This is a genomic window from Pantoea sp. BS_8 (genome assembly GCF_041954965.1).
Lineage (GTDB): Bacteria > Pseudomonadota > Gammaproteobacteria > Enterobacterales > Enterobacteriaceae > Pantoea > Pantoea stewartii.
This window is the reverse complement of the sequence record NZ_JAVAXU010000002.1, coordinates 286,807-400,775: the sequence shown is the minus strand read 5'-3', so window position 1 is coordinate 400,775 and position 113,969 is coordinate 286,807. Positions and strand designations below refer to the sequence as shown.

The window sequence follows — 113,969 nt, the reverse complement described above, 5'->3', positions numbered from 1 at the left end:
GCGAGCGCGGCATCATTGGCGTGATGATCGAAAGCCATCTGGTGGAAGGCAATCAGAGCCTGGAAAGCGGTGAACCGCTGGTTTACGGTAAGAGCGTGACCGATGCCTGTATCGGCTGGGAAGATACCGAAAAGGTATTACGTCAGCTGGCCGATGCGGTCAAACAGCGTCGCGGTTAACCGTGAGGCCATAAAAAAGGGCCAGACATCGCAGTCTGGCCCTTTTTACAGGTCAATTACTTCGCTTTACCCTGATTTGCCACGGCCGCCGCTTTCGCTGCGATCTCATCGGCATCACCCAGGTAGTAGTGTTTGACGGGCTTGAAGTTCTCGTCGAATTCGTAAACCAGCGGAACGCCGGTTGGGATATTCAGCTCAAGAATCTCGTCTTCGCTCATGTTATCCAGGTATTTCACCAGCGCGCGCAGTGAGTTGCCGTGTGCGGCGATAATCACTTTCTCACCACTTTTAATACGTGGCAGGATGCTTTCGTTCCAGTAAGGAATAACGCGATCGATGGTCAGTGCCAGACTTTCCGTGGTGGGCAGTTGCTCAGGGGACAATGACGCATAACGCGGATCGTGTCCCGGGAAACGCTCATCACTGCGATCCAGCTCCGGCGGGGTCACGGCAAAGCCACGACGCCACTGTTTGACCTGCTCGTCACCATATTTAGCGGCGGTTTCAGCTTTATCCAGCCCCTGTAACGCACCATAGTGACGCTCGTTCAGACGCCAGGATTTTTCAACGGGCAGCCAGGCCTGATCCAGCTCATCCAGAATATTCCACAGGGTATGGATGGCGCGTTTCAGCACGGAGGTGTAGGCGAAATCGAACACGAAACCTTCTTTCTTCAGCAGCTGTCCGGCTGCTTTAGCTTCGGTACGGCCTTTGTCAGAAAGGTCTACATCATACCATCCGGTGAAGCGGTTTTCGTTGTTCCACTGGCTTTCGCCGTGTCGCACCAGAACCAGCTTAGTTACAGCCATAGCTTAACTCCTTAATACTTGATGTTTCTGAGATAATGGAAACCTGTTGTCGCCAGCCCGCTGGCCGACCATTGCGCTCTACCATAGCGGAAAACAGCGCACTGCGTAAGTCTGTCTGTGACGCACTGCGCGTTTTTCACCCGGCGGCTCAGTGTGAGGTAAAACGATAGCGCGTAACGGATTCCCAACGATCCCCCGGCTGCAGCCAGCAATCATCCTGTGGCCACTCGGGATGATTGGGCGAATCCGGTAAAAACTCACTCTCCAGCGCAATCCCCTGGTAAGCAGTATAGCTTTCCTGCTCCCGGGCGCGCGTGCCAGCCAGATAGTTGCCGCTGTACAGCTGCAGGGCAGGGGCCGACGTCGTTACACTTAACTGTAGCTTGCCGTCCTGCGACCATAACGCTGCTGCGGGCTGGCTTGCATCGCCCGCGCTGTTAAGTAGAAAGGCATGATCGTAGCCTTTAACCGCCTGTTGATCGGCATCGGCAAGGAAATCCTGCGCCAGGCTTTTGGCCTGACGGAAGTCAAAGCTGGTGCCGTCCACGGCTTTCAGCGGGCCGTTGGGAATACCCTCGCTATCGACGGGCAGATAACGATCGGCGTGCAGTTGTAAGCGATGCTGGCGCGCATCGCCATGATGCGCATCAAGATTAAAGTAAGCATGGTTAGTGAGATTCACCGGACAGGGTTGATCGCACCGGGCTTCATAGTGGATGGACAGGCAGTTATCGTCATCCAGCACATAGCGCAAATCCGCGATCAGATTTCCCGGATAGCCCTGATCGCCGTCAGGCGAATCCAGACGATAATGCACTTCGCTTTCTGACTGGCTGATAATCTGCCAGCGGCGTTTATCGAACCCGTCCGGACCACCGTGTAACTGATGCTCACCCTGGTTGGCGAGCAGTTGTCGGTTGAGGGTATTGAGTTTTGCCCCGGCGATACGGTTAGCGTAACGGCCAACGGTCGCCCCCAGATAGGCATCCTGATGCAGATAATCGGACGGCGTGGCACAGCCTAAGAGGGCCTCGCGCACGCTGCCGTCCTGAAGTGGCACGCGCGCCGACAGCCAGGTTGCTCCCCAGTCCATAAAGGTGGCCACCATTCCGTGCGCATTACGCAGCACGGTGATGCGCCATGGTTGACCATCCGGCGCATGGGAATTGACATCGCTTAACATTGACCTGCTCCTTCTGAAGCTTTACACACGTAGAAGGTCTCCTTGATGCCCGTTTTAGCTTCGTACTGGCTGGCGACGGCGGCCTGCACCTGATCAACCAGCTCAAGCGGCATCAGCGCAACGATACAGCCCCCGAAGCCGCCACCGGTCATACGGACACCACCACGATTGCCGATCTCGGCTTTAACAATTTCAACCAGCGTGTCGACAGGCGGCACGGTGATTTCAAAGTCATCACGCATTGAGGCATGCGATTCCGCCATCAGTTCCCCCATGCGCGTTAAATCGCCACGCGAAAGCACCTCTGCGGCTTCCAGCGTACGGGCATTTTCGGTAATGACATGGCGCACGCGCTTCGCGACGTTAGGATCTAACCGCGCGACCGCCGCCTCAAATTCCGCCAGGCCGACATCGCGTAGTGCTTTCTTATTAAAGAAGCGCGCACCGGTTTCACACTGCTGGCGGCGGGTATTGTATTCGCTGCCCACTAGGCTTCGGCGGAAATTAGAGTTAATGATCACCACGGCCACGTCTTCCGGCAGGGAAACCGGTTTGGTGCCGAGTGAGCGGCAATCCAACAGCATGGCATGATCTTTTTGCCCCAGCGCGGAAATCAGCTGATCCATAATGCCGCAGTTACAGCCCACGAACTGATTCTCCGCCTCCTGACCGTTTACCGCAATGGCGGCGCCATCCAGCGGCAGGTTGAACAACTGCTGAAAAACGGTCCCGACGGCTACTTCCAGCGAGGCAGAGGAGCTGAGGCCCGCGCCCTGAGGCACGTTACCGCTAATCACCATATCCACGCCGTTAAAATCAGGCGCGCGCTTCTGTAAATGCTTCACCACGCCGCGCACATAGTTTGCCCACATCGGCTCGCTCACGCTGGTAATGGGATCGTCCAGTGAGAAGCTGTCCTGCGCCTGATCGTAATCCACGGCCACAACGCGTACCTGACGATCGTCGCGTCTGGCACAGGCGATAACGGTTTGGTAGTCAATGGCACAAGGCAAAACGAAACCATCGTTATAATCCGTATGCTCGCCAATCAGGTTGACGCGGCCGGGTGCCTGAATCGTGTGAGTGGGCGCATAGCCAAAGGTGTCGGTAAAGACCTGCTGCGTGATGGTTTTTAAGCTCATTGTTGTGCCTCACGGAAATGAATGTCACTCACGGCGCGCAGACGTTCTGCTGCCTGCTCCGCGGTTAAATCGCGTTGGGTTTCAGCCAGCATCTCGTAGCCGACCATAAATTTGCGCACCGTGGCTGAACGCAGCAGCGGCGGATAAAAATGGGCATGAAGTTGCCAGTGGGCGTTTTCCTCGCCGTTAAACGGCGCACCGTGCCAGCCCATGGAGTAGGGGAAGGCGCACTGGAACAGGTTGTCATAGCGGCTGGTCAGCAGCTTAAGGGCTTTCGCCAGATCGTTGCGTTGCGCCTCGCTCAAATCGGTCATGCGTTTCACGTGCGCTTTGGGCAGTAGCAGGGTTTCAAAGGGCCAGGCGGCCCACCACGGCACCACGGCGATCCAGTGCTCGGTTTCCACTACGGTGCGGCTGCCGTCTTGTTGTTCACGCGCACAGTAATCCACCAGCATTGGCGAGCCGGTTTTTGCAAAGTACTGACGTTGATGGTCATCTTCGCGCTGGGCCTCGTTAGGCAGGAAGCTGTTGGCCCAGACCTGGCCATGCGGATGCGGATTCGAACAGCCCATGGCGGCGCCTTTGTTCTCAAACACCTGCACCCACGGATAATGCTGACCCAGCTCTGCGGTCTGTTCCTGCCAGGTGCGCACGACCTCTTCCAGCGCGCTCAGGGACATTTCAGGCAACGTTTTACTGTGATCGGGCGAAAAGCAAATCACGCGGCTGGTGCCGCGCGCGCTTTCGCAACGCATCAGGAGATCATCGCTTTCGGGCGCATCCGGCGTATCCGTCATCAGCGCAGCAAAGTCATTGGTGAAAACGTACGTACCTTTGTAATCCGGGTTCACATCGCCGGTAATGCGCGTATTTCCTGCACACAGAAAACAGTCTGGATCGTGTGACGGCAGGGCATTTACCGCGGGCGTTTCCTGCGCACCCTGCCAGGGACGTTTGGCCCGGTGAGGTGAAACCAGAATCCATTGGTCAGTCAGGGGATTGTAACGGCGATGGGGATGATCGGCCGGGTTAAATTTTTGCATGTCGCATCCTGGTCAGCGTCAAAATAAAAAAATCATCGCTAAAAAATAGCACATCAAACGGCATGAAAGCGTGATCGAGTCTGAATAAATGGTATCGTTTACACAAGATGACTATTCTTATTTAAAGGCGAAAAGGCACATTATGGTCATGGAATGGGGTTTTAAATGGTAACGTTTACATTGCGGATAATATCCCCGCCGTTTTCACGGCAGGGTTGTGTCAGATCACATCTTGCTGATAACGGTAGCCGCCTGTGCCATCAGGGAGAAAATGCAGGCGATGCGTAATACAGTGCGGGGCATCTTCGGCATGATGCGAAACAAACAGCAGCTGGGTCCGGCCTTCCCCAATCAAAATATCCACAAAGCGGCGCACCAGTTGCCGGTTAAGCGGATCCAGCCCCTGCAAGGGCTCGTCAAGGATCAATAACGTGGGATGCTTAACCAGCGCGCGGGCGATTAAGACCAGCCGTTGTTGCCCCCAGGACAAACTGTGGAACGGCGCATTCGCCATCGCATTATCCATCCCTGTCAGCGCCAGCCACTGTTGCGCCAGCGCCATCTGGCGGTCAGATACAGCCTGATAGAGACCAATCGAATCGAAAAAGCCCGATAAAATCACGGTGCGCACATTCACGCTGACCCGGTAGTCCAGATGCAGGCTGCTGCTGACATAGCCGATATGCTGCTTGATGTCCCAGATGGTCTCGCCGCTGCCACGGCGAATGCCGAACAGGGTCAAATCATTGCTGTAACCCTGCGGATGATCCCCCGTTACCAGGCTCAGTAAGGTAGATTTACCCGCGCCATTGGGGCCAATGATGTGCCAGTGCTCACCGGGATTCACCTGCCAGTTCAGGCCGTTGATCACGGGCTGATCGTTATAGGACACCACCGCGTTGCGCAGGATCACGCGCGGCGCATCATCCGCCAACGCGGGCAACTGATCGGGCACATCGGCCTCCGGCAACGCCATACCGTCCAGCTGTTCACTGCGAGCCAGCTGCGCGACCAGCGTCTGGGCCAGAATGGTCTCGCGTGGCCCGACCTGCGTCAGGCTACATTCGGCCAGAACGCCCACCTGATCGACATAATCCGGAATATCGTCAAAGCGATTCAGCACCAGCACCAGCGTGACGTCAGCCTCATGCAGCGTTGCTAAGGTGGCCGTCAGATTCGCGCGGGAATCCACATCCAGGCCGTCAAAAGGTTCATCCAGAATCAGCAGATCAGGCCGTGCCATCAGCGCCTGGCACAGCAGCGTTTTTCGCGTCTCGCCTGTCGACAGGTATTTAAAGCGGCGACTGAGCAGACTACTGATGCCAAACTGCGCCGCCAGACGTTCACAGCGTGCGGCATCTTTCACCGCATCCTGAATAATTTCCGCCGTGGTGCGGCCGCTGTCGTCCTCACCTTCGCTGAGTAAATCGGTATTGTTACGTTGCCATTCCTCGGCGACCAGCTTCTGTAGCTGCTCCAGCGACAGGCGCCACGGGCGCTGAAAATCGTGCGTCACCTTACCCGATAACGGGGGAAGCTCGCCTGAAAGCGCGCGTGCCAGCGAGGACTTGCCGCTGCCGTTTGCGCCAACAAACGCCCAGCGCTCACCCCGGCGAAGATGCACATCGGCCAGGGACAGCACTCGGGTATCATTAAGGTGAAATATGCCTTGCGAAATTTGCAATGAAGCCATGATTTGTTCCATTTTATGCAGCGTTAACTGACGTTTTAGCGACTGCAAACAGGGATGTCAAACCGGCCGGTGAAAATCACCGCAGTGAGGCAACAATCGCATGACTGGCGCTGAAGCTGGCGATAACATTCATGCCGATGTGAAGCTGACGCTGTTCCGTTTCACGGTTATCCAGCGTGGCACACAACGTTTCGCCACTGGGTAAGGTCATCAGCACTTCACTCACCTGCTGGCCTTTTTCGATAGCCGTCAGCGTTGCGGCAAGCTGATTCTCGGCATCAGTGGGCGCGGTATGCACACTGACCCACGGGGCCTTGATTAATACCAGCACCTCTTTTCCGGCGTGCAAATTCAGCCGTTCTGCGCTGCGCTCGGTCAGGGCAATGTTGAGCCGCGTCACGCCATCGGCAAGCAGAATCGTCAGATGCTGTATCACCTGCTGAGCATCATTGTGCACGACGGTACCAAACAGTTGATTACGTGCACTGGTTTGCAGGGAGGAGCGGGCGATAGCCGCGAGTAAGCTGTCGAGCGGCAGGGTATCCTGCTGCAGCGCATCAAAGGCATGTTGCTGAATCTTTTCCATCAGGCCAAACAGCTGTACCAGTCGTTCACCGTAGCGGGTTAACTGCGCGCCGCCACCGCCTTTGCCCCCGGTCGCGCGTGCCACGACTTCCTGCCCGGCCAGGTGGTTCATGTCGCTGATGGCATCCCAGGCGCTTTTGTAACTGATGCCCGCCAGTTTAGCGCCCTGACTGATGGAGCCGGTTTGTTGCACGCGTTGCAGCAAGGCAATGCGGCGGGGATCGGCAAACAGTTTCTGCTGCAGGCGAATATGAAGGGTGAGGTCGGCTTGCATGGTGGCTCCTGCAAAGGGTAAGTCGCGTGATCGGGCTGATGATAACGAGCTTTGCGCCTCAAAGTAAAAGCACGAAAAGGTCTGCGCAAATTTTTACTGAGCCGTTACAATCTCTTTTTTATCCGCAAAGTGGGACTTACCATGCTGGAACTCATTAAAAGCCTCGCCGTGGCAGTGATTATGGTACCTGTGGTTATGGCGATTATGTTAGGCCTGATTTACGGTCTGGGTGAAGTGTTTAACCTCATCTCTAAAACGGGTCGCCGCGACAACACTAACGCCCGCTCTCAGCATTAATCCTCCTGCAACGTCCGTCTCAGCACGGACGTTGCTGTTTTACGTCCACGCTTTTCTTCCTCTTTTAATCATTTTGTCTGGCTGTCAGGCCGTTCGCTGTATTATTTTATATATAACGATCACTGGAGAAAAATCATGCGTTTAACCTTACTACGTTCCGCAACTGCCGCCGTAATTGCCCTGTCACTGGCCGTTCCGGCGCTGGCAGCCGATAAAATCACCGTCTTTGCGGCGGCCTCACTGACCAATGCGCTTAACGATATTGCGGCACACTATAAGAAAACACATGGGACAGAGGTGGTGTCGTCATTTGCCTCGTCGTCAGTCCTGGCCCGTCAGATTGAGCAGGGCGCGCCCGCCGATCTGTTTATCTCAGCCGATCAGCAGTGGATGGATGATGCGGTCGCAAAAAAAAGCATGATCGACACAACCCGCTATACCCTGTTGGGCAACGATCTGGTTCTGATAGCGCCACGCAGTGAGAACGCCAGGCCGGTAACGATTAACGATAAAACCGACTGGAAACGTCTGTTGAAAGGCGAACGTCTGGCGGTCGGCGATCCCGATCATGTGCCGGCGGGCATCTATGCCAAAGAGGCACTTGAGAAGCTGGGTGCCTGGTCTTCACTGTCACCTGTGCTGGCGCGCGCCAACAATGTCCGTGCCGCCCTGGCGCTGGTGGAACGTAATGAAACGCCTTACGGCATTGTGTACGGTTCTGATGCGGTCGCCAGCCAAAAAGTCCAGGTGGTCGGCACCTTTCCGGAAGACAGCCATAAACCGGTCGAATATCCTGTCGCGATTGTTAAAGATCACGACAACGCGGCCGTTAAGGCTTTTTATAACTACCTGAAAGGGCCGGAAGCGGCCGCAGTGTTTACCCAATACGGATTCACGCCTAAAAAATGATACTCAGTGATGTTGAATGGCAGGCCGTGATGCTCAGCCTGCAGGTCTCCGGCATTGCCGTCCTGTGCAGTCTGCCCTTCGGCATCCTTATGGCATGGGTTCTGGTCCGCTGCCAGTTTCCGGGTAAAGCGCTTCTGGACGGTGTGATTCACCTGCCGCTGGTGCTGCCGCCAGTGGTGGTCGGTTATCTGTTACTGATTGGCTTGGGCCGACGCGGCTTTATTGGTGAAAAGCTGTATGAATGGTTCGGCTTTAGCTTCGCGTTTAGCTGGCGCGGTGCGGCACTGGCGTCGGCGGTGATTGCCTTTCCGCTCATGGTGCGGGCCATTCGCCTGGCGCTGGACGCCGTGGATATCCGGCTGGAACAGGCGGCCCGGACGCTGGGCGCGGGCCGCTGGCGGGTCTTTTTTACCATTACGCTGCCGTTAACGCTGCCCGGTATTATCGTCGGTACGGTGCTGGCCTTTGCCCGCTCGCTGGGGGAATTCGGTGCCACTATTACATTTGTTTCCAACATTCCTGGCGAAACGCGCACGCTGCCGCTGGCGATGTATACGCTGATTGAAACGCCCGGGGCAGAAGGGGCCGCTGCGCGTCTGTGCGTTATCGCGGTGGTGCTGGCACTGGCCTCCTTGCTGGTGTCTGAATGGCTGGCGCAATGGGGCCGGAAACGGATGGGGGCCGGATGCTGACGCTCGATTTCACACAACGGCTGGGCGAACACGAGCTGAAGATCAACGTGACGGTTCCCGCCAACGGCATCACGGCAATATTTGGCGTGTCGGGTGCGGGTAAAACCTCGTTAATCAACGCGATTGGCGGGCTGACCCGGCCGCAGCGCGGGCGCATTCAGCTGCATGACCGTGTGCTGTTTGACGCCGAACAGCAGATTGCCTTGCCGCCTGAAAAGCGCAACGTGGGTTACGTTTTCCAGGAGGCGCGACTGTTTCCGCACTATCGTGTCCGGGGTAACTTACGCTATGGCCTGGCAGCCAGTATGAAAGGGCAGTTTGACACGCTGGTGGACTTACTGGGACTCGAACCCTTACTGGACCGTTTTCCGCTCTCGCTCTCGGGCGGCGAAAAGCAGCGGGTGGCCATCGGGCGGGCGTTGCTCAGCGCCCCTGATATCCTGTTAATGGATGAACCCCTGGCCTCGCTGGATTTGCCGCGCAAGCGTGAGCTGATGCCATATCTGCAAAAACTGGCAAAGCAGGTGGATATCCCGGTGCTGTACGTTTCTCACAGCCTCGACGAAATTCTGCAACTGGCCGAGACGGTGCTGGTTCTGGATCACGGCAAGGTGAAGGCCTTTGGCCCGCTGGAGCGGGTCTGGAGCAGCAGTGCGATGCGCCCCTGGCTGCCGGTCAGCGACCTGACCAGCGTACTGCGCGTTCAGGTGCTAGAGCATCATCCAGATTACCCGATGACGGCGTTATCGTTGGGCGATCAGCATATCTGGGTCAGTCGGGTAAATCAGCCGGTCAAAACGCCGTTACGGATACGGATTGCGTCGGCCGATGTTTCGCTGACGCTGCAACCGGCAAAACACAGCTCTATTCGCAATGTGCTGCCGGCACAGGTGGTGGAGTTAATTGAGGTGGGCGATCAGGTGGAGGTTAAGCTGCGCATCGGTATCAGCGAACTCTGGGCGAGCATCTCTCCCTGGGCCCGGGACGAACTTAACATTCGCCCGGAGCAGTGGCTGTACGCACAGATTAAAAGCGTCTCTGTCACACCGGAATGACCCGCTGAAACCGTGCTCATTGGGTCAGTGAAACTTACAGAACGAGCTGATAAAGCGTCTCGGCAATGCCGGTTTCCAGATTCGTACCGATGACCCTCTTCGCGCGGGCTTTAATGGCGTCATCCGCATTGCCCATGGCCACGCCCAGCCCCACCGTTTCCAGCATGCTCAGATCGTTGTAGTTGTCGCCGAAGGCAATGACGTCCTGCATTGTCAGCCCGATGGATTCGACCCACTGCGCCAGGCGCTTGCCTTTACTGTTACCGCCGCGGGCAACGTCGACCTGATCGTGCCAGGACCATTCGCAGGCCAGACCCAGCTCGTCTTGCGCACGCTGCGCAAACTGCTGCAACGCTGCTGTGTTGTCGTGAGACAGGGCAAACTTCCAGATCGACTGCGCCTCTCTGGCGGCCTGCGCCAGGCTGTCCACCTGTCTGAACACCGGACGCTGATGTGGAGGTAATGACTCACTCCATTTCAGCGTACGAATCACATGGCCGGTCGGCGTTTGATAGAGCATCGCATCGTCCACATACAGCAGACCGTGAATATGATGTTCATCCAGCATCTCGATCACACGTACCGCAACGTCGGTATCCAGCGGATCGGCAGCCAGGACTTTTTTCGCCGGATAATCGTACAGGTAGGTCCCGTTACAGCAGATGGCGGGCGTATCCAGATTGAGCGTCTGGTAGAAAGGATGAATGGCACAGTGATGGCGTCCGGTCACGATAATCACCTTGATGCCCGCTTTGCGCGCCTGGGTAATCGCTTCTGTGGATTGGGGCAGAATGGTTTTCGTCGGGGTCAACAGCGTGCCGTCAAGGTCGAGGGCGATTACACGATAGCTCATTAATCCTCTCATCTGGATAGGTTAGCGAAACAGCAAGTCTACACCTGACTGTGGCCCGGAAACAAAAATCAGGGCACAAATCATTCCAGCGAGACAGAAAAAAACGCGCTACAGTGACCTGCAGAACAACATGAGTCAGCGAAAAAGGAGAATACATGAAGCAGGTTGTCTACACCGCCAGTCCCGAGAGTCAACAAATCCATGTCTGGCAGTTGAACGATGAGGGCACCTTGACGCTACTGCAGGTAACGGATATCGCCGGTCAGGTTCAGCCTATGGTGGTCAGTCCGAAAAAAGATTTCTTGTATGTGGGCGTGCGTCCGGATTTCCGCGTGCTGGCCTTTCGTATTGCGCAGGATGGCACCTTAACGGAAGCGGGGCAGGCACCGTTGCCGGGCAGCCCCACCCACATCTCCACCGATCACGCTGGCCGTTTCCTGTTTTGTGGCTCCTACAATGATGCCTGCGTCAGCATCAGCCCCATCGGCGCTGACGGTGTGCCCCAGGCTCCGAGCCAGGTGATCGACGGTCTGGCAGGTTGTCACTCTGCGAACATCGATAATGCCGACAGCACGTTATATGTGCCCGCGCTCAAACAGGATCGCATCTGCCTGTTTAACCTCGGGGCGGACGGTCAGTTAACGCCGCATTCCCAGCAACAGGTCACTACGGCAGAGGGCGCGGGCCCGCGTCATATGGCGTTTCATGCCAACGGCCAGTACGCCTACAGCGTTAATGAACTTAACAGCACGGTCGAAGTCTGGTCACTGAAGAATGCACACGGCAAAATGGAATCGGTGCAAACGCTCGATATGATGCCGCCTGATTTTACCGGCACGCGCTGGGCCGCCGATATTCACCTGACGCCGGACGGACGTTTCCTGTACGCCTGCGATCGCACCAGCAGCACCATCACGGTGTTCAGCGTGAGTGAAGATGGCGCGCTACTGACGGTGGAGGGCTTCCAGCCGACCGAAACGCAGCCGCGGGGCTTCAATATCGACCACACGGGCCAGTATCTGGTGGCGGCAGGACAGAAGTCGCATCACATTGAGGTATACCGCATTACTCAGCCGCAAGGGCAACTTGAACCTGTCGGCCGTTATGCCGTTGGACAGGGTCCAATGTGGGTTGTGGTACATCAGCTGGCTTAACGTTCAGCGTTGCCGCTCCCGGGCGGGAGCGGCAGAAGAGCACGCGCAATCAGACGTAATGAACGGTCAATGACGCGCTGGCTAACACGTGAAAATGTACGTTGAAGCCCACCATCGCGCCGCTGGCGCCTGCATCGACCTCAATGCTCTCCACATCCAGCGCATGGACGCTAAAAATGTAGCGGTGCGTTTCACCCGCCGGTGGCGCGGCCCCGCCGTACCCGGCCTGGCCGAAATCTGTGCGGGTTTGCACGGCACCTGCAGGTAAGGCGGCTTTACCGGAACCCGCACCCTGCGGCAGCGATGTGGTATCGGCCGGAAGATTGGCGACCACCCAGTGCCACCAGCCTGAGCCGGTCGGGGCATCAGGATCGAAACAGGTCACGACAAAACTTTTTGTGCCTTCCGGCGCGTCTTCCCAGGCAAGATGCGGTGACACATTTTCGCCCTGATAGCCCATCCCGTTGAAAACATGCTTTTCCGGCATTTTGTCGCCGTCGTGTAAATCCTGACTATAAACTCGCATCACATCTCCTTGGGTTTATGGTGGCTGCGTCTTCATCTTAACCAAAACCGCCTGAACGTCCAGCCTTCAGGGCTCAACGCAGAAAATGACCGGGGTTCGCCAGGGCTGCGGCCATGGCCTGGATCAGCGTATCCAGTGCTTCAGGCGCGATGATATAGGGCGGCATCAGGTAGATCAGACGACCAAAGGGCCGAATCCAGACGCCCTGACTGACGAAAAACTGCTGCAGGGCGGCCATATTCACTGGACGGTGAGTTTCTACCACGCCAATCGCGCCCAGCACACGAACATCGGCTACCGCTGGCGACTGGCGCAGTGGCGTCAGTCCCGCCTGAAGCTGACGCTCGATAGCGCTGACCTGCCCGCGCCAGTGGCCTTCCTGTACCATTTTCAGGCTCTCCGCCGCCACGGCGCACGCCAGCGGATTGCCCATAAAGGTTGGGCCATGCATAAAGCAGCCCGCCGGACTGCGGCTGATGGTATCGGCGACTTCACGTGTGGTCAGCGTGGCGGCCAGGCTCATCGTGCCGCCGGTCAGGGCTTTGCCGACGCACAGGATGTCCGGTGTGATCGCCGCATGTTCGCAGGCAAACAGCGTGCCGGTGCGGCCAAAGCCCGTGGCGATTTCATCAGCGATCAGCAGGATGCCGTAACGATCGCACCACTCGCGTACCCTCTGCAGGTAGCGGGGATGGTAAAAACGCATGCCGCCCGCGCCCTGTACGATGGGCTCCAGAATCACCGCGGCCAACTGATGCTGATGCTGTTCGATCAGCCGGGCGAAATCCTGAAAATCTTCTTCATTCCAGGCCGCGTCAAAACCACATTGCGGCGCCTCGGCAAAGTGGTGCTCGGGCAGATAGCCGCGCCACAGGCTGTGCATGGAATTATCCGGATCGCACACCGACATCGCCGCAAATGTATCACCGTGATAGCCACGCTTAAGGGTTAAAAACTGCTGACGCGTTTCTCCCCGACCCAGCCAGTATTGCAACGCCATCTTCATTGCCACTTCGACGGCAACGGAGCCGGAGTCTGCAAGGAATACGCACGCCAGCGCGTCAGGTGTCATCGCCACTAACTGACGACACAGCGCCACCGCGGCGGGATGCGTAATCCCGCCGAACATCACGTGGGACATCTGAGCCATCTGCTGCTGCAGGGCCTGGTTCAGGCGTGGATGGTTGTAACCATGAATCGCCGCCCACCAGGAGGACATCCCGTCTACCAGTGTGCGCCCATCCGCCAGTTGCAGCGTGTAACCCTGTGCCGCGACGACCGGGTAACAGGGCAACGGTTGCTGCATGGAGGTGTAAGGATGCCAGATATGCTGGCGATCGAATTCGGCGTCCTGAAGCGTAAACATCGTAGTTGTAAACCAAAATAAAAAGATTTAGTTTACAAGTATAACCACGTTAACTGTCGGGATGACACCTTTTTTGGAGTACGTAATGTCACAACGTTGGACGCTAGCCCAGGCACAGGCCCTGTTTGAACGCCCGTTTCTTGAACTGATGTTTGAAGCACAGCAGGTACATCGCCAGCACTTCGATCCGCGTCAGGTTCAGGTCAGCACGCTGCTGTCGATTAAAACGGGTGCCTGCCCGGAAGACTGCAAATACTGTCCGCAAAGTGCCCGCTACAAGACCGGGCTGGAATCAGAGCGCCTGATGGAGGTGGATGAGGTCCTGCGTTCGGCGCAAAAAGCGAAAGCGGCCGGATCCAGCCGCTTCTGCATGGGCGCGGCGTGGAAAAACCCCAGCGATCGCGATATGCCTTATCTGGAAAAAATGGTTGAAGGCGTGAAAGCAATGGGCATGGAAACCTGCATGACGCTGGGAACGCTGAGCGACAGCCAGGCCCAGCGTTTAGGTCGCGCCGGGCTGGACTTTTATAACCACAATCTGGATACCTCGCCGGAGTTTTACGGCAACATCATTACCACGCGCAGCTATCAGGAGCGACTGGATACGCTGGGCAAGGTGCGCGAGGCCGGTATCAAGGTCTGCTCGGGCGGGATTGTTGGCCTGGGCGAAACGGTTAATGATCGCGCCGGGTTGCTGGTGCAACTGGCCAACTTACCGACGCCGCCGGAAAGCGTGCCGATCAACATGCTGGTCAAGGTGAAAGGCACCCCGCTGGCAGACAATGACGATGTCGAACCTTTCGATTTTATCCGCACGATAGCCGTCGCCCGCATCATGATGCCTGCCTCGCACGTGCGTCTGTCGGCGGGCCGCGAACAGATGAATGAACAAACCCAGGCGATGTGTTTTATGGCCGGGGCTAACTCGATTTTTTACGGCTGCAAGCTGCTGACCACGCCAAACCCGGAAGAAGACAAAGATATGCTGCTGTTCCGCAAGCTCGGACTGAATCCGGAACATACCCAGACCGCCCATGGCGATAATGCGCAACAGCAGCAGCTCAGTGAGCAACTGCTCAATGCCGACACAGAAAAATTCTATAACGCGGCGCTGTAATGGGCTGGCCGCAACGCATACAGCAGGCGCTCGCGCAGCGCCGTGCTGAAGAGGGCTGGCGCGAACGGCGCGTAGTTGACGCCAGTCAGACGCGCCTGATCCGCTATGCAGGCCGGGATTATCGTCACTTTTCCAGTAATGATTATCTTGGGTTAAGCCAGCATCCGGCGGTGATTGCCGGATGGCAACAGGGCGCGGCACTGGCCGGGGCGGGGGCAGGCGCATCCAGCCATGTCACCGGTTTCCAGGCTCTTCATGCCACCCTGGAAGCGCAACTGGCCGGGTGGCTGGGTTATCCCCGGGCATTACTGTTTATTTCCGGCTTTGCCGCCAACCAGGCGGTCATTCACCTGCTCGCCGGGAAAAACGATCGCATTCTTGCTGACAAGCTGAGCCATGCCTCGTTGCTGGATGCTGCAAGTCACAGCCCTGCGCAACTGCGTCGTTTCGCCCATAACGATCCGGACAGTCTGGCTGTGCGACTGAGTGCGCCCTGTGAAGGGCAAACGCTGGTGGTCACGGAAGGGATCTTCAGCATGGATGGTGACAGCGCGCCGTTACAGACGCTGGCGGCGCAGTCGCGTGAGGCAGGGGCCTGGTTACTGGTTGACGATGCGCACGGCATTGGCGTCACAGGTGAGCAGGGGCGCGGCAGCTGTTGGCAACAGGGCATTAAGCCCGAACTGCTGGTGGTCACCTTCGGTAAAGCCTTTGGCGTCAGCGGCGCGGCATTGCTGTGTGATGACGCGACGGCCGACTATTTTGTGCAGTTTTCGCGCCACCTCATCTACTCAACCGCCATGCCGCCAGCACAGGCCAGCGCGTTACTGGCCGCCCTGAAACAGGTGCAGGCAGGCGATGGACTGCGCCAGCGCCTGAGCCGCAACATTGACCATTTCCGCCGGGGCGCCTCCTCCTTGCCCTGGTCGCTTATGCCGTCATCCAGCGCCATCCAACCGTTACTTGTTGGCGATAACGCCCAGGCGATGGCCTTGTCGGCCCGTTTAGCCGAAGCCGGTTGCTGGGTCAGCGCGATTCGTCCGCCTACCGTACCGCCGGGCACGGCACGTTTGCGCATCACGCTGACCGCCGCGCATCAGCCAGACGATATTGATGTCCTGCTGGAGGCACTTCATGACGCTGCACATTGATAAACGTGCCGTAGCCAGAGCCTTTGGGCGCGCGGCGTCGTGTTACGACAGGCATGCCGAACTGCAACGGATCAGCGGGGATGCGCTGCTGGCATGGGTGCCTGCTCAAACCGGTCCACAGGTGCTGGATGCGGGCTGTGGCACCGGCTGGTACAGCCGGCTATGGCGCGACCGGGGGAAACAGGTCATGGCGCTGGATCTGTCGCCGCAGATGTTGCATCAGGCCCGGCAAAACGCGGTGGCGCATCATTATCTGGCGGGCGACATCGACGCACTGCCGTTAGCCGATCAGAGCATTGACCTGTTATGGAGCAATCTGGTGGTGCAATGGAGCGACGATTTGCCGGCCGCGCTCAGACAGTTTACGCGGGTACTAAAACCCGGCGGCTGTATGCTGTTTTCAACGCTGAGCGCGGGATCGCTGCATGAGGTTCACGAGGCCTGGTCGCATCTTGACGCGCATGTGCACGCCAACCGCTTTCTGCCGGCGCAGGCGATCGCCGCGGCCTGTGCTACACAACGGCTGCGCTGTCACGCGCAAACCGTCACCCTGCATTTTCCCGATGCGCTCAGCGCCATGCGCTCTCTGAAGGGCATTGGCGCAACGCATCTGCATGTCGGACGGGCCGATTATGTGCTGACGCGTCGCCGTCTGGCACAGCTTGAAGCTCACTGGCCACGGGACGAACAGGGTTTCCGCCTCAGTTATCATTTGATGTATGGAGTAAGTGAATCATGACACGCTGGTTTATCACCGGTACCGATACTGAAGTCGGTAAAACCGTTGCCAGTAGCGCCCTGCTGCAGGCGGCGAGCGCAGCAGGCTACCGCTGTGCGGGCTACAAACCGGTGGCCTCGGGCTGTACGTTAACCGCAGAAGGCATCCGTAACAGCGATGCGCTGGCGCTGCAACGTTACAGCAATGTGCCGCTCTGCTATGAGCAGGTGAATCCGCTGGCCTTTATGGAGCCGACATCGCCGCATATCGTCAGCGCAGAGGAGGGCAGGCCAATTACCTTTTCAACGCTATCGGCAGGGCTTCGCGAGCTGGAGCCGCTGGCTGACTGGATTCTGATTGAAGGCGCGGGCGGCTGGTATACGCCGCTGTCTGAGACGCAAACCTATGCCGACTGGGTTGAGACTGAACGGCTACCGGTGATTTTGGTGGTGGGTGTAAAACTGGGCTGTATTAATCATGCCATGCTGACCGCCGAGGCGATAAGGGCGCGTGGACTGCGACTGGCTGGCTGGATTGCCAACACGGTTCAGCCGCCCGGCCAGCGTTATCAGGCATACCTTACGGCCCTGAAGGAGCGCCTGCCCGCGCCTTGTCTGGGTGTCATTCCCTGGTTAGCGGATGACAGCCAGCAGGCGGACTGTGGTCACTATCTGACGCTACCGGATTAATCACGCCATCGTCAGCCATTTATCGAGCGTACCGTCATCCAGCAGGGTGACGTTACCCTGCGCCACATTACGCCCGCGATGCAACAGCAAAAAGCTGTCAGCGACGCGCCGAATCAGGGAAACCCGCTGCTCCAGCAGCAGAATCGTCAGGCCGTAATCCCGGTTAAGACGCCGAATCAGGTTACCCATCTCTTCTTCCAGCCAGGGCGCCATGCCATCGGCGGGCTCATCCAGAATCAGCAGGCGCGGCTGTAATACCAGCGCGCGGGCAAGGGCCAGTTGCTGCTGCTGGTAAACCGGCAAATCCCCGCTGCGCTGTTGACGCAGTGAATAGAGAGCCGGCAGAAGATCAAAAATCATTTCCGGGATAGGCCGGTGATTTTCGCGCGATTCAGCGCCTGCCAGCAGGGCAATCAGTAAGTTATCTTCTACGCTCATCTGCGTGAAAATATGTCGTCCCTGTGGCACGTAACCAATGCCCTGACGTGCACGTTGATCGGCAGGCTGCGACAGCAGGTCCTCTGGCGGCGAGCCATCCTGCTGCCAGCTAATCGTGCCGCTGTTGATGGGAAGCTTACCCATGATGCAGTTCACCAGCGTGGTTTTTCCCATGCCGGGACGTCCCAGTATGCCGGTACAGGTGCCGAGGGGCAGGTCAAGGTCCACATTCCAGAGAATATGATTTTTTCCGTAAAACTGATTCACCGACCGTAAACTTAGCATCTGACGCGCTCCTTCCAGATAATTAACCTGAATGTTTTGCTGCTCATAACGGGTAAATCGCACTACCAGAATAGCAGGGCTATGACTGCTGCTGTGGCGCATGACATCCTGATCACAGAGCATGCAATTACCGGGCCAGAGTCGGAGTGAACGAAGTTTGCGCGCTTAACATGCGGAATTTTGACGGTTTAAATATAAGTAAAAGTGAACAATTGACGGGCGGGACGACTGCGTAGCGCGATGAGGGTGCAGGAAAAATGAGCGTCAGGTGCAGTTGCCCATAAATGGCGCAGGCAGTCTGCTGTAAAAAACAGCAACCTGAAAAGCCAGACGATAAACGTTGAATGCGCGCCATGCATCGCGCTAAAACAACGCTATTGGCGTTAAAAATTTCGCTAAAAAAAAATTTTTTTTCATCAAAACGCGGCGGCAGAAAAAATTATGCACAGCCGATATTCCAAGGCCTCTCATCAGTTATCCACTATTCCTGTGGATAACCTTGTGCATTAGATAATGAAAACAGGTTAGAAGCGAGGAAATACGCGGCCTGGTCACGTAATGATGACAATCTGGGCTTTTTTTACTTACTATTAAAAATCAGTGTGTTAGTAAAAAACAAGCCTGCCGGATTGGACGCGATTCATCAAACTGCAATTTTATGACACAGGCTTGACAAATGTTAAATCAATACGTGGCTTGGGGATAACCTTGCGCAACAAAAACGGGTGTTTGCCTGGGCAAAAGTGCCAGAGTCAAGTAAAACCTGGCGACAATACTGTGCATCATTACTGGTATTATATCCAGTATTTTTTTCTGGCAAAATTGCCATAGCAGAGTAAAATAATGGGCTGCCCGCCGTCTTTCTTCTGCAGGAACCGCATTCATGAGTAAAGATTTTAAACTGAACTCCGCTTTCAAGCCTTCTGGCGATCAGCCGGAAGCGATCCGCCGTCTGGAAGCCGGACTGGAAGACGGCCTGGCGCACCAGACGCTGTTAGGCGTAACCGGATCGGGTAAAACCTTTACCGTTGCTAACGTTATTGCCGACCTGAATCGTCCTACCATGGTGCTGGCTCCTAATAAGACGCTGGCGGCGCAACTGTATGGCGAGATGAAGGAGTTCTTTCCCGAAAACGCCGTAGAGTTTTTTGTCTCGTACTATGACTACTACCAGCCCGAAGCTTACGTGCCCAGTTCGGATACCTTTATTGAAAAGGATGCGTCGGTTAACGAACATATCGAGCAAATGCGCCTCTCCGCGACGAAAGCGTTGCTGGAACGGCGCGACGTGATTGTCGTGGCCTCCGTGTCTGCCATCTACGGCCTGGGCGATCCCGATCTGTATCTGAAAATGATGCTGCACTTAACGCGCGGCATGATTATCGATCAGCGCAGCATCCTGCGTCGCCTGTCGGAGTTGCAGTACACGCGTAACGATCAGGCGTTTCAGCGCGGGACGTTCCGGGTCCGGGGCGAAGTCATTGATATCTTCCCGGCCGAATCTGACGATATGGCCCTGCGGGTTGAATTATTCGATGAAGAGGTGGAGCGGCTGTCCCTGTTTGACCCGCTTACCGGTCAGGTCGAATCGGTGGTGCCGCGCTTTACCATTTACCCTAAAACGCACTACGTTACGCCGCGTGAGCGTATCCTGCAGGCCATGGAAGACATCAAGGTTGAACTGGCCGAACGGCGCAAGATCCTGCTGGAAAACAACAAACTGCTGGAAGAGCAGCGTATTACCCAACGGACGCAGTTTGACCTCGAAATGATGGGGGAGCTGGGATACTGCTCTGGTATCGAAAACTACTCCCGCTATCTGTCTGGCCGCGGACCGGGGGAAGCGCCGCCGACCTTATTTGACTATCTGCCGGCGGATGGCCTGCTGGTCGTCGATGAGTCGCACGTAACCATTCCGCAGATTGGCGGCATGTACCGCGGGGACAGGGCGCGTAAAGAGACGTTAGTCGAATATGGCTTCCGCCTGCCTTCGGCGCTGGATAACCGCCCCATGAAGTTTGAAGAGTTCGAGGCGCTGGCCCCTCAGACCATTTATGTCTCCGCCACGCCAGGCAAATACGAGCTGGAAAAATCGGGCGATGAGGTGATCGATCAGGTGGTGCGTCCGACGGGGCTGCTGGATCCGATCCTTGAGGTGCGGCCCGTGGCGACTCAGGTGGACGATTTGCTGTCAGAGATCCGCCAGCGCGTTAACGTCAATGAACGCGTACTGGTCACGGTGCTCACCAAACGTATGGCCGAAGACCTGACGGAGTACCTGGAAGAACACGGTGAAAAGGTGCGCTATCTGCACTCTGACATCGATACCGTCGAGCGCATGGAAATTATTCGCGACCTGCGCCTGGGCAAATTTGATGTGCTGGTGGGCATCAACCTGCTGCGTGAAGGGCTGGATATGCCGGAAGTCTCGCTGGTGGCCATTCTGGATGCCGATAAAGAGGGCTTCCTGCGTTCCGAGCGCTCCCTGATCCAGACCATCGGGCGCGCTGCACGTAACATCAATGGTAAAGCGATCCTCTACGGCGATAAGATCACGCCTTCCATGGCGCGCGCCATTGAAGAAACCGAGCGCCGTCGTGAGAAGCAGCAGCGCTACAACGAAGAGAATGGCATCGTACCGCAGGGCCTGAATAAGAAAATCACCGATATTCTGGAACTGGGCAATAACGTGGTGAAAACGCGAGGTAAAGCCAAACCCGGCAAGCGCAACGCCGCCGAGACAGAGACGGATTACCTGGCGTTGTCACCGCAGGCGTTGCAGAAAAAGATTCACGAACTGGAAGGGCAGATGCAGCAGCATGCGCAAAACCTGGAGTTCGAACAGGCTGCTGGCCTGCGCGATCAGCTCCAGGAACTGCGCACCTTGTTTATCGCGGTGTCCTGAGTCAGTTAAACCGCTGGATGGCGTGCTCCAGCGCGCCGCGCAGCAGCTGGCGGTCGTGACGATATTTAATATCTGCGGCCTCCAGCGGCTCCTGAATGATCAGGCGGTTGTCGATCAGACTGACATCCGTGGCCGGTCCGACAACCACGGCGTCGATGACCCGTTTACCAATCGCCTCTTCCATTATTCTCAGCTTATCCGCTACGGTCAGCGCCGCCGCCGCCGGACTGAGTTCACGGCCCAGGTTGCCGATAAACACCATGTTCGCGGGCGTGCGGCGCAGCGCCTGCGCCATCTCTTTCATTAACAAAATGGGCATCAGGCTGGTGTAGAAGCTGCCAGGCCCAATCAGAATCAAATCGGCTTCTGCAACGGCATCGAGCGCTTCGCGCGTCGGTTGCACCACAGGATGCAGCATTAACGCCTGTGGTGGTGCGCGCATCTCATCAATGGCGGTTTCACCATAAACGGCATTGCCTTCGTCATCCGTTGCCATCAAATCCACCGGATGTTCAGACATCGGGATTAAAAACGCGTCAACTTTTAGCAGATTTCGGATGATATTGACCACTTCCAACGGACGCACGCTCAGATGATCCAGCGCTTTCAGTATTAAATTGCCCAGATTGTGCCCGGCCAGTTCGCCATTGCCGGTAAAGCGGTATTCGAACATCGCGGACGCGACGCTGGGCTCGGTAATCAACTGGTTAATGCAGTTGCGCAGATCGCCCCAGGCGATACCGCCTTCAGCCCGACGGATGCGGCCGGTGGAGCCACCGTTATCAGTGGTGGTAACGATGCCGGTCAGGCGCGAACCCAGTGGTGACAAGGCCGACATCACGCGACCTAATCCATGTCCGCCGCCCAGTGCCACGACGCGATCCAGGTCCGCCAGTGTTCGATTCATATTTCTCCTTTTTCGCGTCTGCAGAGGCGTGAAACGCGCAGGGTGCAGACGAGGATGATGTGTGTCAGTTTATGACCGGCAGTTTACCGTATCCCGGGCGCGAAATACGGTGAAAGTTAACGTTACTGCGCACACAGAGTAAAAGCCGTGGATGGCGCATTTACCCTAATCGCGCTACCATCTGTATACCGCGTTAATCAGCCGGTTAACGTACACTCAAGCCTGAATGCCTACGTCTGCGGATAGGGGATTCAGGCCGTAGCCTCCGCGCTGCCAGGGTGCAGGAAGAAATGACTGCATCTCCCGAACTGGAAAGGTGTTCTCTGGTGTCACAATTTACTGATGCATTTGCGCGTAAGTTTTATTACTTGCGCCTCTCGGTCACGGATGTCTGTAATTTCCGTTGTACCTATTGCCTGCCGGAGGGTTATCAGCCAAACGGTATCCGCAATAAAAGCTTTCTCTCACTGGATGAAATTCGCCGTGTCACGCGCGCCTTTGCGGCGGCGGGCACTGAAAAAGTGCGTCTGACCGGCGGTGAGCCCTCTTTACGTCGTGATTTCACCGACATTATCGCCGCGGTTAACGAAAATGCTGCGATTCGCCAGATTGCAGTCACCACCAACGGCTATCGACTGGCGCGCGATGTTAAGCAGTGGCGCGACGCGGGACTGACCGCGTTGAACGTCAGCGTGGACAGCCTTGATGCACGTCAGTTTCATGCGATTACCGGTCAGGACAAGTTCCACCAGGTGATGGCCGGGATTGACGCGGCTTTTGAGGCGGGTTTTAGCCAGGTCAAAGTCAACAGCGTGCTGATGCGCGATGTCAACAGCCACCATCTGGCGACCTTTCTTGACTGGATCCGTACGCGTCCCATCCAGCTGCGTTTTATCGAACTGATGGAAACCGGCGAGGGCGGTGCGCTGTTTCGCCAGCAGCATGTCTCGGGCGAAGTTATCCGCGATCAGCTGATTGCTCAGGGCTGGCAGCGTCGTATCAGCGGCCGCAGTGATGGCCCGGCCCAGGTGTTTTATCATCCGGATTACGTGGGTGAAATCGGGCTGATCATGCCGTATTCCAAAGATTTCTGCGCCAGCTGCAACCGTCTGCGGGTTTCCGCACAGGGAAATTTGCATCTCTGCCTGTTTGGCGATGGCGGGATTCCTTTACGCGATCTGCTGGCCTCTGACGACCAGCAAGATGAACTTCAGGCACGCATTGCCAGCAGCCTGGGCCAGAAGAAGCAGACGCATTTCCTGTTACAGGGAAATACCGGTATTACACAAAATCTTTCTTATATTGGCGGTTAACTGCAGGAGCAGACATGGGCAAATCAGCCAGCACGTTTCAACCGTTACAGCTCGCTATGCTGACGGTCTCTGACAGCCGTGATGCCAGCTGCGATACCTCCGGCGATTATCTGCGTGAAGCGGCAGCCGAGGCGGGCCACAGTGTGATCGATCACGCCATTGTTCCCGACAATGTTTACCGTATTCGCGCGATTGTGTCGCGCTGGATCGCCAGTGAAGATGTCCAGGTGGTCATTATTAATGGCGGCACCGGCTTCAATGCGAAAAACAGCACGCCTGAGGCGCTGCTGCCGTTGTTCGATCGGGAGATTGACGGCTTTGGCGAGCTGTTCCGCATGGTGTCTTACGAAGACATTGGCGGCTCGACATTGCAGTCCCGTGCGGTGGCCGGTCTGGCTAACCAGACGTTGATCTTTGCGGTCCCGGGCTCAACGTCAGCCTGTACCACCGCGTGGGAACGCATCATCGCTGACCAACTGGATGCGCGTACGCGTCCCTGCAATTTTGTCACTCATTTAAAGAAGCTTTAAGCATGTCACAACTTACCCACATCAACGCCGCGGGCGAAGCCCACATGGTGGATGTTTCCACCAAAGACGATACGGTACGCGAAGCGCAGGCCGACGTGCTGGTACTGATGAAGCCAGAAACGTTACAGATGATCATGGAAGGCCGTCACCATAAGGGTGATGTGTTCGCCACAGCGCGCATTGCCGGTATTCAGGCGGCAAAACGCACCTGGGAACTGATCCCACTCTGTCATCCGCTTATGCTGAGCAAAGTGGAGATCAACCTGGTCGCGGAACCCGAATTGAACCGGGTTCGCATCACCTCGCTGTGTCGGCTGACGGGGAAAACCGGGGTAGAAATGGAAGCCCTGACGGCGGCTTCCGTGGCGGCGCTGACCATCTATGACATGTGCAAAGCCGTCCAGAAAGATATCGTGATTGATCGGCTGCGCCTGCTGCATAAAAGCGGCGGCAAAAGCGGCGATTTTCAGGCGGCAGCCCATGATTAAGGTGCTGTTTTTTGCGCAGGTGCGGGAGCTGGTGGGCACGGACTCGCTGACGCTGGCCGCCGACTATCCCGACGTCGCGGCGCTGCGGACAGCGTTGTCTCAGCAGGGCGAACGCTGGGCGCTGGCGCTCGACAGCGAACGATTACTGGCGGCGGTTAACCAGACACTACGCCCCATGACGCACCCTTTACAGGACGGCGATGAAGTCGCCTTTTTCCCACCCGTTACCGGAGGATAAATGGACACGCAAATTCGGGTCGGTCCCGCGCCCTTTGCGATGGCGCAGGAATACCAGTGGCTGGCAGGGTGCGACGAAGACGGCGCGGTTGTCACGTTCACGGGCAAAGTGCGCAATCACAACCTGGGCGATGATGTTGCGGCCCTGACGCTGGAACATTATCCCGGTATGACCGAGAAGGCGCTGCAGGAAATTACTGACGAGGCGCGCCAGCGCTGGCCGCTTCAGCGCGTCTCTGTCATCCACCGCATTGGTGAACTGTTTCCCGGCGATGAGATTGTCTTTGTCGGCGTCACCAGTGCGCACCGCAGCAGCGCCTTTGCCGCTGCGGAATTCATCATGGATTACCTGAAAACCCGCGCCCCGTTCTGGAAACGGGAAACCACCGGGCAGGGCGATCGCTGGGTCGATGCACGCAGCAGCGATCACGAGGCTGCGCAGCGCTGGGATTAAGGCGTACCACGCTGTTCGGCGGGAGCAAACTGCGTGTTGCCGTGCGCGTGTTCACCGCCGCCTTGTCCTCGCCGAAGCTGAATAACGTCACCGTCCTGCCAGGCATTGGCGCCGGGCACCACGGGATGTGCGACGATATCCGCCCGTTCAGCACGAATTTTTTGACTGTCGATGTCAAAACGGCGGTCGCGATCGGCCAGCAAGCGCGCATCCATTTGCCCGTCGGCGGTAAAGCCCATCATCAGCGCCGGAATGCCAATGGGCAGTTGCTTGTCGCGGTCGGTGTGCCAGGTATGCCAGGTTTTCCCGTACGTGTTGACGATGCGCGTCATCAGCGCTTTTTCTGCGACGGCCGGCAGGCCGGGCGCGACCAGTGAACCGGATTTCACCTCATACTGATGACTGTGCCACAGTTTTTTCTCTTCGGCGGGCAGGGTGCGGTACAGGCGCTCACTGATAATATATTCCACGCCCATCAGGCGCGCATCGCGCGTATTACCATCATAAATTACCGCCTGCATCACATCATCATTCAGGACCGTCACATAGTGATGGGCTTCCATCTGGCCATTCTTGTCGCCGTTATAGAAATGAAAACCATCCAGATAGGCATTGATCGCATCAATGGGCGGGCGGGACTGCAGCACGGCCGCGCCGCTGTCCAGCGCTTTTAGCGTCGGTGAAGTGGGAGCGCCCGGCGAACTGACCTGAGCCGGTGTGTTATTGCCGCCGCAGCCGGCCAGCAGCAGGCTCAGTGCGATAAGTGTCCAGCGTTTTGACATAAAACATCCCTTTTTCGTGAAAAGAGATAACCTTAGTTCATATAATCGCATCTGCCCTGCGAAGCGGCGCAGTGTTAAGCTACTCTTTTTGCCTCAGAGGACAGGTATGTCATTCATTTCATTCCCCAAACGCCTGACGTTGCTCGCTATCCTGATACTGGCGGGCTGTAGCAGCAAAAAAACACCAGAAGCGCCCGCCAGGCAACCTGAGGATGTCAAAGCGCAGATTCAGCGCCTGCTGCCCGCCGGTGTCAGCGATAAATCAGGCTGGGCTGACAATATCTATACGTCGTTCCGTACCCAGGGTCTGGCCGCCAGCGACAGTAATTTGTGCGCGGTTATTGCGGTGGCGGGTCAGGAGTCAGGATTTGACGCCAACGGCACCGTACCCGGTATGGCAAAAATCGCCTGGGAGGAGATCGACCGCCGGGCGGCGAAGGTGCATGTTCCGGCGTTTTTAGTGCGCACCGCGCTGTTAATCAAGTCCAGTAATGGCGAAAGCTACGCTGCGCGGCTGGATAAGGCGAAAAGTGAAAAAGATCTGAGCGCCATTTTCGACGACTTTATTGAGATGGTGCCCATGGGGCAGAAGCTGTTTGGCAACCTCAACCCTGTTCATACCGGCGGACCGATGCAGGTGAGTATTGCGTTTGCAGAAGCCCATGCCAAAGGCTATCCATGGCCGGTTGACGGTTCCATTCGCCGTGAAGTTTTCACGCGTCATGGCGGCGTCTATTTCGGCACAATGCACCTGCTGGGCTATCCGGCTGACTACAGCAAGCCGCTTTACCGGTTCGCGGACTACAATGCGGGCTGGTACGCCAGCCGCAATGCGGCGTTCCAGGCGGCGGTAGCCCGCGCGACAGGGATGAAGCTGGCGCTGGATGGCGATCTGATTCAGTATGGTTCGGACACGCCAGGATCGACGGAGCTGGCGGTGCGGACGCTGGCGAAACGCATTGATATGAGCAACCGCGAAATCCGCCACGATCTGGAGCGGGGCGAAAAGGCGGACTTCAGCGACAGCGATCTGTGGAAGCAGGTTTTTACGCTGGCAGACAAGATGGCCGGAAAGCCTTTGCCACGGGAAATGTTGCCGGGCATCAGACTTGAAAGTCCTAAAATTACCCGCAATTTAACCACTGCATGGTTTGCTCAACGCGTCGACAGTCGTTATCAGCAGTGCCTGTCACGTCGATAAGTACGGCGTTGTGGCACAGTTGAACAGAGCTGTGCCACACTTACTCAGACAGCCCGTTTTGGGGCACAACATATTTGTTTAACAAGAGGTGCATCATGGACCGATATCCACAGAATGATTCAATAGTTCAGCCTGCATCTCGTGGGTTGCAGGCTTATATGGCACAGGTTTATGGCTGGATGACCTGTGGTTTGTTACTCACTGCCTTCGTCTCCTGGTTTGCCGCGCGCACACCGGCGGTGATGGAGCTGGTGTTTGCAAATCGCATCACCTTCTTCGGCCTGATCATTGTGCAACTGGCGCTGGTGTTCTTCCTCTCAGGTATGGTGCATCGCCTGAGCGGGGCCGTGGCGACGGGGTTATTTATGCTCTATTCGGCCCTGACCGGGCTGACCATGGCCAGTATCTTTCTGGTGTACACCTATTCGTCCATTGCCAGCACGTTCTTCGTCACGGCCGGGATGTTTGGTGCCATGACGTTCTACGGCTACACCACAAAACGTGATTTAAGCCGCCTGGGCAGTCTGCTGTTTATGGCGCTGATTGGTATTCTGCTGGCCTCGCTGGTGAACTTCTGGCTGAAAAGCCCGGCATTGATGTGGGCCATTACCTACATCGGTGTGGTGGTGTTTGTCGGTCTGACCGCGTATGACACGCAGAAACTGAAAAATATCGGTGAGCAGATTGATGCGCGTGACACGGAAAACCTGCGCCGCTACTCAATTATGGGCGCGCTGACGCTCTATCTTGATTTCATCAACCTGTTCCTGATGCTGCTGCGTATTTTTGGCAACCGCCGTTAAAAAACAGGCTGCTCTGGTGAACCAGAGCAGCCGTTTACTACGATTTTTGTAGCTTCTGCTCATTCTTATGGCGCATATGTTTCGCGCGGCTCTCCAGCCCCAGATACAGCACCAGTGCCAGGAGCAACGGCAAAATGAAGTACAGCACGCGGTAAGCCAGCAGCGCGGCGATGATGGTCCCGTGTGAAAGGTTCTCGCCGCCCAGCAGCGCCACGAATACCGCTTCTAGCACCCCAATCCCCGCCGGAATATGAATAATTACGCCTGCGATACTACTGATTAACAGTACGCCCAGCACCATGGGATAACCGGCATCCCGGCCCAGCAGCAGCCAGATAATCGTGCCCATAACCAGCCAGTTGGCGCAGGAGACGGCAAACTGAAACAGCGCCATGCGCAGGGAAGGCAACTGCAGGGTTTGCCCTTTCACTTTCCAGCGACGACGTTTAGAAAACGCGCACGCCCAGAGATAAAACGCGACGAGCACCAGCAGCGCGGCACCAATAAGCCGTAGTGTGGTTTCGCCGATAAACCAGCCGCCGGGAATCGGGACCAGGCCTGCGCTAAAGATCACGCCCGCCAGCAGGATGTAGCCCAGCCAGTTAGTGGCGATGCTGAGGGAGAAAATGCGCGTAATCGTCGCACTGTCCAGGCCGAGCCGCGAATAGAGCCGGTAGCGCATAGCGACACCGCCAACCCAGGTACTGAGCGTCAGATTAAAGGCGTAGCAGATAAATGACACCAGCATCACCTGACGTTTGGCCAGCTTATGACCACAGTAGGCCCGACCAATCAGGTCGTAGCAGCCGTAAACCAGATAACTGACGATAACCAGTGCCGCCGCGGTCAGCACCACAAAGCGGTTGTAGTTAACAATGACCTTATAGACGTCATCCCAGTTCACTTTGCGTGCATAGATCACCAGCAGCACAATGACGGCGACGAAGAAGAGCCCGGTCAGGATTTTTTTTGCCAGTTTCCAGCGTGGATGCGTGTTTGCCATCAGGAATTGGCTCCTTCATTGTTGGCTTCGACGCGATCTTGCGTCTCCATTTCGGGCTGAACCGGCGGATCCACCTGAGCCAGCTTTGGCGTATGCGCCGGTAACCAGCCGGCGATAGCCGGGAAGTGACGCAGAAAGTGGAACACGACAACGCCTTTCGTCAGCTGCCACCAGGTGCGTGGTGGTAACTTATCCTCTTCGACGCGCTGACAGTCTTCAGCCAGTAAATGCTCAAGATTATCGCGTAATGTCTGGTTAAAGTTGCGATCGTGAATGATCAGGTTGGCTTCAAGATTGAGGGACAAACTCAAGGGATCGAGGTTGCTTGAGCCAACGGTAGCCCACTGCTGATCTTTCACCGCCACTTTGCCATGCAGCGGTCGGCGGCAATATTCATAGACTTCCACGCCCGCATCCACCAGATAGTTATAAAGCAGCTCAGCGCCCACTTTCACAATCGGCATATCCGGCTCACCCTGCACAATCAGTCGCACGCGTACGCCGCGCTGTGCCGCATTGCGCATCTCCTTAAGCAAACGGTAGCCAGGGAAAAAGTAGGCGTTGGCGATAATGACGTCCTGTTTGGCGGTGCGCAGCATGTCCAGATAATGCTGCTCAATATCATCCCGGTGCTGATCGTTGTCGCGATAGACAAACAGGACCTGCGCGTCGCCGGGCAGGGTGTTTTTGGCCGGACGATGTGAACGCTGTCCCCACCAGCGGCGAGTGGTGGCCTGACTGCCAATCGCCTCTTGCAGGTAGCGGGTAATGTCGGCGACCACCGGACCTTTGACCTCCACGGTATAATCCTGTTTGGCTTCCGGGCCAAAATCCGTGTAGTGCTCGGCGGAAAAGTTGATGCCGCCGACAAAGGCGATAACGCCGTCCACGACCACAGTTTTACGGTGCAGACGGCGAAAGACGTTAGTTCGCATGCCCATGATCAGCGGACGCGGATCGTAATAGATAAAGCGCACGCCCGCCTGCGTCAGACTGTTGACATAACTCTGGGACAGCTCGGAGGAGCCGTAGCCATCGACCATCATTTCGACCTTGACGCCGCGCTGCGCCGCCGCCAGCAGCACCTTGTGCAGGGCGTTGCCCACATCGTCTTCGAACAGGATAAAGGTTTCCAGCAGTACGCTGTGTTCGGCACGTGCAATCGCGCCAAACACCCGGGGGAAAAATGCGTCCCCGTTTTCCAGCAGGCGCAGTTTGTTGCCGTCTTGCCACTCAAAATTCATAGATGGATCTCCACCGCCAGCGGCGCGTGATCGGAAAGGTGTGACCAGGGTTTACGCGGCAATGCCCAGGGTTGACTGATCGTCGCATTGCGCACGTAAATACGATCCAGTCGCAGAAGGGGAAAGCGTGCCGGAAACGTCCGCGCAGGTCGTCCGCTTTTCAGGCTAAAGACCTCTTTTAGTCCCGCCCCTTTTTGCAGTATGTTGTTGGCTCGCCCCTGCCAGTCGTTAAAGTCACCGGCGACGACGACAGGTGCGTCAGCGGGTAACGCCATCACCATGTCGTTTAACATCGCCAACTGGGCACGACGGTGCGCCTCTTTCAGCCCCAGGTGCACACAGATGACATGCAGCGTGCCCCGGCCATCGGGCAGGGTAAGCTGGCAATGCAACATGCCGCGATTTTCGCTCCCGGCAATTGAAACATCGCGATTGTCGTACTCAGCAATGGGAAAACGCGACAGCACGGCGTTGCCATGATGTCCTTCCGGGTAAACCGCATTGCGCCCATAGGCAAAATCGTTCCACATCGTGTCGGCCAGAAACTCGTAGTGGGAGGTATCAGGCCAGTTTTCATGTTGCAGAGGGTGAATGTCATGGGTTCCCATCACCTCCTGCAAAAAGACGATATCTGCTGACGTTGCGCGCACCGCTTCACGCAATTCGGGCAAGATGAAGCGTCGGTTAAACGGGGCAAAACCTTTATGGGTATTAATCGTCAGGACTTTAAATGAAAATCCTTGCTTGATTTGTGGCATACTCGCGACGCGCTCCTTTTCATCTTCATCAACAACAAAGTGTAGTCTTTGTCACAAATGGAGGGTGAAGAAGAGGAATAATTAGGGCGTTATCTGAAATTTGCTTTACATTGAGAAACCGTCCCTGGCCGGTTACGGTTGCATATGTGCAACGTGCCAGGTCTGCAGGAGAGAGAAATGAAATTGTCGAATCGCTTTCAAATTATTACCGGTCAAACCTGGGCCCACATCGCGATGCACCTGCTGGTGATTGCCGCACTGGTCTGGGGCTGGAAACATAAAGCACTGGTCGAAGTGTGCAGTACCCTGGTGGTGGCCTATGCAGCGGTGTTTATCGCCATGCTGATCACGCAGCGTAGTGCCCGTTTACGTACCCTGGGTGATTACCTGGAAGAAGCGACCACCACGTACTATTTCGGTGCCGCGATGATGACGCTGTTCCTGGTGTCGCGCATTTTCCACAACAACTTACTGTTAGCCAGCCTTGGCGTGGTGATGTTGTTGGGGCCCGCGCTGGTGTCGTTGCTGGCGAAAGAGCCGGCAGGACGCATTGAGAAAAAACGCAGCTGAATCAGGCTGTCGCGCTAAAAAAGCCACCGCAAGGTGGCTTTTGTCGTTGGGAGATATGTAATCAATTGTGAGCTATCTCGCACAGGGGCGGTAAAGCTGTTACACTCCGCCGCTTATGCATCGTAGTTTGCACCCTTTTCACGCGTCAGCCTCAGCTGGCGTCACTATCCCTCTGAAAACTACACCGCCAAACGCGGTCAGAGTGGACCGGAGTAATACTCGTCATGTCTTTTGACTCTCTCGGCCTGAGTGCCGATATTCTGCGTGCGGTAGCTGAGCAGGGCTACAGCGAACCGACGCCTGTTCAGCGCCAGGCGATTCCTGTTGTGCTGTCCGGCCGCGATCTGCTGGCAAGCGCCCAGACCGGCACCGGCAAAACCGCCGGGTTTACCTTACCTTTATTACAGAAACTGTCCGCGAATACCGGAACAGTGCGCGGCCGTCGTCCGGTGCGCGCGCTGATTCTGACACCGACCCGTGAACTGGCCGCTCAGGTCGGTGAAAACGTCAGCGACTACAGCAAATATCTTCCGCTGCGTTCGCTGGTGGTGTTTGGCGGCGTCAGCATCAACCCGCAGATGATGAAGCTGCGCGGCGGCGTCGATATTCTGGTGGCCACGCCGGGCCGTTTACTGGATCTGGCTCATCAAAACGCCGTTGACCTGTCTCAGGTTGAAGTGCTGGTACTGGATGAAGCGGATCGCATGCTCGATATGGGCTTTATCCACGATATCCGCCGCGTACTGGCCAAACTGCCAGCTAAACGTCAGAACCTGCTGTTCTCGGCGACGTTCTCAGATGAGATCAAAACCCTGGCAGAAAAACTGCTGCACAACCCGGAGCAGGTTGAAGTCGCGCGCCGCAATACCGCGTCTGAGCAGGTTTCTCAGCAGGTGCATTTTGTTGACAAAAAGCGCAAGCGGGAACTGCTGTCTCAGCTGATTGGCGAAGGTAACTGGCAGCAGGTGCTGGTCTTTACCCGCACCAAGCACGGTGCCAATCACCTTGCCGAACAACTGGGCAAAGACGGCATTACGGCCGCCGCCATCCACGGTAACAAGAGTCAGGGCGCACGTACCCGTGCACTGGCCGACTTCAAATCCGGCGCGATTCGTGTGCTGGTTGCGACGGATATCGCGGCCCGCGGTCTGGATATCGAAGAACTGCCGCACGTCGTGAACTATGAATTGCCAAACGTGCCTGAAGACTATGTACACCGCATTGGGCGTACCGGTCGTGCCGCCGCAACGGGTGCGGCGCTGTCGCTGGTTTGCGTCGACGAACACAAACTGTTGCGTGATATTGAGCGCTTGCTGAAGCGTGAAATTCCACGACTGGCTGTGCCGGGCTATGAGCCGGATCCCAGCATCAAAGCGGAACCGATTGTGAACGGCCGCCAGTCACCGTCTTCACGCGGCCGTGGTCGGGGGCAGGGCGGACAAGGTGCCGGCGCGGCGCGTCCTCAAGGGGACAAGCGTGCGCAGCCGCGTCGTCAGGGACCCGCAGCGGGCCAGTCTGACAAGCCTGCGTCTCGTCCACGTCGGCCCGCGCCTAAACGCAGCGGAAACGTCTGATCATGCGGGTTTTACTGGCACCCATGGAGGGCGTACTGGATTCTCTGGTGCGCCAGCTGTTGACGGACGTCAACGACTACGATTTGTGCATCACGGAATTTTTGCGCGTCGTTGACCAACTGCTGCCGGTAAAATCCTTCTATCGCCTTTGTCCCGAACTGCATCATGCCAGCCGGACGCCGTCGGGTACGCTGGTTCGTCTGCAACTGCTGGGGCAGCATCCCGAGTGGCTGGCGGAAAACGCGGCCCGCGCGGTTGAGCTGGGCTCGTGGGGCGTGGATCTGAACTGCGGTTGCCCGTCGAAGCTGGTCAACGGCAGCGGCGGCGGGGCGACGCTGTTAAAAGATCCCGACTTAATCTACCGCGCGGCCAAAGCCATGCGGGCAGCTGTACCTGACTCCTTGCCCGTTACGGTTAAGGTGCGCCTGGGCTGGGATTCCAGCGCCCGCAGCATGGAAATTGCGGATGCGGTAGCGCAGGCCGGTGCCAGCGAACTGGTCGTCCACGGCCGTACCAAAGAAGACGGCTACCGTGCTGAGGCTATTAACTGGCAGGCGATTGGCGAGATTCGTCGGCGACTGTCTATTCCGGTTATCGCGAATGGCGAAATCTGGGACTGGCAAAGCGCCCAGGATTGTCTGCGAATCACAGGCTGTGATGCGGTGATGATTGGGCGTGGTGCGCTTAACGTGCCTAACCTGAGCCGGGTCGTCAAATACAATGATGCGCCCATGGCCTGGCCGGAGGTGGTGGTGCTCCTGCAACAATATACCCGGCTTGAAAAACAGGGTGATACGGGCATGTACCATGTCGCACGTATCAAACAGTGGCTGGGCTATTTGCGTAAAGCCTACGTCGAAGCGGGTGAGCTGTTCGCTGAGATTCGCGCCTTAAAAACCTCAGCCGATATTGCTACGGCGATTGACCGCTATGCGGCATTACAGCGGCAGACCTGTCAGTTCTCTTCAGCCTCACCGGAAGTGAGAGCGGGACAGCGCGGCGCTTAGCCGCGCACGCGATCAATACTTTTCTGGCACGATCATATTTTCCGGCACCTCGTTGCGGTGGTAGTCCTGTGAGCGTTCACGCGGCGGCAGAATGATTTCGTCGTGTGGGGCGGCTTCATAAGGCACCTGCTGCAAAAGGTGGCTGATGCAGTTAAGGCGCGCCCGTTTCTTGTCTACGCCCTGAACAACCCACCAGGGGGCTTCCTGAATATGGGTGCGGCTCAGCATCTCTTCTTTTGCTTCCGTGTAATCTTCCCAACGGCGGCGGCTTTCCAGATCCATTGGGCTGAGCTTCCACTGCTTGAGGGGATCGTGGATACGGCTCATGAAGCGCAGCTCCTGCTCCTCGTCCGTGATCGAAAACCAGTACTTAATGATTTGAATCCCGCTGCGGGTCAGCATTTTTTCAAACTCGGGCACGCTGCGATAAAACTCCGCCACGTCGGCATCACTGCAAAATCCCATGACGCGCTCCACGCCTGCCCGGTTGTACCAGCTGCGGTCAAACAGCACCATCTCGCCCGCGGCGGGCAGATGCGCGATATAACGCTGAAAGTACCACTGGGTTTTTTCACGATCGTTGGGCGCGGGCAGCGCAGCCACCCGGCAGGTGCGCGGATTAAGGCGTTGCGTAATGCGCTTAATCACGCCTCCTTTACCGGCCGCATCGCGGCCCTCAAACAGAATGACCAGCCGATGGCCGGTGCGCATTACCCAGTCCTGTAGCTTCACCAGCTCACCCTGCAACTGCAGCAGCTCGCGAAAATAACGACGGCGCCAGGCTTTTTCATCGCTGCCCGTGGGCGCGGCCTCGCTAAAGCGCAGATCGTCGAGCTCCAGCTCCAGCTCTTCGTCGTAGCTGTCATAGAACTCCTGCATTAAACGCTGATTAAAAGCGTCGCGATTGAAACTGTTGTCGTGTGTTGCCATGACAATTCACCTGGTCAGATATGAATGAACAGCCCGTAGAGCAGGGCAGAAAGTAAAATCGAGACCGGCAGCGTCAATATCCAGGCGACGGCAAGATTGCGCAGGGTGGACATCTGCAGGCCAGAGCGGTTCGCCGCCATGGTGCCCGCCACGCCTGATGAGAGCACATGCGTCGTGGAGACCGGCAGACCAAAGGCATCGGCCGCGCCGATGGTCGCCATCGCCACCAGTTCGGCGCTGGCCCCTTGCGCATAGGTCAGATGGGTTTTGCCGATGCGCTCACCCACGGTGACCACAATACGTCGCCAGCCCACCATGGTGCCCAGCCCCAACGCGATTGCCACCACCACCTTCACCCACATCGGAATAAAGCGTGTGGCGCTGTCCAGCTCTGTTTTCACCGCCTTCAGGTTACGTGCCGTCTCATCGGGGAGCGAGAAATGGGCGGTTTGCAGGTGCTTGATCGATTCTGCGGCCAGGTACATTTGATTGCGGGTATTGGTCACGGACTGGGCCGGAATATTGTCCATCGAGCCGTAGCGGCGAATCTGGTCGCTGATATCCCGTAACGTCATGCCAAGCGCGGGCAAGACGTTCGGATTGACCGTGTCAGTGCTGACAAAGGCCGTCAACACATTGCGTGAATCCGGGGCGGGCGTGGCGGCCGGTTGAATATGCAGTAACTGGCGCGCCGTCACGTCACTCAGTGCGGCAACGCGCGGGATTTGCTCGGGCGGAAGTGAACGGTTCAGTGCATAGGCGATGGGCATGGTGCCGACCAGGATCAGCATGATGAGTCCCATCCCTTTCTGCCCGTCATTCGACCCGTGAGCAAAGGAGACGCCGGTGCAGGTCAGAATCAGCAGGCCACGAATCCAGACCGGCGGCGGCTCGTTGCTGTGCGGGGCTTCGTACAACTGGCGGTTACGAATCAACAGCTTCATGGCCCACAGCAGCAGGGCGGCGCAGACGAAGCCCACGACGGGCGAGAGCAGTAAGGCATAGCCGACCTTCAGCGCCTGATCCCAGTCAACGCCACTCAGGCCACTGCGACCATGCAACATCGCATTCGCCACACCCACGCCAATAATCGAGCCAATTAAAGTATGTGACGACGACGAGGGCAGGCCAAAGTACCAGGTGCCCAGATTCCAGATAATCGCCGAGAACAGCAGGGCGTAAATCATGGCAAAGCCGTTGCCGCTGCTGGCCTGCAGGATGAGTTCGACGGGCAGAAGCGAAATAATGCCAAACGCGACCACGCCGCTGGAAAGCATCACGCCAAGAAAGTTGCACAGCCCTGACCAGACGACGGCCGCACCGGGCGTCAGCGAATGCGTGTAGATCACCGTAGCGACCGCGTTGGCGGTATCGTGAAACCCGTTAACGAATTCAAAGCCCAGCGCAATCAGCAGCGCCAGGCCGAGCAGAAAGAAAGGCACATAACTGGTGACGGGCGTGTTAGTTTTTTCCACATCGTGAAACAGATTAAATCCGGCAAAGGCCAGACCGGCTATTAACAGGACATAAAAAGCCGTTTTGGTTGCGCGGCTGCCTTTGCCGTTGAAATCGGGACGTCCCTGCGTCGTGCCTGAAGAGGATAAACTGTTTTCGCTCATGCCGTACCTCTTAGCGGATGCAGATGCGGAGTTACATCTGGTTAACGCTGTGTGATACCCGCTTTTTATGACAAAAAAATGATCCAGGCGGCACAGGTCATTTTGCTGTAACAAAACTTCAGCAGGCTGTGGATCTTAATTGATGATGCTGACAGGATTGCCATGGCGACAGACGTTGTTCTCACCCCACAAAAACGTGATTTTGATGATGATGTGGCCGGACTCATCCATGGTTATCGCTTTTCTCCTGATGCCCTCCCTCAACGCCTGAATGCCCGTGAAGCGGTAAAACTCGGTGAACACCCTCCTGAAGAAGGCTTTCTCTGGTTACATATCAATCTGAATCATGCGCGGGCACAGCACTGGGTGCAGGGCCACTTTCAGGTTGATGATGATTTTTTTGACGAGATCCATTCCGCCTCGCCGCGCACCCGGTTAGCGGAACAAAGCAATGCCCTGCTGGCGGTACTGAACGACGTCACGCTGAGCCAGGAAAATCGCAGTACGCAAAATGCGACCCTGTGGATCTGGTGCCGTCATAATCTGGTCGTGAGCGCACGTTATCGCTCGTCAGTGATGATCGAAAAGATGCAGCAGGGGCTGGCGAAGCATAATTTTCCCAGTGCGGAGGCCCTGTTACTTTACCTGCTCGGTGAACAGGAGTTGCAGCTGGAACTGGTGGTGCGTCGCATCAGCCAGGTAGTCGATAACATTGAAGAGCGTTTATTAAGTCCGGCAATCAAGGCCAACCGCAGTGAGCTGGGGCATTACCGGCGCATGCTGCTGCGCATTCAGCGCCTGCTGGCACCCGAACCGGCGGCGCTGTTCCGGTTGCTTAACCGCCCACCCGCCTGGCTCAACCGCGACACGCTCCGCGAGCTGCGGGCGTTCACGGAAGAATTTAGCGTGGTGCTGAACGACCTGGCCAGCCTGATGGAGCGCATCCGTCTGCTGCAGGAGGAAATTGCAGCACGGTTGATGGAGCAGAGTAACCGGACACTTTATCTGCTGACCGTGATTACGGTGCTTGCACTGCCGATTAACATTGTGGCGGGATTTTTTGGTATGAACGTGGGCGGCATTCCGCTGGCGTCGAATCCGCACGGGTTTTTACTGCTGGTTCTGATCGTCCTGGCCTTCACGCTGCTGGCCGGCTGGCTGAGTTTTCGCCGCCCATCCAGATAGTAGTGTTGACAGTGGAGCCCGTGACCAATAAAAAAGCCAGCGTGGCTATCGCCAACGCTGGCTTTTCACTGACCTGACGACCGGGCCTGAATGGCTGGCCCGTCACAGGCGAATGTTACTGCGCCGGCTGTGGCTGGGCAGGTTGCGACTGCTGTGGTTGCTCTGGCTGCGGCTGCGAAGGCTGCACAGGTTGAGCCTGTTGCGGCGCGGGCTCTGACTGGACCGCGACCGGGTTAGCAGGCTGCGACATCACTGGCGTCATGGGCTCTTCTTTCGGCTCAGCATCTTCACCTTCATTGAAGGGAACAGGCGCAGGGGCCACGCTGTTTTCTGGCGCATTAACCTGTACAGGCATACCAGAGCGGTTCTGGATGGCCTTATCAACCTGAGACTGATTCACGCTACCGTCTACCAGTACTTTTCCAACCGCCTGAGTCAGCGTAATCGGCACCAGTTCACGAGAGTTAAACTGCTCTTCCGTGGTCGACAGCGGATTATGCACTTCCATCCAGCGTGAACCGTCTGGCTCAACAGACGCTTTCACCGGCTGGTTGATAAACTGCACGCGCGTGCCAACTGGCACGTGATCGAACAGCCATTTGATATCATCGGCACGCAGGCGGACACAGCCGTGGCTGACGCGCAGGCCGATACCAAAGTTGGCGTTGGTGCCATGAATGGCGTACAGACGCCCAATGTAGAGTGCATACAGCCCCATTGGGTTATCCGGGCCTGCCGGGAACACAGCCGGCAGATTTTCGCCACGTGATGCATATTCAGCGTGCATCGCTTTGGTAGGCGTCCAGGTCGGGCCATCTTTTTTACGTTGAACGGTTGTGGTCCAGTTCAGCGGCGTATCTTTACCCAGCTCACCAATACCGATAGGCAGAACGACCACGGTTTTCGAGCCTTTCGGGTAGTAATAAAGACGCATTTCAGCACTGTTAATCACGATGCCTTCACGCGGGGCGTCAGGCAGGAGTAACTGCTGAGGGATAATCAGTTTGCTGCCAGGCTTAGGCAGATAAACGTCAACACCCGGATTGGCTTCCAGCATATTGCTGAGGCCCATCTGGAACTGTGCTGCAAAAGCTTCCAGAGGCAGTTTACTGTCCTGAGGAATCGTAATCTCAATGTTTTGCCCGGTCAGACGGCTGTTCGCCGGCGGTAAGGGATAAACAACCGCAAGGGCTGACTGACTGAATGCCGCCAAAGCCAATGCAAGTGAAGCGAACGCGCGAATGCTTTTTTTCATATTTTACAAGTCTTTATCGCCATGTTTCAGGCTTGTCAATGTATCGAACCCATGCTGGTCACTATGACCTGCTGCGCATTATATGTTCATTAAACTGATGTTGTGAATCAGGATTTTTACCGCATCGAAATACTTTACCTGACTTACCTGCGTTATCCGCCTTTGTTCATTAACATTTTGGGCGAAAACCGCCCTCTACGGCTGCCATAACGTGACATCTCCGTTTAGCTTGCGGTTCAGGAAAAAGGCGGCGCTAATCAGGGCGAGATGCGTCAGCGCCTGCGGTATATTGCCTAGTGCCTGGCCGTGGCTGTCGAACTCTTCGGCATATAACCCCAACGGATTAGCGTAGCTCAGTAATTTCTCGAACTCAAAATGGGCTTCGCGTACGCGTCCGGCACGTGCCAGACATTCGACGTACCAGAACGAGCAGGCACCAAATGAACCTTCTCCGCCAGTGAGCCCGTCCGCCGGGGTTTCATGGATGTTATAGCGGCGCACCATCCCATCGCTGACCAGATTCGCCTTGATGGCATCCAGCGTGGCAATCCAGTCAGGATCGGTTGCGCCGACAAAACGCACCAGTGGCATCAGCAGCATGGAGGCATCCAGGTAGTCGCCATGGCGGGTCGAAACAAAATGGCCGCGTTCGCTGTTCCAGAAGTTTTTCCAGATATCGTCGCGAATCTCGCGCCGGGTACGGTCCCACCGCTCATAAGGCATCGGCAGGGAACGTTTCATGCCAAGACGCAGCCCGCGATCCATGGCCACCCAGCACATCAAACGGGAGTGCAGGAAGTGCTCCGGTTCACCGCGCATTTCCCAGATGCCCGCATCCGGCTGATGCCAGTTATCACAGAGCCAGTCCAGCATCTCTGAGACATGGTTCCAGCCCCGTTGAGAGATGGCTTCACCATATTTATTGGCAAGGTAAATGGCGTCCATCAGTTCGCCATAGATATCCAGTTGTTTCTGTTGCCAGGCATCGTTGCCTATCCTGACCGGGCAGGAATCGGCATAGCCGGACAGGTTGAGCAGCGACATTTCCTGCAGTTCCGTGCTGCTGTCCAGGCGATACATCACCTGTAAACGCATCTCGTCATGATGGCTGTTTTCCACACAGCGACCAACCCATTCGGTGAAGTGCTTGGCCTCATCCACGTAGCCCAGGCGCATCAGCGCGTACATGCTGAAGGACGCATCGCGTATCCAGGAGGCACGGTAATCCCAGTTACGTTCGCCCCCCAGCTCCTCCGGCAGGCCAAAGGTTGCGGCGGCGGCAATGGAGCCGTGCTGCCAGGAGGTTAGCAGCTTCAGCACCAAGGCTGAGCGCTGGACCATTTCCTGCCAGCGGCCACGATAGGTGCTGTGGCAACTCCACTCACGCCAGTAGCTCAGCGTCTCTTCGAAACAGTTCGCGGTCGCCAGTTTTTCAACGTGTGCGTCATTTACGCTGCCGAATTCAAATTCGGCGTGTTCACCCGCTTTTAACTCGAAACTGGCGGTGGCGTTATTACCTTCCAGGGTCATCACGACCGTGGCGGCCAGCCGAAGCGAGGGCTGATCCGTCGCATGAAAATCGATACAACCGCGCTGAATCTCGGCGCGGGTTTCCGCGCGGGCGTAATCATGGCGAGGCGAACAGACCATGTTAAACCGGGCCTGCCCCCGCACCATTTTCACCCGGCGGATAATGCGTGGCAGTTTGTCCTGACGATCGCAGATGGGCATGTAGTCAGTAATTTCGGCCACGCCTTCTTCGGCCAGCCAGCGCGTTTGCAGAATATTGGTATCCGGCAGGTAAATTTGTTGCCGACGGGCGTTTTGCCACTCGGGTGCGATTGAAAACAGGCCCGCTTCGTCACTGTCCAGTAAGGCCGAAAACACCGACGGGCTGTCCAGCTCCGGCCAGCAGAGATAGTCGATCGTGCCATCGTTTGCGACCAGTGCACAGGTGCGGAGATCACCTATGACACCATGATCGTCAATCTTGCGTTTAACCTTACTCATCGCGTTCTCCCTGTCAGTGTCTGACTTAACTATAGCCAGGTACCTGCATACCGCTTCGTTCGGGCACGGATCGTTAACCTGGCGAGCCCGTTGTCCGCGTCCGGCACAATTTTCAGCCCGGTATATACTTTTCATACACTTCCAGAGGAGACCGTTATGACAGCACCCCAACGAAAAGTGGCCATTGTGACCGCATCGGATTCGGGCATCGGCAGCCGTTGTGCTGAGATGTTAGCCGAACAGGGCTTTGATATTGGCATCACCTGGCGTTCAGACGAGGAAGGCGCACAGCGGACCGCCCGTCGGGTAGAAGAGACCGGACAACGGGCAGAGACGATTCAGCTCGATCTGGCCGATCCGCCAGAAGGCGGCAAAGTGTTGCAGCAGTTGATCGACAAACTGGGCCGTATCGATGTGCTGGTCAACAATGCCGGGGCAAATTTTAAAGCCGACTTTATGGACGTGACCTGGGAAGACTGGCGTAAAACCTTCAGCGTGGATGTCGATGGCGTCTTTATCTGTGGGCAGGTGGCGGCACGTAACATGATCAAACAAGGGCAGGGCGGACGCATCATCAACATCACCTCTGTGCACGAGCATACGCCCCTGCCGGGCTCAGTGGCCTATACCGCGGCAAAACATGCGGCAGGCGGCCTGACCAAATCGATGGCGCTGAGTCTGCTGCCCCACAATATTCTGGTCAATGCGGTCGCCCCGGGGGCGATTGCGACGCCGATGAACAAGATGTCCGACGCGGATGCGCACAACGTAAAAATGCCGGAAATTCCTGCCGGCCGCCCTGGCGATACGCACGAAATTGCCAGTATGGTAGTCTGGCTGAGTTCCGAGTGGGCGACCTATACCACCGGTCAGTCGTTTATTATCGACGGCGGCTTTATGCTGGCCAACCCGCAGTTTAAAGGCTACTGATCGGCCCGGTGATGATTCCAGCGGCGAATCGCCCAGCGCAGCACAAACGCAAAGACCACCGCCGCGCCCAGCCATAGCAGGTGTTTAAAGTGTTGGTCGAGTTTGTGCAGCCAGGGGGCGATAATGCCGCCTGCAAAATAGCCGAGCGTAACAAACAGCAGTGCCCAGACAGCCGCCCCGGTGACGTTGAGGAGAAAAAACTTCAGCGGCTTCAGGCGGCTTGCGCCAATAATGATCGGCCCAATAATACGAAAGCCATACATAAAACGTGCGCCAATCACGAACAGGCTGGGACGACGCTTAATCAGGCGGTTCGCCTTCACCACTTTATCCTGATGTTTTTTAAAGCGTCGCAAAATGCGGGTACCAAAACGCCGGCCAATCCAGTAGAGCATCTGATCGCCCACCACGCCGCCCGCCATCGCCGCCAGTACGACCCCACTGTAGTGCAGTAGCCCTTCGTGAGCGGCAACCCCGCCCAGCAGCAAAAACGTTTCGCCCTCGGCAATACAGCCAATAAACAGCGCAAGATAGCCGTACTGCGTAATTAACCCATTGATATCCAAATGCAAGGCTGAACTCCCTGTGTGAAGTTTTTTCTTTCAGTCTATACCCGATTTGCCAGGACAGCGGATTAAGACCCCGTAAGCGATCTTTTTCGCCGTTTTTTTGCGCAGAGGCCCCAGAAATTATCCTGCCGATTATACTCAAATGACTGCTGCCCCCTTGTGGAAATGTTAACAGATCGGGTGGCCCAATCGGTCAGAGGAGTAAGCGTATGAACCATGTCTGGGGTTTGTTAGCGCATCCGAACCAGGAAATGCGCACTATCAAGCAAGAGAACGAAACGGTTTCGCACCATTACACTCACCACGTGCTGCTGATGGCCGCTGTGCCGGTGATCTGCGCCATGATTGGCACCACTCAGTCAGGCTGGAACCTGGGAGAAGGGCAATATGTGCAGCTTAATTTGCTGACGGCGTTGGGCCTGGGGATTCTGTTCTATCTGGTGATCCTGGGCGGCGTCGCCGTTATGGGGCGGGTGATTCACTGGATGGCGCGTGACTATCCCCATCGTCCCAGCATGGGGCGCTGCACCGTATTTGCGGGCTATGTCGCTACGCCCCTGTTTTTGAGCGGCCTTGTCGCGCTTTATCCGCTGGTCTGGCTATGTGTGCTGGCGGCAGCGCTGGCGCTCCTGTATACCGGGTATCTGCTGTATGTCGGCATTCCGCTGTTTCTGAATATCGACCGTGACGAAAGTCTGCGTTTTTCCAGTTCAACACTGGCTATTGGTGTGCTGGTCTTCGAAGTGCTACTGGCTCTGACCGTGGTGTTATGGGGCTATGGCCCGCGTCTGTTTTAACCTGCCGTTGCCGCCTACAGGGCGGCAACCTTTTTTTAACGCTCAGAAACAATCTCACCAGGAAAATTCCCTGACTTCAGCGTATGATGCTGCGGCCAGCCCGCGCTCTGCCTGTTCAGGCGTTGGCGGCCTGTGTTTACACAGCGCACAATCTTAACCGGGTCTTTTTTCCACGATGCCTGCAAAAATTCGCTTTTCACTGTTGTCGCTGGCGCTGCTCGTTTCCGGGCAGGTTGTTACCCTTCCAGCACAGGCGACCACCACGTTGTCGCAGATGGCCCCGATTGCTCAGCCGCAAATCGCCTCAGGGAGCGCCCTGATCGTCGATCTGACCAATGGTAAAGTCCTGTTCTCCAGTCATCCGGATCGGGTGCGCCCCATCGCGTCCATCACGAAGTTAATGACGGCCATGGTGGTACTGGATGCGCACCAGCCGATGAACGAGATGGTGAAGGTCGATATCAGCCAGACCCCCGAAATGCGTGGTGTGTTTTCGCGCGTCAAACTGAACAGCGAAATTAGTCGCCGCAGTATGCTGATGCTGGCGCTGATGTCCTCGGAAAACCGCGCGGCAGCCAGTCTGGCCCACGCTTATCCGGGCGGGTACGATGCTTTTATCCGGGCAATGAATGCCAAGGCGCGCGCGCTCGGCATGATGCACACGCATTACGTTGAACCCACGGGTCTCTCCATCAAAAACGTGTCCAGCGCCCAGGATCTGGTGAAGCTGCTGAAAGCGACGCGTGAATATCCGCTTCTGGGTGAGCTCAGCACGACCAAAGAAGAAACCGCCGTGTTTGCCCATCCGAGTTATGCGCTGCCGTTCCGCAATACCAATCACCTGGTGTATAAAAATGGCTGGCATATCCAGTTAACGAAAACGGGTTACACCGATCAGGCGGGGCACTGTCTGGTCATGCGGACGATGATTAAGAACCGCCCGGTCGCGCTGGTGGTACTCGATGCGTTTGGCAAATATACCCATTTCGCCGATGCGAATCGTCTGCGCGACTGGCTGGAAACCGGCAAGGCTGCGCCGGTTCCGGCGGCTGCACTGGCCTATAAAAAACAAAAAGCGGATGAGGTTGCCAGCAACGCAGCCAGTGGGGCCGCTGTAGAGTAATCCTCTGCCGGGGCGCTACGGTTCCCCGGCTGAGATTGACCTGTATTCCTATAGTTTCATGGCAGACGAAAATCTAAACTACCCGCAAATGGCGAGGGTGATTCGCCTGATTACTGTGCCGGAATCTCATTGATATGCTCAAGTTACGTTCATTTAGTGTTCTGATTTTTTTCGCGTTGATGACGCTCGCACCCGCGCTGAGTTTTGCCGACGATGCGACGCAAGCCACGCAGCAAACCGACGACAAACCCAAGGTGGATGCCTCTGTCGAGCTGCCGAAAATGCAGAAGATCCTCGATAAAATTAAAAGCCAGGTCTCCGTTGAAAGCGACGAAAATAAGCTCAGTCGTCTGAATGAGATGGCGCTGGAGCTATCAGGCAATACGGATACGCTTGCGCAGGCGTTACAGCCCGATCGTCAACAACTGGAAGCGCAGCTGGCCGTGCTCGGTCCGGCACCCAAACCGGAAAGCGGCGTCAAAGAGACACCAGACGTGACGCGCAAACGCAGCGCGCTGGAAAGTCAGAAGAGCAAGCTTGACGATCAAATCAAGCAGGCGGAAGGCATTAAAAACAGTGCACTGATGCTCTCCTCACAAATCGTCAATCTGCGCCGCGACCAGCTAAAAAATAAACTCGCCCTGAATTCAGGCAGTATTCTGGGGCCGCGCTTCTGGGCGCCCGTGTTAAGTAGTCAGGATCTGGATGCGGAAAAAATTGGCGATTTTCTCAATGAGCTGAAAGACACGGCCGCACTCTCCTGGGAGCCGGGCTGGCGTATTGGCACGGTTGGCTGGTTGCTGGCCGCGGTGCTGGTGATGACGCTCGGCCGTCGCTATGGTGAAGAGTTCCTGGCCTGGGTCAGTATCAATAAATTGCCTGAAGGGCGTTTGCGCCGTAGTTTTCTGGCAACTGCCGTGGCGCTGACCAGCCTGGCGGCCGTTGTCCTGACCTTCGTCTTTATTTCGCAGGCCTTTACGCGCCGCGATGAAGTCTCCAGCGATGTGCAGGACTTTATTTACCGTCTGGTCGAACTCAGCGTCTACTGCGGCCTGATTGCCGGGCTGGGCCGTGCCTTTTTATCCACGCGTCGCCCCAGCTGGCGTCTGCCGACGATTTCGAACGAAGTCGCCATCGCGCTTAAACCGTTCCCGCCGATTACGGCCCTGCTGGTGTTTATCTTTCAGATGGTCGAGTCCTTTAACTACACCGTCGGCACCAGCCTGAATACCAGTATTTTTGCCAACGGCCTGACGGCATTACTTATCGGCACTACGGCACTGGCGATCAGCATGCGCACCAAGCGCGTTCGTCGTCGCCTGGCGCAGTCGGGTACGCCGCCGGAAGCGCGTTCTACCCTGGTTGGATTGATTCAGATGGCGCTGACGATCACCGCGCTGACCATCCTGGCCTCACTGGTGATCGGCTACGTCACGCTGGCGCGTTTTCTCAGCTATGAGCTGGTGTGGTGCGGCATTTTGTTTGGCTCATTTTATATTCTCAGTCATCTGGTCAACGACGGCTGTGAGAGTCTGTTCTCAATCAGTAACACGACAGGTAAACGCATCCAGAGTTCACTGAACATTGATGAACGTCATCTGCAGCAGGTGGCGACCATTCTGGCGGCGATAGGTAAAACGTTCCTGGTGCTGTTTGTGGCGCTGGCGCTGCTCAACGGCACCTTTGCCTCGTCGACGCCGATTGAGTTGTTGCAGAAAGCCATCGAATTCTGGGGCGGTAAAGGCCTGGAGTCGCTGAATATCGTTCCGGCGCACCTGGTTAATGCATTGCTGTGCCTGATTGTCGGGATTTACGTCTTGCGTTCAGTGCGGCGCTGGCTGGACAACGACTTCCTGCCCAAAACCACCATGGACAGCGGGATGCGGGTGTCCCTGGTGACGCTGTTCAGTAACGTGGGCTATGTGCTGATTATCCTGCTGACCCTGTCGATTATGGGGCTGCAATGGAACAAGCTGGCCTGGATCGTCAGTGCATTATCCGTCGGTATCGGTTTCGGCTTACAGGAGATCGTTAAGAACTTTATTTCGGGTCTGATTCTGCTGACTGAGCGCCCGGTGAAAGTGGGCGATCTGGTAACGATCAGCGGCGTGGAAGGGGATATTCGTCGTATCAACGTGCGTGCGACGGAAATTCAGCTGGGCGATAAATCTACGGTGATCGTGCCTAACTCGCAGTTTATTTCTCAGAACGTCCGTAACGCGACCATGGGTAACGCGCAGGGCGTGGTGACGATTACCCTGACGTTCCCGCTCAATATTGACCCCGTGCAGGTACGTGAAATTCTGCTTAAGGTGTATGAAGAGAATGAGCGCATTCTGGAGACGCCGGAACCGTCAGTGTCGTTTAAAGATCTTACCGCGCAGGGCATAGTACTCAGCGTAACCGGTAACGTGGCCAGCCAGCGCCAGATTGCAGGCGCAAAAAGCGATCTGCTGTTTGATATTCTGACGCGATTACGTAAAGAAGGGATCGTCCTGTCGACGCCGCAGACCATGATTATCGAACGTCGTCAGCTGCTGGCCTCGGATGTCAGCGATGACGTAACGGTCACAGAGCAACCGCGTTAATGAAACAGGCAGCCCTATGGCTGCCTGTTTTTTCATGGCCTTTTGAGGCGTCAGGGCTGCCTGACCGCCCAGCCTTTCAGCTTACTGGTTTTGCCAATACCCGGGTTAAAGCTGTTGGTCGGATCGAGCTGACGATAGAACGCGGCCAACTGCGGCTGGGCCTGATAGAGATGGCCGACGTTATGCTCTGCCGGATACTCCGCGCCGCGCGTCTTCAGAATCGCCAGCATTTGCGCTTTCAGGGCATGGACATCCACCCCTTTTTTAACGATGTAGTCCTGATGGAAGACATGGCAGAAAAAATGGCCGTAATACAGCTGATGACTGAGTGACTGCGTTATCCCGGCAGGCAGGGTTTCGAACCAGTCTCTGTCATTGCGGCGCAGCGCAATATCCAGCGCCAGAATATCTTCCACCTCTGTGGCGTGAACGGCGTGATAACGCACTGCCGCACCGGCAGCGGCAAAGCGGTGCAGGAAAGCGTGCGCGCCTTCTTTGCCTTCGCACTCAAAAAACTCTCCGCCACCTTCACGGAAAAACTCCCGCAGGTAGTTGCGCGCCTCTTCGACGCCGTCACCCGACATTTTCAGCATTAAATGATGCTGGTATTTATCGCGATACTGCTTCATGCGTTTCGGCAGATGCGCCGGAAACAGGCGACTCAGCCGTTGCAGCAGCCGGTCAGTCAGATGCGGTTTTATGAAAGACAGTTTATTAAGCCAGCCGTCAACCCGACCTTTAAGCGTAAAAAACAGGGGCATCTTGTCGGTGCCCAGCTTGTCAATCATCAGGAACGTATCTTTGCCGTACACTTCGGCGATATCGTAGATATCCCGGTGCATATATTCCGCGGCAACGGGCAGATTTTTAAAATGGGCCAGCATATGGCAGCGCAGGTCGCTGAGCACGGCGGCATCGTTAGTGCCGATATAGAACACCTGCTGCTGCGGTTCCTGCTCAAATGTGTCCAGGCGTACCGCGAAAACCGCCAGCTTGCCTGCGCAGCCGGACGCTTCAAACAGACGACGGGCATCCGCGTTAAAACGGGCGGGCGTATCGGCATTCACATCGCGCACGCGGTCAGCATAATCATGATCGGACGCGTGACGGCCATCATGCAGGACATCGTCCGGCTGCCAGCGATCGTCATCCAGGCGTCCCAGAATCTCTTCCGGCGAGGTGCCCAGGTCAATGCCCAGATGATTGACCAGCTTCAGTCGCCCCTGGGCATCAATCTGAGCAAACAGCGCCATTTCACTGTAGGCCGGGCCGCGTTTGATCAGCGAGCCGCCAGAGTTATTACAGATGCCACCCAGCACCGACGCACCAATACAGGAAGATCCAATCACCGAGTGCGGCTCACGGCCCAGCGGCTTCAGGATCTTTTCCAGTTGATACAGGGTACTGCCCGGAAAGGCCAGGACCTGTCGGCCCTTATCGATGAGCTGTAGCTTATCCAGCTTCAGTGTGCTGATAATCACCAACGGACGATCGTAGTCGTCGCCCTGCGGCGTCGAGCCTTCGGTCAGGCCGGTATTGGCCGCCTGCATCAAAATGATTGCATCCGCAGCGACCAGCGTTTGCAGTACGCGCCACAGCTCCAGCAGCGTAGCCGGAAACACCACGGCCAGCGCCTCGCCTTCACCAGAACGAAAGCCTTTACGATAGCGAGCCGTGTGCGCGGCCTCAGTCAGAACGTTACTTGTGCCAACCAGACGGCGCAGATCGGCAATCAGGACAGACGATGTCATCATGGGCAATTCCCTTGTCGTATGCATGCGTCCTTACTGTAGCACGTCAGTTGCGTCGGGCGCAGTGTGATAGCCGCAGGCGACATGCTATGCTCTGATGATGCCATCCTGCATTTAGTCGATATTGCGCAGTTACTTAAGAGAACCCAACCCGATGAAATGGATTTGCGCTGTTAGCCTCGCTGTTTCCCTTGCGCTGCAACCTGCACTGGCCGGGGAGCCCACCGTTCAGCATCCGATGACCGAAAAAGCGCGTGATGCCTACGTCAACAATCTGCTTAAAAAAATGACGCTGGATGAGAAAATTGGCCAGTTGCGTTTAATTAGCGTGGGACCGGATACGCCAAAAGAAGCCGTGCGTGAGATGATCCACAAGGGGCAGGTGGGCGCGATTTTTAATACGGTTACGCGCCCGGATATCCGGGCGATGCAGGATCAGGTGATGCAGCTCAGCCGGCTGAAAATTCCGCTGTTTTTCGCCTATGACGTCGTGCACGGTCAGCGGACGATTTTCCCGATTCCGCTGGCGTTAGCCTCCAGCTGGGATCTGGATGCCGTTAAAGAGGTTGGGCGCATTTCAGCTTATGAAGCGGCAGACGATGGGTTAAATATGACCTGGGCGCCGATGGTTGACGTCAGCCGGGAGCCGCGCTGGGGACGCGTGTCCGAAGGCTTCGGCGAGGACACCTATTTAACGTCCGAAATGGGACGCACCATGGTGAAAGCGATGCAGGGCAAAAGCCCGGCAGACCGCTACAACATTATGACCAGCGTAAAGCACTTTGCGCTGTACGGCGCGGTTGAAGGCGGACGGGATTACAACACCGTGGACATGAGTCCGCAACGCATGTTCCAGGACTATCTGCCGCCGTATAAAGCCTCTCTGGATGCCGGCAGCGGCGGCGTCATGGTGGCGCTCAACTCCATTAATGGTGTGCCCGCCACGGCCGACAGCTGGCTGCTGAAAGATCTGCTGCGTCGTGACTGGAAATTTAAAGGGATCACCATCAGCGACCACGGTGCGATCAAAGAGTTGATTAAACATGGCGTGGCGAGCGATCCCCAGGATGCGGTGCGTATTGCCCTCAAATCCGGTGTCGATATGAGTATGAGCGATGAATATTACAGCAAATACTTACCGGACCTGGTGAAACGCGGCATTGTCAGTCGGGCGGAAATCGACGATGCGGCGCGCCACGTGCTTAACGTGAAATACGACATGGGGCTGTTTAACGATCCCTATAGTCATCTGGGGCCGAAAGAGAGCGATCCCCAGGACACCAATGCGGAAAGCCGCCTGCATCGTCCCGAAGCCCGGGATGTGGCACGCAAAAGTATGGTGCTGCTGAAAAACCGCCTGAATACGTTACCGCTGAAAAAATCTGGCACCATTGCCTTGATCGGGCCGCTGGCAGACAGCCAGCGCGATATCATGGGCAGCTGGTCAGCGGCAGGTGTCGCGAAACAGTCTGTTTCGCTATTGCAGGGGATGCAAAATGCGACGCAGGGTAAAGCGACGCTGCTGTATGCCAAAGGATCCAACGTGTCAGACAACAAAGGTATTCAGGACTTCCTGAATATGTATGAACCTGCCATCGTCGTCGATCCGCGTTCCGCACAGGCCATGATCGATGAGGCGGTAGAGAAGGCAAAACAGGCAGATGTCGTCGTGGCCGCCGTGGGGGAAGCGCAGGGCATGGCGCACGAAGCGTCCAGCCGTAGCGATCTGATGATTCCACCTGCGCAGCAAAAATTACTGGCTGCGCTGAAGGCAACAGGCAAGCCGCTGGTCATCGTACTGATGAACGGTCGTCCATTGGCGCTGGTCAACGAAGATCGTATGGCCGATGCCATGCTGGAAACCTGGTTCAGCGGGACAGAAGGGGGCAATGCCATTGCGGATGTGCTGTTTGGCGATTACAACCCGTCCGGCAAGCTGCCGATGTCCTTCCCGCGTTCCGTGGGACAAATTCCCATCTATTACAACCATCTGCCGACCGGCCGGCCTTATAACTTTGCCAAGCCAAACAAGTACACGTCCCATTATTACGATGCGGAAAATGGCCCGCTCTATCCGTTTGGTTACGGCCTGAGCTATACCACGTTTACCGTGTCGCCGGTGACGCTGTCCGCTGAAACCATGCCGCACAACGGCAGTGTTGAAGCCAGCGTGACCGTAACAAACAGCGGTAAAGTTGACGGGGCCACGGTCGTCCAGCTGTACCTGAACGATCCGGTAGCCAGCATGAGCCGGCCGGTAAAAGAGCTGCACGGGTTCAAACGGATCATGCTTAAAGCCGGGGAGTCGCAGAAAGTGACCTTCAGGATTGACGTTGATGCACTGAAATTCTGGAATCAGCAGATGAAACACGTTGCTGAACCGGGCAAATTTAACGTCATGATTGGTCTGGACTCAGTACGCACCCAGAACGCCCAGTTTACCTATCAGTAAGCCCCGGCACGAACCGCGCGTCCGGTTCGTGCTGATTAACGCTTCCCCGTTCCGGGGAAGCGCATCCCGTTTCTGCTTCAGCCATCCTGCCCGGACCTCCCCACTTTGAGAGTTTTACCCTTGTCTGACATGGCGACAGGCATGATCCTGCTCTATCCTCGGGGAAAATGGATTCCTCAAGCACGAATGAGGCGCTATGACGTACCAAACACTGATTGCCGAAGCCCACAATCAGCAGCGCACCCTGACGGCCATTGTCGAACAGGATGCGCGTACTGCTTATTTCTATATCTGGCCCACTGACCTGTTTCGTAGCCAGTTTGCGGTGCGGGGCTGCTGGTTACGTAACCTCCTGCCCGCGCCGGTTGAGGACGATCACCAGGCGATGGCGCAGGGCATTGCCCCCCTGTTAAGTGCCGAATACTGTCGTAACCTGGAAGCGGAGCCGCCGCTGGATCCGGCCGGGCTGCAAATACTCTGGGAACCGGGCGACGCGGGCGCAGCACTCTGGTACTACGGTCAGCTTCTTGCCGTGATCCCGGGCTGGAGTCTTTATCAGGATAAGCAGGTCAGTTTTTCTGCAGGCTGTATTAAAAAGAACCGGCTGACCGCACCCCTGGGTTCGGCGTCCACTAACCATTATTACGCCCTGGCCGAACAGCAACGGCAGTTCTGGCGTGAATGGCATGACGGCAGCGAATGGGACAAGGTACAGCAGGATCTGATGACCTGTTATCAGGCGCAGTTTGGCGAGTCGGTAAAATACTACGCGATCGATCAAGGCAACTGGCCGCCAATGGCGCTGTCGCAGCATTATCACAACGGCATCTGGTATTTTCTGACGCTGGGGATGAGTATTCGTCCCATGCCGCAGGTGGATTTTCTGTTTGATGAACTGGCACCGCACTATCGCCGGGCAGAGCTGGGGATGGCTGTTGATGGCGAGGTGATGACGGAGAGCAATGCGGTGCAAATGGCCAGTGCGCTGGCAGAATTTGTGCATTTACCATGGGCGCGCCTCACCTGGCTCGGCGAAGGCCATACGCTGGCTTCGGAAGTGGCTCCTGTGGGATTTGAAAGCTATCTGTTAGCCAACGAGCTGGCACCGGAAAGCGCGCAGTTTGTCCTGCCGAGGCGCGATGGCGACAGGCCAACGTTACTGTGGGCCACGCCGGTAACCGAAGCGGAGCGTCAGTTTGCACAGGCTGAACCCCAGGGCGGGCAACAACTGCGTGAACGCCTTTCCGCTGGCGGAAATACCCATATTTTCCGGCCACGCGAGCAGGTCGTCGAGGCGGGATAAGCCGCGCAATCGGGTGCGCCTGCCGCCAGGGGTAAGAAAGTTACGCACCTGGCGCAATTAAATATCTTTGTTGTTAAATGACTTGTTAAATTTGTGATCTAGTCTACTCAAGTTCCCCTTTGCTGTGCCGTTAACCCGGATCAGGCAATGGCGCCACAAAAGGTCAGGGGAACAATGATGTTAAAGACCACGCAATCCCGCTTCACCGCAACACTTATCGGCTTCTTTGTTGCGTTAATGTTGGTCACTATCTGGGTAATTAATCAGTTTGTTGCGCCTCAACTGGTGGAAAATGAAAGCCGCCTGATTCGTTATCAGGTGGATTCACTGGCTACCGGCATTGTTGAGCAAATGAACCGTGTGCAGGCACAGCAACGCGCCATCACCGAGGCTGCGGCCGTCATCGACAGCGCGGCGATCGACACCTTATTACCGGCGCTGGTCAACCAGTATCAGGACAGCAACGTCTTTGGCGGCGGTATCTGGCCCTTACCTAATCGTCGCGAAGCCGGAAAAGAGAAAGACAGCAGCTTTTTCGCGCGCGATGCCAGCAATAAGCTGCAGGTGAATACCTACTGGAACTCTGAGGCGGCTGACAAATACTGGGAGCAGCCCTGGTACAAAGACGGGATGGCTGCACCAAAAGGGCAGTGCGCCTGGGCTAAGGCTTATCAGGATGCCGCCAGCCCACAGCCGCGTACCAACTGTGCGATGGCCATCTACCGCGACGGTTCCATCTGGGGCGTCTCAACCATCGACGTTACGTTGGGTTTTTTCAACCAACTGGCTAAAAAAATGGGCGAGGCGATTCATGGAGACGTACTGATCGTTGAGTCTGACGGCAAAGTGGTCGGCAACGCAGCGCTGGCGAACGGTACGCCGAAACTTGAGAACCTGAGCGATCTGCAGAATCCAATGGCTGGGCCATTGAAAACCCTGCTGGCTCACGCAGGCACCCAGCCGACAGAAACCACTTACAATAGCCATGACGGTGAACAGACGCTGTTTTTACAGGCTATTCCGGGCAGCCCGTGGTATCTGGCCAGTAGCGTTCCGAGCAGCCTCCTGAAAGCACAGTCCCACAACATGCTGATGCGTCTGGGCCTGGTACAGATCCCGCTGGCAGTTATTCTGTTACTGGTGCTGTTAGGCTTTGTCCGCGCGATGATGAAGCGCCTGAGAATGCTGAATCAAAATATTGAAGCCTTGTCGACAGGCGGTGCGGATTTGACCCAGCGCCTGCCGGCCAGCAACAGCCCGGAATTCAACGCGGTGGCACAGAGCTTCAATAATTTTATCAGCTACCTGCAAGGGTTAATGCAGCAGGTTGGCAGCAGCGCACTGGCCATTTCAGCCGCATCACGTGAAATTGCCAGCGGTAATACGAATCTGTCGTCACGGACGGAAGATCAGGCCAGCTCGATTGTTGAGACGGCGGCCTCAATGGAACAGCTGACCGGCACCGTGCGTCAGAACGCCGATAACGCCACACATGCGAACCAGCTGGCCGGTGAGGCGTCACAGGTGGCGGCACGTGGCACAGAGGTGGTTCGGCAGGTCGTCAGCACCATGGGTGAAATCCATCACTCTTCACGTAAAGTCGTGGATATCATTAGCGTGATCGACAGCATTGCCTTCCAGACCAATATCCTGGCGCTGAACGCCGCCGTTGAAGCGGCGCGTGCCGGAGAACAGGGCCGGGGCTTTGCCGTGGTGGCATCAGAAGTCCGTAACCTGGCGCAACGTTCCGCTAACTCCGCCCGTGAGATCAAAAAACTCATCGAAGAGTCCGTAGCCAATATCGATGCGGGTAGCCAGTTGGTCGAGCAGGCCGGGCAGACGATGGACGAACTGGTGCAGGGCGTCAGCAGCGTGACCACCCTGATGAGCGAGATTATGGCGGCCAGCCGTGAACAGAGCATGGGCATTGAGCAGGTCAACGTGGCCATCAACCAGCTAGACAGCACCACGCAGCAAAACGCCGTGCTGGTTGAAGAAGTCTCTTCAGCCGCCCAGGCGATGGAAGCGCAAAGTCTGCAACTGGAACAGGTTGTGAAAAGCTTTAAACTGTAACGCCCATCGGGCCAGCCTCCGCTGGCCCGACATTTTTGCCGATCGGCTTCACCCTCTGACAGATTTGTGCATAAACAGCACAATTTTATCCCCTCAACCTCGCCGATCTTGTGCCAGAATGATGAGGAACACATTCAAGGAATCCTCATGTCTGCTATTGAAGTCATCCTCGTCGACCATCTTGATCGCCCCACTGGCAAAATGGAAAAGCTGGAAGTACATGAAAAAGGATTACTGCACCGTGCCGTGACGGTGTATGTTTTTAACGCCCGTCAGGAATTGCTGCTTCAGCGTCGCGCCAGCGATAAATACCATTGCGGCGGCCTCTGGAGTAATACCTGCTGCGGCCATCCTTATCCTCATGAGTCGACTAAAGACGCGGCTGAACGTCGGTTACGTGAAGAAATGGGCATGACCTTGTCGCTGACGCCGATCTTCGAACTGAGCTACAACCTGCCCCTGAGTAATGGTCTGACAGAGCATGAATACGGCCATGTGTTTTTTGCGGTCAGCGATGAGCTGCCCCAGCTCAATCCGCAGGAGGCCGACGCTTTCGACTACCGTTCGATGCAGGATATCGCCCGGCAAATGCAGCAGCAGCCGCAGCAGTTTACGCCCTGGTTTCTTCATACGTTCCCGCGTATTCCTGCCTACCTTGAGCATTTCACTGTCCCGGCATAACGATCTCGCCCTGGCTGATGTGGTCAGGGCCGGTTTCGTCACAAAACCCATCGCGCAACGCTGTTGCCAGGCTACGCTTTTATTGCAATGAATAAAAACGGTGGGGTGCCCGTGCGCGTTTCGCAGTGCTGACAACCAACGGCGACTCCAGGTGAATAACGTGATAAGGAAAGCAACATGGCAACTATTCGCGGTTGGGCGGGCATCGGTGCAGTAGTGTTTAGTCTCGGGATGGCGCATGCGGCCGAACCGGTTCGTGTCGGTTCCAAGATTGATACCGAAGGCTCACTGTTGGGAAATGTGATTCTGCTGGTGCTGGAAAAGCATGGTGTCAAAACCGTGAATAAAATCCAGTTGGGCGCCACCCAAGTGGTACGCGGTGCCATTACGGCGGGGGAACTGGATATCTACCCGGAATACACCGGTAATGGCGCGTTCTTTTTTAACGACGAAAAAGACAGTGCCTGGAAGAATGCCCGTCAGGGTTATGAGAAGGTCAAAAAGCTGGATGCAGAGAAAAATCACCTGATCTGGCTGACGCCCGCGCCCGCCAATAACACCTGGACCATTGCGGTGCGCAATGATGTGGCCGAAAAAAATCAGCTTAATTCACTACAGGACCTGAGCGCTTATCTCAAAAAAGGCGGTACGTTTAAGCTGGCTGCCTCGGCGGAATTTATTGAACGCAGCGATGCGTTGCCGGCCTTTGAAAAAGCCTATGACTTTACGCTTAAGCAGGATCAACTGTTATCGCTGGCAGGCGGCGATACGGCGGTGACTATCGGTGCGGCCGCCCAGCAAACCTCCGGGGTAAATGCGGCCATGGCCTACGGCACGGATGGCCCGGTTGCCGCGCTGGGCCTGAAAACCCTGAGCGATCCCAAAGGCGTGCAGCCCATCTATGCGCCCACACCCGTTGTACGTGAAGCAGTGCTCAAAGCCTATCCGCAAATGGATGCCTGGCTAAAACCGGCGTTCAGTGCACTTGACGAAAAGACATTGCAACAGCTCAACGCCAAAATTGCTGTGGAAGGGCAGGATGCCAGCAGTGTGGCAAAAGCGTGGCTGCAACAGCAAAAGCTGCTGTAACGGTGTCGCTTACGCGGTCGGTCATCAACTGGCCCTGGCGACAGCCTGTGGCTCTGGTCCTTGTTTTGCTCCTGAGTCTGGTGCTGGGCGGGCTGCCGTTTGTCATTGTGGCGGCCAACCGGCTGGTCAGCGGCCAGTCCCTGATGCTCTGGCAAACCGCACACGGCAGCCTGGTGCTCCCGCTGTGGCTGATGCTGGTGGCACTGTTATGGATACGATCGTCTTCCCTGCGCAGCGCCCTGCAATTCCTCACCGCCGCCCTGCTGTTGGCGGCGCTGACTGGCGTGTGCGGCGATCAGGCAACATGGGTGGCGGAGCAGGGTAGCCGGCTCGCGCGTACCCGGTTTGCCAGCGGCATGTGGTGTGCAAGTGCCATTACGCTACTGCTCATCACGGATACGGTGCGTCAGTTAACCAAACATAAGCGCTGGCAGCTCGTGCTGAATCTGTCGATCTGGATCATCCCTCTGTTTCTGCTGTTCAGCGGTCAACTTTCACAGCTGTCTCTGCTTAAAGAATATGCCAGTCGTGAGGCGGTGTTCGATGCCGCTTTACTGCGCCATCTGACGTTATTAGTCGGCACCGTTCTGCCTGCCTTACTCATCGCGTTGCCGCTTGGCATAGCGCTCTACCGACGGCCTGGCTGGCAAAGCAGTGTGTTTGGCGTACTGAATGTCGTTCAGACAGTGCCCTCAGTGGCGTTGTTTGGTTTACTGATTGCCCCGCTGGCGGCGCTGGCAAAACGTGTTCCCCTGGCAGGTGAATGGGGCATCAGCGGCATTGGGATGGCGCCCGCGATCATCGCCCTGGTGCTCTATGCGCTGTTGCCGCTTGTGCGCAATGTGGTGACCGGTCTGCAACAGGTGCCTCCGGACGTGCGCGAAACTGCGCGCGGCATGGGACTGAGCCGCCGCCAGCAGTTCCTTGCCGTTGACGTCCCCCTGGCGTTGCCAGTGTGGCTGGCAGGATTACGTGTGGTGGTGGTGCAGACGCTGGGCATGGCGGTGATCGCGGCGCTGATTGGCGCAGGCGGATTCGGCGCCATTATTTTCCAGGGATTGCTGAGCAATGCGCTGGATCTGGTGCTGTTAGGCGTGATCCCGGTCATTGCGCTGGCGGTCGTGCTGGATGCGTTATTTCGGGTAGTGATAGCCCTGCTGGAGCGAAGCGATGATTGAGTTTGAGCGCGTCACAAAATACTTTGCGGGCCAGGCGGCGGTGAAAAATCTTTCTCTGACGCTTGCCGAGGGAAGCTTTAGCGTTCTGTTGGGTACGTCGGGTTCCGGCAAGTCGACCACGCTGAAAATGATTAACCGCCTGGTGGAGTACGATCAGGGCGATATTCGCTTTCGGGGGACGTCGATTCGTCAGCTGGATGCGCAGGCCCTGCGCCGACAAATGGGCTATGCGATTCAGTCGACGGGGTTATTTCCCCACTGGACGATCGAAAAGAATATTGCCACGGTGCCCGCCTTGCTTGGCTGGCCGAATGCACGCCGCCAGGCACGAATTGCGGAACTCATCACGCTACTGAATCTGGATCCGGCCTTATTGCATCGCTATCCGCATCAGCTTTCCGGCGGGCAGCAGCAGCGCGTCGGGGTTGCCCGGGCGCTGGCAGCCGATCCACAAGTATTACTGATGGATGAACCGTTTGGTGCACTGGATCCGGTAACGCGCAGCGCGCTACAACAGGAAATGTTACGTATCCATCAGGTCTCCGGCTGCACGATTGTGTTGGTGACGCATGATATTGATGAAGCCCTGACGCTGGCCGACAACATCGTGCTGCTCCATGACGGTGAGATCGTTCAGCAGGGCAAACCGCTGACGTTGCTGACCCGGCCAGGCAACGATTTTGTCCGGGATTTTTTTGGCCGCAGTGAAAGAGGACTGCGGCTACTGGCGCTCGGACAGGTCGGCAGCGTGGTGCGTCATGGCGAATGGCTGGAAGCAGAACCGCTCAGGGCAGATCTGACGTTACGTGAGGCGCTGTCGCAGTTTATCAGTCGCGGCACCGATAAATTGCCGGTAGTCGATGGCGATCGCCGCCCGCTTGGTGTGCTTCACTTCGCTGACCTGCTGCATCATGCGGAGACGGGCCGATGCGACGGTTAGCCGATCCGCTGCTGTGGCTGGTGCTGCTCTATCTGGGACTGCTCTGGGCGATGCCCTACAGTGGCCCGCTGTTTGCCGCCTGGTTTCCTGAACTTGCGCGCCCACTCTACCAGCAGGACAGTTTCTGGCAACTCACCCTGGCGCACCTGTTTTTAGTGGTCGTAGCCAGTCTGCTGGCAACCGCTATCGGCGTCGGCTGTGGCGTGCTGGCGACGCGTCGCAGTGGTCGCGCTTTCCGCCCTCTGCTGGAAACCATTGCGGCAGCCGGTCAGACCATCCCGCCTGTGGCCGTGCTGGCCATTGCGATACCGGTGATGGGATTTGGCGCCTGGCCCGCGATCGTGGCATTATTGCTCTATGGTTTGCTGCCCATCCTTCAGGGCACCTTAGCAGGGCTGGACAACGTGCCTGCCAGCAGCCGGGAGATTGCCGTAGGGGTGGGAATGAGCCGTTGGCAGCGCTTATGGCAGGTGGAGCTCGCCCTGGCCGCGCCAGTGATTATTGCGGGAATGCGCACGTCGGTGATTATCAATATCGGTACGGCAGCCATCGCCTCTACCGTAGGAGCAAAAAGCCTGGGATCGCCCATCATTATTGGATTAAGCGGCTTTAATACCGCCTATGTGCTGCAGGGCGCTTTACTGGTCGCACTGTTGGCGATTGTCTGCGATCGCCTGTTTGAACGGCTACAGCGCAGATTTAGCGTGAATGGACGATGAGCGAATAGCCAACCAGCATCAGCCCACTGGTTCCGCCAAGCGCCAGAATAGCAAACAGCGTGGCGAAAAAGGTTTTTTTCCAGTTCATAAATAACCTGAAGGTGTTGATGTGAAGGCGGGGATGATAGCGCGCGCAAGGCAGCCGTCATAGTGCCGAGCGTGCGTTTTTGTGTCAGTGAGCCTCATGCAAAAGCACAGAGAATCCCTGCTCCTGCCAGTGCGACAGTTGTTCCTGCTGACGACGCGTCAGTTTTTTCCCCGTAAAAACAAACATATTCAGCCCGGGAAACAGCTCCGGTCGCGGAACATCCAGCGGTTCTGACAGCACATCAATCCGCCAGCCGTGCTGGGATAACCGCCAGCCTTCCAGCCAGATGCGGGTTCGATCCTCAATGCCCCAGCCAATGATCAGCGCTTCCTTGCCTGCCTTTTTGCGATTACTGGCAAGACAGAACGCCACATAGTCGATCAGAATGCCGTCCAGCAGGCTGCACATCGTGCGGGCCGTATTCTGATCAAGGCTGAGTTTTTGCCTTACAGGCATAAAAACATGATCGATCAACGAATCGACTGCATATTCGCGGCCAATTAAGGCGATTTTATTGCGTAGCTTTGCCGGTCTTACATGGCGCAGTATGCTGATAAGCTCGTCCTGCATAGCCGTCCAGCCATCATGCGTATCAACATCGCCGCCTTCCAGTAGGGCTTTTACCTTGCCTACCGGGACTCCACTCTCAATCCAGCGCATAATTTCCTGGATGCGCTGAACATCTTCTTCATCGAACTGTCGATGACCGCCTTCAGTACGTTGTGGTTTCAATAATCCATAACGTCGTTGCCAGGCGCGTAAGGTAACCGGATTTATGCCACAGCGCTCGGCGACGTCGCCGATACTGTATAAGGTCATATTTACCTCTTTCACTGACCTGAATGAAACCACCATAGCGAAGCCTGTTAAGTTGTACAACCAATTTTTAAATGTACAACTTGACGGCTGCGCTTAAATGGTGTCCTATCTCAATTGTGAGAATTAAATTTCATAATAGAGATAAAAATGGCTTCTGATAATACTGAACAACGCCTCGCGGCTCGCCTGGCAGAACTGCGCATAAAACAGGGCTGGTCACTGGATGAGTTATCCACCGCAACAGGCATTAGCCGGGCAACATTATCGCGTATTGAGCGCGCTGAAACCAGTCCAACGGCTGCTCTCCTGAACCGCTTATGTGTCGCTTACAGTTTAACAATGTCACGCCTGTTGAGCGAAGTTGAAGAAGGTAACGATCTGCTGATTCCGCGCGATCGCCAACCGGTCTGGCAGGACGAAGCCAGCGGTTTTATTCGCCGTAACGTATCGCCGCCTGCGGCCACCTTCCGATGTGAGCTTATTGAGGGAACGCTGCGACCGGGTGCCCGTATTGATTATAATGCGCCGCCCGTGCAGGGCATGGAGCAGCATATCTGGCTGCGACAAGGGCAACTGACGGTAACGATGGGCGCGCAGAGCTGGACACTCGGTGCGGGCGACAGCCTGCGTTTCCATCTTACGGGCGCATCCGGCTTTCAGGCGCATCTGACTGAGGGTGCGCGTTACCTGCTGGTGGTATGTAAACCATGACACTCTATGAATCACTCAGCGCCGGTGCGGCGCACCAGGCGTTAAGCGAGCTGGTCGAGGTTTTACAGGCCTGTGTCGCCGACGGGGCCAGCGTCGGGTTTATCGATCCCGATGACCGGGCGGCCATTCATCAGTTCTGGCAACGTCAGCTTGCCGGACTGGAACAGGGCCAAAGTGAGCTGCTGGTCGCCCGTCAGCATGGCACGGTTGTCGCGACGGTTATGCTGAACGCGAGCGCAATGCCGAATGGCCGACACCGGGCCGAGATCAGTAAATTATTAGTGCATCCCCGCGCGCGGCGGCAGGGCATTGCACGCCAGTTAATGCAGCAGGCAGAGCAGCGGGCACGCCAGCAGGGGAAACGCTTACTGGTGCTGGACACGCGGCGTGGCGATGTCGCCAGCGAGCTTTACCTGGCGCTGAACTGGCAGGTGGCCGGATTTATTCCTCTCTATGCGGAATCCATTCACGGTGAGATGGACGCGACCACGGTGATGTTTAAGCTGCTGACGTAGCGGATGTGCTGCGAGAGTGCGCCGGGTCAACGGGATCGGCAATCAAACATGCACTGCGCCGCGCGGTTTGTCCGGTGCTCAGCCCGCTCGCCTCGCCGCCCGTTTCTGAAGCGGGCACGAAAAAACAGACCTGAAAGCTGACGACACCGCAATACTGTGTAAAAATACAGGCCAATGAGTAACACGGTAATCTAAACATGGCCCTGACAGCAGCAATAAAAAGCCAGATAGCACAGTGGTACAAAGCGCTGCAGCAACAGGTGCCCGATTTTATTCCTCGCCCGGCCCAGCGTCAGATGATTGCTGAGGTGGCAAAATGCCTGTCGGGTGATGACGGTCGTCACCTGGCCGTGGAAGCGCCTACGGGCGTGGGCAAAACCCTTTCTTATCTGATCCCCGGTATCGCCGTCAGCCGTGCCGAAGAGAAACGGCTGGTGATCAGCACGGCCAACGTGGCCTTGCAGGATCAAATCTTCAGCAAAGACTTGCCGTTGCTGAAAAAAATCATTCCGGATTTAACCTTTACAGCGGCCTTTGGGCGGGGACGTTACGTCTGCCCGCGTAACCTGGCTGCGCTGGTGGCGGATGATCATCAGCAGGCTGATTTGCTGTTCTACCTGGATGATGACGCGGTCAGCAGCACCAAAGACGAGCAGATCCTGTGCGGACGGCTGCAAAAGTCACTCGATCGCCATCAGTGGGATGGCCTGCGCGATCACAGCGATGAAAACGTCAGCGACAGCCTGTGGCAGCGCCTGTCGACGGATAAAGCCAGTTGTCTGGGCGTGCATTGTCGCTGGTATCGGGAGTGTCCGTTTTTTATCGCGCGACGTGAAATCGAGCAGGTCGATGTGGTGGTCGCCAACCACGCGCTGGTGATGGCGGCAATGGAAAATGAATCGGTATTGCCGCCCGCCAAAAACCTGATGCTGGTGGTGGATGAAGGCCACCATCTGCCTGACGTGGCGCGGGATGCGCTGGAGATGAGCGCGGATATTACGCCGGGCTGGACCAGCCTGCAGCTCGATCTGTTTGTCAAACTGGTCGAGGCGATAATGAGTCAGATGCGGCCCAAGTCGCCGCCTCCGCTGGCCAGTTCTGAACGCCTGAAAGCGCACTGTGATGAACTGCGCGAGTTACTGACCGTGATAAGCGATGCATTAAGTCCGCTGTTACCCGCGCATAATCAGCCCGGCGAGTTTCGCTTTGTACTGGGCGCGTTGCCGGAGGATGTGCTGGCGCTGTGCGCGCGTCTGTTTAAGCTGAGTGATGCGCTGCGCGGGCTGGCAGAGGGACTGATCAACGCGCTGAGTGAACAAACCGGCAGCGTTGATCTGGTCCGTCTGCATCGCAATTTATTGCAGCTTAACCGCCACTTTGGCTGGTTTGAATCGGTCAGCAAACTGTGGCGGCTGGCCGCGATGGAGAAAGCCTCTGGCGCACCCGTCTCCAAATGGATTACCCGCGAGCTGCGTGAGGGGCAGGCACATCTCTTGTTTCACTGCGCAGGCATTCGCGTCTGCGATCAACTGGAAAAAATGCTGTGGCGGAAAATCCCGCATGTGGTGGTGACCTCTGCGACACTGCGCTCATTAAACAGTTTTACCCGCCTGCAGGAGATGTCCGGGCTGAATGAAAAGGCCGGGGACCGCTTCGTGGCGCTGGACTCGCCGTTCAGCCACGTCGACCAGGGTAAGCTCGTTATCCCGCAGATGCGCTACGAGCCGCTGATGGCGAATGAAGCAGCCCATATCGCCGAGATGGCGGCCTTTTTTCGCCAGCAAATGCAGACCGATAAACACAAAGGCATTCTGGTCCTCTTTGCCAGCGGTCGGGCCATGCAGCAATTTGTCGAGGCGTTGCCCGAGTTGCGCCTGATGATGCTGGTGCAGGGCGATCAACCGCGTAGCCGGCTGATCGCCCTGCACCGTAAGCGGATAGAACAGGGCGAAACCAGCATTCTGATTGGTTTGCAGTCCTTTGCCGAGGGGCTGGATTTAAAAGGCGAGCTGCTCAGCCAGGTGCACATTCATAAAATCGCTTTCCCGCCCATAGACAGTCCGGTAATTTTAACCGAGGGAGAGTGGCTAAAAAGTCTCAAACGCTATCCGTTTGAAGTGCAAAGCCTGCCCAGCGCCTCCTTTACGTTAATTCAGCAGGTCGGGCGCTTAATTCGCAGCCACCAGTGCTATGGCGAAATCGTGATTTACGATCGCCGTCTGCTGAGCAAAGCTTACGGTGCCCGGCTGTTAGCCGCGTTGCCCGTGTTCGCCATTGAACAACCGGTGACGCCTGAGCCTGAAGCCCTGAAGGCCCGATCCAAACCTGGCGCGCGCAAACCGCGTGCGACGCGGCGTTAAGTCGGTACCACTGAACGGAAACGAGTGATGGAACTGAATAAAATTATCAAAGAAGTCGGGCGTGGTAAGAACCATGCACGTGATATTGATTTCGACAGTGCCGTTGCACTTTACGGCGCTATGCTGGACGGCAGCGTACCGGATCTTGAAATGGGCAGTATTTTAATTGCCCTGCGTATCAAGGGCGAGGGCGAGGCGGAGATGCGCGGATTTTATCAGGCGATGCAGGCGCGTATGCTGCGCCTGCAGGCACCCGCAGGCCGTCCGATGCCCGTGGTCATTCCCAGCTATAACGGTGCGCGTCGTCAGGGCAATCTGACGCCCCTGCTGGCGCTGGTGCTGAACCGGCTGGGTTTGCCGGTGCTGGTTCACGGCGTCAGCGACGATGCGACGCGCATCACCAGCGAAGCGGTGTTTGCGGCGCTGGGCATCATGCCGGTCACCACTGCAGAGCAGGCACAGACGTTGCTCGACAAGGGCGAACTGGTGTTTATCACCATCGATCACCTCTGTCCGCCAATGGCAAAACAGCTGTCGCTGCGCTGGCGCATGGGCGTCCGCAACAGCGCCCATACGCTGGCAAAACTGGCCACCCCGTTTGGCGAACGCGAGGCGCTACGCCTGTCGAGCGTCTCGCATCCCGAATACGTGCCGCGGGTGGCAACGTTTTTTAATGATATCGATGCCCCGGCTATTTTGCTGAATGGCACAGAGGGCGAGGTTTACGCCAATCCGCAGCGCTGCCCGTCCATCAGCTACGTGGGCGGTGCTGGACAGCAGGCCGAGGTCTGGGTGGAGAGGCAGCCGGAAATCAGTGTAGCGCTGCCCGCGGACAAATCGGCAGAGGAGACCGCGCGCTGGACGCAGGAGGTGCTGAATCAGCAACGTCCACTGCCCGCCTCGCTGCGTCTGCAGATTGCCTGCTGCCTGCGTGCCAGCGGTGAGGCGGCGACGCTGCAGGCCGGTCTGGACAGGCTCGCGGCAGCGGGTTTTTAAGCGCGCGTCTGTGGCAGAGCCTGTTCCACCAGGTTCTGCCAGAACTGGATTCCGGTCGGAATCAGCGCATCGTTGAAGTCATAATGGGCATTGTGCAGCGGTGCGGAGGGCGTTGCGCCATCGGCACCCAGCCAGAAGTAGGCGCCAGGGCAGGCTTCCAGCATACAGGCAAAGTCTTCCGAGGCCATGGACGGATTCACCTGCCAGCGCACCTGGCCTTCGCCGAAGGTACTAACGGCAACGTCATGCACCTGCTGAGCCGGGCCAGCATGATTCGCCGTTACCGGATAGCCGGGCAGCCAGTGAATGGCCCCACACACGCCAAAAGGTTTCGGCAGCGTCGTCACAAAATCATCAACAAGGGCATGAACCCGTTTGCGCACGTCGTCCTGCAGACAGCGCACCGTTCCGCGCAGAACAATCTGTTCCGGAATCACGTTAATCGCCTCACCGCCCTGAATCTGGGTGACGCTGACAACCGCAGATGACAGCGGCGACAGGCGACGTGAGGGAATAGTTTGCAGCGCCAGGATCAGTTCGGCGGCGACCACCATCGGATCGGCACCGCTCTCCGGCATGGCCGCATGGCAACTCTTACCGCTCAGGGTGATTTCAAAGGCGTCCAGCGAGGCCATCATTGCGCCGGGATTGACGGCCAGCGATCCCAGCGGTAAGCCCGGCCAGTTATGCATCGCGTAAACGGCATCCATCGGGAAGCGCGTAAATAAGCCCTCTTCAACCATTTTGCGTGCACCGCCCAGATTCTCTTCCGCCGGCTGAAAAATGAAATGCACAGTGCCGCTGAAGCGACGCGTAGCCGCCAGATGTTTTGCTGCCGCCAGCAAAATTGCCGTGTGACCATCATGGCCGCAGGCATGCATCACGCCGGGCCTGGCAGAGCGCCAGGCCGCATCACCTTTCTCGTTGATCGGCAGCGCATCCATATCCGCGCGCAGGCCGATAACCGGTCCGGCGCCATTTTCCAGCGTGCCCACCACGCCGGTGCCAGCCAGACCGCGAAACACCTGCAGGCCTGCAAGTTCCAGCTCCTGAGCGACCTTATCGCTGGTCTGATGTTCCTGATAACCCAGTTCAGGTTCGCGATGAAACTGATGGCGCCAGCGCAGCGCTTCGTCAAGCAGGGCAGGGGAAAGAGTCATGCAGTATCGCGCTCCATATCATTCAGGAAGCTTCACTTTAGAGATCTGACAGCGGTACGTCTATTACCGAAAAGGCGAAATGGGATGACAGGCTAAATCAAAATGGAATAAGTAATAAGCAAGTGTACAAAAATGCAGTCGTTTATGCCGGTTCTCGTTTCACGCACAGAAAGCCAATACCGATAAGGCTGTCTTAGCAGGACGGATCGGCCAGCAGGGGCACGGCACAGGCTCCCGGTAAGATCCATCGTACTCTGGCATTCGATGACGCCGTGGGTTCAACACGGTTTATGGGCGTATCATCCGGATTGTCGTAGGTTCATTACCGTCTGACGTGGCTCGATGTGACAGCAGGCTGGGGCTGTGCGGTTCCGGCATGGTGCTCGCCGGAACCGCGCGTTTTGATACCGTTATTGCATCGGTAAGTTCAGTCCGTGCTTTTGGGCACAGGTCTGCGCCAGTTCATAGCCGGCATCGGCATGGCGCATCACGCCGGTGGCGGGATCGTTCCACAGCACGCGGCCCAGACGCGCATCTGCCGCTTCACTGCCGTCACACACAATCACCACGCCGGCGTGCTGAGAGAAGCCCATGCCCACACCGCCGCCGTGGTGCAGACTGACCCAGGTCGCACCGCCCGCCGTGTTGAGCAGGGCGTTCAGTAATGGCCAGTCAGAGACCGCGTCCGAACCGTCTTTCATCGCTTCGGTTTCACGGTTGGGCGAGGCGACGGAACCGCAGTCGAGATGATCGCGGCCAATGACTATCGGCGCTTTCAGCTCGCCGGTGCGCACCATGTCATTAAAGGCCAGCGCCGCAAGATGGCGTTCGCCCAGCCCCAGCCAGCAGATACGTGCCGGTAACCCCTGGAAAGCGATGCGTTCCTGCGCCATATCCAGCCAGCGATGCAGCGTTTTATGTTCAGGGAAGAGCGCTTTGAGTTTAGCGTCCGTTTTATAGATATCCTCCGGATCGCCAGACAGGGCCACCCAGCGAAACGGTCCTTTGCCCTCGCAAAACAGGGGACGGATATAGGCGGGCACAAAACCGGGGAAATCAAACGCGTTGCTGACGCCTTCATCCAGCGCGACCTGGCGGATATTGTTGCCATAATCCACAGTAGGGATGCCCATGTGACAAAAGTCGAGCATCGCCTGCACATGCACCGCCATGGAGGCGCGGGCGGCTTTTTCTACGGCTTTAGGATTCGCCTTACGTTCCTGCTCCCAGCGCGACACATCCCAGTCAATCGGCAGATAGCCGTTGACGGGATCGTGCGCCGAGGTTTGATCGGTCACGATGTCCGGCTTCGGCCCACCGGCTTTTGCGCGTTTCACCAGCTCCGGCAGGATTTCTGCCGCGTTGCCTAACAGACCCACGGAGATTGCTTTCTTCGCCTGCGTGGCCGCGTGGATTAACGTCAGGGCTTCATCCAGCGAGGTGGCTTTGTGATCGACATAGCGGGTGCGTAAACGGAAATCGATACGCGATTCCTGACATTCAATGGCCAGCACGCAGGCCCCGGCCAGCACGCCGGCCAGCGGTTGGGCACCGCCCATGCCGCCTAATCCGGCCGTCAGGATCCAGCGTCCACTTAAATCATTGTTGTAATGCTGACGTCCGGCCTCGACAAACGTCTCGTAGGTGCCCTGTACAATCCCCTGCGCACCGATGTAAATCCAGGACCCGGCGGTCATCTGGCCGTACATCATCAGCCCGGCCTTATCCAGTTCATGGAAGTGATCCCAGTTGGCCCAGTGTGGCACCAGATTGGAATTAGCCAGCAGTACGCGTGGCGCATCCGCATGGGTGCGAAACACGCCAACCGGCTTGCCCGACTGGATCAGCAGGGTTTCGTCGGGTTGCAGCACCTGTAGCGAGCGTAAAATTTGCTCAAAGCATGCCCAGTTACGCGCGGCTTTACCAATCCCGCCATAGACCACCAAATCCTCCGGGCGCTCTGCCACCTCGGGATCGAGGTTGTTCTGAATCATGCGGTAGGCCGCTTCAATCAACCAGTTTGCGCAGTGCAGTGTATTTCCACGCGGCGCACGAATCTCGCGTGCTACCACTTTTGCCAGGGTTTCGCTCATGACGGATTCCTTATTCAACTGAATGGGTGCCCATGCTGGGTAACAATGCGGTGAGTGCCTGCGGCCAGTCGCAGCGGCTTGCCCACTGGCGCATCGCTTCGATGTCCGGTGCCAGCAGGCGGTCCTCCTCAAGGAAGGCGACGCGTTCGCGGATCGTGCCAATGGCCTGTTCTATCAGTGCAGAACTTTGCAGGGGACGATGAAACTCAATGCCCTGGGCCGCTGCCATGGCTTCAATGCCGACTACCGCCGCGCTGTTAAAGCACATGTCGCCCAGTCGGCGGGCGGCATAGGTGGCCATCGACACGTGATCTTCCTGGTTAGCCGAGGTAGGCAAACTGTCGACGCTGCCGGGATGCGCCAGCGATTTATTTTCGGAGGCGAGCGCCGCCGCGGTGACCTGAGCAATCATAAAACCGGAGTTCACGCCGCCGTCGCGGACCAGGAAAGGGGGCAGACCGGACAAACCGGTATCCAGCAGCAGGGCCAGTCGACGTTCAGAGATGGCGCCCACTTCGGCGACGGCCAGGGCAATAATGTCTGCGGCAAAAGCCACGGGTTCAGCATGGAAGTTGCCACCGGAGATCACATCACCGGTTTCGGTGAACACCAGCGGGTTATCGGACGCGGCGTTGGCTTCAATCTGCAGGATGCGGGCGGCATGGCTGAGGTTATCCAGGCACGCTCCCATGACCTGGGGGACGCAGCGGACAGAGTAGGGATCCTGCACGCGCCCACAATGGGTATGAGAACCCAGGATCTCGCTGCCTTCAATCAGGGCGGTGACGGCGGCCGCCACGGCAATCTGGCCATGCTGGCCACGCGCCTGATGAATACGCGCGTCGAACGGTTTTAATGAGCCTTTAATCGCTTCCAGCGACAGCGCGCCCGCCATTAAGCCTGCGGCAAACAGATTTTCCGCTTCGAACAGGCCGCGCAGTGCCAGCGCAGTCGATACCTGGGTACCGTTGAGTAAGGCCAGCCCTTCTTTGGGACCCAGCACAAACGGCGTCAGGCCCACTTTTGCCAGACCTTCCGTCGCCGGAATGCGTTCACCGTTGACCCGTACTTCACCTTCACCTAGCAGCATCAGCGACATGTGCGCCAGTGGGGCCAGATCGCCAGAGGCCCCCACCGATCCTTTGGCGGGAATGCACGGCATCACGCCCGCATTGAACAGGGCCAGCAACGCCTCCACCAGTTCAATCCGCACGCCAGAATGACCACGGGAAAGGCTGATGATTTTGCTGGCGACCACCAGGCGCGTCACGTTATCGGGCAGAAGTTCCCCCAGGCCGACGCTGTGAGACAGCACCAGGTTTCGCTGCAGATCGGCAAGACGGCTGGCGGGGATTTGAGTCTGCGCCAGTTTACCGAAACCGGTATTGATGCCGTACACCACGCTACCGGAGGCCACAATCGCTTCAACGGTTTGTTGCGCTTCAGTGATGGCGCGGCGAGCGCCGTCATCAAGGCTGAGTGTGACGTTGCCTTGATATATTGCGCGCAACATCGCGAGATCGACCTTGCCTGGCACCAGACGTAATCCCTGAGACGAACCTGACATACTTTGCTCCTGTCTATACAAGGGTTGGCTTATTCGCTGGCCGTTCTGTTGACCCGAATAGCGGAATAACGCGAGTGAAACATAACTGTCTATTCTTGTCTATACAAGTTGCAATCGGCATGTCAGACCGATCACAAAATTGATCAGGCATTAACAGAGGGCTAACGTGGGCAGCAGGCGGGTTTCCTGCACCGCTGTAAGGCAACAGGTGCACGGTTTACATGCCGATCTCGGGCTGGAATGTATATACATCCAGCCCGTCAGGCAGTAAACTTTGGGCATTATCAGCTTAAGGAATACGATATGGCCGAGCACACGGCAATTGCACAACTGGCAGCGGCCATGAGTGACGAACCCGCACCCATCTATCAACGGGTTAAACAGGCGATCATCAGCCAGATTCGTGAAGGCCACTGGAAAGCTAACCAACGGGTGCCTTCAGAAAGCGAGCTGGTGAATGAGCTTGGCGTAAGTCGTATGACGATTAACCGGGCATTGCGGGAATTAACCAGCGAAGGATTTCTGGTACGTATGCAAGGCGTTGGTACGTTTGTCGCGGAGATGAAAGGCTACACAGCCATGCTTGAGGTGCACAACATCGCGGATGAAATTGCGCAGCGGGGTCATCAGCACAGCTGCAAAATTCTCACGATTGGTCAGAATAAAGCCGATCCGGAGCAGGCTTCCCTTCTGGGCCTGACAACCGGACAAACGCTGTTTCATTCTCTGATTGTGCATTATGAAAATGACATGCCGGTGCAGCTGGAAGATCGGCTGGTGAATCCACAACTGGCCCCGGATTACCTGGCCCAGGATTACCACACGCTCACGCCTTATACGTACCTGATGCGCGCGGCACCGTTGACGGCGGGTGAACATATCGTTGAGGCGGTGATGCCGGATGCGCGACAGCGTAAATATCTGGCGATTGATGAGCACGAGCCTTGCCTGCTTATCCGTCGCCAGACCTGGAGCGATAACAAGATTGTGACCTATGCGCGTTTACTCTATCCCGGCTCGCGTTACAAGCTGCTGGGGCGCTTTAAAGGGCACGGGTAAGACGAATAAACAGTAACCTCGCATCCTGGCTGTCCGGCTGCAGTCGGGTGGGATGATCGACCCACCAGACGCCCTGCTGCTCCGCTAATGGCGCATCGTTCACGATGCGCCATTCTCCTGCCAGCACCCAGGCCACACCGTGCTCGCTGCTGACGGCGTCGGTGACGACGTCAGCCTGTGCCCGCCATTCGCCTCGTCGTGTCATGATGTTAAAATCCTGACTGGGCGCTTTACCCTGCAACTGAGCCTCAAGTGCCTGCTCCCCCGTAAAAGCCCAGGGCTTTTCCGGCAACAGGCGATGCGCGACGTTCTCGCCACGCAGCAGAACAGGGCTGCCGTTTAGCAGAGTGATAATGCGATCGACACCGGTAAACGCCGAGAAGGGGCCGTCGCTGGCGATGGTGGCAATACTGGCGCGCCAGGCGAAGTCGTTTGCCCCGGGCGGATAGCCGATAATTTCACGTGTTTCGCCACCGCCGTTGCGCCAGCGACTGACGGGTAAGCTGTCTAAAGAAAAAACGCTTCTCATCGCAACGCTGCCATTGCCTGCGCGAAACGGGCTGCACAGGCTTCTTCTTCTGCATGATGGCCATCGCTGATCACCCGGTTACCCGCCACATACACGTCGCGAATCTGCTCGCGCTGGCCAGCAAACAGCCAGCGATTGAGCAGGGCAGACTCATCCACACTGCCCAGCCAGGCGTCATCGCGTAATACCAGCCAGTCGGCGCGTTGCCCGACGGCCAGCGCTCCACTCTTTATTCCGCAGGCCTGGGCACCGCCCGCCGCGGCCTGTTGCCACAGCAGATCGCCGACTGAGGGCTGGTCGGGCAGCGTGATGCGATTGCGACGACGGTCGCGCAGGCGTTGGGCATATTCAAGCCAGCGCAACTCCTCCTGAACACTGAGCGAGACATGACTGTCAGAGCCAATGCCCCAGCGTCCGCCCTGGGCGATATAGTCCACGGCGGGAAAAATACCGTCACCGAGGTTGGCTTCCGTGGTCGGGCTGAGCCCGGCAACCGCACCGCTGGCGGCAAGGCGCGTCACTTCGCTGTCATCAAGATGCGTTGCATGAATCAGGCACCAGCGTGCATCGACATCGAAACGCGTCATCAGCCAGCTCACCGGACGCTCGCCGCTCCAGGCCAGACTGTCATTGACTTCCTTCTCCTGCTCGGCGATGTGAATATGGATGGGTAACGTGGTCTCGCTGGCGCTGAGCACGGCATGCATTTGCGCTTCACTGACTGCGCGCAGTGAGTGAAAGCAGAGGCCTGCGTTGTGCAGGGGTTTATCTTTTATCCACGTCTGAAGACGTACCTGCTGTTGCAGATAGCTGTCGGTCTGCTGAATAAAGCGCTTTTGTCCCGGCACCGGCGGCTGAGCGCCAAAACCGCTGTAGCTGTAAAGCACCGGTAGCAACGTCTGACCTATGCCTGCCGTCTCTGCCGCCGCAATAAGCTGGCGCAGCATGGCATCGTCCGCATAAGGTTTACCGTCAATATCGTGATGCAGATAATGAAATTCTGCGACCTGGCAATAGCCGCCTTTTAGCATATCGATATACAGCAGGGCGGCGATATCACCTACCTGCCCGGGCGTCAGACGCTGCACCATGCGATACATCCGATCGCGCCAGGTCCAGAAGCTGTCCTGCGGATCGCCCGCCACTTCAGCCAGACCGGCCATGGCACGTTGAAAAGCATGTGAATGCAAATTCGCAATAGCGGGAATCACGTTACCGGCTAAACGTGTCGCTTCCCTGTCATCACCGTCGGGCGTAATCGCATCAATCATGCCCGCCGCGTTGACGCTGATACGCACCTGTTTATGCCAGCCTCCGGCCAGCCATGCGCGTGGCGCAAAAAAAGTTGCCATGGTTGATCCTCAAGGGATGTGGTTGTATATACATATACATACTTTAAAGTTTGCTGTAAACGGCAAGCGCATTGTGAGGCGGGAATGGCAGAAAAACTCCAGGTAGACAGCGTGTGGAGCGGGGCAGATGTGGTAACCATGCAAAGCGGCCACTATCATCTTATCGAACAGGGTGCGCTGGCAGTAAAGGCGGGCAGGCTGGTATGGGTTGGGCCCGCCGCCGCGATGCCAGCTTTTGAGGCGCGTGAACATCATCGTCTGCCGGGCGGGATCATCACGCCGGGTTTAGTGGACTGCCACACGCATCTGGTTTTTGGTGGCGATCGCAGTCAGGAGTTTGAGCAGCGCCTCAACGGCGTGAGCTATGCCGATATTGCGGCCCAGGGCGGCGGCATCCTTTCTACCGTTCGGGCCACCCGTGATGCCAGTGAACAAACGTTAGTGGCGACAGCCCGCTGGCGGTTGAATCGCTTGCTGGCCGAGGGCGTGACCACCGTCGAGATTAAATCCGGCTACGGTCTGGATGAAGAAAGTGAATTACGTATGCTGCGTGCCATTCGACAGCTCAGTCAGGAGGTGGCTGCGGATGTGCAGGCCACCTGCCTGGCCGCTCATGCGGTTCCGCCCGAATTTAAACAGGATCCCGATGGCTGGATCACGATCATCTGTGACCGCCTGTTACCTCAGATCAGCGCCGAAGGCCTGGCGGATGCGGTGGATGCATTTTGCGAACATCTGGCGTTTACCCCGCAGCAGGTCGCCCGGGTATTTGACCGGGCAACGGCGCTGGGCATGCCGGTGAAACTGCATGCCGAGCAGCTTTCCTCTTTGGGCGGAGCGGCGCTGGCCGCCCGTTATGGCGCGCTGTCCGCCGATCATCTGGAATATGCAACGGAAACGGATGTTCAGGCAATGGCAGAACAGGGTACGGTAGCCGTGTTATTGCCCGGCGCGTTTTTTCTGCTGCGGGAAACGCAGCGCCCGCCGGTAGCGTTGTTCCGACGCTATGGTGTGCCCATGGCACTGGCGAGTGATGCCAATCCCGGCACATCGCCCGCGCTGTCGCTGCGCCTGATGCTGAATATGGGCTGCACCCTGTTCGGCATGACGCCGGAAGAAGCGCTGGCAGGCGTGACCCTGTGGGGGGCAAAGGCGCTGGGGCTGGAGGCAAGTCACGGTTCGCTGGAGGCGGGAAAAGTGGCCAGTTTTGTTCACTGGCCGCTGGCCCGCCCGGCGGAACTGGTTTACTGGCTGGGCGGTGAACTGCCCTGTACCGTTATCTACCGCGGAGAAGTACAATGACACCTTTTCATTTTACCCAAGGGACTATCCCGCTGCTGGTCAGTATTCCCCATGCCGGCACGATGTTAACACCGGAAGTTGAAGCCGGGCTCAGCGATGCCGCCCGTGACTTACCGGATACGGACTGGCACATTCCACAACTATATGATTTTGTCCGTGATATGGGAGCCAGTCTGGTTATTGGCCGCTACTCACGCTTTGTTGTCGATCTCAATCGTCCCTCAGACAATCAACCGCTTTATACGACCGCCACCACCGGCCTGTTTCCGGAAACCCTGTTTGACGGCACGCCGACGTTTGTTGCGGGCAAAGCCCCCACGGATGCACAGCGACAGGGATATATTCAGACAATCTGGCAGCCTTATCATCAGCAGATCCAGCAGACGCTGGCGCAGATGAAAGCGGAATTTGGCTATGCGCTGCTGTTTGACGCCCATTCGATTGCCAGTGAAATTCCACGACTGTTTGACGGTCGCCTGCCGGATCTCAATATTGGTACCAATGACGGGGCCAGTTGCAGCAAACGCGTCATCGACGGGCTGACATCGGTATGCAGCGCGCAGGATCGCTATAGCTGGGTCGTCAATGGCCGTTTCAAAGGCGGCTACATTACGCGCGCTTACGGTCAACCCGATCGGCAGATCCAGGCGGTGCAACTGGAGCTGTCGCAAATCAATTATATGGACGAGACACCGCCCTTTACCTGGCATGAAGCCCGCGCGGCAGAACTGAAAAAAGTCCTGAAGCCGCTGTTACACAGTTTTGTGGCGCAGGGCAAGGGCTGACGGCGACGTTCGTGATGCGTAGCGCCCGCCTGTCAGACGCAGGAATGCCACAGTAAAGCGCACTGGTCCGCGACGCGCCTGGCGGCAACGGCGCGAAGTCGTTACCCGCTGGCAGGACGATCGCTGGCTGGCACCTGAGATCGCCCGTGCGGTCAAAACGTTACGAACGCATTCGGCAGAACTGCTCTGACTTAGCTGCGGCGCGCATCGGGCCGCACCAGGTCAAAGCGCTGTGCTTCACTGATGCCATAATACGCGCTGGGCCCACCGGCGCGTAAAATCGGTTCCGCTTTCGCCGTCTGATAAATACCGTTTTCCAGCAGGCTTTCGTCAATATGGATGGCAACGGCTTCGCCCAGCACCAGCCAGCTGTCGATGGCGCGCCCGCCGGCATCCTGTAACTGAATCAGTTGTGTCAGCCTGCATTCAAAATTCACCGGACTTTCCTGTACCAGACAGACCTTGACCTGCGAGGCGGCCAGAGGGGTCAAGCCTGCCAGGGCAAACTCGTCCTGATCGGCTGGGGCAGAAATTGAGCTTTCATTCATGGCCTCCGCCAGCGGTCGGGTCGCCAGATTCCAGACAAATTCTTTTGTTTCAGCGATGTTTTGCACACTGTCTTTCCAGCCGCTGCTGGCGAAGCCAATAATGGGCGGCTGGTAATTGAAACAGTTAAAAAAACTGTAGGGCGCAAGGTTGCGCACGCCTTTGGCGCTGGTGCTGCTGATCCAGCCTATTGGACGTGGGCCAATGATGGCATTCAGTGGATCGTGAGGCAAACCGTGTCCGGCGCGGGGCTGATAGGAATAGCGTTTATGCATCGTCATCTCCTGGATAAAAACAGAGTCTAGCCTGGCCTGTCCGCCATGCGTTAAACCGTCAGAGCCGCACCGCTTTTTTGCGCATTGTTAACCAGATTAGTCTGGTTCAGCGACAGGAGGGAATGTTCTGTACTACAGTGTTAATAACGTTAAATATCAATACTTTAATTGTTTATCTGATGAGAAATCCGCGAAAAGATGTGTTTAAAAAGTAAACGAAAGTTAAACGGAATCATTTTATACATTTTGTGCTAATGAAAGTTTCGTATTTGTTTAACGAAACTGAGGCATTATGCAATCTCATCAATTGTTCTCGTGGTCGAATATGAAAAAAATTCTTGTTACAGGATCTTCTGGATTCGTTGGTGGTGCAGTCGTGGCAGAATTGCTGATGCGCCAGGATGTTGAGTTATTGCTGCTCGTCAGAGCCAGCGATGCTAACCAGGGACTGGAGAGGGTTAAAGATAATTTAACCAAGTTTTCATGTTCGGCGCAGGCGATTGCGCGCCTGACAGCAGATCAAATTCTGGTCGGCGATTTGCTGGCCCCGGAGCTTTTCCTGGATGATGCGCGCATCGATCAGATCAGCCACGTTATCAACTGCGCAGCGATTGCGTCATTTGGTGAGAATAACGATATCTGGCGCGTCAACGTGGAAGGGACGTTTAAACTGGCCGCCAGAATGGCAGCCTTGCCTGAGTTTGTTAAATTCGTCCACGTCGGCACGGCGATGTCGTCTGCCCCGGATCACGGTGAGATTGTAAAAGAAGATCTGGTGCTGTCTTCACGCGAAGATCACATTGTCGATTACACCTATTCCAAGTCGTATATCGAAAATAAGATCAAACAGGAATTGCCGCATCTGCCACTGGTCATCGCGCGTCCGTCCATTGTGGTGGGCCACTCTCAGGAAGGGTGCACGCCGTCAGGCAGCATCTTCTGGGTGTTTAAAATGGTCATGAAGCTGGAGAAATTCCTCTGCTCACTCGATGACCGTGTTGATGTCATCCCGGTAGACTACTGTGCCAAATCGCTGGTGTTCCTGATGGATCATGGCTGCACCGAGGAGATGGTTTATCACATCTCTGCCGGCGAGCGCAGCAGTAATACCTTCTCTGAAATTGATTCGGCTTTTGCCAGTGCAGAAAAAAGTGCCCCGTTGGCACCGAATTATCTGCAGGTTGATTTCAGCGAAATCGTTAAAGAGCGTAAGAACTTTAAAAAGATCTACGGACCCTGCAACGAACGTCTGATGTTGCGCGCAATGCGTCTTTACGGCGAGTTCGCCCGTCTGAATGTAGTGTTCTCTAACGACAAATTACTGCGTCTGGGCATGAGCTCACCGCCAGGATTCACCAGCTATATTGACCGCTGTGTTGAAACCACCCGGGGCATGCCGATTCAGGATTTAATGCGCGTCGATTTTAAATAATCCCGCAGACTTAACGCCCGGCCAGCATTGTTGCTGGCGGGGCGCATTTTGCTTTTTTGCTCACCTTGCTTTCCTGCAACGACGCCGTACCCTCGCGATTTCGCACGTCCGCAACGTCGGCCTGCTGGCCGCTCTGTCCGAGAATGCGGTTTATTTTCTGCCCGCCACAGCGTATTGTACGCGCGCCTGAAAATATGAGAGAACGTATGAAAAAGTCTGCCAGCCCGTCCCCTTTCCATGCCCGTAACCGCCACCAGGGTGAATATGATTTTGCCGCGCTGACGGCAGCGCACCCGCCGCTGGCAGAAAAAGTCCGGCCCAACGGCTATGGCGTCATGTCGGTGGACTTTGCCGATCCTGAAGCGGTCATGCTGTTGAATCAGGCGCTGCTTAAACGGTTCTACGGCCTTGACTGGCAACTGGCGCCTGGTTCGTTGTGCCCGCCCGTGCCGGGGCGCGCTGACTATCTTCACTACCTGGCCGATTTACTGGCACTGGACAACCAGGGCAGGATCCCGCCGGCGGACATCCTGGATATTGGCTGCGGGGCGAACTGTATTTATCCCCTGATCGGCGCGGCGGAATATGGCTGGCGTTTTACCGGCACGGATATTGATGACGCGGCACTAAAAACGGCGACAAAAATTGTCGCGGCGAACCCGGGCATGCAACGCCTGATCCGCCTGCGTCGGCAAAAAAATCCCGCCGTGGTGCTGAATGGCGTGGTGAATAAGAATGAAAACTTCCATGCGGTCATCTGCAATCCGCCTTTTCACGCTTCTGCGGCAGAGGCGGCGGCCGGTTCACAGCGCAAAACGCGCAACTTGGGACTGGCACCGGCTGCACCGCTGAACTTTGGCGGCCAGCACAATGAATTGTGGTGCGAAGGGGGAGAAAAGGGCTTTGTCGGGAAAATGATCGCTGAAAGCGCCAGTCTGGCTCAGCAGGTCGTCTGGTTTACATCGCTGGTATCGCGCAAAGAGCATTTACCCGCGCTGGAGAAACAGCTGAAGGCGCTGGATACCCAAGTGGTACGTGTGGTCAATATGGCGCAGGGGCAGAAGCAGAGCCGGTTCCTGGCATGGAGCTTTATGTCCGCCGCCCAACGCGCGCAGCGATTGTCCCGCTAACGCAGGCGCTTGCGTCAGTTCGCCGCATCATCGTGTGGCGTCGCCAGAGAAAAACGGGCCGCCTGCCGGCCCGTTCGCACTCAGGAAACGTGCTGTAAAAATTCGCGCAGACGTTCGCTGGGCGGATCACTGATCAGACGGTCCGGATCGCCGTCTTCGGCAATGCGGCCTTTATCAATAAAAATCAGGCGCGACGCCACTTTCCGGGCAAAACCCACTTCGTGTGTGACGATAACCATTGTCATGCCTTCTTCAGCCAGATCCTGCATGACTTTCAGCACTTCGTGACGCAGTTCTGGGTCCAGCGCGGAGGTGGGCTCATCAAACAGCATCATTTTGGGTTTCACCGCCAGTGCCCGGGCAATCGCCACGCGCTGTTGCTGTCCACCCGAAAGCTCAGAAGGGAAATGGTTGGCGCGCTCGGCCAGGCCCACTTTCGCCAGCAGGCTATGGGCCAGTTTTCGTGCGTCTTCTTTGCTGGCACCGCGAACGCGAATCGGGCCAAAAGCCACGTTATCCAGCGCACTCATCTGCGGGAAAAGGTGGAACTGCTGAAACACCATGCCGGCTTCCTGACGAATAAGGCGATCGTCTACTTTGGGATCGTTAACGTTCAGGCCATCGACGATCAGTTCGCCGCTGGTGATCTCTTCCAGCTTGTTGATGCAACGCAGCAGCGTCGATTTACCCGAACCGGAGGGGCCGATAATCACGACGACTTCACCCTGATTAATCTTCAGGTCGATATTGTGCAGCACCTGGGTTTGGCCAAAATGCTTTGAGACGTTTTTAAATTCAATCACAGGATTTTCACCCTTTTCTCAATACGGCGCAGCACAAAGCTCAACACCAACGTAATCACAAGATAAATAACGGCCACTGCGCTCCAGATTTCCAGCGCGCGGAAGTTACCGGCAATAATTTCCTGTCCCTGGCGGGTCAGTTCGGCCACACCAATCACAATAAACAGCGAGGTGTCCTTAATGCTGACAATCCACTGATTGCCCAGCGGGGGCAGCATACGACGCAGCGCCAGCGGCATGATGACGTAGCGCAGGGTTTCGCGGCCTGACAGGCCCAAAGCCAGCCCGGCCTCGCGAAAGCCTTTGTTAATGGACAGGACCGCACCGCGGGTAATTTCCGCAATATAGGCACCCGAGTTAATCATAATGGTTACCACCGCGGCGGTGAACGGATCGATGCGCAAATCCGGGAACGCCATAGGCAGGGCAAAATAGATGAACATAACCTGCACGACGATGGGCGTACCGCGAATGATTTCAATAAAAACCAGGGCGATATTATTGCTCAGCCAACCACCGTATGCGCGGGCAAAACCCGCGACCAGGCCGATGATCAATCCACCGACCAGGCCAATAATGGAAATAATTAAGGTCAGTTTTGCGCCTTCGAGTAGCGCGGGCATGGCTGGCCAGATGACGCTCCAGTCAAAATCCATGGTGAAACTCCGCTGTTGTTGCGATGGAAAAAAGCAGGGACAGGGTCCCTGCTGAAAAATAAAAAAACGGACTCAGTGATTATTTCGGTTCAGTTCCGAACCACTTTTTATAGAGTTGATTGTAGGTACCGTTCTCTTTAAGCGTTTTCAGCGCGCCGTTCACTTTTTCACGCAGTTCGTCACTGCCTTTCGGGAACGCAATGCCGTACTGCTGGGCTTCAATAGAATCACCTACAGCTTTGAAACGGCCTTTACCTGCGGTGTTGATGAAATAGAGAATATTGGGCGTATCGTGCAGCACTGCGTCAGCGCGGTTGGTGCCCAGTTCCATGTAAGCGTTATCGATATTCGGGAACTGACGCAGATCTTTCGTTTTGATGTGCGTCTTCGCATAATCTACGGAACCTGTGCCGCTCTTCACCGCCACCACTTTGCCGTTCAGATCGTCAATGCCTTTGATGTCTTTCTCGTTGTTACGCACCATGACCAGCAGACCGCTTTTGTAGTAGCCATCAGAGAACTCAATGGCTTTCTTGCGCTCGTCAGTAATGGTAATGCCAGCCAGTGCCACATCGACGTTGTGCGTCTGAAGGGCAGGGATGATGCCGCTGAAGTCCATCGGCTTCAGGGTGTAATCCAGTTTCAGTTCCTTCGCAATGGCATCCCATAAATCCACGTCAAAGCCGACATATTTGTCACCTTGTTTGAATTCAAACGGGACAAAAGCCGTATCGGTGGCGACGATCAGTTTCTTTTCTGCTGCGGGAGTGGAGAGAGAGAAGGCCAGCGCCAACGCGGCCACAGAGATGTTAAATAGCGATTTCATCATTTTTCCTTATTGCGACCAGGCACAGGGCCCGGGTTTGCGAGCTATCATTTGCGGGCTATCATATGAAAAAAGTATGCCAACTTTTCAAAATGTAAAAAATATAATGATCAGGAGATCATCGCTGACACGATTCTGCAACCTGTCGCGCCGATGCACCATTATGGTGGTCCGTTATGGTGCGAAGCGCTAAAGTGGTGCAGGAGTAGTGTGCATCAGAAGGCGAAAACGGGAAGGGCGCAGCGTCAGAAATGTTAACAAAGTCATAAATTATAGTAACACAGACGTAAAAAAGGCGGGTTTCCCCGCCTGGTAATAGCCTGTAAGACCGTTATTCGATATTAGACTCAATGAACCACAGGAATTTATCCAGGTCACGAGAAGCCGCGGTAAAAATATCGGCGGTATCTTCATCTTTCACTTCAGAAATCGCTTTGCGCGTATCGTTAGCCACCACAGCATAACGGTCGGCCAGCGCTTTCAGATGATCCTGTACGCTGTGGATATTCAGCGGATAGCTTTTCAGTGGCGTTTTATCGTTGACGACCTGAGTGGTACCCAGTGCTACACCACCCAGTTGCACCACGCGTTCCGCGATAGTGTCCTGATGGTCGGTGATGGTGGTACGGAAACCGTCCAGCATTTCGTGCACACCGATGAAGTTCGCGCCGCGCATGTTCCAGTGCGCTTGCTTAGTGATCAGGGACAGATCGATGAACTCCACGACCAGGCGATTGAGCACCTCAATGGTGGCGCGCTTTTCGTCATCTGCCACGTCATTACGGGTATAAAGTAGATCAGAAGATTTTGTTTTAACCAGTTTAGCGGTACTCATTGTTTCAGTCCTCTCTTTCAATGGTTGTCCTAATCAAGTACGAAACTAAGTATAGCAGCGATTTGTCGCCTTGCAGGATTGGCTTAATCAATGGATGAAATAGCATTCACCTTAGCGTGCGTGGGTGCGCGGGTGAAATAGTTAATAAATTGTTAAACTTAAAATTTCATAAAGCACTTTAAATACATAAGGTTAAATAAAAATTCAATCGAATGATTTTTACCTGTATTAAATATTAACTTTCTATTACACATTAACTGAAATAATTATCAGCATGAGAGTTATTGTTATTTAGCCTGCCTTTCAGCAGGCGGAAACCTGTTATGTCTTTTTATTATCAGATAATTCTATTGCATTTAACTGGCGCTTTCTGGGACGCATGGTCAGAGTAGCGCCGGACGAGGCCAGGATAATCGCCAGCAGCGCCAGACACTGCACGCCAGAAAGGCTCTCATTCAGATAAAGCATGCCAGACAGCGCCGCCACCGCAGGCTCAAGGCTCATCAGCGTACCAAAAATGCGCGCAGGTAAACGGGTCAGTGCCATCATTTCCAGTGAATAGGGAAGCGCCGTTGAAAGAAAGGCCACTAAAATGGCAACCGGCACGACGCTCCATTGCCAGATGCCGCTTGCGGCAAACGTCAGCCCTACGGGAACAAAAATCAGCGAAGCGATCAGAGAGCCGATGGCGACCGTTGCCGCGCCGTGCTCTGCGCCCGCGCGCTGCCCTGACAGAATATAGACTGCCCAACAGACACCGGCACCGAGCGCAAATAGTGCACCTATCGGATCGACGGAGGTAATACCGGTACTGAACGGCAGTAAAAACCACAGCCCAATGACCGCCAGTATGACCCAAAGAAAATCGAGTGGCCGACGTGAGCCGAGCAGCGCAAGCGTAAGCGGGCCAACAAACTCCAGCCCGACCGCGATGCCAAGCGGTACCGTCCGAATAGACAGGTAAAATAAAAAGTTCATCGTACCCAATGCTAAGCCATAAATAATCAGCGGCATGCGCTGTTCAGGACGAAAACGCAGTCGCCAGGGCTTGAAGATGAGGCAAAGGATGACGGTGCCAAAGCCAAGGCGCAATGCGGTGATGCCGGTGGCACCCACGGTGGGAAAAAGTGTTTTTGCCAGTGAGGCGCCGCCCTGAAGCGACAACATCGAGATAAGTAACACGACGACAGGGAGTAAAGCTGGCGTGAGCGATTTGAGTGGCGAAACTGACATCCTGTTGATACTTCCCAATCAATGAGCTAACAAGATGACCAGTGTAAAGGAAATGTTGGTCAAAAAGGGGACGTAAACTGATTTTAATTTTGTCTGTTTGCCTGCTTTTTAAGCAGTTTTTCCGGCTGAAAAGTAAATTAATGTCAGGTTTTTTTAGGAATTTACTTAAAGAATGAAAATTTGTTTGGGGTCATTATTGCAAGGATATGACGGTTTTTATAAGAAAAATGAATGACATAGGAAACTCCATTAACTTTCTGTTACACCAAACACTGTGTTAGACAACAAAATGCGGGCAGAGTTTCTCGCTATTTTTTGTTATATTTTTAGCGTTGTCAGGAGAGAAGTACTTTCACATTTGAGGTGGTTATGAAAAAAATTGCATGTCTTTCAGCATTAGCCTGTGTGTTAGCAGTCGCAACAGGTTCCGCCATGGCACAGAGCACCGTAACCGGTGGCTACGCACAGAGCGACTACCAGGGCGTTGCTAACAAAGCAAACGGCTTCAACCTGAAATATCGCTATGAAGACGGTTCTAACCCACTGGGTTGGATCGGCTCATTCACTTACACCGAGAAAGATCGTACCGAAGACGGCATTTACAATAAAGGCCAGTACTACGGTATCACCGGTGGTCCAGCATTCCGTCTGAATGACTGGGCAAGCATCTATGGTGTGGTTGGTGTTGGCTACGGCAAATACCAGGCTAACGACACCACTTCACGCGACAAAGCTGACACCAGCGACTACGGTTTCTCTTACGGCGCAGGTATGCAGTTCAACCCAATGGAAAACGTTGCACTGGACGTTGGCTATGAGCAGAGCCGCATCCGTAGCGTTGACGTTGGCACCTGGATTGCTGGCGTAGGCTACAGCTTCTAAGCGAGCTTAGTCGAGATTAAAAAAACGGCCCTCTTCAGGGCCGTTTTTATTGGTAACAAAAACCCGCGCTAATAACCTGCCTTTGTCTTTGTCTTTGTCTTTGTCTTTGTCTTTGTCTTTGTCTTTGTCTTTGTCTTTGTCTTTGCCACCGCGACTGTCCCTGTATCTGTCTTCTCCGCGCCGCATTACGTTCTGACATTAACCCGCGCCCCGGACTTCCCTGGCAGGAAGCCTTTTTTCCAGGCCCGCACAGAACAAAAGAAGGGCGCCTTACACAGCGGCTGTATTTTGACGCTTACCTTTACAGGAACAGCGCTAAGCGCAGGGCACAGAAGCGTGGATCAATGCAGGCGCGCGGCGAGGAAAGGAAAACAGGCCGCGCGTGGGTAATGAATCTGAATGTGAAAACGGATTCAGCCGCGCCAGATCAGTTTTTGGCAGTAGCGTGTTTCCGGCTGCTGGCCCAGCAGACGCTCAATAAGCATGAGGCGCAGCGTAAAAGGGGAGCGCGTCAGCAGGCACCACCAGGATTTTCCTGATGTTATTTTTTCGGCCTGGAAGCATTTGCTGCAGTCGATACAGCTTTTCAGAGTGCTCATAGCATCACCTCCCATAAAATTTAACGCAACGGTAAGCAGAGATCGTGCTTTAATGCATCACTCTGTTTACATTATCGACAAATATAGCACTGGCTATACCGTTTAGCCAAGGCTAACGACGAAAAATTTGAGCTTATTTGCGCCTAGTTTACAATGAGCGCAGCTAAATCCACACGGAAGGGCTGGTGTGGAAAAAATAAAGAGGAAGCTGAATGAGTCGTCGTGCCAAAAGCGTGGTTTCTGCCCCGCAAGGACCACTAAAAGATATTGAAGAGCATGTCGAAGGTTTTCGGCAGGTGCGCGAAGCGCATCGTCGTGAACTGATTGATGACTATGTTGAGCTAATCTCTGATTTGATTGGTGAGTTTGGCGAGGCGCGCCAGGTCGACATGGCCGCGCGTTTGGGGGTTTCGCAACCGACCGTCGCCAAAATGTTAAAGCGGTTAGGAACTGCCGGCCTGGTCGAGCAGGTGCCTTATCGCGGCGTCTTTTTGACGCGTGAAGGGGAAAAGCTGGCTGAAGAGAGCCGCGCCCGCCATCACATCGTTGAAACCTTCCTGTTAGCGCTTGGCATTAGTCCGGAAACGGCACGCCGCGATTCTGAAGGCATCGAACATCACGTCAGTGATGAAACCCTGGCCGTATTCCAGAAATTTTACCAAAACAATTAATCCTCAGTTAAGGCGCCGGACATCATGCCCATTGTGCTTCGCTCATTTCTGCATGACCATATATTGCACTTGTTAGTCGTTGTTGGGGTTGTTCTGCTGTTTCTTGCTCATTACCACTGGGCGGATCTGCCTGCCGCAGTGGACTGGCACACCATCATCACCCTGAGTGGACTGCTTATCCTCACCAAGGGGTTAGAAACCAGTGGGTATTTTGATGTTCTGGGCGGTCGGTTAATTGCGGGGTTTAAGCATGAGCGCACGCTGGCCCTGTTTATGGTGCTGGCGGCGGCGGTGCTCTCGACCTTCTTAACCAACGATGTGGCCCTGTTTATTCTGGTGCCGCTGACGCTGACATTGCGCAAGTTTTCCCATTTACCGATTTCCCGCTTAATCATCTTCGAAGCGCTGGCCGTAAATGCCGGTTCGTTGCTGACGCCGGTGGGCAATCCGCAGAATATTTTGCTGTGGAGCCACGGCTCGCTGAGTGTAGTCGGTTTTATCTGGCAAATGACGCCGCTGGCCGTCTGGCTGCTGTTAAGCCTGCTGGTCGTCACCTGGTTTAGTTTTGCCAAACGCGCGATTGAAAAACATGAGAACGCAGAACAGCACAGCTGGCAGAAGCCACTGTTTGCCGTCAGTCTGGCGCTTTACGTCTTGTTTATCGCCGCGCTGGAGTGGCACCTGACCGGCTGGGCGCTACTGCTGATTCTTGTCTGCTTTTTTATTATGGCGCGCCAGGTATTGCTGAATATCGACTGGAGCCTGCTGGTGGTCTTCATTGTCATGTTCCTGGACGTGTTCTTGCTGACACGCTTGCCTGTTGTGCAGGCCCATTTTGATGCGATTGCCCATCTTGCCAAAGGGGAGCTTTACCTGTTGGCGATTGGCTTGTCACAGGTGATCAGTAATGTGCCTGCCACGATCCTGCTTTTGCAGAAAGTGCCGCCTTCAGACGTCCTTGCCTGGGCGGTCAATATCGGTGGGTTTGGCCTGCTACCGGGTTCGCTTGCCAACCTGATTGCGCTGCGCATGGCGAAAGATCGTGCCATCTGGTGGCGCTTCCATCTGTTCTCCGTTCCCTTACTCGCATGGTCAATGCTGACCGGCTGGCTGTTGCTCAAACTGGTTGCCTGACGCGAACCTGTCCTGCCCTCGTGGCAGGACGTGCGAACTTTCTCAAGTTAAGTAAAGTTGTACTGGATTTTGTCAGTTTTCGATCTAATGTTTAGTTGACTTTCTACGCCCAGGACTGAGGGCCTTAGCCAGCGACGGACACTATGAGCGAGAACAACAACAACCGCGACCCACACCAGAAAGACACAGAAAACGCGCCCGATAAAAACAGCCCAGAACACGATAGCCAAAGCGATAACGACGAGAAACCGCGTAAGCGTCCCGGCAAAAAGCCGTTAATTATTTTGGCGGTCGTCGTGGTGGTGATGTTGATCGTGGCGTTCTTCTTCTGGTTTACCACCCGTAATGAAGAAACGACTGACGATGCGTTTACCGAAGGCAACGCAGTGACTATCGCAGCGAAAGCCTCGGGTTACGTCGTAAAATTGCTGGTGAAAGACAACCAGCGCGTGAAGAAGGGCGATCTGCTGGTGGAAATCGATCCCAGCGATAACGAAGCCCAGCGCGCGCAGGCAAAAGCACAGCTTGGCCTGGCCATGGCACAGTTGCATCAGGCTCAGGCGCAACTGGCACTGTCGCGCGTACAGTACCCGGCGCAACGCGACCAGGCGCTGGCCGATCAGGCCAAAGCCGAGGCCAACTACCTGAATGCGCAGGCGGATTACCGTCGTCAGCGCGGCGTCGATCCCCGCGCCACCAGTCAACGCAATATTGATTCAGCCTCGGCGCAGTTACGCTCCGCGCAGGCACAACTGCAAAGCGCCAAAGCTCAGGTGGAAGTCGCCTCGCAGGTGGCCCTGCAAATCCGTCAGCAGGAAACCAATGTTGAAGCGCGTCAGGAACAGGTCGAGCAGGCAAAAGCCCAACTGAATGTGGCCGAGCTGAATCTGTCTTACACCCAGGTTCGTGCTCCTTACGACGGGTTTGTGACTAAGCGAAACGTCCAGTTGGGGACGTTGGTTCAGGCAGGCAGCGCCTTGTTCTCACTGGTTTCCCCGGATATCTGGATCACCGCCAACTTTAAAGAGTCACAGCTGGAGCGAATGAATCCCGGCGACAAGGTAACCATCAGCGTGGATGCCTGGCCTGATATGAAACTTGAAGGCCACGTCGACAGCATCCAGATGGGCACCGGTTCGCGCTTTTCGGCCTTCCCGGCGGAGAATGCCACGGGCAACTACGTGAAAATCGTTCAGCGCGTGCCGGTCAAGATTGTGATTGATAAAGGACTGGATCCTAACCGTCCACTGCCACTGGGCTTATCGGTTGAACCGAAGGTAACCGTGGAATGAGTGAATCGCAGAGCTGGAAACCCGCCAGTAATCCGTGGCTCGTAGCCATTACGGTAACGTTGGCGGTATTTATGGAAATCCTGGATACCACCATCGTGAACGTGGCCCTGCCACATATCGCCGGTTCGCTCTCATCCAGTTACGATGAATCCACCTGGGTGCTGACCTCGTACCTCGTGGCGAACGGCATTGTGCTGCCCATCTCTGCCTTCTTCAGTCGTTTATTTGGCCGTAAACAGTTTTTCTTAATCTGTATCGTCATGTTCACGATCTGCTCATTTCTGTGTGGTATTGCCACCGAACTCTGGCAGATCATTCTGTTCCGCGTCCTGCAAGGGTTTTTCGGCGGCGGCCTGCAGCCTGTGCAGCAGTCGGTGCTGCTCGACTACTTTAAACCTGAGGATCGGGGCAAAGCGTTTGGCCTTTCCTCGATTGCGATTATCGTGGCGCCTGTTATCGGCCCGACGCTGGGCGGCTGGATTACGGATAACTATAGCTGGCGCTGGGTGTTCTTTATCAATATCCCGGTCGGTATCCTGACGATCATGGCCATTTTGCCGCTGCTGGAAGATCCGCCATGGGAGCGCAAGTGGGCCAAGGGCAAACTGAAAATTGACTACATCGGTATCGGTTTAATTACGCTGGGCCTGGGCTGCCTGCAGGTGATGCTGGATCGGGGTGAAGATGAGGACTGGTTTGCGTCGCACTTTATTGTGTTATTCGCGGTACTGGCGCTGGTCGGCATTGTCGGAGCCGTCTACTGGCTAATGTATGCCCGCAAACCGGTAGTCGACATTCTGGTAATGAAAGACCGTAACTTCTGGGTTGCGGGCCTGCTCATGGCCGGGATGGCGATGATTCTGTATGGTAGTTCCGTCGTGCTGCCTCAACTGGCCCAGCAGGATCTGGGTTATACGGCGACCTGGTCAGGGCTGGTGCTTTCACCCGGAGCCGTGCTGATTGTGCTGACGATTCCGCTGGTGCTTAAGCTGATGCCGGTCGTGCAAACCCGCTATATCATCGCATTTGGTTTTAGCTGCCTGGCCCTGGCGTTTTTCTACTCGTCCACGTTAACGCCCAATGTCGATTTCTCCACGCTGGTCATGATGCGCAGTGCGCAGTCTATTGGCCTGGGCTTCCTGTTTGTGCCGCTGACCACCATTGCCTTCATTACCATCCCACAACGCCTGAACGCGGATGCATCAGCATTATTTACGATGTTCCGTAACGTTGCGGGTTCGATTGGCATCTCATTATCCACGGCGGCAATTACGGAGCGGGAGCAGGCGCGTTCGGCCCACATGGTGCATAACATGACGCCGTTAAATGAACAATTTAACATTACCGTTCAGCACTGGGCGCAGGCGATTCGCGACTTTACGTCGGCGGTGGGCGATCCCGTGACGCTGGCAACCGGCCAGCTCTATAAAGAGATGATTGTCCAGTCACGCATTCTGGCTTATATCGACGTCTTTTCAGGCTTAAGTATTGTCGCCCTGATTTTGATTCCATTTTGTTGGCTGCTGTCGCCCGTCAAAAGCGAAGGCAGTGCAGGAGCACACTGACATGAAGGTTATGACTACGTATCGCCTGAATCCCTTTACCTTGTTGCTGACGTTATCGCTGGCAGGTTGCAGCGTGGGCCCGGACTACCAGGCGCCAAAACCTCAGCTGCCGGGCAGCTACCACGCGCTGGATTCTCAGGAGCGCTCGAAACCGCAGACGTCGGCCGTGGATACGCGCTGGTGGCGTAACTTCAACGATCCCCAACTGGACAGCCTGATTGCCCGCGCAATCGCGGGTAATCTGTCGTTGCAGCAGACCGTCCTGCGCATTGCGGGCGCGCGCGAGCAGTTATCTCAGGCGCAGGGCGGCTTATTTCCCAGCCTGAACGGTTCGGCAAAAGTCACGCGTCAGCAACTGGGGCTGGAAGGTTTGCTGAAAGCGAATGGGGTCAATGACCAGGTGGACAGCACTGTCGCCAGCCAGTTGAACGGGCTGACGCAGCCCGTCACCTTATATCAGGGCAGCTTCGATGCCAGTTGGGAACTGGATCTGTGGGGCAAGGTACGACGTCAGATCGAATCAGCCAATGCACAGCAACAGGCGGCCATTGAGCAACGTAACGATGCGCTGGTGTCGCTGGAAGCGGAAGTTGTCCGTGCCTGGTTACAACTGCGTGGGGCGCAGGCAACCGTCAACACGCTGCAACAGCAAATCGCGGTGGCGGATCAGACCTGGCAACTGACACAAAGCCAGCAGCGCAATGGCCTGGCGCCGTTAACCGATGTGGAAAATGCCCGGGCGCAGTTGAGCAGTTTACAGGCGCAGCTACCGCAGTATCAGGCGCAAACGCGTCAGGCGATGAACGGTCTGGCTGTGCTTATCGGTAAAACCCCCGGCGCGCTGGATGCAGAACTGCAGACGCCGAAAGCGCTGCCAGCCTTGCCGAATGCGGTCGCGGTCGGCATTCCCTCAACCTTAGCGCGTCGACGCCCGGATATTCGCCAGGCAGAGGCGAAACTCCATGCGCAAACCGCCGGGATCGGCGTTTCTGTCGCACAGCTGTTCCCCAGCCTCTCTCTTACCGGACAGTTGGGCGTGCGCAATACCGATGCCAGTTATCTGGACGACTGGAGCAGCCACTTCTATAGCGTGGGGCCTTCGCTGTCGATTCCCCTTTTTCAGGGAGGCCGGCTGGTTTCCAGCGTGAAGCTTGCACGTGCTCAGCAGGCCAGCGCGGCGCTGGATTATCGCCAGACGGTGCTGACGGCTTTGCAGGATGTCGAAAACGCCCTTGTGAGTTACCGGGCCGATCAGCAGCGCGTCACGGCGCTGGACGAAACGACCGGTGCACTGCAACGGACCTTTGATTTGGCGAGCGACAGCTATCGTCAGGGATTATCGACCTTCCTTGAGGTGCTTGATGCGCAGCGCCAGCTCGCCCAGGCCGAGGAGCAGGCAACACAGGCGCGCATGCAAAGCGGGCTGGATCTCGTGGCGCTCTACAAAGCGCTGGGCGGCGGCTGGGAAACCTATCAAAACGTTCAGCTCCCTCAGTATGACGTGTTTGGACCTGCGACCCAGGTAAATTAATCCTTCAGGCCGTGGCCTTGCGGCAGACCACGGCCTGTTATCAGACAGTGTAATACCTGCGCTTTATTATTTATCTGTTATATCGTTCAGTAAACTCATTTAATCACCCTTAAAGCTGGTGGTTTAAAAGGGTTGCTGGCTATTTAGCCGGCGCACTTACTGTGAAGCATAAATTGTCTGTAAATGTATTCAACCTTATAACGGCTGTGAAACGCGGTCGCCTTGCCTGTGCCGATGCAGCATTTTTGTCGGGGAGTGAAGGGGGACAAAGGCAATATCCCCACATTTTATTCGCCATAAAGCCGATATTATTGTGGCGAAGCGCGATAAACCTCGTACCCGACGTCAGCTATTTTGTTCACAGACCGCGTGTTCCGGGCGGAGAACGTCTGAGTCAGGACAGGCAAATTAATCCAAATTCTTCACCGGTGTTAAAAAATATTCAGCGTTAAAATTTAAAAGCGCATAGCGAATTCATACAGTAAGTGTAATCAATGAAATCGTTTACATTGTGCAAGGATAGCAGGCATTTAGTGTTAATTTGAGGTTAATTATCTCTCCACATAAGCATTCTGAATACTTCACTGACATTTAAAAAACCTATCGGAATTATCTGTAGTAATAAATTAATTTATTTTTTTATTTGAATTAGGTAATCTTGACGCTACAGTTTAATTAAACCCCTTAATCAAGGATATTGTGATGAGTGACGCATTTAAAGTTCTAAACAACATTCGCACATTACGTGCCCAGGCTCGTGAACTGCCACTGAGCGATCTGGAAGAAATTCTTGAGAAATTGACCGTTGTAGTAACGGAACGTCGTGAAGAAGCGCACGCTGAAGAACAACAGAATCGTGAAAAAGAAGAGAAGTTATCGAAATATCGCGAAATGCTGTTGGCTGATGGCATCGATCCTAATGAATTATTAGGTGCGCTGGAGCAGGGTAAAAAACGCACTAAGCGTGCGCCACGTCCGGCTAAATATTCTTACACCGACGAAAATGGCGAGAAAAAATCATGGACCGGCCAGGGCCGCACGCCAGCAGCAATTAAAAAAGCGCTGGACGAAGGTAAAAGCCTGGACAGCTTCCTGATCGATTAATCGACACAATCCTTGTAAGTGGTAGCCGGCGACATTTATGTCGCCGGCTTTTTTTATTTAAAAAACCCTGCTCTTTGCTTTATTACTCTCGCTGTCATGCACCCGGTGTGGCGTGCGCAGGTAGGGCTTCCCCTCTGCGCAGCGTCCGGTACGTTTAGCCAGCGGCTGGGTTAAGCGGCAAACGTACGGGCAGTGAAAATAAAAAGTCATGCGTTTTCAACAGACACTCATGCAAGGGTAGCCGGAGACTGGCGTGCGCTACGTCACATCTGGCATAATAGCCGCCGTTTTCCATCCACTCTCTTCACTAAGGTCAATGCCGTGTTAGTTAGCAGCAATATCACCATGCAGTTTGGCAGCAAGCCACTGTTCGAAAATATCTCCGTTAAATTTGGCGGCGGTAATCGGTACGGTTTAATCGGTGCGAACGGCAGCGGAAAATCCACCTTCATGAAGATTTTGGGTGGCGATTTGGTGCCGTCGGGCGGCAATGTTTCCTACGATCCCAATGAACGTATTGGTAAATTACGCCAGGACCAGTTCGCCTTTGAACAATATAGTGTGATTGATACGGTAATCATGGGGCACCATGAATTATGGGAAGTGAAACAGGAACGTGACCGTATTTATTCCCTGCCCGAAATGAGCGAAGAGGAAGGCTACAAAGTCGCAGACCTGGAAGTACAGTATGGCGAAATGGATGGTTACAGCGCGGAATCGCGCGCCGGTGAATTATTACTTGGCGTGGGCATCCCGGTTGAACAGCATTACGGGCCGATGAGCGAAATTGCGCCAGGCTTTAAATTACGCGTTCTTTTAGCCCAGGCCTTGTTTTCTAATCCGGATATTTTGTTGCTGGACGAACCGACCAACAACCTGGATATCGATACCATCCGTTGGCTGGAGCAGGTGTTAAACGAACGCGACAGCACCATGATTATCATTTCGCACGACCGTCACTTCCTCAATATGGTCTGCACGCACATGGCCGATCTGGACTATGGCGAGCTGCGCGTTTATTCCGGTAATTATGATGAATATATGACCGCGGCCACCCAGGCGCGTGAACGTCTGTTAGCGGATAACGCCAAGAAAAAAGCGCAAATTGCCGATCTGCAGTCGTTTGTCAGCCGCTTTAGTGCCAACGCTTCTAAATCGCGTCAGGCCACCTCGCGCGCTAAACAAATGGATAAAATAAAACTGGAAGAAGTGAAAGCCTCCAGCCGTCAGAATCCATATATCCGTTTTGAACAGGATAAGAAACTGTTCCGTAATGCACTGGAAGTGGAAGGCCTGACGAAAGGCTTTGATAACGGTCCTCTGTTCAAAAATCTTAATCTGCTGCTGGAAGTCGGTGAAAAACTGGCGATATTAGGGGCTAACGGTATTGGTAAATCCACGCTGTTAAAAACCCTGGTTGGCGAACTGACGCCAGAAAGCGGCAGCGTTAAATGGTCCGAGAATGCCAAAATTGGCTATTACGCGCAGGACCACGCAGACGATTTTGCTGACGATCTGACGGTTTTTGACTGGATGAGTCAGTGGAAGCAGCCGGGCGATGATGAGCAGGCCGTACGCGGTATTCTTGGCCGCCTGTTGTTCTCTCAGGACGACATTAAAAAGCCCGCGAAGGTGCTGTCAGGTGGTGAGAAAGGGCGCATGCTGTTCGGCAAGCTGATGATGCAGAAGCCTAACATTCTGATTATGGATGAACCCACCAACCACCTGGATATGGAATCCATCGAGTCATTAAACATGGCGCTGGAAATGTATGAAGGCACGCTGATTTTCGTTTCCCATGACCGTGAATTCGTCAGCTCACTGGCGACGCGTGTAATGGAAATCAAGGCGGATCGCATCGTCGATTTCACCGGGAATTACGAAGACTACCTGCGCAGTCAGGGCATCGTTTAAGGCCTGCGGGGTAGCGCTGGCTACCCCATTTTCTTTCGTGCATTGCCCCGCCTTTTGTAATCGCTCACGCTCAGCGTTCAATCAGACCGGCCTTTAGTCTCTGCACTCAGAATGGCCACAGACTTCACAATTCGGATCCTGTGCGACATGCATCGTGCGAAACTCTGCGCGCATGGCATCATACATGAGCAAACGTGAGCGCGCGGGCGTGCCAAACCGGGTCAGCAGTTTTATCGCTTCCATCGCCTGCATGGCACCGACAACGCCCACCAGCGGCGCCATTACACCGGCTTCCACGCAGCTGAGCACCTGAGCGCCAAACAAACGGCTGATACAGCGGTAGCAGGGCGCACCAGGCTGCCAGTCAAACACACTCAACTGACCTTCCATGCGAATCGCCGCGCCCGAAACCAGAGGCACCTTCAGTTCATAACAAAGCCGGTTAAGCTGTTCACGCACGCTGACATTATCCGTGCAGTCGACCACAACCTGCTGCCTGGCGATGAGCGCCCGCAACGCGTTATCGTCCAACTGGCCGTGGACAGGATATAACTGACAGTGGGGATTGATCTCCGCCAGGCGTGCCCGGGCGGATTCGACCTTGGCCCGACCAATATCCGCATCATGATGCAGAATCTGTCGCTGCAGGTTTGAGAGCGAAACCGTATCAAAATCCAGCAGAGACAGGTGACCGACGCCCGCTGCCGCCAGATAAGGGGCGGCTGCACAGCCTAAACCGCCCAGGCCCACGACCAACACATGGCTGGCCTTCAGGGCTTCCTGTCCGTCAAAGTCAAACCCCCGCAGGACAATTTGCCGGTTATAGCGCAGCATTTCCTCGTGGCTGAGTTCGGGCAGCATTTATCCCTCCAGCAGGGCGTTGAAGGGCTCAACATCCACCCATTCTCCCGCCTCGACATAGCCGCGCTCACGCTCCAGTACGATAAAGCAGTTAGCCTGTGAAAACGAGCTGTACACATGCGAACCCTGGGCACCCGTGCTGACGACTTCTGTTTCACCCTCAGCATTTCGCCGCAGCACACCGCGCTGAAAATCCAGACGGCCCGGCGATTTTTTCAGTGCGCTTGCTGTACGCACGCGCTGACGTGGCGGTAAAGCCGAAGCTGACTGTCCGGTCAGACGGGCCAGCAGGGGCTGCACCAGTTGATAAAAGGTCACGACGGCCGAGACCGGATTGCCGGGCAGGCCGCAGAACCAGCTGTTTGCCAGGCGGCCAAAGGCGAAAGGTTTGCCCGGTTTAATGGCCAGCTTCCAGAAGCGAATGCTGCCCAGTTCCTCCAGCATCGCCTTAGTAAAGTCGGCTTCACCGACAGAGACACCGCCGGTGCTGATGACCACATCGGCCTGGCGATCGGCGTCCATAAAGGCAGCCCGCAGGGCGACCGGATCGTCGCGAACAATGCCAAGATCGATTACCTCGCAGCCCAGCTTATTTAGCATGAGGGAGATGGCAAACCGGTTGGTGTCATAGATTTGTCCGTCAAACAGCGGCTGGCCCACGGGTTGCAGCTCATCCCCGGTGGAGAAAATTGCCACGCGCAGTTTGCGCAGCACCTTCACCGTGGCGATGCCTAATGAGGCCAGCAACGGCAGTTCCGCAGCGCCCAGGCGCACGCCAGGCGCAAGGACCTGATGGCCTGCCTGGATATCATCGCCGATCAGGCGGATGTTTTGTCCGGCTTTTACGGGCGCATCAATAACAATCTGTTCGCCCTGCAGATGGGTTTGCTCCTGCATGACGACGGCATCGCAGCCGTCCGGTACCGGCGCGCCCGTCATGATTCTGATGACACTGCCCGCAGGCCAGTCACCCGAAAACGGCGCACCGGCAAAGGCTTTACCGGCAACCGTTAAGGGCTGACCCTCTTGCATATCAGCAAGCCTGACGGCATAACCGTCCATGGCTGAGTTGTTAAAAGGCGGTACATCAATGGGGGAGGTCACGCTGCAGGCGGTGATGCGCCCGGCCGCGTCGGTCAGGGGCACATCCAGGGATTCGGTGATGGGCGTCAGTTGCGCCAGCATCTTCTGTTGCGCGTCTTCAAGGGAAATCAGCCCGGCAGTAAAGCTTTCCATTATTGTCTCAGTCTGTCTGTTGCAATTGCTGACTATTATGGTGGCTTTTATCCTCAGAGTCACATCGGTATAAGCCACAACGAAAGGTTATTAGCGCGGGACCAGTTTCCGCTTTACAAGCTATGGCGGGCTTTCTATATTCAAAAATACGCTAACAAGACCTAAAACCATTCAAAATCAGTGTTTTTCCTTCTGATGCAACCACAGGGTAATGCAGTATGGCTAAAGCAGTGATCGCCATTCATGGCGGCGCAGGCGCAATTACGCGTGCTGCCATGAGCGCAGAGAAAGAACAGGCTTATCGTCAGGCGCTTCACGATATTGTGACACATGGCCAAACCCTGCTGGTGCAGGGCGCATCCGCGCTGGATGTGGTGACTGAAGCGGTGCGCAGGCTGGAAGAGTGCCCGCTGTTTAATGCGGGTAAAGGGGCTGTGTTTACCCATCAGGGCACGCATGAGCTGGATGCCAGCATCATGGATGGCAGAACGCTGCAGGCTGGGGCAGTGGCGGGCGTCTCCCGGCTGCGCAACCCGGTACTGGCAGCGCGTGCGCTGTTAGACCACAGCCCGCATGTCCTGTTGATTGGGGAAGGGGCCGAAGCCTTTGCGTTTGCGCAGGGGCTTGAGCAGGTTGAACCGGATTTCTTTTCCACGCCTGAACGCCTGGAGCAACTGCAACGGGCGCTGCGCAGCGATGCCGCTGTGCTTGACCACGATGGCGCCGCCCAGGGCGGCGATCCTCTTGACCCGGATCGTAAGTTTGGCACGGTCGGTGCCGTGGCGCTGGATTTGGCGGGAAACCTGGCGGCGGCGACATCGACCGGCGGCATGACCAATAAACAGCAGGGGCGCGTAGGCGACTCACCGTTGCCTGGCGCAGGCTGCTATGCCAGTAACGACAGCGCGGCGGTGTCCTGCACCGGCACTGGCGAAGTGTTTATCCGCACCCTGGCGGCCTACGATGTGGCGGCACAAATGCGTTACGCCGGGCGGACATTACAACAGGCCAGCGTCAATGTGATTCATGACAGCGTGCTGGAGCTGGGCGGCAGTGGTGGGCTGATTGCGGTTGATCGGGAGGGCAATGTGGCACTGCCGTTCAACAGCGAAGGCATGTACCGGGCTGTTGCCCGGGTGGATGACGTCGCAGAGGTCGCAATTTACCGTGAAAGCTAACAGCCAGCCTGACAGGCTCCCTCTGTCTCCCGAACAGGTGTTGGCGGTGCGCGACCTGAACGTACGTTTTCACCATGACGGCCAGGTGACCGAAGCCGTGCGTCATCTTTCACTTGATGTGTTTCGCGGCGAAACGCTGGCTTTAGTGGGCGAGTCCGGCTCGGGCAAATCCGTCACCTCACTGGCGATCATGCGCCTGTTGGCGCAGGACAGCGCAGAGGTCAGTGGCGAGATACGGCTGCGTCGGCGCAGTGGTGAGGCACTGGATCTGATGCGGATGCCGCGCGGTCAGATGCGCAGGGTGCGCGGCGCGGATATGGCCATGATTTTCCAGGAACCGATGACCTCGCTGAATCCGGTGTTTACGGTAGGCGATCAGATCGCAGAATCCATTCGACTGCATCAGGGTAAAAGCCAGTCCGAAGCCCTGACGGAAGCGCGTCGTATGCTGGATCGGGTACGCATTCCTGACGCACAAAGTATGCTGCGCCGTTATCCGCACCAGCTTTCCGGCGGTATGCGGCAGCGCGTGATGATTGCGATGGCCCTGTCGTGTAAGCCTGCGCTGCTGATTGCCGACGAGCCGACCACTGCCCTGGACGTGACGATTCAGGCCCAGATCCTGCAACTGATCCGCGAGCTGCAGAAAGAGATGCAGATGGGCGTGATTTTTATCACTCACGATATGGGCGTGGTGGCGGAAATGGCGGACCGCGTCCAGGTGATGTATCGCGGTGAGGTGCTGGAAAACGCCCCTACCGCCGAGCTGTTCAGCGCACCGCAGCAGCCTTACACCCGGGCGTTGCTGGCCGCTGTCCCGACCCTGGGTGCGATGCAGGACCAGCCGCTGCCCGCGAAATTTCCTCTCCTGCTCAACGATGCGGCACCCGACGTACCGCAAAACACCGTACGTCACGATCGCCCGCCCATCCTGCAGGTGCGCAATCTGGTCACGCGCTTCGATATTCGCTCAGGATTACTGAATCGCGTAACGAGCCGGGTGCACGCGGTCGAGAACATCAGCTTTGATCTGTATGCAGGCGAAACGCTGGCGCTGGTGGGGGAGTCCGGGTGCGGTAAATCGACCACCGGACGTTCACTGCTAAAACTGGTCGCCAGTCAGGGAGGCAGCATTACCTTTGACGGGCAGCGTATTAACGATCTTTCGGGAGCGGCGCTGGCGCATCTGCGGCGCGATATTCAGTTTATCTTCCAGGACCCTTATGCATCGCTCGATCCGCGCCTGACGGTGGGATTTTCGATTATGGAGCCGCTGCTGGTTCACAAGGTGATGCCACGACGCGAAGCGGAACAGCGCGTGGCCTGGTTACTGGAAAAGGTTGGCTTACTGCCGGAACACGCAAAGCGTTATCCGCATGAGTTTTCGGGTGGCCAGCGTCAGCGTATCTGCATCGCGCGGGCACTGGCGCTGAACCCCAAAGTGGTGATTGCCGATGAGTCGGTGTCCGCGCTTGATGTCTCCATTCAGGCACAAATCATCAACCTGATGCTCGACCTTCAGCGTGAATTTGGTATCGCCTTTTTGTTTATTTCCCATGATATGGCGGTGGTTGAGCGCATCAGCCACCGCGTAGCGGTGATGTATCTTGGACAGATTGTGGAAATCGGCCCACGTCAGTCGGTATTCGGGCAGCCACATCATCCGTATACCCAAAAATTAATGGCCGCCGTGCCGGTTGCCGACCCGACACGTCGGCAACGCGAGCGCAGTCTGCTGGTCGATGAGATCCCCAGCCCGATTCGTGCACTGGGCGATGAACCCGAACGGGTTTCGCTGATGGAAGTGGCCCCCGGTCATTTTGTGGCTCGCTCTGCCACCAGCGCGATCTGAAATAATACGCTATCGCCACGGCGATAAATCAGACAGGGATTACAGGAGAAAACAATGCAGATAACGATGCGTAGAAGCTTACTGGCAGCAGGGATATTAAGTAGCGTCATGACGCTGCCCGCCTGGGCCGCGGGTGATGCGGTGATCGCCGTCGCCTCCAATTTCACCACGCTTGATCCCTATGACGCTAACGACACCTTGTCCCAGGCGGTCGCGAAATCATTTTATCAGGGGCTGTTTGGCTTTGATAAAGATATGAAGCTGACCAATGTGCTGGCGGACAGTTACACGGTGAGCGGCGATGGCCTGACCTACACCATTAAGCTGCACTCAGGCGTGAAGTTTCAGGATGGCACCGACTTTAATGCCGAGGCGGTCAAGGTCAACCTGGATCGGGCCAGTAATCCCGACAACCATCTCAAACGTTATAACCTGTTTAAATACATCGCCAGCACGGAAGCGGTCGATCCCACGACGGTGAAGATTACGCTGAAGCAGCCGTTCTCGGCCTTTATTAATATTCTGGCGCACCCTGCGGCGGTGATGATTTCCCCTGCCGCCCTGAAAAAATACGGTAAGGACATCGGTTTTCATCCGGTGGGCACCGGGCCGTTCGAATTTGTGACCTGGAATCAGACCGACTTTGTGAAGGTGAAGAAATGGGACGGCTACTGGAAAAAAGGCTATCCCAAACTCGACAGCATTACGTGGCGCCCGGTCGTGGATAACAATACGCGTGCGGCCATGCTGCAGACCGGTGAAGCGAACTTTGCCTTCCCGGTGCCTTATGAGCAGGCCAAATTGCTGGAGAAGGACAGCAAGCTGGACGTGGTGGTATCGCCCTCCATCATGCAGCGCTACATCAGCCTGAATGTGACACAAAAACCGTTTGATAATCCGAAAGTGCGTGAGGCGCTGGAGTACGCGATCAATCGCCAGGCACTGGTTAAAGTTGCGTTCGCCGGTTATGCCACACCTGCTACCGGCGTAGTGCCTCCCTCTATTGCCTATGCGCAAACGTATCCGCCCATTCCTTACGATCCCGCTAAAGCAAAAGCGTTGCTGAAAGAAGCGGGTTATCCGAACGGTTTCGACACCACGCTCTGGTCGTCGCATAACCACAGCACGGCACAGAAAGTGTTGCAGTTTGTTCAGCAGCAACTGGCACAGGTCGGCGTGAAGGTGAAAGTGACCGCGATGGATGCGGGACAGCGCGCAGCGGAAGTGGAAGGCAAGGGCCAGAAAGAGAGCGGCGTGCGCATGTTCTACACTGGCTGGTCAGCCTCAACGGGTGAAGCCGACTGGGCGCTGACGCCGTTGTTCGCAACCGCAGCTTGGCCACCGGCGATCTTCAACACGGCGTTTTACAGCAATCCGAAGGTGGATAAAGACCTGGCCGACGCGCTGAAAACGACCGATCAGGCGGAAAAAGCCAAACTGTATAAAGATGCGCAGGACACCATCTGGAACGATCATCCGTGGATCCCGCTGGTGGTGGAGCAACTGGTGTCCGCACACAGCAAAAACCTGAGCGGTTTTTACATGATGCCGGACACGTCATTCAGTTTTGATGACGCCGAGATGAAGTAATTCGCCGGACCTGTTCTGTCCTGAACAGGATGTGTGATGCCCGGTGCCTCGTCAGCAATGAGGCACCGGGCAGGTCAGCTGCGCTGCTGACTGTTGTGTGGGATGTCACATGGTTAACTATTTTCTTAAACGCCTGCTGGGCCTGATTCCCACGCTGTTTATCGTGGCAGTGCTGGTGTTTCTGTTTGTCCATCTGCTGCCGGGCGATCCGGCGCGGCTGATTGCCGGACAGGAAGCCGATGCGTCTGTGGTGGCATTGGTCCGTCAGGAGCTGGGCCTGGATAAACCGCTGCCGGTGCAGTTCGTGCACTTTATCGTCAATGCGCTGCAGGGGGATTTTGGTCAGTCGCTGGTTTCCCGGCGTCCGGTTTCGGCGGAAATCGCTACGCGTTTTATGCCAACCCTGTGGCTGACGCTCACCAGCATGGTGTGGGCGGTGATCCTGGGCATGGCGATCGGCATTGTTTCGGCCGTATGGCGCAATCGCTGGCCGGATCGCCTCGGCATGACGCTCGCGGTTTCGGGTATCTCTTTTCCGGCTTTTGCCCTGGGCATGTTACTGATGGACGTGTTTTCCGTCCAGTTGGGCTGGTTGCCAACGGTGGGCGCAGACAGCTGGCAGCACTATATTTTGCCTTCCCTCACGCTGGGCGCGGCGGTAGCGGCTGTGATGGCCCGTTTCACCCGGGCATCCTTTGTGGAGGTGATGCAGGAAGATTACATGCGCACCGCGCGTGCCAAAGGCGTCAGTGAGTACCGCGTGGTGATTAAGCACGGTCTGCGGAATGCCATGATACCGGTGGTCACCATGATGGGCCTGCAGTTTGGTTTCCTGCTGGGTGGCTCGATTGTGGTTGAGGTCGTGTTCAACTGGCCGGGGCTGGGACGCCTGCTGGTGGATTCGGTACAGATGCGTGACTATCCGGTGATTCAGGCAGAGGTATTGCTGTTTTCGCTGGAGTTTATTTTGATCAATCTGATTGTCGATATGCTGTATGCCGTCATTAACCCGGCGATTCGCTTTAAGGACACCTGATGAAAAACTGGCGACGGGAAGCGGCACTCAAACACATGCCACTGCTGGACAGCAACCGTGTAAGAACGCCCTGGCGGGAATTCTGGCGACGCTTTCGTCGTCAGCCGGTCGCTCTGCTGGCGGGCCTGTTTGTCCTGGTGCTGATCGTACTGGCGTTTACGGCACCGTATGTTGCGCCATTCGATGCAGAAAATTACTTTGATTACGACCGACTCAACGACGGCCCCTCACTGGTGCACTGGTTTGGCGTGGATTCACTGGGACGCGATATCTTTAGCCGCGTGCTGGTGGGAACCCGAATTTCGCTTCTCGCCGGCTTCGTTTCCGTCGCGATAGGGGCGATAGTGGGGACGCTGGCAGGACTGCTGGCGGGCTACTATGAAGGCTGGTGGGACAGGATCACCATGCGCATCTGCGACGTGCTGTTTGCGTTTCCCGGCATTTTGCTGGCGATTGCCGTCGTGGCCATCATGGGCAGTGGCATCAGTAACGTCATTATCGCCGTGGCGATATTCAGTATTCCCGCCTTTGCCCGCCTGGTGCGCGGCAATACGCTGGTACTGAAACGGCAAACCTACATCGAGTCAGCCCGCAGTATCGGAGCGTCAGACTGGACGATCATGATACGTCACCTGCTGCCCGGCACGGTATCCTCTATTGTGGTGTACTTCACCATGCGCATCGGGACCTCGATTATCACCGCCGCAAGCCTGTCATTTCTGGGGCTGGGCGCGCAGCCACCGACGCCAGAGTGGGGCGCGATGCTCAACGAAGCGCGCGCGGATATGGTTATCGCGCCGCACGTGGCGATTTTTCCGGCACTGGCTATTTTTTTCACGGTTTTAGCCTTTAATTTGCTTGGCGACGGGCTACGTGACGCACTTGATCCTAAACTGAAGACATGAAACCTTTTGACTATGAACAAGACTTCAGCACTATCGACTTCCGCAAACATCCTGAACGTTATCAGGTCGGGCGCGGTGAGCAGGGCGTGCTGATGGTCCAGCCCTATAAAGGCGAAATCCTGCCGCACTGGCGTTTTCGTACCGTTGAGGTTGCGAAAGCCTCGGCAGAAGAAATCATGCGGCTGTTCGAAGCCTATCGCCAGCAGGATGACTTTGTGGGCATGGACATGGCGCGCAAATTTATTCAAATGGGCTACACCCGCGCGCGCCGCTACAGCAACCATAAGGGCGGACGAAAATACGATGCGGAGGGCAAGGAGTTGCCCCGGGGCAGGGACGAAGAAAAGGCCGCTGCGGCGGCCATTTTCAAAGCGTACTGGGATAAGCTACGGGCAGATGACGACTATCTGGCGCGCAAAAAAGCGCACCAGCAGAAGTATGGTTAGACGCGGCTCGCCCACAAATCGTATTCGTCAGCATGTTCCACTTTGACACGCAGAACATCGCCCGGCTTAACGTTGCTCTCGCCATTCAGATAGACGGCACCATCGATCTCTGGCGCGTCAGCCATGCTGCGACCAATCGCGCCTTCTTCATCGACTTCATCGATGATGACCATAATTTCACGGCCGATTTTTTCCTGCAGGCGCTCGGCAGAGATCTGCTGCTGCAACTGCATAAAGCGGTCATAACGTTCCTGTTTCACTGCGTCATCGACCGGATCGGGTAACTGGTTTGCCGTTGCGCCTTCAACCGGGCTGTACTGAAAGCAACCCACACGATCCAGACGCGCTTCTTTAATAAAGTCGAGCAGCATCTGGAAGTCTTCTTCGGTTTCGCCGGGGAAGCCTACAATAAACGTTGAGCGCAGCGTCAGCGTCGGGCAGATCTCACGCCAGCGCTTAATGCGCTCCAGCGTGCGTTCCACGGCACCCGGACGCTTCATCAGCTTCAGAATGCGTGGGCTGGCGTGCTGAAGCGGGATATCCAGATACGGCAGAATCTTGCCTTCTGCCATCAGTGGAATCACGTCGTCCACGTGAGGATAAGGATAAACATAATGCAGGCGAACCCACACGCCGAGTTTCGCTAACTGCTCGCACAGGCTCACCATGCTGGTTTTCACCGGCGCGCCGTTCCAGAACCCTGTGCGGTGTTTCACGTCCACGCCGTAAGCCGAGGTATCCTGCGAAATGACCAGCAACTCTTTCACGCCCGCTTCAACCAGCCGTTTTGCTTCGTCCAGCACTTCGCCAATGGCACGACTGTCGAGATCGCCGCGCATAGACGGGATGATACAGAAGGTGCAGCGATGGTTGCAGCCTTCAGAAATTTTCAGGTAAGCGTAATGACGCGGCGTCAGCTTCACGCCCTGTTGCGGCACCAGGCTCAGGAACGGATTATGTTGGGGCTTCGGCACGTAGCGGTGCACGTGCGACAGCACTTGTTCATAGCTGTGCGGACCGGTGATTTCCAGTACCTTCGGGTGCACTTCGCGAATCTGGTCGACTTTCGCTCCCAGGCAGCCGGTCACAATCACCTTGCCGTTTTCGTTCAGGGCTTCACCGATCGCTTCCAGCGATTCCTGGACGGCGCTGTCGATGAATCCGCAGGTGTTGACGATAACGATTTCCGCATCGTCATAGCGTGGGACCACCTCATAGCCCTCGGTGCGCAGTTCCGTCAGAATGCGCTCAGAGTCGACAAGGTTTTTGGGGCAGCCAAGCGAGACAAATCCCACGCGCGGCGGCAGTGTAGTAGTAGTGGACATAAGGTGGTTTCCGGTTCAGCACAGCAATGGCGCGCGATTTTACCTGTGTTGCGATGAAAATTGTAGCGTTATCTGACCTCAGGCATAACAGTGTAAAGTCACGCAAAAAACCGTAAAGGGTTCCCGAGAGTGACAGGCGTTTAAGCCGATGATCGGAAAGGAAGAAAACCGCAGTAACCCGCCGTTTTGCAAAAGGATTTCTAATAAATAGCTAAAAATTAATTCGTTAATTTTCTTATCAACGCAGGTGATAACGCCATTTGAAGGTCATATTGTTGGTTGATATTTGCTTGTTTTCATTAATAATGATTCGCTTAACAAGTGCTGAGAGCCTGGCCTTTCAGACAATGACGTGGATAATGTGAGAGCAAAATAATGAAAGAGATCATTAACGGGTTTCTGAGTTTTCAGCAGACTGTCTTTCCTGAAAGAGAGGCGCTGTTCAAAAGTCTGGCCTCAAATCAGAACCCGAAAGCCCTGTTTATCTCTTGCTCAGACAGCCGTCTGGTGCCGGAGCTGGTCACGCAGCAGGAACCCGGGCAGCTATTCGTTATCCGTAATGCGGGCAACATTGTGCCGTCTTTTGGGCCGGAGCCGGGTGGCGTGTCAGCCACCATTGAGTATGCGGTGATGGTGCTGGGCGTTTCTGACATCATCATCTGTGGCCACTCTAACTGCGGTGCGATGAACGCGATTTCGTCCTGTGCCTGCATGGACAGCATGCCAGCCGTCGAGCACTGGCTGCGCTTTGCCGATGCGGCCAAAGCGGTGGTGGAGCAGCGTGACTATGAATCACCCGAGAAAAAGCTCAACGCTATGGTGCAGGAGAACGTGATTGCGCAGCTAAACAACATGAAAACCCATCCTTCGGTGTCGGTAGGGTTACGTCAGGGCAAGCTGCGTCTGCATGGCTGGGTTTACGACATTGAGTCGGGCACCATTCTGGCGCTCACGCCGGGCGGTAAAGAGTTCATCTCACTGGCGGATAATCCCGAGACCTTTTTCGAGTAAGTTCCGTTTGCCCGCGCCGTTCAGGTCGCGGGCCCCTTACCGCCTGTTTTTTCATCCCGTCTTTATCACGCCCACGCTGTTTAATCTTTTGTAAATCCTCAACATCATGCCGGACAGGCTGACTACGCTTAAACACATTGCCTCTGTCTGGAGAATGCTATGACCCGTGTTTCCACCCTACTGTTACTGAATGGCGCGTTACTCGTTTCCAGCCCGTTATGGGCGGATGATCTGACGGTGAAGGTGCTTCAGGATAAGCTGGACCATCCCTGGTCGGTGGCCTTTTTACCGGATAACCAGACGTTACTCATCACTGAACGTGCCGGCCAGTTGCGTAGCTGGCGACCTGATACCGGTTTATCTGAGCCGATTAAGGGCGTGCCCGCGGTGTGGGCGCAGCGACAGAGCGGCCTGCTGGATGTGGTGCTGGCCCCGGATTTTGCCCAGAGCCGTCGGGTGTGGCTCAGCTATACCAAAGCGGACAGCGACGGCAAGGCGGGGGCCGTCGTGGGTTATGGCACACTCAGCGACGATCATCGCCAGCTGACCGATTTTCATGAAGTCATCAGCCAAACGCCCCGGCTCTCAAGCGGCAACAATATTGGAACCCGGCTGGCCTTTGACCGTCAGGGGTTTGTGTGGATTGCCTTCGGGGATAATTTTGTCAGCAGCGCCGCTCAGGATCTCGACAAGCTGCAGGGAAAACTGCTGCGCCTGAACGGCGACGGTAGCGTTCCCAGGGATAATCCTTTCGTGGGCAGGCAGGGTGCCCGGCCTGAAATCTGGGCCTACGGTTTACGTAACCCACAAGGCCTGGCGCTTAATCCCTGGACACAGGTCATGTGGGAAAGTGAGCACGGCCCACGCGGTGGCGATGAGGTCAACGTGATCGAAAAAGGGAAAAATTATGGTTGGCCGCTGGCGACCTACGGCATTGATTACAACGGCAGCAAGGTTCCTGAATCGAAAGGCACGCACGTGGCGGGCACGGAACAGCCGGTATTTTACTGGAAAGTTTCACCAGCGCTAAGCGGCATGGCCTTTTATAACAGTGCCCGTTTCCCCCAATGGAAAAATTCACTCTTTATCGGGGCGCTGAAAGAGAAGCAACTGATTCGACTGCGTGTCAATGGTGAAAAAGTCGTTGAGGCGCAACGCCTGCTGGGTGAGCGAAACGAACGCATTCGTGATGTCCGCCAGGGGCCGGATGGGTATCTGTATGTGTTGACGGATGAAGCTAACGGCAAGCTCCTGAAGGTAGGGCTGACGCAGGACGCCAGCGCCTCCCGCGGTTAACTTAACGCGCCCAGTGGTAAACCGGCCAGCCGCGTTTTTCGGCTTCCTGGCGTAACGGTTCCGCAGGGTTAATCACGTGAGCATAATCGGCCTGCACCAGCATCGGCAGGTCGTTCAGAGAATCACTGTAAGCCCAGGTATGTGAGTAGTGTTCATCCGGCCGCTGGGCTTTCCATTCTTCCACCCGCGTCACTTTGCCCTGCTGAAAGGTCATCGTTCCGTAGGTGTTGCCGCTGTAGCGCTCATCCACCACTTCCACACCGATGGCGAGGGCACCGCAGGCCCCTAACTGGCGGGCAATCGGCGTCACCAGATGTTCACCGCTGGCGGAGATAACAATGATTCTGTCGCCACGTGACTGATGCCATTTGAGACGTTCCCGGGCTTCAGGATAGACGCGCGGCATAATGTCGCGATGAATAAAGCGGCGGATCCAGCCCTCAACCGTCAGGGTCGCCATGCCGCTTAACGGGGACAGCGTTTTATGCATATAGTCTTCAATGGACAGCGTCCCGGCGTAATACTGGCGCATGAGCGCCTGCTCTTCCTCAATCAGCTCACTGGACGCAAAGCCTTGTGAAACCAGCCAGCGCAGCCACAGGCCGGTGCTGTCTTCACTAATCAGCGTTTCATCCAGATCAAACAGTGCCAGGTCCATACGGGTTCTCCTCGAGTGAATAGCGTCAGGTTAACCCAGTTTTGTGACGGCCTTAACTTTCTGATGAAAATTTCGGAATTTAACGCATTTTTATGGACGACACTGTTGCCGGAAAATGGCACGCGCGCGACGGTCATGCCAGGGTTAATCTACTAAAATCTATAAAACTTTACGATTAAGCGGTTTTTTTCAGTCACGCCAGCGGGTAGCGTTCTGACAGAGGGTTTCACGCCTTTGACTTTCCGTTTTAACAAGGACAATCCGGTCAAGCTCATGACAAAAACTAGCTTCTCATCTCACCTGCGGCGCGTCGCTGCCACCTCTTTGCTACTGATTGCACCGATAACTGTATTGGCAGTACAGGCACCGGATGCTCCTCAAATTGATGCCAAAGCCTGGATCTTAATCGACTATGCCAGCGGCAAGGTCCTGACCGAGTCCAATGCGGACCAGCGGCTTGATCCAGCCAGCCTGACGAAAATGATGACCAGCTATGTGGTTGGGCAGGCAATTAAAGCCGGCAAAATTAAGCCTGATGACATGGTGACCGTAGGACAGGATGCCTGGGCGACCGGCAACCCCAAACTGCGCGGATCATCGCTGATGTTTCTTAAACCGGGCGATCGTATTCCGGTGCATGAGCTGAATAAAGGCATTGTGATCCAGTCAGGCAATGATGCCTGTATCGCGCTGGCCGACTATGTGGCGGGCAGTCAGGACGCGTTTATCGGGCTGATGAATAACTACGTTAAAGCGCTGGGGCTGACCAATACACATTTCATGACGGTACACGGTCTGGATGCGGAAGGGCAGTACAGCACCGCACGGGATATGGCGCTGCTTGGTCAGGCGTTGATCCGCGACGTGCCGGAAGAGTACGCACTGAATAAAGAGAAAGAGTTCACCTTCAATCATATTCGCCAGATGAACCGCAACCGTCTGCTCTGGAGCACCAACCTTCACGTTGACGGCATCAAGACGGGCCATACGTCAGGCGCAGGTAATAATCTGGTCGCCTCGGCAACCGAGGGCGATATGCGACTGATTTCGGTGGTGCTGGGCACCGCCAGCGATGCCATTCGCTTCCGCGAAAGCGAAAAGCTGCTGACGTGGGGTTTCCGCTTCTTCGAAACGGTTACGCCAGTAAAAGCGGATGCCCCGTTCGCCCAGCAGCGCGTCTGGTTTGGTGATCAGAGTCAGGTCAGTCTGGGCGTGGCGAAGGATGCCGCGCTGACCATTCCAAAAGGTCAGATGAAAAACCTGAAAGCCAGCTATACGCTGTCATCGCCCCAGTTAGAAGCGCCGCTCAAGAAGAATCAGGTCGTCGGCACCATTAATTTCCAATTGGATGGCAAAACCATTGAACAGCGGCCACTGGTCGTGCTGCAGGATGTACAGGAGGGCGGCTTCTTCAGCCGGATGATCGATTTTGTGATGATGAAGTTCAACGGCTGGTTCGGGAAGTGGTTCAGCTAACAATCAGGGACGCGATGGCGTCCCTTTTTTACGGCAGGCGGCCCGTTCGGCCCTGAAATCCACGTACGTTTGCGCCGACATCAGCAAAAGATTAACTCTGCGTCCAGCCTTTACGAATCGGTAGCGCAAACAGCAGTCGGTAAGCGGGGTTAAGAACATTCAACAGGCGTTCACCATAAAGCTGCCAGGCAAGATGCGACGCCAGACAACCCAGCATACCTACCAGCAAGCCGCCCAGCATATCCATTGGCCAGTGCACGCCCAAATAAATACGTGACCAGGCGATTGCGGTACCTACGACCATCAGGATGACGCCTGACCAGAGGCGGTGCCAGAAGAGAAAGGCCAGCGCAAAAGTAAAAATGGTGGTGCCATGATCGCTCGGATACGAGTCGTCAGGTGCGTGATGAAGAAACTGATAACCGAAACCAATGGCGAAAGGCCGCGGATGCGGTAACAGTTGACCAACGCACCAGGATATCGCCAGTGCGTAAAGCAGCGCGATGCCGGTTTTCAGCACCAGCACACGCTGTGACGCAACCTGATCGCGCGGGCCCCATAACCACAACGCCACAATCAAAAGTGGCACGATGGCAATGACGTCTCTGGCAATAAACGTGGCAAGCTGCAGTAACCAGTGAGGTGAGTCGGGCGTCGCGTTAATCGCCGTGAACAGGGTACGGTTTAATTCTTCCATTACGTGAACGGTTCCTCGTTTTACTGATGTTCAGATTTTCTCAATCCAAAAAAAGCCTGACAAGCAGGTCAAACCGGATGGAGTCTGTCGCATCTGCCAGCACACATTGCTAACAAATTAAGTCAGCTATCCTGAATCCAGATGCCCGGCGAGTCCATCACAAGGTTCTTAATCTGCACAGAGGTTGCAACGCGGTTTAACTTTTATGACTTTTTTGTGTTAAATAGGACGGGAGAAAAGCAGGCATAAAAAAACCCGCCGGGAAAAAGACCAGCGGGCTCCACAATTTGGGGATTTCAAAGAAAAGCAGTGGCACTTATTCAGACTGTGATCAAAATAAAAAGTTCTGGACGTCAGTAAAAAAATTTTATAAGGGCAATAACGGCCAGATAATGACGATTAGCGTGCCGGCCAGCGTCAGCAGGACGTTGGCAATAGCATAGGTGCCAGCATAGCCTAAAGCCGGAATATTGCTGCGCGCGGTATCACTGATAATTTCCATGGCTGGCGCGCAGGTGCGGGCACCCATAATCGCCCCAAACAGCAGTGCCCGGTTCATGCGCAGTATATAGGCACCAAACAGGTAGCAAATCACCACCGGCAGCAGGCTGACCAGCAGGCCGCACAACAGCATCAGCGCCCCGTTACTGGAAATACCGTGATCGATTCCACTGCCTGCACTCAGGCCAACCCCTGCCATAAACACCATCAGACCAAACTCTTTGACCATCGTCAGCGCACCCTGCGGAATATAGCCAAAGGTAGGATGGTTAGCCCGCAGGAAGCCCAGCATGATACCGGCAAATAACAGCCCGGCCGCGTTACCGATGCCAAAACTGAAGTTGCTGAACTGGAACGTGATCAGGCCTGTCATCAGGCCGATGATAAAAAAGGCGCAGAAAGCCAGTAAGTCGGTCATCTGGCTGTGAATAGCAATAAAGCCGATGCGATCGGCGACGCTTTTCACCCGGCGGGCTTCCCCGCTGACCTGCAACACATCGCCTTTGTTCAGCATAATATTGTCGTCGATAGGCATTTCTATCTGACTGCGAATGACGCGGTTTAAAAAGCAGCCGTGATCGGTCAGGTTAAGTTTGCTCAGCCGCTTGTTCACGGCATTGTGATTTTTAACCACAATCTCCTCGGTCACGATTCGCATATCGAGCAAATCGCGATCAAAGACTTCTTTCCCGTTGCGGAAACTGGGATCCAGGCGCGCGTGCGCATCCGGGTAGCCCACCAGCGAAATGTCATCGCCCAGCTGGAGCACAGCATCGCCATCGGGGCTGGCGAGAATACCGTTGCGTCGGATACGTTCGATATAGCAGCCCGTCTGGCGATAGATGCCCAGCTCGCGCAGATTCTTACCGCCGCTCCATTCCACCAGCTCCGGGCCCACGCGATAGGCGCGGATAACGGGCAGAAAAACCTTACGCTGACTGTCGGCATCAAGACCGCGCTCACGCGCAATCTGTTGAGCACAGGTGGACAGATCCTGATGCTGCAGACGTGGCAGATAACGTGCACCGAAAATCAGGCTGACCAGCCCTACCAGATAGGTAACCGCATAGCCCAGACTGAGTTGATCCTGCATGATGCCTAACTGCCTGGGGTCGCTAATGCTCTGACGCAGCGTATCGCCCGCGCCCACCAGGACTGGCGTCGACGTCATCGAACCCGCCAGAACACCGGCGGTGAGACCGATGTCCCAGCCGAAAAGCTTGCCAAAGCCCAGCGCCAGCAGCAGAGCACTGGCGACCATGACAATGGCCAGCATGAAATAATTTTTCCCGTCCCGAAAGAAAATAGAGAAAAAGTTAGGGCCGGCTTCAATGCCGACACAAAAAATAAACAGCATAAAGCCCAGGCTCAGGGCATCGGTATTCATCGAGAAGTGTTGCTGGCCTAATAATAACGAAACGACTAATACGCCAATGGAATTTCCGAGCTGGACGGAGCCAAACCGTAATTTTCCTAAGCAAAGTCCCAACGCCAGTACGAAAAATAATAACAAAATGTCATTACTTCTTAACAATTCTGCGATGTTAACATTCAACATTTTAACTTCTTGTTTACGTGTAACGTATTGAAGAGTGGTCTGTTTTTCGCTATCTTGTCCAGACCGTAAGCGTGCCGTTACGTCATCCATAATGACTGCGCGGATAACGCGGGTAATATTCTAATCAGAAAATACTTTCTCAGCCATTGGCGACTTTCATTCGTACACAAAACGACTGTTTATTTTTATTTCCACCAGGCTCATCAAGGTCAAAAGCGATGTTTTGGCGTGTTTTAAATGAGTGGGGAGTTATGCCGCAGCGTTATTATTTTTGGGCGACCTGTCTGTCAGGAGGTCTGCTTTATTGTCTGGTGTTTATTTTTGCCCAGGATTTTTGTGCCCTGGATAAACATGCGTTGCACAGTCAGCCTGCATTATTGCTTTTTTTACTGCCGGGTGGATTGATGGCGTTTATGCAGCACTCGGCACCGCTGAAAAGTACGTTGATCATGGCCTCTGTTGGCACCTTGCTGGCGGCGCTGTTGCTGCACGGTATTTTCGCTGTGCCGGCACGCTGGGACTATATTATGGTCTGGAGCCTGAGCGGGATGTTCTGGGCAGGATGCGGCGCATTGCTGGTCAGACTGATGAAGCTGATTGTGGCAATCAGACAGTAAGGCCGGAACGGCCTGCATCAGAGACCCGGCACTCTGCGAACGGTATCTGATACAGGCAACGAAGAACTCACCCGTGAGGTCAGCGCGCTGACCGGGTGAGCGAAATCAGGCCACGAAGCCCAGATTCTCTTTCGTCCATGCGGCAAACTCGGTATAACCACCAATATGCTGCTCATCCAGGAAAATTTGCGGCACGGTGCTGACCGGTTTCCCCGCACTGGCCTCTAAATCCGCTTTAGTAATGCCTTCCGCCTGAATATCTACGTATTGATAGTTGAAATCATCACGCTCAGCTTGCAGTTTATCAGCCAGTTCTTTTGCGCGAACGCAGTACGGGCAGCCGGGACGACCAAAAATAACAGCAATCATCGAAAACTCCTTGCAAGGGACGTCGTGTGAGTGACACGGAATCACGTCAGAAAAGCCGCTTATGATGCCCGCTCGTTGCGCTTAAAGAAAGCAGGAATTACCTGTTAGTCTAATGCCCGTCCCCGATGAATCCGTCGCACGTCGGCAGAGCGGAACAATCCCGACACCTCTGATGTGCAAATTTGCGGATGTTAACCATAATTGGGGGGCGATTGGCCTTGAGGCAGGAGAAACGCATGCAAAACGTCGCTAAATTGCCGAAAGCACTGCTGGTGATGGAAGCGCTGGGTGGGTTACTGATTGCCAGTGCATTGCTGGTTGTGAATCACTGGTTCCCTGGCCTGCCGGGCCGCCTGGCTACACCCGGGCTGGCTACCGCGCTGTTTATCATCGGCATTCTGCTAATGTTGCCTGCCGCCTGGCTCCTGATGTGGCGCAGTGCGAAAGCGCTTGCGCCGCAGTTGTTCAACCTTTCCGACAAAAAAAGATAAATCAGCTGGAGACTTTATGACACCGACAATCGATTTACTGTGCAGCCACCGTTCAATTCGCGCGTTCACTGACCAGCCGGTAAGCGCTGAACAGCGCGAAGCGATTATTGCTGCGGCGCAATCGGCGTCCACGTCCAGCTTTTTGCAGTGCTCATCCATCATCCGTATCACCGATCCGGCCATGCGTGAGCAGCTGGTGACATTAACAGGCGGACAGACATGGGTAGGGGAAGCCGCTGAGTTTTGGGTATTTTGTGCTGACTTTAATCGTCATCTGCAAATTTGCCCCGATGCGCAGCTGGGCCGCGCAGAACAACTGCTGCTGGGCTGTGTCGATACGGCGCTGATGGCGCAAAATGCCATGGTTGCAGCAGAGTCGCTGGGGTTGGGCGGCGTATTTATTGGTGGCATCCGTAACAATATCGCTCAGGTAACAGAACTGCTGGGGCTGCCAAAATTTGTCCTGCCGCTGTTTGGTTTTTGTCTGGGCTATCCCGAATCGGTGCCGGATGTGAAGCCGCGTATTCCCCAGGCCATGTTAGTGCATGAAAATCGCTATCAACCAGTGGATCCGGCCGTGCTGGCTGATTACGATAACCGGACGGCGATCTATTACGAACAACGCGACAGCAACCAGCGCAGCGAAACCTGGAGTCAGTTGATTCAGCGCCTGATTATTAAAGAAACGCGCCCGTTTATGCTGGACTACCTGCATCAGCAGGGCTGGGCAACACGCTAATTCAACCCAAGGATTTTAATTGATGAAAATGGCTATTCTGTCGCGCGATGGATCGCTCTATTCCTGCCGCCGTTTACGTGAAGTCGCCGAACAGCGTGGTCATTTTGTACAAATCATTGATCCTCTTTCCTGCTACATGAACATCAATTCTGCCTCGCCCGGTATCCATTACCGTGGCGAGTTGCTGGGTCACTTCGATGCCGTGATTCCCCGTATCGGTACCGGAATCACCTTCTATGGCACGGCGGTGCTGCGCCAGTTTGAGATGTGCGGCAGCTATCCACTCAATGAGTCCGCTGCGGTCACGCGTGCCCGGGACAAACTGCGTTCCCTGCAACTGCTCGCCCGTGATGGCATCGACATGCCGGTGACCGGGTTCGCCTCGTCGCCCGATGATACACAGGACCTGATCGCCATGGTGGGCGGTGCGCCGCTGGTGGTAAAGCTCGTCGAGGGCACGCAGGGCATCGGCGTGGTTCTGGCGGAAACCCGCCAGGCGGCTGAAAGTGTCATCGATGCGTTTCGTGGACTGAATGCGCATATTTTGGTGCAGGAGTTTATTCAGGAAGCGCGCGGATGCGATGTACGCTGTCTGGTGATTGGCGACCGGGTCGTGGCGGCGATTGAGCGTCAGGCAAAAGAGGGCGATTTTCGTTCGAATTTGCACCGGGGCGGCAAAGCCCGCATCGTTGACATCAGTGAGCAGGAACGTCTGATGGCCGTTAAAGCGGCGGCGGTGTTGGGGCTGGATGTCGCGGGTGTAGATATTCTGCGTTCAAATCGCGGTCCACTGGTGATGGAAGTGAATGCCTCGCCCGGTCTGGAAGGTATTGAAACTACAAGTGGTCTTAACATTGCAGGTATGATGATCGATCATATTGAGCGGTACGCTACCCCCGGGCACCGTCCTAAAACCGCAGGTTGACCCGCGCTTTTCAGTGGTTTTCGTGGAAACTCACCACATTTTTCCGTAAGCTAAGTCGCTTATTTATCACCCCATGGGATTTTACAATGGATTCTCTTGTCGTTCCGGATATCGACCTGCTGCGTCGTTGGCTGGATCAGCAAAATATCACTTGGTTTGAATGTGATGCTTGTCAGGCGCTGCATTTGCCGCATATGCAAAACTTCGACGGGGTGTTTGACGCTAAAATCGACCTGGTAGACAACGTCATTCTGTTTTCAGCACTGGCGGAAGTGAAGCCGACGGCGTTAATTCCGCTGGTGGGTGACCTGT

The 113,969-nt window shown here is 55.8% G+C and carries 106 protein-coding genes and 1 riboswitch (2 of these 107 only partly in view); of the genes, 65 read left to right on the top strand and 41 right to left on the bottom strand.

The features are described 5' to 3' along the window. Positions 1-179: the 3' portion of a 3-deoxy-7-phosphoheptulonate synthase AroG gene (aroG, locus tag RAC65_RS07275; protein WP_006118487.1), read on the top strand. It extends 874 nt beyond the left edge of the window; only the last 179 of its 1,053 coding nucleotides appear in the window; its start codon lies beyond the left edge, outside the window; its stop codon occupies positions 177-179. Between the two features lie 56 nt (positions 180-235). Here the strand turns inward: aroG and gpmA are convergent, their stop codons facing one another. The 6 genes from gpmA to modE all read right to left on the bottom strand — a co-directional run bounded on the left by gpmA (position 236) and on the right by modE (position 6,908). Beyond that, a complete protein-coding gene (gpmA, locus tag RAC65_RS07270) occupies positions 236-988 on the bottom strand; it encodes a 2,3-diphosphoglycerate-dependent phosphoglycerate mutase (RefSeq protein ID WP_006118488.1) in 753 nt (250 codons plus the stop codon). A 148-nt stretch (positions 989-1,136) separates the two neighbouring features. After that, positions 1,137-2,171 (bottom strand): galactose-1-epimerase, encoded by a 1,035-nt coding sequence (gene galM, locus RAC65_RS07265; protein ID WP_054687986.1) that lies wholly within the window; start codon positions 2,169-2,171, stop codon positions 1,137-1,139. Further along, the gene (gene galK / locus RAC65_RS07260; RefSeq protein WP_058701086.1) at positions 2,165-3,313 is read right to left on the bottom strand and encodes a galactokinase; all 1,149 of its coding nucleotides are present in this window, start codon (positions 3,311-3,313) and stop codon (positions 2,165-2,167) included. The genes galM and galK overlap by 7 nt, the downstream gene beginning before the upstream one ends. After that, positions 3,310-4,356 (bottom strand): galactose-1-phosphate uridylyltransferase, encoded by a 1,047-nt coding sequence (gene galT / locus RAC65_RS07255; protein ID WP_058701085.1) that lies wholly within the window; start codon positions 4,354-4,356, stop codon positions 3,310-3,312. Before galT ends, galK begins: the two co-directional genes overlap by 4 nt. Before the next feature lie 220 nt (positions 4,357-4,576). After that, complete coding sequence (gene modF, locus RAC65_RS07250; RefSeq protein ID WP_058701084.1) at positions 4,577-6,049, bottom strand: molybdate ABC transporter ATP-binding protein ModF; 1,473 nt, start codon at positions 6,047-6,049, stop codon at positions 4,577-4,579. 76 nt (positions 6,050-6,125) lie between these two features. Beyond that, positions 6,126-6,908 carry a molybdenum-dependent transcriptional regulator gene (gene modE, locus RAC65_RS07245; RefSeq protein WP_006118493.1) on the bottom strand — a complete coding sequence of 261 codons (783 nt, stop codon included), beginning with the start codon at positions 6,906-6,908 and terminating at the stop codon, positions 6,126-6,128. Between the two features lie 141 nt (positions 6,909-7,049). Here modE and RAC65_RS07240 point away from each other — a divergent pair, with 141 nt between their 5' ends. The 4 genes from RAC65_RS07240 (at position 7,050) to modC (ending at position 9,861) form a co-directional block, all read left to right on the top strand. Beyond that, positions 7,050-7,205, top strand: a complete 156-nt coding sequence (locus RAC65_RS07240; RefSeq protein ID WP_006118494.1) for an AcrZ family multidrug efflux pump-associated protein — start codon at positions 7,050-7,052, stop codon at positions 7,203-7,205. Between the two features lie 135 nt (positions 7,206-7,340). Then, positions 7,341-8,114: a molybdate ABC transporter substrate-binding protein gene (gene modA, locus RAC65_RS07235; protein ID WP_006118495.1), complete on the top strand. Its 774-nt coding sequence runs from the start codon at positions 7,341-7,343 to the stop codon at positions 8,112-8,114. Further along, positions 8,111-8,806 (top strand): molybdate ABC transporter permease subunit, encoded by a 696-nt coding sequence (gene modB / locus RAC65_RS07230; protein ID WP_006118496.1) that lies wholly within the window; start codon positions 8,111-8,113, stop codon positions 8,804-8,806. Before modA ends, modB begins: the two co-directional genes overlap by 4 nt. Next, positions 8,800-9,861 (top strand): molybdenum ABC transporter ATP-binding protein ModC, encoded by a 1,062-nt coding sequence (gene modC / locus RAC65_RS07225; RefSeq protein WP_375096602.1) that lies wholly within the window; start codon positions 8,800-8,802, stop codon positions 9,859-9,861. Before modB ends, modC begins: the two co-directional genes overlap by 7 nt. 34 nt (positions 9,862-9,895) lie before the next feature. Here the strand turns inward: modC and RAC65_RS07220 are convergent, their stop codons facing one another. After that, positions 9,896-10,714 (bottom strand): pyridoxal phosphatase, encoded by an 819-nt coding sequence (locus RAC65_RS07220; protein ID WP_058701081.1) that lies wholly within the window; start codon positions 10,712-10,714, stop codon positions 9,896-9,898. A 155-nt stretch (positions 10,715-10,869) separates the two neighbouring features. On the opposite strand from RAC65_RS07220, the gene pgl reads away from it, so the two are divergent. Further along, entirely contained in the window at positions 10,870-11,868 is a 999-nt protein-coding gene (gene pgl / locus RAC65_RS07215) for a 6-phosphogluconolactonase (RefSeq protein WP_006118499.1), read from the top strand. Positions 11,869-11,917: 49 nt separating this feature from the next. On the opposite strand, the gene RAC65_RS07210 is transcribed toward pgl, so the two are convergent. Then, entirely contained in the window at positions 11,918-12,394 is a 477-nt protein-coding gene (locus RAC65_RS07210) for a kinase inhibitor (protein ID WP_033737738.1), read from the bottom strand. A gap of 73 nt (positions 12,395-12,467) precedes the next feature. After that, positions 12,468-13,760: an adenosylmethionine--8-amino-7-oxononanoate transaminase gene (gene bioA / locus RAC65_RS07205; protein ID WP_058701080.1), complete on the bottom strand. Its 1,293-nt coding sequence runs from the start codon at positions 13,758-13,760 to the stop codon at positions 12,468-12,470. Between the two features lie 85 nt (positions 13,761-13,845). Here bioA and bioB point away from each other — a divergent pair, with 85 nt between their 5' ends. Genes bioB through bioD form a run of 4 tightly spaced genes read left to right on the top strand, consistent with a single transcriptional unit; the run spans position 13,846 to position 17,435 of the window. After that, entirely contained in the window at positions 13,846-14,877 is a 1,032-nt protein-coding gene (gene bioB, locus RAC65_RS07200) for a biotin synthase BioB (protein ID WP_006118502.1), read from the top strand. After that, entirely contained in the window at positions 14,877-16,028 is a 1,152-nt protein-coding gene (bioF, locus tag RAC65_RS07195; protein WP_058701079.1) for an 8-amino-7-oxononanoate synthase, read from the top strand. Before bioB ends, bioF begins: the two co-directional genes overlap by 1 nt. Continuing rightward, a complete protein-coding gene (gene bioC, locus RAC65_RS07190; protein ID WP_058701078.1) occupies positions 16,012-16,767 on the top strand; it encodes a malonyl-ACP O-methyltransferase BioC in 756 nt (251 codons plus the stop codon). The genes bioF and bioC overlap by 17 nt, the downstream gene beginning before the upstream one ends. After that, positions 16,764-17,435 (top strand): dethiobiotin synthase, encoded by a 672-nt coding sequence (gene bioD / locus RAC65_RS07185; protein ID WP_058701077.1) that lies wholly within the window; start codon positions 16,764-16,766, stop codon positions 17,433-17,435. Before bioC ends, bioD begins: the two co-directional genes overlap by 4 nt. Here bioD and RAC65_RS07180 read toward each other — a convergent pair whose 3' ends face one another. Next, positions 17,436-18,158 carry an ABC transporter ATP-binding protein gene (locus tag RAC65_RS07180; protein ID WP_058701173.1) on the bottom strand — a complete coding sequence of 241 codons (723 nt, stop codon included), beginning with the start codon at positions 18,156-18,158 and terminating at the stop codon, positions 17,436-17,438. Positions 18,159-19,041: 883 nt separating this feature from the next. Between RAC65_RS07180 and uvrB the strand changes: the two genes are divergently transcribed. Further along, positions 19,042-21,063, top strand: coding sequence for an excinuclease ABC subunit UvrB (uvrB, locus tag RAC65_RS07175; RefSeq protein WP_033737734.1), 2,022 nt, complete (start codon positions 19,042-19,044; stop codon positions 21,061-21,063). A 1-nt stretch (position 21,064) separates the two neighbouring features. On the opposite strand, the gene yvcK is transcribed toward uvrB, so the two are convergent. Further along, positions 21,065-21,970 (bottom strand): uridine diphosphate-N-acetylglucosamine-binding protein YvcK, encoded by a 906-nt coding sequence (yvcK, locus tag RAC65_RS07170; RefSeq protein WP_006118508.1) that lies wholly within the window; start codon positions 21,968-21,970, stop codon positions 21,065-21,067. A 201-nt stretch (positions 21,971-22,171) separates the two neighbouring features. Then, a riboswitch (molybdenum cofactor riboswitch) is annotated at positions 22,172-22,305 on the top strand. Between yvcK and moaA the strand changes: the two genes are divergently transcribed. The 5 genes from moaA (at position 22,294) to moaE (ending at position 24,992) form a co-directional block, all read left to right on the top strand. Further along, positions 22,294-23,283 carry a GTP 3',8-cyclase MoaA gene (moaA, locus tag RAC65_RS07165; protein WP_172912616.1) on the top strand — a complete coding sequence of 330 codons (990 nt, stop codon included), beginning with the start codon at positions 22,294-22,296 and terminating at the stop codon, positions 23,281-23,283. Its footprint overlaps the riboswitch before it by 12 nt. A 14-nt stretch (positions 23,284-23,297) precedes the next feature. After that, positions 23,298-23,813 (top strand): molybdenum cofactor biosynthesis protein B, encoded by a 516-nt coding sequence (gene moaB / locus RAC65_RS07160; RefSeq protein ID WP_263758886.1) that lies wholly within the window; start codon positions 23,298-23,300, stop codon positions 23,811-23,813. Positions 23,814-23,815: 2 nt separating this feature from the next. After that, a complete protein-coding gene (moaC, locus tag RAC65_RS07155; protein ID WP_033737733.1) occupies positions 23,816-24,301 on the top strand; it encodes a cyclic pyranopterin monophosphate synthase MoaC in 486 nt (161 codons plus the stop codon). Then, the gene (gene moaD, locus RAC65_RS07150; RefSeq protein WP_006118512.1) at positions 24,294-24,539 is read left to right on the top strand and encodes a molybdopterin synthase sulfur carrier subunit; all 246 of its coding nucleotides are present in this window, start codon (positions 24,294-24,296) and stop codon (positions 24,537-24,539) included. The genes moaC and moaD overlap by 8 nt, the downstream gene beginning before the upstream one ends. Beyond that, positions 24,540-24,992: a molybdopterin synthase catalytic subunit MoaE gene (moaE, locus tag RAC65_RS07145; protein ID WP_033737732.1), complete on the top strand. Its 453-nt coding sequence runs from the start codon at positions 24,540-24,542 to the stop codon at positions 24,990-24,992. On the opposite strand, the gene RAC65_RS07140 is transcribed toward moaE, so the two are convergent. Next, the gene (locus RAC65_RS07140; protein WP_006118514.1) at positions 24,989-25,774 is read right to left on the bottom strand and encodes an OBAP family protein; all 786 of its coding nucleotides are present in this window, start codon (positions 25,772-25,774) and stop codon (positions 24,989-24,991) included. The genes moaE and RAC65_RS07140 overlap by 4 nt on opposite strands. Before the next feature lie 106 nt (positions 25,775-25,880). On the opposite strand from RAC65_RS07140, the gene RAC65_RS07135 reads away from it, so the two are divergent. Together RAC65_RS07135 and RAC65_RS07130 are read left to right on the top strand one after the other, a co-directional pair. Further along, positions 25,881-26,975 carry a DUF1615 domain-containing protein gene (locus RAC65_RS07135; RefSeq protein WP_375096544.1) on the top strand — a complete coding sequence of 365 codons (1,095 nt, stop codon included), beginning with the start codon at positions 25,881-25,883 and terminating at the stop codon, positions 26,973-26,975. A 95-nt stretch (positions 26,976-27,070) separates the two neighbouring features. Beyond that, positions 27,071-27,778 (top strand): Bax inhibitor-1/YccA family protein, encoded by a 708-nt coding sequence (locus RAC65_RS07130; protein WP_033737729.1) that lies wholly within the window; start codon positions 27,071-27,073, stop codon positions 27,776-27,778. Positions 27,779-27,815: 37 nt separating this feature from the next. Here RAC65_RS07130 and RAC65_RS07125 read toward each other — a convergent pair whose 3' ends face one another. From RAC65_RS07125 to RAC65_RS07115, 3 genes are read right to left on the bottom strand one after another with little or no spacing between them, the layout of a single operon-like run. Continuing rightward, entirely contained in the window at positions 27,816-28,781 is a 966-nt protein-coding gene (locus tag RAC65_RS07125) for a lysylphosphatidylglycerol synthase domain-containing protein (protein WP_033737727.1), read from the bottom strand. Beyond that, complete coding sequence (gene clsB / locus RAC65_RS07120) at positions 28,781-30,025, bottom strand: cardiolipin synthase ClsB (protein ID WP_033737726.1); 1,245 nt, start codon at positions 30,023-30,025, stop codon at positions 28,781-28,783. The genes RAC65_RS07125 and clsB overlap by 1 nt, the downstream gene beginning before the upstream one ends. Next, positions 30,022-30,783, bottom strand: coding sequence for an endonuclease/exonuclease/phosphatase family protein (locus RAC65_RS07115; protein WP_006118519.1), 762 nt, complete (start codon positions 30,781-30,783; stop codon positions 30,022-30,024). The genes clsB and RAC65_RS07115 overlap by 4 nt, the downstream gene beginning before the upstream one ends. A 177-nt stretch (positions 30,784-30,960) precedes the next feature. Here RAC65_RS07115 and RAC65_RS07110 point away from each other — a divergent pair, with 177 nt between their 5' ends. From RAC65_RS07110 to dusC, 3 genes are all read left to right on the top strand, one after another. Next, complete coding sequence (locus RAC65_RS07110) at positions 30,961-31,353, top strand: YbhQ family protein (RefSeq protein WP_033737724.1); 393 nt, start codon at positions 30,961-30,963, stop codon at positions 31,351-31,353. 224 nt (positions 31,354-31,577) lie between these two features. Then, positions 31,578-32,927 carry an ATP-dependent RNA helicase RhlE gene (gene rhlE / locus RAC65_RS07105; protein WP_006118521.1) on the top strand — a complete coding sequence of 450 codons (1,350 nt, stop codon included), beginning with the start codon at positions 31,578-31,580 and terminating at the stop codon, positions 32,925-32,927. Positions 32,928-32,929: 2 nt separating this feature from the next. Beyond that, the gene (gene dusC, locus RAC65_RS07100) at positions 32,930-33,934 is read left to right on the top strand and encodes a tRNA dihydrouridine(16) synthase DusC (protein ID WP_052133227.1); all 1,005 of its coding nucleotides are present in this window, start codon (positions 32,930-32,932) and stop codon (positions 33,932-33,934) included. A 12-nt stretch (positions 33,935-33,946) separates the two neighbouring features. On the opposite strand, the gene ppk2 is transcribed toward dusC, so the two are convergent. Both ppk2 and RAC65_RS07090 read right to left on the bottom strand, forming a co-directional pair. Further along, positions 33,947-34,864 carry a polyphosphate kinase 2 gene (gene ppk2 / locus RAC65_RS07095; protein WP_039341492.1) on the bottom strand — a complete coding sequence of 306 codons (918 nt, stop codon included), beginning with the start codon at positions 34,862-34,864 and terminating at the stop codon, positions 33,947-33,949. A 14-nt stretch (positions 34,865-34,878) separates the two neighbouring features. After that, the gene (locus RAC65_RS07090) at positions 34,879-36,483 is read right to left on the bottom strand and encodes an inorganic phosphate transporter (RefSeq protein ID WP_375096543.1); all 1,605 of its coding nucleotides are present in this window, start codon (positions 36,481-36,483) and stop codon (positions 34,879-34,881) included. Positions 36,484-36,645: 162 nt separating this feature from the next. Here RAC65_RS07090 and RAC65_RS07085 point away from each other — a divergent pair, with 162 nt between their 5' ends. Next, positions 36,646-37,668 (top strand): transporter, encoded by a 1,023-nt coding sequence (locus tag RAC65_RS07085; RefSeq protein ID WP_033737718.1) that lies wholly within the window; start codon positions 36,646-36,648, stop codon positions 37,666-37,668. 115 nt (positions 37,669-37,783) lie between these two features. Here the strand turns inward: RAC65_RS07085 and RAC65_RS07080 are convergent, their stop codons facing one another. Beyond that, positions 37,784-38,923: a L,D-transpeptidase family protein gene (locus tag RAC65_RS07080; protein ID WP_006118563.1), complete on the bottom strand. Its 1,140-nt coding sequence runs from the start codon at positions 38,921-38,923 to the stop codon at positions 37,784-37,786. 195 nt (positions 38,924-39,118) lie between these two features. Then, positions 39,119-40,933 carry a glycoside hydrolase family 15 protein gene (locus RAC65_RS07075; protein WP_375096542.1) on the bottom strand — a complete coding sequence of 605 codons (1,815 nt, stop codon included), beginning with the start codon at positions 40,931-40,933 and terminating at the stop codon, positions 39,119-39,121. A gap of 156 nt (positions 40,934-41,089) precedes the next feature. Here RAC65_RS07075 and RAC65_RS07070 point away from each other — a divergent pair, with 156 nt between their 5' ends. Further along, the gene (locus RAC65_RS07070; RefSeq protein ID WP_375096541.1) at positions 41,090-41,863 is read left to right on the top strand and encodes an SDR family oxidoreductase; all 774 of its coding nucleotides are present in this window, start codon (positions 41,090-41,092) and stop codon (positions 41,861-41,863) included. Here the strand turns inward: RAC65_RS07070 and RAC65_RS07065 are convergent. Beyond that, on the bottom strand, positions 41,857-42,435 hold the full coding sequence (locus RAC65_RS07065) for a DedA family protein (protein ID WP_033737714.1): 579 nt from the start codon (positions 42,433-42,435) through the stop codon (positions 41,857-41,859). The two genes, RAC65_RS07070 and RAC65_RS07065, sit on opposite strands and share 7 nt — an antisense overlap. Before the next feature lie 206 nt (positions 42,436-42,641). On the opposite strand from RAC65_RS07065, the gene RAC65_RS07060 reads away from it, so the two are divergent. From RAC65_RS07060 to RAC65_RS07050, 3 genes are all read left to right on the top strand, one after another. Further along, entirely contained in the window at positions 42,642-43,229 is a 588-nt protein-coding gene (locus RAC65_RS07060) for a Yip1 family protein (protein ID WP_033737713.1), read from the top strand. Between the two features lie 175 nt (positions 43,230-43,404). Then, complete coding sequence (gene pbpG, locus RAC65_RS07055; protein WP_205952822.1) at positions 43,405-44,352, top strand: D-alanyl-D-alanine endopeptidase; 948 nt, start codon at positions 43,405-43,407, stop codon at positions 44,350-44,352. A gap of 134 nt (positions 44,353-44,486) precedes the next feature. After that, positions 44,487-46,940, top strand: coding sequence for a DUF3772 domain-containing protein (locus RAC65_RS07050; protein ID WP_033737711.1), 2,454 nt, complete (start codon positions 44,487-44,489; stop codon positions 46,938-46,940). 50 nt (positions 46,941-46,990) lie between these two features. On the opposite strand, the gene dld is transcribed toward RAC65_RS07050, so the two are convergent. Further along, positions 46,991-48,694, bottom strand: coding sequence for a D-lactate dehydrogenase (dld, locus tag RAC65_RS07045; protein WP_039341475.1), 1,704 nt, complete (start codon positions 48,692-48,694; stop codon positions 46,991-46,993). Positions 48,695-48,845: 151 nt separating this feature from the next. On the opposite strand from dld, the gene bglX reads away from it, so the two are divergent. The 8 genes from bglX to RAC65_RS07005 all read left to right on the top strand — a co-directional run bounded on the left by bglX (position 48,846) and on the right by RAC65_RS07005 (position 59,126). Beyond that, the gene (gene bglX, locus RAC65_RS07040; RefSeq protein ID WP_033737709.1) at positions 48,846-51,143 is read left to right on the top strand and encodes a beta-glucosidase BglX; all 2,298 of its coding nucleotides are present in this window, start codon (positions 48,846-48,848) and stop codon (positions 51,141-51,143) included. Positions 51,144-51,339: 196 nt separating this feature from the next. Next, on the top strand, positions 51,340-52,446 hold the full coding sequence (locus RAC65_RS07035; protein WP_039341470.1) for a suppressor of fused domain protein: 1,107 nt from the start codon (positions 51,340-51,342) through the stop codon (positions 52,444-52,446). A 177-nt stretch (positions 52,447-52,623) separates the two neighbouring features. Continuing rightward, complete coding sequence (locus tag RAC65_RS07030) at positions 52,624-54,519, top strand: methyl-accepting chemotaxis protein (protein WP_185199878.1); 1,896 nt, start codon at positions 52,624-52,626, stop codon at positions 54,517-54,519. Between the two features lie 147 nt (positions 54,520-54,666). Then, positions 54,667-55,200 (top strand): isopentenyl-diphosphate Delta-isomerase, encoded by a 534-nt coding sequence (idi, locus tag RAC65_RS07025; protein ID WP_185199725.1) that lies wholly within the window; start codon positions 54,667-54,669, stop codon positions 55,198-55,200. A gap of 231 nt (positions 55,201-55,431) precedes the next feature. Further along, positions 55,432-56,289, top strand: coding sequence for an ABC transporter substrate-binding protein (locus RAC65_RS07020; RefSeq protein ID WP_050504735.1), 858 nt, complete (start codon positions 55,432-55,434; stop codon positions 56,287-56,289). A 2-nt stretch (positions 56,290-56,291) separates the two neighbouring features. Then, positions 56,292-57,467, top strand: a complete 1,176-nt coding sequence (locus RAC65_RS07015) for an ABC transporter permease (RefSeq protein ID WP_375096601.1) — start codon at positions 56,292-56,294, stop codon at positions 57,465-57,467. Next, positions 57,460-58,407 carry an ABC transporter ATP-binding protein gene (locus RAC65_RS07010; protein ID WP_277281684.1) on the top strand — a complete coding sequence of 316 codons (948 nt, stop codon included), beginning with the start codon at positions 57,460-57,462 and terminating at the stop codon, positions 58,405-58,407. Before RAC65_RS07015 ends, RAC65_RS07010 begins: the two co-directional genes overlap by 8 nt. Continuing rightward, entirely contained in the window at positions 58,395-59,126 is a 732-nt protein-coding gene (locus tag RAC65_RS07005) for an ABC transporter permease (protein ID WP_367143207.1), read from the top strand. Before RAC65_RS07010 ends, RAC65_RS07005 begins: the two co-directional genes overlap by 13 nt. Positions 59,127-59,298: 172 nt before the next feature. Here the strand turns inward: RAC65_RS07005 and RAC65_RS07000 are convergent, their stop codons facing one another. Beyond that, the gene (locus RAC65_RS07000) at positions 59,299-60,033 is read right to left on the bottom strand and encodes a MerR family transcriptional regulator (RefSeq protein ID WP_006118575.1); all 735 of its coding nucleotides are present in this window, start codon (positions 60,031-60,033) and stop codon (positions 59,299-59,301) included. A gap of 147 nt (positions 60,034-60,180) precedes the next feature. Between RAC65_RS07000 and RAC65_RS06995 the strand changes: the two genes are divergently transcribed. From RAC65_RS06995 to ybiB, 4 genes are all read left to right on the top strand, one after another. Continuing rightward, entirely contained in the window at positions 60,181-60,744 is a 564-nt protein-coding gene (locus RAC65_RS06995; RefSeq protein WP_375096540.1) for a helix-turn-helix domain-containing protein, read from the top strand. After that, complete coding sequence (locus RAC65_RS06990; RefSeq protein WP_039341460.1) at positions 60,741-61,259, top strand: GNAT family N-acetyltransferase; 519 nt, start codon at positions 60,741-60,743, stop codon at positions 61,257-61,259. Before RAC65_RS06995 ends, RAC65_RS06990 begins: the two co-directional genes overlap by 4 nt. Positions 61,260-61,456: 197 nt before the next feature. Beyond that, positions 61,457-63,619, top strand: coding sequence for an ATP-dependent DNA helicase DinG (gene dinG, locus RAC65_RS06985; RefSeq protein WP_058707633.1), 2,163 nt, complete (start codon positions 61,457-61,459; stop codon positions 63,617-63,619). Between the two features lie 27 nt (positions 63,620-63,646). Further along, a complete protein-coding gene (ybiB, locus tag RAC65_RS06980) occupies positions 63,647-64,615 on the top strand; it encodes a DNA-binding protein YbiB (protein WP_058707632.1) in 969 nt (322 codons plus the stop codon). Here the strand turns inward: ybiB and RAC65_RS06975 are convergent. From RAC65_RS06975 to hutH, 3 genes are all read right to left on the bottom strand, one after another. Then, complete coding sequence (locus RAC65_RS06975) at positions 64,612-65,775, bottom strand: M20 aminoacylase family protein (protein WP_033737697.1); 1,164 nt, start codon at positions 65,773-65,775, stop codon at positions 64,612-64,614. The genes ybiB and RAC65_RS06975 overlap by 4 nt on opposite strands. 410 nt (positions 65,776-66,185) lie before the next feature. Continuing rightward, the gene (gene hutU, locus RAC65_RS06970) at positions 66,186-67,868 is read right to left on the bottom strand and encodes a urocanate hydratase (RefSeq protein ID WP_375096539.1); all 1,683 of its coding nucleotides are present in this window, start codon (positions 67,866-67,868) and stop codon (positions 66,186-66,188) included. 10 nt (positions 67,869-67,878) lie between these two features. After that, positions 67,879-69,435, bottom strand: coding sequence for a histidine ammonia-lyase (gene hutH / locus RAC65_RS06965; protein ID WP_110267752.1), 1,557 nt, complete (start codon positions 69,433-69,435; stop codon positions 67,879-67,881). Positions 69,436-69,738: 303 nt separating this feature from the next. Here hutH and hutC point away from each other — a divergent pair, with 303 nt between their 5' ends. Further along, positions 69,739-70,494, top strand: coding sequence for a histidine utilization repressor (hutC, locus tag RAC65_RS06960; RefSeq protein WP_375096538.1), 756 nt, complete (start codon positions 69,739-69,741; stop codon positions 70,492-70,494). Here the strand turns inward: hutC and RAC65_RS06955 are convergent. Both RAC65_RS06955 and RAC65_RS06950 read right to left on the bottom strand, forming a co-directional pair. Then, complete coding sequence (locus RAC65_RS06955) at positions 70,478-71,023, bottom strand: HutD family protein (protein WP_375096537.1); 546 nt, start codon at positions 71,021-71,023, stop codon at positions 70,478-70,480. The genes hutC and RAC65_RS06955 overlap by 17 nt on opposite strands. Further along, a complete protein-coding gene (locus tag RAC65_RS06950; RefSeq protein WP_375096536.1) occupies positions 71,020-72,375 on the bottom strand; it encodes a formimidoylglutamate deiminase in 1,356 nt (451 codons plus the stop codon). The genes RAC65_RS06955 and RAC65_RS06950 overlap by 4 nt, the downstream gene beginning before the upstream one ends. Positions 72,376-72,459: 84 nt before the next feature. Here RAC65_RS06950 and hutI point away from each other — a divergent pair, with 84 nt between their 5' ends. Together hutI and hutG are read left to right on the top strand one after the other, a co-directional pair. Next, entirely contained in the window at positions 72,460-73,677 is a 1,218-nt protein-coding gene (hutI, locus tag RAC65_RS06945; protein WP_375096535.1) for an imidazolonepropionase, read from the top strand. After that, positions 73,674-74,462 carry an N-formylglutamate deformylase gene (gene hutG, locus RAC65_RS06940; RefSeq protein ID WP_033737692.1) on the top strand — a complete coding sequence of 263 codons (789 nt, stop codon included), beginning with the start codon at positions 73,674-73,676 and terminating at the stop codon, positions 74,460-74,462. The genes hutI and hutG overlap by 4 nt, the downstream gene beginning before the upstream one ends. 191 nt (positions 74,463-74,653) lie before the next feature. On the opposite strand, the gene RAC65_RS06935 is transcribed toward hutG, so the two are convergent. After that, entirely contained in the window at positions 74,654-75,283 is a 630-nt protein-coding gene (locus RAC65_RS06935) for a flavin reductase family protein (protein ID WP_375096534.1), read from the bottom strand. A gap of 325 nt (positions 75,284-75,608) precedes the next feature. Here RAC65_RS06935 and RAC65_RS06930 point away from each other — a divergent pair, with 325 nt between their 5' ends. Continuing rightward, on the top strand, positions 75,609-76,715 hold the full coding sequence (locus tag RAC65_RS06930) for an SDR family oxidoreductase (RefSeq protein WP_033737689.1): 1,107 nt from the start codon (positions 75,609-75,611) through the stop codon (positions 76,713-76,715). Positions 76,716-76,921: 206 nt separating this feature from the next. Further along, positions 76,922-77,845 carry a 23S rRNA (adenine(1618)-N(6))-methyltransferase RlmF gene (gene rlmF, locus RAC65_RS06925; protein WP_033737779.1) on the top strand — a complete coding sequence of 308 codons (924 nt, stop codon included), beginning with the start codon at positions 76,922-76,924 and terminating at the stop codon, positions 77,843-77,845. Between the two features lie 80 nt (positions 77,846-77,925). On the opposite strand, the gene glnQ is transcribed toward rlmF, so the two are convergent. The 5 genes from glnQ to rhtA all read right to left on the bottom strand — a co-directional run bounded on the left by glnQ (position 77,926) and on the right by rhtA (position 82,198). After that, complete coding sequence (gene glnQ, locus RAC65_RS06920) at positions 77,926-78,648, bottom strand: glutamine ABC transporter ATP-binding protein GlnQ (protein WP_039341430.1); 723 nt, start codon at positions 78,646-78,648, stop codon at positions 77,926-77,928. After that, on the bottom strand, positions 78,645-79,304 hold the full coding sequence (glnP, locus tag RAC65_RS06915; RefSeq protein WP_033737688.1) for a glutamine ABC transporter permease GlnP: 660 nt from the start codon (positions 79,302-79,304) through the stop codon (positions 78,645-78,647). Before glnP ends, glnQ begins: the two co-directional genes overlap by 4 nt. 79 nt (positions 79,305-79,383) lie before the next feature. Then, complete coding sequence (gene glnH, locus RAC65_RS06910) at positions 79,384-80,130, bottom strand: glutamine ABC transporter substrate-binding protein GlnH (protein ID WP_033737687.1); 747 nt, start codon at positions 80,128-80,130, stop codon at positions 79,384-79,386. Between the two features lie 331 nt (positions 80,131-80,461). Further along, complete coding sequence (gene dps, locus RAC65_RS06905; RefSeq protein ID WP_033737686.1) at positions 80,462-80,965, bottom strand: DNA starvation/stationary phase protection protein Dps; 504 nt, start codon at positions 80,963-80,965, stop codon at positions 80,462-80,464. Between the two features lie 321 nt (positions 80,966-81,286). Beyond that, positions 81,287-82,198 (bottom strand): threonine/homoserine exporter RhtA, encoded by a 912-nt coding sequence (rhtA, locus tag RAC65_RS06900; protein ID WP_133745103.1) that lies wholly within the window; start codon positions 82,196-82,198, stop codon positions 81,287-81,289. A gap of 369 nt (positions 82,199-82,567) precedes the next feature. Here rhtA and ompX point away from each other — a divergent pair, with 369 nt between their 5' ends. Further along, positions 82,568-83,080, top strand: coding sequence for an outer membrane protein OmpX (gene ompX, locus RAC65_RS06895; RefSeq protein ID WP_033737684.1), 513 nt, complete (start codon positions 82,568-82,570; stop codon positions 83,078-83,080). A 413-nt stretch (positions 83,081-83,493) separates the two neighbouring features. Here the strand turns inward: ompX and RAC65_RS06890 are convergent, their stop codons facing one another. Beyond that, positions 83,494-83,679, bottom strand: a complete 186-nt coding sequence (locus RAC65_RS06890) for a hypothetical protein (RefSeq protein ID WP_133745104.1) — start codon at positions 83,677-83,679, stop codon at positions 83,494-83,496. A gap of 212 nt (positions 83,680-83,891) precedes the next feature. Here RAC65_RS06890 and mntR point away from each other — a divergent pair, with 212 nt between their 5' ends. The 7 genes from mntR (at position 83,892) to RAC65_RS06855 (ending at position 92,890) form a co-directional block, all read left to right on the top strand. After that, positions 83,892-84,350, top strand: a complete 459-nt coding sequence (mntR, locus tag RAC65_RS06885) for a manganese-binding transcriptional regulator MntR (RefSeq protein WP_033737682.1) — start codon at positions 83,892-83,894, stop codon at positions 84,348-84,350. Between the two features lie 24 nt (positions 84,351-84,374). Further along, on the top strand, positions 84,375-85,484 hold the full coding sequence (locus RAC65_RS06880) for an SLC13 family permease (protein WP_054634256.1): 1,110 nt from the start codon (positions 84,375-84,377) through the stop codon (positions 85,482-85,484). Positions 85,485-85,627: 143 nt separating this feature from the next. Continuing rightward, positions 85,628-86,776: an HlyD family secretion protein gene (locus tag RAC65_RS06875; protein ID WP_324020144.1), complete on the top strand. Its 1,149-nt coding sequence runs from the start codon at positions 85,628-85,630 to the stop codon at positions 86,774-86,776. After that, the gene (locus RAC65_RS06870) at positions 86,773-88,341 is read left to right on the top strand and encodes a DHA2 family efflux MFS transporter permease subunit (protein ID WP_033737679.1); all 1,569 of its coding nucleotides are present in this window, start codon (positions 86,773-86,775) and stop codon (positions 88,339-88,341) included. Before RAC65_RS06875 ends, RAC65_RS06870 begins: the two co-directional genes overlap by 4 nt. A 1-nt stretch (position 88,342) precedes the next feature. Beyond that, positions 88,343-89,872 carry an efflux transporter outer membrane subunit gene (locus RAC65_RS06865; RefSeq protein ID WP_058701048.1) on the top strand — a complete coding sequence of 510 codons (1,530 nt, stop codon included), beginning with the start codon at positions 88,343-88,345 and terminating at the stop codon, positions 89,870-89,872. Positions 89,873-90,574: 702 nt separating this feature from the next. Continuing rightward, complete coding sequence (locus RAC65_RS06860; protein ID WP_014606234.1) at positions 90,575-90,976, top strand: H-NS family nucleoid-associated regulatory protein; 402 nt, start codon at positions 90,575-90,577, stop codon at positions 90,974-90,976. Between the two features lie 321 nt (positions 90,977-91,297). Next, complete coding sequence (locus RAC65_RS06855) at positions 91,298-92,890, top strand: ABC-F family ATPase (RefSeq protein ID WP_039341417.1); 1,593 nt, start codon at positions 91,298-91,300, stop codon at positions 92,888-92,890. Between the two features lie 93 nt (positions 92,891-92,983). On the opposite strand, the gene moeB is transcribed toward RAC65_RS06855, so the two are convergent. Both moeB and moeA read right to left on the bottom strand, forming a co-directional pair. Next, complete coding sequence (gene moeB / locus RAC65_RS06850; RefSeq protein WP_039341414.1) at positions 92,984-93,751, bottom strand: molybdopterin-synthase adenylyltransferase MoeB; 768 nt, start codon at positions 93,749-93,751, stop codon at positions 92,984-92,986. Further along, entirely contained in the window at positions 93,752-94,987 is a 1,236-nt protein-coding gene (moeA, locus tag RAC65_RS06845; RefSeq protein ID WP_375096533.1) for a molybdopterin molybdotransferase MoeA, read from the bottom strand. Between the two features lie 218 nt (positions 94,988-95,205). Here moeA and RAC65_RS06840 point away from each other — a divergent pair, with 218 nt between their 5' ends. The 6 genes from RAC65_RS06840 (at position 95,206) to RAC65_RS06815 (ending at position 101,994) form a co-directional block, all read left to right on the top strand. Further along, positions 95,206-96,165 (top strand): isoaspartyl peptidase/L-asparaginase family protein, encoded by a 960-nt coding sequence (locus tag RAC65_RS06840; protein WP_375096532.1) that lies wholly within the window; start codon positions 95,206-95,208, stop codon positions 96,163-96,165. Next, positions 96,128-98,017, top strand: a complete 1,890-nt coding sequence (locus RAC65_RS06835) for a dipeptide ABC transporter ATP-binding protein (RefSeq protein ID WP_164483087.1) — start codon at positions 96,128-96,130, stop codon at positions 98,015-98,017. The genes RAC65_RS06840 and RAC65_RS06835 overlap by 38 nt, the downstream gene beginning before the upstream one ends. A 54-nt stretch (positions 98,018-98,071) precedes the next feature. Then, positions 98,072-99,607, top strand: coding sequence for a glutathione ABC transporter substrate-binding protein GsiB (gsiB, locus tag RAC65_RS06830; protein ID WP_033737674.1), 1,536 nt, complete (start codon positions 98,072-98,074; stop codon positions 99,605-99,607). 109 nt (positions 99,608-99,716) lie between these two features. Next, positions 99,717-100,643, top strand: coding sequence for a glutathione ABC transporter permease GsiC (gsiC, locus tag RAC65_RS06825; RefSeq protein ID WP_058701044.1), 927 nt, complete (start codon positions 99,717-99,719; stop codon positions 100,641-100,643). Then, positions 100,643-101,548 carry a glutathione ABC transporter permease GsiD gene (gsiD, locus tag RAC65_RS06820; RefSeq protein WP_039341402.1) on the top strand — a complete coding sequence of 302 codons (906 nt, stop codon included), beginning with the start codon at positions 100,643-100,645 and terminating at the stop codon, positions 101,546-101,548. The genes gsiC and gsiD overlap by 1 nt, the downstream gene beginning before the upstream one ends. Continuing rightward, positions 101,545-101,994 (top strand): DUF4385 domain-containing protein, encoded by a 450-nt coding sequence (locus RAC65_RS06815; RefSeq protein ID WP_033737673.1) that lies wholly within the window; start codon positions 101,545-101,547, stop codon positions 101,992-101,994. Before gsiD ends, RAC65_RS06815 begins: the two co-directional genes overlap by 4 nt. Here RAC65_RS06815 and rimO read toward each other — a convergent pair. Continuing rightward, positions 101,991-103,319: a 30S ribosomal protein S12 methylthiotransferase RimO gene (gene rimO / locus RAC65_RS06810; RefSeq protein ID WP_039341398.1), complete on the bottom strand. Its 1,329-nt coding sequence runs from the start codon at positions 103,317-103,319 to the stop codon at positions 101,991-101,993. The two genes, RAC65_RS06815 and rimO, sit on opposite strands and share 4 nt — an antisense overlap. A gap of 375 nt (positions 103,320-103,694) precedes the next feature. On the opposite strand from rimO, the gene RAC65_RS06805 reads away from it, so the two are divergent. Then, on the top strand, positions 103,695-104,330 hold the full coding sequence (locus RAC65_RS06805) for a carbonic anhydrase (protein WP_033737671.1): 636 nt from the start codon (positions 103,695-103,697) through the stop codon (positions 104,328-104,330). A gap of 159 nt (positions 104,331-104,489) precedes the next feature. Continuing rightward, positions 104,490-105,626, top strand: a complete 1,137-nt coding sequence (locus RAC65_RS06800; protein ID WP_375096531.1) for a PQQ-dependent sugar dehydrogenase — start codon at positions 104,490-104,492, stop codon at positions 105,624-105,626. A 1-nt stretch (position 105,627) separates the two neighbouring features. Here the strand turns inward: RAC65_RS06800 and RAC65_RS06795 are convergent, their stop codons facing one another. Beyond that, positions 105,628-106,284, bottom strand: coding sequence for an HAD family phosphatase (locus RAC65_RS06795; protein ID WP_039341391.1), 657 nt, complete (start codon positions 106,282-106,284; stop codon positions 105,628-105,630). A gap of 273 nt (positions 106,285-106,557) precedes the next feature. On the opposite strand from RAC65_RS06795, the gene RAC65_RS06790 reads away from it, so the two are divergent. Then, complete coding sequence (locus RAC65_RS06790) at positions 106,558-107,760, top strand: serine hydrolase (protein WP_375096530.1); 1,203 nt, start codon at positions 106,558-106,560, stop codon at positions 107,758-107,760. Positions 107,761-107,851: 91 nt separating this feature from the next. Here RAC65_RS06790 and ybjG read toward each other — a convergent pair whose 3' ends face one another. Both ybjG and RAC65_RS06780 read right to left on the bottom strand, forming a co-directional pair. Further along, positions 107,852-108,457 carry an undecaprenyl-diphosphate phosphatase gene (ybjG, locus tag RAC65_RS06785; RefSeq protein WP_033737669.1) on the bottom strand — a complete coding sequence of 202 codons (606 nt, stop codon included), beginning with the start codon at positions 108,455-108,457 and terminating at the stop codon, positions 107,852-107,854. 367 nt (positions 108,458-108,824) lie between these two features. Beyond that, positions 108,825-110,513, bottom strand: coding sequence for an aspartate:alanine antiporter (locus tag RAC65_RS06780; protein WP_033737775.1), 1,689 nt, complete (start codon positions 110,511-110,513; stop codon positions 108,825-108,827). Between the two features lie 254 nt (positions 110,514-110,767). On the opposite strand from RAC65_RS06780, the gene ybjM reads away from it, so the two are divergent. Then, entirely contained in the window at positions 110,768-111,133 is a 366-nt protein-coding gene (gene ybjM, locus RAC65_RS06775; protein ID WP_039341385.1) for an inner membrane protein YbjM, read from the top strand. 105 nt (positions 111,134-111,238) lie between these two features. On the opposite strand, the gene RAC65_RS06770 is transcribed toward ybjM, so the two are convergent. Beyond that, positions 111,239-111,502: a GrxA family glutaredoxin gene (locus tag RAC65_RS06770; RefSeq protein WP_033737667.1), complete on the bottom strand. Its 264-nt coding sequence runs from the start codon at positions 111,500-111,502 to the stop codon at positions 111,239-111,241. Between the two features lie 236 nt (positions 111,503-111,738). Between RAC65_RS06770 and RAC65_RS06765 the strand changes: the two genes are divergently transcribed. The 4 genes from RAC65_RS06765 to RAC65_RS06750 form a co-directional block, all read left to right on the top strand. Next, positions 111,739-111,993, top strand: a complete 255-nt coding sequence (locus RAC65_RS06765) for a DUF1418 family protein (protein ID WP_054687954.1) — start codon at positions 111,739-111,741, stop codon at positions 111,991-111,993. 16 nt (positions 111,994-112,009) lie between these two features. After that, positions 112,010-112,732: an oxygen-insensitive NADPH nitroreductase gene (gene nfsA / locus RAC65_RS06760; RefSeq protein WP_033737665.1), complete on the top strand. Its 723-nt coding sequence runs from the start codon at positions 112,010-112,012 to the stop codon at positions 112,730-112,732. A 22-nt stretch (positions 112,733-112,754) separates the two neighbouring features. Further along, positions 112,755-113,657: a 30S ribosomal protein S6--L-glutamate ligase gene (rimK, locus tag RAC65_RS06755; protein ID WP_033737664.1), complete on the top strand. Its 903-nt coding sequence runs from the start codon at positions 112,755-112,757 to the stop codon at positions 113,655-113,657. 86 nt (positions 113,658-113,743) lie between these two features. After that, positions 113,744-113,969 carry the beginning of a YbjN domain-containing protein gene (locus RAC65_RS06750; RefSeq protein WP_033737663.1) on the top strand. The gene runs 254 nt beyond the window's last position, so the window shows 226 of its 480 coding nt (coding positions 1-226); it begins with the start codon at positions 113,744-113,746; the stop codon falls past the right edge of the window.

Bases quoted from the DNA above. Each gene is read 5' to 3' on its own strand.
- RAC65_RS06930 (WP_033737689.1), top strand. From the start codon at position 75,609: ATGAAAAAAATTCTTGTTACAGGATCTTCTGGATTCGTTGGTGGTGCA.
- RAC65_RS06990 (WP_039341460.1), top strand. From the start codon at position 60,741: ATGACACTCTATGAATCACTCAGCGCCGGTGCGGCGCACCAGGCGTTA.
- modF (WP_058701084.1), bottom strand. From the start codon at position 6,049: ATGGCTTCATTGCAAATTTCGCAAGGCATATTTCACCTTAATGATACC.
- bglX (WP_033737709.1), top strand. From the start codon at position 48,846: ATGAAATGGATTTGCGCTGTTAGCCTCGCTGTTTCCCTTGCGCTGCAA.
- RAC65_RS06870 (WP_033737679.1), top strand. From the start codon at position 86,773: ATGAGTGAATCGCAGAGCTGGAAACCCGCCAGTAATCCGTGGCTCGTA.
- RAC65_RS06875 (WP_324020144.1), top strand. From the start codon at position 85,628: ATGAGCGAGAACAACAACAACCGCGACCCACACCAGAAAGACACAGAA.
- hutC (WP_375096538.1), top strand. From the start codon at position 69,739: ATGGCCGAGCACACGGCAATTGCACAACTGGCAGCGGCCATGAGTGAC.
- RAC65_RS06880 (WP_054634256.1), top strand. From the start codon at position 84,375: ATGCCCATTGTGCTTCGCTCATTTCTGCATGACCATATATTGCACTTG.
- rlmF (WP_033737779.1), top strand. From the start codon at position 76,922: ATGAAAAAGTCTGCCAGCCCGTCCCCTTTCCATGCCCGTAACCGCCAC.
- RAC65_RS07020 (WP_050504735.1), top strand. From the start codon at position 55,432: ATGGCGCATGCGGCCGAACCGGTTCGTGTCGGTTCCAAGATTGATACC.
- RAC65_RS07140 (WP_006118514.1), bottom strand. From the start codon at position 25,774: ATGTCAAAACGCTGGACACTTATCGCACTGAGCCTGCTGCTGGCCGGC.
- clsB (WP_033737726.1), bottom strand. From the start codon at position 30,025: ATGAATTTTGAGTGGCAAGACGGCAACAAACTGCGCCTGCTGGAAAAC.
- galK (WP_058701086.1), bottom strand. From the start codon at position 3,313: ATGAGCTTAAAAACCATCACGCAGCAGGTCTTTACCGACACCTTTGGC.
- RAC65_RS07000 (WP_006118575.1), bottom strand. From the start codon at position 60,033: ATGACCTTATACAGTATCGGCGACGTCGCCGAGCGCTGTGGCATAAAT.
- dinG (WP_058707633.1), top strand. From the start codon at position 61,457: ATGGCCCTGACAGCAGCAATAAAAAGCCAGATAGCACAGTGGTACAAA.
- RAC65_RS07240 (WP_006118494.1), top strand. From the start codon at position 7,050: ATGCTGGAACTCATTAAAAGCCTCGCCGTGGCAGTGATTATGGTACCT.
- galM (WP_054687986.1), bottom strand. From the start codon at position 2,171: ATGTTAAGCGATGTCAATTCCCATGCGCCGGATGGTCAACCATGGCGC.
- RAC65_RS06770 (WP_033737667.1), bottom strand. From the start codon at position 111,502: ATGATTGCTGTTATTTTTGGTCGTCCCGGCTGCCCGTACTGCGTTCGC.
- hutU (WP_375096539.1), bottom strand. From the start codon at position 67,868: ATGAGCGAAACCCTGGCAAAAGTGGTAGCACGCGAGATTCGTGCGCCG.
- glnP (WP_033737688.1), bottom strand. From the start codon at position 79,304: ATGGATTTTGACTGGAGCGTCATCTGGCCAGCCATGCCCGCGCTACTC.
- bioC (WP_058701078.1), top strand. From the start codon at position 16,012: ATGACGCTGCACATTGATAAACGTGCCGTAGCCAGAGCCTTTGGGCGC.
- moaE (WP_033737732.1), top strand. From the start codon at position 24,540: ATGGACACGCAAATTCGGGTCGGTCCCGCGCCCTTTGCGATGGCGCAG.
- RAC65_RS07080 (WP_006118563.1), bottom strand. From the start codon at position 38,923: ATGAAAAAAAGCATTCGCGCGTTCGCTTCACTTGCATTGGCTTTGGCG.
- RAC65_RS07090 (WP_375096543.1), bottom strand. From the start codon at position 36,483: ATGAGCGAAAACAGTTTATCCTCTTCAGGCACGACGCAGGGACGTCCC.
- RAC65_RS07220 (WP_058701081.1), bottom strand. From the start codon at position 10,714: ATGAGCTATCGTGTAATCGCCCTCGACCTTGACGGCACGCTGTTGACC.
- RAC65_RS06890 (WP_133745104.1), bottom strand. From the start codon at position 83,679: ATGAGCACTCTGAAAAGCTGTATCGACTGCAGCAAATGCTTCCAGGCC.
- RAC65_RS07005 (WP_367143207.1), top strand. From the start codon at position 58,395: ATGCGACGGTTAGCCGATCCGCTGCTGTGGCTGGTGCTGCTCTATCTG.
- RAC65_RS06800 (WP_375096531.1), top strand. From the start codon at position 104,490: ATGACCCGTGTTTCCACCCTACTGTTACTGAATGGCGCGTTACTCGTT.
- ybjG (WP_033737669.1), bottom strand. From the start codon at position 108,457: ATGGAAGAATTAAACCGTACCCTGTTCACGGCGATTAACGCGACGCCC.
- uvrB (WP_033737734.1), top strand. From the start codon at position 19,042: ATGAGTAAAGATTTTAAACTGAACTCCGCTTTCAAGCCTTCTGGCGAT.
- rimO (WP_039341398.1), bottom strand. From the start codon at position 103,319: ATGTCCACTACTACTACACTGCCGCCGCGCGTGGGATTTGTCTCGCTT.
- nfsA (WP_033737665.1), top strand. From the start codon at position 112,010: ATGACACCGACAATCGATTTACTGTGCAGCCACCGTTCAATTCGCGCG.
- RAC65_RS07075 (WP_375096542.1), bottom strand. From the start codon at position 40,933: ATGAGTAAGGTTAAACGCAAGATTGACGATCATGGTGTCATAGGTGAT.
- RAC65_RS06805 (WP_033737671.1), top strand. From the start codon at position 103,695: ATGAAAGAGATCATTAACGGGTTTCTGAGTTTTCAGCAGACTGTCTTT.
- hutH (WP_110267752.1), bottom strand. From the start codon at position 69,435: ATGTCAGGTTCGTCTCAGGGATTACGTCTGGTGCCAGGCAAGGTCGAT.
- idi (WP_185199725.1), top strand. From the start codon at position 54,667: ATGTCTGCTATTGAAGTCATCCTCGTCGACCATCTTGATCGCCCCACT.
- hutI (WP_375096535.1), top strand. From the start codon at position 72,460: ATGGCAGAAAAACTCCAGGTAGACAGCGTGTGGAGCGGGGCAGATGTG.
- bioF (WP_058701079.1), top strand. From the start codon at position 14,877: ATGGGCTGGCCGCAACGCATACAGCAGGCGCTCGCGCAGCGCCGTGCT.
- dusC (WP_052133227.1), top strand. From the start codon at position 32,930: ATGCGGGTTTTACTGGCACCCATGGAGGGCGTACTGGATTCTCTGGTG.
- dps (WP_033737686.1), bottom strand. From the start codon at position 80,965: ATGAGTACCGCTAAACTGGTTAAAACAAAATCTTCTGATCTACTTTAT.
- pbpG (WP_205952822.1), top strand. From the start codon at position 43,405: ATGCCTGCAAAAATTCGCTTTTCACTGTTGTCGCTGGCGCTGCTCGTT.
- RAC65_RS06795 (WP_039341391.1), bottom strand. From the start codon at position 106,284: ATGGACCTGGCACTGTTTGATCTGGATGAAACGCTGATTAGTGAAGAC.
- RAC65_RS07085 (WP_033737718.1), top strand. From the start codon at position 36,646: ATGGCGACAGACGTTGTTCTCACCCCACAAAAACGTGATTTTGATGAT.
- rhtA (WP_133745103.1), bottom strand. From the start codon at position 82,198: ATGTCAGTTTCGCCACTCAAATCGCTCACGCCAGCTTTACTCCCTGTC.
- galT (WP_058701085.1), bottom strand. From the start codon at position 4,356: ATGCAAAAATTTAACCCGGCCGATCATCCCCATCGCCGTTACAATCCC.
- gsiC (WP_058701044.1), top strand. From the start codon at position 99,717: ATGGTTAACTATTTTCTTAAACGCCTGCTGGGCCTGATTCCCACGCTG.
- bioB (WP_006118502.1), top strand. From the start codon at position 13,846: ATGTCACAACGTTGGACGCTAGCCCAGGCACAGGCCCTGTTTGAACGC.
- ppk2 (WP_039341492.1), bottom strand. From the start codon at position 34,864: ATGGCAACACACGACAACAGTTTCAATCGCGACGCTTTTAATCAGCGT.
- rimK (WP_033737664.1), top strand. From the start codon at position 112,755: ATGAAAATGGCTATTCTGTCGCGCGATGGATCGCTCTATTCCTGCCGC.
- moeB (WP_039341414.1), bottom strand. From the start codon at position 93,751: ATGCTGCCCGAACTCAGCCACGAGGAAATGCTGCGCTATAACCGGCAA.
- RAC65_RS06865 (WP_058701048.1), top strand. From the start codon at position 88,343: ATGAAGGTTATGACTACGTATCGCCTGAATCCCTTTACCTTGTTGCTG.
- RAC65_RS06790 (WP_375096530.1), top strand. From the start codon at position 106,558: ATGACAAAAACTAGCTTCTCATCTCACCTGCGGCGCGTCGCTGCCACC.
- RAC65_RS06975 (WP_033737697.1), bottom strand. From the start codon at position 65,775: ATGACTCTTTCCCCTGCCCTGCTTGACGAAGCGCTGCGCTGGCGCCAT.
- RAC65_RS07050 (WP_033737711.1), top strand. From the start codon at position 44,487: ATGCTCAAGTTACGTTCATTTAGTGTTCTGATTTTTTTCGCGTTGATG.
- glnH (WP_033737687.1), bottom strand. From the start codon at position 80,130: ATGAAATCGCTATTTAACATCTCTGTGGCCGCGTTGGCGCTGGCCTTC.
- gsiD (WP_039341402.1), top strand. From the start codon at position 100,643: ATGAAAAACTGGCGACGGGAAGCGGCACTCAAACACATGCCACTGCTG.
- hutG (WP_033737692.1), top strand. From the start codon at position 73,674: ATGACACCTTTTCATTTTACCCAAGGGACTATCCCGCTGCTGGTCAGT.
- modE (WP_006118493.1), bottom strand. From the start codon at position 6,908: ATGCAAGCCGACCTCACCCTTCATATTCGCCTGCAGCAGAAACTGTTT.
- RAC65_RS07115 (WP_006118519.1), bottom strand. From the start codon at position 30,783: ATGCCACAAATCAAGCAAGGATTTTCATTTAAAGTCCTGACGATTAAT.
- RAC65_RS06955 (WP_375096537.1), bottom strand. From the start codon at position 71,023: ATGAGAAGCGTTTTTTCTTTAGACAGCTTACCCGTCAGTCGCTGGCGC.
- modC (WP_375096602.1), top strand. From the start codon at position 8,800: ATGCTGACGCTCGATTTCACACAACGGCTGGGCGAACACGAGCTGAAG.
- ybiB (WP_058707632.1), top strand. From the start codon at position 63,647: ATGGAACTGAATAAAATTATCAAAGAAGTCGGGCGTGGTAAGAACCAT.
- moaB (WP_263758886.1), top strand. From the start codon at position 23,298: ATGGGCAAATCAGCCAGCACGTTTCAACCGTTACAGCTCGCTATGCTG.
- moaD (WP_006118512.1), top strand. From the start codon at position 24,294: ATGATTAAGGTGCTGTTTTTTGCGCAGGTGCGGGAGCTGGTGGGCACG.
- moeA (WP_375096533.1), bottom strand. From the start codon at position 94,987: ATGGAAAGCTTTACTGCCGGGCTGATTTCCCTTGAAGACGCGCAACAG.
- RAC65_RS07110 (WP_033737724.1), top strand. From the start codon at position 30,961: ATGAAATTGTCGAATCGCTTTCAAATTATTACCGGTCAAACCTGGGCC.
- ybjM (WP_039341385.1), top strand. From the start codon at position 110,768: ATGCCGCAGCGTTATTATTTTTGGGCGACCTGTCTGTCAGGAGGTCTG.
- mntR (WP_033737682.1), top strand. From the start codon at position 83,892: ATGAGTCGTCGTGCCAAAAGCGTGGTTTCTGCCCCGCAAGGACCACTA.
- modB (WP_006118496.1), top strand. From the start codon at position 8,111: ATGATACTCAGTGATGTTGAATGGCAGGCCGTGATGCTCAGCCTGCAG.
- RAC65_RS07135 (WP_375096544.1), top strand. From the start codon at position 25,881: ATGTCATTCATTTCATTCCCCAAACGCCTGACGTTGCTCGCTATCCTG.
- RAC65_RS06765 (WP_054687954.1), top strand. From the start codon at position 111,739: ATGCAAAACGTCGCTAAATTGCCGAAAGCACTGCTGGTGATGGAAGCG.
- RAC65_RS06950 (WP_375096536.1), bottom strand. From the start codon at position 72,375: ATGGCAACTTTTTTTGCGCCACGCGCATGGCTGGCCGGAGGCTGGCAT.
- ompX (WP_033737684.1), top strand. From the start codon at position 82,568: ATGAAAAAAATTGCATGTCTTTCAGCATTAGCCTGTGTGTTAGCAGTC.
- RAC65_RS06835 (WP_164483087.1), top strand. From the start codon at position 96,128: ATGACGTCGCAGAGGTCGCAATTTACCGTGAAAGCTAACAGCCAGCCT.
- RAC65_RS07060 (WP_033737713.1), top strand. From the start codon at position 42,642: ATGAACCATGTCTGGGGTTTGTTAGCGCATCCGAACCAGGAAATGCGC.
- pgl (WP_006118499.1), top strand. From the start codon at position 10,870: ATGAAGCAGGTTGTCTACACCGCCAGTCCCGAGAGTCAACAAATCCAT.
- RAC65_RS07180 (WP_058701173.1), bottom strand. From the start codon at position 18,158: ATGCTAAGTTTACGGTCGGTGAATCAGTTTTACGGAAAAAATCATATT.
- bioD (WP_058701077.1), top strand. From the start codon at position 16,764: ATGACACGCTGGTTTATCACCGGTACCGATACTGAAGTCGGTAAAACC.
- gpmA (WP_006118488.1), bottom strand. From the start codon at position 988: ATGGCTGTAACTAAGCTGGTTCTGGTGCGACACGGCGAAAGCCAGTGG.
- rhlE (WP_006118521.1), top strand. From the start codon at position 31,578: ATGTCTTTTGACTCTCTCGGCCTGAGTGCCGATATTCTGCGTGCGGTA.
- RAC65_RS07130 (WP_033737729.1), top strand. From the start codon at position 27,071: ATGGACCGATATCCACAGAATGATTCAATAGTTCAGCCTGCATCTCGT.
- RAC65_RS06860 (WP_014606234.1), top strand. From the start codon at position 90,575: ATGAGTGACGCATTTAAAGTTCTAAACAACATTCGCACATTACGTGCC.
- RAC65_RS06840 (WP_375096532.1), top strand. From the start codon at position 95,206: ATGGCTAAAGCAGTGATCGCCATTCATGGCGGCGCAGGCGCAATTACG.
- RAC65_RS07010 (WP_277281684.1), top strand. From the start codon at position 57,460: ATGATTGAGTTTGAGCGCGTCACAAAATACTTTGCGGGCCAGGCGGCG.
- modA (WP_006118495.1), top strand. From the start codon at position 7,341: ATGCGTTTAACCTTACTACGTTCCGCAACTGCCGCCGTAATTGCCCTG.
- yvcK (WP_006118508.1), bottom strand. From the start codon at position 21,970: ATGAATCGAACACTGGCGGACCTGGATCGCGTCGTGGCACTGGGCGGC.
- RAC65_RS07070 (WP_375096541.1), top strand. From the start codon at position 41,090: ATGACAGCACCCCAACGAAAAGTGGCCATTGTGACCGCATCGGATTCG.
- RAC65_RS07210 (WP_033737738.1), bottom strand. From the start codon at position 12,394: ATGCGAGTTTATAGTCAGGATTTACACGACGGCGACAAAATGCCGGAA.
- bioA (WP_058701080.1), bottom strand. From the start codon at position 13,760: ATGTTTACGCTTCAGGACGCCGAATTCGATCGCCAGCATATCTGGCAT.
- gsiB (WP_033737674.1), top strand. From the start codon at position 98,072: ATGCAGATAACGATGCGTAGAAGCTTACTGGCAGCAGGGATATTAAGT.
- moaC (WP_033737733.1), top strand. From the start codon at position 23,816: ATGTCACAACTTACCCACATCAACGCCGCGGGCGAAGCCCACATGGTG.
- RAC65_RS06935 (WP_375096534.1), bottom strand. From the start codon at position 75,283: ATGCATAAACGCTATTCCTATCAGCCCCGCGCCGGACACGGTTTGCCT.
- dld (WP_039341475.1), bottom strand. From the start codon at position 48,694: ATGATGACATCGTCTGTCCTGATTGCCGATCTGCGCCGTCTGGTTGGC.
- RAC65_RS06995 (WP_375096540.1), top strand. From the start codon at position 60,181: ATGGCTTCTGATAATACTGAACAACGCCTCGCGGCTCGCCTGGCAGAA.
- RAC65_RS07125 (WP_033737727.1), bottom strand. From the start codon at position 28,781: ATGGCAAACACGCATCCACGCTGGAAACTGGCAAAAAAAATCCTGACC.
- RAC65_RS06815 (WP_033737673.1), top strand. From the start codon at position 101,545: ATGAAACCTTTTGACTATGAACAAGACTTCAGCACTATCGACTTCCGC.
- RAC65_RS07030 (WP_185199878.1), top strand. From the start codon at position 52,624: ATGTTAAAGACCACGCAATCCCGCTTCACCGCAACACTTATCGGCTTC.
- RAC65_RS07035 (WP_039341470.1), top strand. From the start codon at position 51,340: ATGACGTACCAAACACTGATTGCCGAAGCCCACAATCAGCAGCGCACC.